This window comes from Micromonospora sp. CNZ297 (assembly GCF_007827625.1).
The window spans coordinates 1-112,131 of the sequence record NZ_VISU01000022.1 but is presented as its reverse complement, the minus strand read 5'-3'; the positions used below and the strand labels follow the sequence as shown (position 1 = coordinate 112,131).

Annotated in this window: 112 protein-coding genes and 2 pseudogenes (1 of these 114 only partly in view); 56 read left to right on the top strand and 58 right to left on the bottom strand. The window is 73.3% G+C overall.

The window, feature by feature from the left end; all coding sequences use genetic code 11:
* Positions 1-475 carry the start of an expansin EXLX1 family cellulose-binding protein gene (locus FB454_RS28730; RefSeq protein WP_013284385.1) on the bottom strand. It extends 497 nt beyond the left edge of the window, so the window shows 475 of its 972 coding nt (coding positions 1-475); it begins with the start codon at positions 473-475; the stop codon falls past the left edge of the window.
* A gap of 54 nt (positions 476-529) precedes the next feature.
* Positions 530-829: a hypothetical protein gene (locus FB454_RS28725; RefSeq protein WP_013474253.1), complete on the bottom strand. Its 300-nt coding sequence runs from the start codon at positions 827-829 to the stop codon at positions 530-532.
* Positions 830-994: 165 nt separating this feature from the next.
* Between FB454_RS28725 and FB454_RS28720 the strand changes: the two genes are divergently transcribed.
* Together FB454_RS28720 and FB454_RS28715 are read left to right on the top strand one after the other, a co-directional pair.
* Positions 995-2,062, top strand: coding sequence for an LCP family protein (locus FB454_RS28720; protein WP_013284383.1), 1,068 nt, complete (start codon positions 995-997; stop codon positions 2,060-2,062).
* A gap of 109 nt (positions 2,063-2,171) precedes the next feature.
* On the top strand, positions 2,172-3,626 hold the full coding sequence (locus FB454_RS28715; RefSeq protein ID WP_036310515.1) for a sugar transferase: 1,455 nt from the start codon (positions 2,172-2,174) through the stop codon (positions 3,624-3,626).
* Here the strand turns inward: FB454_RS28715 and rfbD are convergent.
* Both rfbD and rfbB read right to left on the bottom strand, forming a co-directional pair.
* Entirely contained in the window at positions 3,623-4,489 is an 867-nt protein-coding gene (rfbD, locus tag FB454_RS28710; RefSeq protein WP_145755030.1) for a dTDP-4-dehydrorhamnose reductase, read from the bottom strand. The genes FB454_RS28715 and rfbD overlap by 4 nt on opposite strands.
* Positions 4,486-5,487: a dTDP-glucose 4,6-dehydratase gene (gene rfbB / locus FB454_RS28705; RefSeq protein WP_145755031.1), complete on the bottom strand. Its 1,002-nt coding sequence runs from the start codon at positions 5,485-5,487 to the stop codon at positions 4,486-4,488. Before rfbB ends, rfbD begins: the two co-directional genes overlap by 4 nt.
* A gap of 86 nt (positions 5,488-5,573) precedes the next feature.
* On the opposite strand from rfbB, the gene rfbA reads away from it, so the two are divergent.
* Together rfbA and rfbC are read left to right on the top strand one after the other, a co-directional pair.
* Positions 5,574-6,461: a glucose-1-phosphate thymidylyltransferase RfbA gene (gene rfbA / locus FB454_RS28700; RefSeq protein WP_145823856.1), complete on the top strand. Its 888-nt coding sequence runs from the start codon at positions 5,574-5,576 to the stop codon at positions 6,459-6,461.
* Positions 6,458-7,066, top strand: coding sequence for a dTDP-4-dehydrorhamnose 3,5-epimerase (gene rfbC, locus FB454_RS28695; protein WP_030270250.1), 609 nt, complete (start codon positions 6,458-6,460; stop codon positions 7,064-7,066). Before rfbA ends, rfbC begins: the two co-directional genes overlap by 4 nt.
* On the opposite strand, the gene FB454_RS28690 is transcribed toward rfbC, so the two are convergent.
* Positions 7,012-7,749 (bottom strand): YveK family protein, encoded by a 738-nt coding sequence (locus FB454_RS28690; protein ID WP_145755032.1) that lies wholly within the window; start codon positions 7,747-7,749, stop codon positions 7,012-7,014. The two genes, rfbC and FB454_RS28690, sit on opposite strands and share 55 nt — an antisense overlap.
* A 134-nt stretch (positions 7,750-7,883) precedes the next feature.
* Here FB454_RS28690 and FB454_RS28685 point away from each other — a divergent pair, with 134 nt between their 5' ends.
* The 7 genes from FB454_RS28685 to FB454_RS28655 are packed head-to-tail and all read left to right on the top strand — an operon-like array spanning position 7,884 to position 15,875.
* Positions 7,884-9,119 (top strand): hypothetical protein, encoded by a 1,236-nt coding sequence (locus tag FB454_RS28685; protein WP_145755033.1) that lies wholly within the window; start codon positions 7,884-7,886, stop codon positions 9,117-9,119.
* A gap of 20 nt (positions 9,120-9,139) precedes the next feature.
* Positions 9,140-9,973: a glycosyltransferase gene (locus tag FB454_RS28680; protein ID WP_486481572.1), complete on the top strand. Its 834-nt coding sequence runs from the start codon at positions 9,140-9,142 to the stop codon at positions 9,971-9,973.
* The gene (locus FB454_RS28675; RefSeq protein WP_145823855.1) at positions 9,970-11,064 is read left to right on the top strand and encodes a glycosyltransferase family 4 protein; all 1,095 of its coding nucleotides are present in this window, start codon (positions 9,970-9,972) and stop codon (positions 11,062-11,064) included. The genes FB454_RS28680 and FB454_RS28675 overlap by 4 nt, the downstream gene beginning before the upstream one ends.
* The gene (locus FB454_RS28670) at positions 11,051-12,382 is read left to right on the top strand and encodes a hypothetical protein (protein WP_145823854.1); all 1,332 of its coding nucleotides are present in this window, start codon (positions 11,051-11,053) and stop codon (positions 12,380-12,382) included. Before FB454_RS28675 ends, FB454_RS28670 begins: the two co-directional genes overlap by 14 nt.
* Positions 12,379-13,296: a glycosyltransferase gene (locus FB454_RS28665; RefSeq protein ID WP_145755037.1), complete on the top strand. Its 918-nt coding sequence runs from the start codon at positions 12,379-12,381 to the stop codon at positions 13,294-13,296. Before FB454_RS28670 ends, FB454_RS28665 begins: the two co-directional genes overlap by 4 nt.
* Positions 13,296-14,135: a glycosyltransferase gene (locus FB454_RS28660; protein WP_145755038.1), complete on the top strand. Its 840-nt coding sequence runs from the start codon at positions 13,296-13,298 to the stop codon at positions 14,133-14,135. The genes FB454_RS28665 and FB454_RS28660 overlap by 1 nt, the downstream gene beginning before the upstream one ends.
* Positions 14,136-14,189: 54 nt before the next feature.
* Positions 14,190-15,875 carry a glycosyltransferase family 39 protein gene (locus tag FB454_RS28655; RefSeq protein ID WP_486481569.1) on the top strand — a complete coding sequence of 562 codons (1,686 nt, stop codon included), beginning with the start codon at positions 14,190-14,192 and terminating at the stop codon, positions 15,873-15,875.
* 15 nt (positions 15,876-15,890) lie between these two features.
* Here FB454_RS28655 and FB454_RS28650 read toward each other — a convergent pair whose 3' ends face one another.
* Positions 15,891-17,093, bottom strand: a complete 1,203-nt coding sequence (locus FB454_RS28650) for a hypothetical protein (RefSeq protein WP_013284369.1) — start codon at positions 17,091-17,093, stop codon at positions 15,891-15,893.
* Between the two features lie 114 nt (positions 17,094-17,207).
* On the opposite strand from FB454_RS28650, the gene FB454_RS28645 reads away from it, so the two are divergent.
* From FB454_RS28645 to hutH, 6 genes are read left to right on the top strand one after another with little or no spacing between them, the layout of a single operon-like run.
* Complete coding sequence (locus tag FB454_RS28645; protein ID WP_145823853.1) at positions 17,208-18,053, top strand: MurR/RpiR family transcriptional regulator; 846 nt, start codon at positions 17,208-17,210, stop codon at positions 18,051-18,053.
* Positions 18,054-18,065: 12 nt separating this feature from the next.
* Positions 18,066-19,715 (top strand): urocanate hydratase, encoded by a 1,650-nt coding sequence (gene hutU, locus FB454_RS28640; RefSeq protein ID WP_145823852.1) that lies wholly within the window; start codon positions 18,066-18,068, stop codon positions 19,713-19,715.
* An 11-nt stretch (positions 19,716-19,726) separates the two neighbouring features.
* Positions 19,727-20,947: an allantoate amidohydrolase gene (locus FB454_RS28635; protein WP_145823851.1), complete on the top strand. Its 1,221-nt coding sequence runs from the start codon at positions 19,727-19,729 to the stop codon at positions 20,945-20,947.
* Positions 20,944-22,308: a formimidoylglutamate deiminase gene (locus FB454_RS28630; RefSeq protein ID WP_186461670.1), complete on the top strand. Its 1,365-nt coding sequence runs from the start codon at positions 20,944-20,946 to the stop codon at positions 22,306-22,308. The genes FB454_RS28635 and FB454_RS28630 overlap by 4 nt, the downstream gene beginning before the upstream one ends.
* A complete protein-coding gene (hutI, locus tag FB454_RS28625) occupies positions 22,305-23,474 on the top strand; it encodes an imidazolonepropionase (RefSeq protein ID WP_013284364.1) in 1,170 nt (389 codons plus the stop codon). Before FB454_RS28630 ends, hutI begins: the two co-directional genes overlap by 4 nt.
* Positions 23,471-25,009 (top strand): histidine ammonia-lyase, encoded by a 1,539-nt coding sequence (gene hutH / locus FB454_RS28620; protein ID WP_071096540.1) that lies wholly within the window; start codon positions 23,471-23,473, stop codon positions 25,007-25,009. The genes hutI and hutH overlap by 4 nt, the downstream gene beginning before the upstream one ends.
* A gap of 65 nt (positions 25,010-25,074) precedes the next feature.
* On the opposite strand, the gene rdgB is transcribed toward hutH, so the two are convergent.
* The 9 genes from rdgB to FB454_RS28575 form a co-directional block, all read right to left on the bottom strand.
* The gene (gene rdgB / locus FB454_RS28615) at positions 25,075-25,692 is read right to left on the bottom strand and encodes an RdgB/HAM1 family non-canonical purine NTP pyrophosphatase (protein WP_013284362.1); all 618 of its coding nucleotides are present in this window, start codon (positions 25,690-25,692) and stop codon (positions 25,075-25,077) included.
* Positions 25,689-26,417, bottom strand: coding sequence for a ribonuclease PH (gene rph / locus FB454_RS28610; RefSeq protein WP_013284361.1), 729 nt, complete (start codon positions 26,415-26,417; stop codon positions 25,689-25,691). Before rph ends, rdgB begins: the two co-directional genes overlap by 4 nt.
* A gap of 73 nt (positions 26,418-26,490) precedes the next feature.
* Positions 26,491-27,237: an MBL fold metallo-hydrolase gene (locus FB454_RS28605; protein ID WP_013284360.1), complete on the bottom strand. Its 747-nt coding sequence runs from the start codon at positions 27,235-27,237 to the stop codon at positions 26,491-26,493.
* A gap of 225 nt (positions 27,238-27,462) precedes the next feature.
* On the bottom strand, positions 27,463-28,428 hold the full coding sequence (locus FB454_RS28600; protein ID WP_013284359.1) for a PLP-dependent cysteine synthase family protein: 966 nt from the start codon (positions 28,426-28,428) through the stop codon (positions 27,463-27,465).
* Between the two features lie 10 nt (positions 28,429-28,438).
* The gene (locus FB454_RS28595) at positions 28,439-28,777 is read right to left on the bottom strand and encodes a MoaD family protein (RefSeq protein WP_013284358.1); all 339 of its coding nucleotides are present in this window, start codon (positions 28,775-28,777) and stop codon (positions 28,439-28,441) included.
* Positions 28,778-28,844: 67 nt separating this feature from the next.
* Positions 28,845-29,333: a M67 family metallopeptidase gene (locus FB454_RS28590; protein ID WP_030270277.1), complete on the bottom strand. Its 489-nt coding sequence runs from the start codon at positions 29,331-29,333 to the stop codon at positions 28,845-28,847.
* 55 nt (positions 29,334-29,388) lie between these two features.
* Positions 29,389-29,892, bottom strand: coding sequence for a DUF2017 domain-containing protein (locus FB454_RS28585; RefSeq protein ID WP_013284356.1), 504 nt, complete (start codon positions 29,890-29,892; stop codon positions 29,389-29,391).
* Positions 29,889-30,179 (bottom strand): ATP-dependent Clp protease adapter ClpS, encoded by a 291-nt coding sequence (clpS, locus tag FB454_RS28580; protein ID WP_018786685.1) that lies wholly within the window; start codon positions 30,177-30,179, stop codon positions 29,889-29,891. Before clpS ends, FB454_RS28585 begins: the two co-directional genes overlap by 4 nt.
* A gap of 115 nt (positions 30,180-30,294) precedes the next feature.
* Complete coding sequence (locus FB454_RS28575) at positions 30,295-31,806, bottom strand: P-loop NTPase family protein (RefSeq protein ID WP_327652846.1); 1,512 nt, start codon at positions 31,804-31,806, stop codon at positions 30,295-30,297.
* Between the two features lie 223 nt (positions 31,807-32,029).
* Between FB454_RS28575 and FB454_RS28570 the strand changes: the two genes are divergently transcribed.
* From FB454_RS28570 to FB454_RS28555, 4 genes are read left to right on the top strand one after another with little or no spacing between them, the layout of a single operon-like run.
* On the top strand, positions 32,030-34,702 hold the full coding sequence (locus FB454_RS28570) for a LuxR C-terminal-related transcriptional regulator (RefSeq protein ID WP_091329863.1): 2,673 nt from the start codon (positions 32,030-32,032) through the stop codon (positions 34,700-34,702).
* A 16-nt stretch (positions 34,703-34,718) separates the two neighbouring features.
* Positions 34,719-36,005, top strand: a complete 1,287-nt coding sequence (locus FB454_RS28565) for a nicotinate phosphoribosyltransferase (RefSeq protein WP_145823849.1) — start codon at positions 34,719-34,721, stop codon at positions 36,003-36,005.
* A gap of 15 nt (positions 36,006-36,020) precedes the next feature.
* Positions 36,021-36,602, top strand: coding sequence for an isochorismatase family protein (locus FB454_RS28560; protein ID WP_013284351.1), 582 nt, complete (start codon positions 36,021-36,023; stop codon positions 36,600-36,602).
* Positions 36,603-36,641: 39 nt separating this feature from the next.
* Entirely contained in the window at positions 36,642-37,883 is a 1,242-nt protein-coding gene (locus FB454_RS28555) for an MFS transporter (protein ID WP_145823848.1), read from the top strand.
* 308 nt (positions 37,884-38,191) lie between these two features.
* Here FB454_RS28555 and ctaD read toward each other — a convergent pair whose 3' ends face one another.
* The gene (gene ctaD, locus FB454_RS28550) at positions 38,192-39,949 is read right to left on the bottom strand and encodes an aa3-type cytochrome oxidase subunit I (RefSeq protein ID WP_013284349.1); all 1,758 of its coding nucleotides are present in this window, start codon (positions 39,947-39,949) and stop codon (positions 38,192-38,194) included.
* A gap of 127 nt (positions 39,950-40,076) precedes the next feature.
* Positions 40,077-41,183, bottom strand: a complete 1,107-nt coding sequence (locus FB454_RS28545) for an FAD-dependent monooxygenase (RefSeq protein ID WP_030272913.1) — start codon at positions 41,181-41,183, stop codon at positions 40,077-40,079.
* Between the two features lie 329 nt (positions 41,184-41,512).
* On the opposite strand from FB454_RS28545, the gene FB454_RS28540 reads away from it, so the two are divergent.
* Positions 41,513-42,661, top strand: coding sequence for a glycoside hydrolase family 12 protein (locus tag FB454_RS28540; protein ID WP_013284347.1), 1,149 nt, complete (start codon positions 41,513-41,515; stop codon positions 42,659-42,661).
* Positions 42,662-42,722: 61 nt separating this feature from the next.
* Here FB454_RS28540 and FB454_RS28535 read toward each other — a convergent pair whose 3' ends face one another.
* Positions 42,723-43,505, bottom strand: coding sequence for an aldo/keto reductase (locus tag FB454_RS28535; RefSeq protein ID WP_013284346.1), 783 nt, complete (start codon positions 43,503-43,505; stop codon positions 42,723-42,725).
* A gap of 78 nt (positions 43,506-43,583) precedes the next feature.
* On the opposite strand from FB454_RS28535, the pseudogene FB454_RS28530 reads away from it, so the two are divergent.
* The 10 genes and pseudogenes from FB454_RS28530 to FB454_RS35065 form a co-directional block, all read left to right on the top strand.
* Positions 43,584-43,844, top strand: a pseudogene (locus FB454_RS28530) (DNA polymerase ligase N-terminal domain-containing protein); the annotation flags it as partial.
* Positions 43,845-43,863: 19 nt separating this feature from the next.
* On the top strand, positions 43,864-45,300 hold the full coding sequence (locus FB454_RS28525) for a recombinase family protein (RefSeq protein WP_145823847.1): 1,437 nt from the start codon (positions 43,864-43,866) through the stop codon (positions 45,298-45,300).
* A gap of 74 nt (positions 45,301-45,374) precedes the next feature.
* Positions 45,375-45,626, top strand: a complete 252-nt coding sequence (locus tag FB454_RS28520; protein ID WP_145823846.1) for a hypothetical protein — start codon at positions 45,375-45,377, stop codon at positions 45,624-45,626.
* Complete coding sequence (locus tag FB454_RS28515; protein WP_145823845.1) at positions 45,623-45,859, top strand: hypothetical protein; 237 nt, start codon at positions 45,623-45,625, stop codon at positions 45,857-45,859. Before FB454_RS28520 ends, FB454_RS28515 begins: the two co-directional genes overlap by 4 nt.
* Complete coding sequence (locus FB454_RS28510) at positions 45,856-47,919, top strand: hypothetical protein (RefSeq protein ID WP_145823844.1); 2,064 nt, start codon at positions 45,856-45,858, stop codon at positions 47,917-47,919. Before FB454_RS28515 ends, FB454_RS28510 begins: the two co-directional genes overlap by 4 nt.
* A 193-nt stretch (positions 47,920-48,112) precedes the next feature.
* Positions 48,113-48,346, top strand: a complete 234-nt coding sequence (locus FB454_RS28505) for a hypothetical protein (protein ID WP_145823843.1) — start codon at positions 48,113-48,115, stop codon at positions 48,344-48,346.
* The gene (locus tag FB454_RS28500) at positions 48,343-48,609 is read left to right on the top strand and encodes a WhiB family transcriptional regulator (RefSeq protein ID WP_145823842.1); all 267 of its coding nucleotides are present in this window, start codon (positions 48,343-48,345) and stop codon (positions 48,607-48,609) included. The genes FB454_RS28505 and FB454_RS28500 overlap by 4 nt, the downstream gene beginning before the upstream one ends.
* 13 nt (positions 48,610-48,622) lie before the next feature.
* Positions 48,623-48,856, top strand: coding sequence for a hypothetical protein (locus FB454_RS28495; protein WP_145823841.1), 234 nt, complete (start codon positions 48,623-48,625; stop codon positions 48,854-48,856).
* Positions 48,853-49,119, top strand: a complete 267-nt coding sequence (locus FB454_RS28490) for a hypothetical protein (protein ID WP_145823840.1) — start codon at positions 48,853-48,855, stop codon at positions 49,117-49,119. The genes FB454_RS28495 and FB454_RS28490 overlap by 4 nt, the downstream gene beginning before the upstream one ends.
* A gap of 333 nt (positions 49,120-49,452) precedes the next feature.
* The gene (locus tag FB454_RS35065; RefSeq protein ID WP_186461669.1) at positions 49,453-50,616 is read left to right on the top strand and encodes a phage major capsid protein; all 1,164 of its coding nucleotides are present in this window, start codon (positions 49,453-49,455) and stop codon (positions 50,614-50,616) included.
* Positions 50,617-51,034: 418 nt separating this feature from the next.
* Here FB454_RS35065 and FB454_RS28480 read toward each other — a convergent pair whose 3' ends face one another.
* The 5 genes from FB454_RS28480 to FB454_RS28460 all read right to left on the bottom strand — a co-directional run bounded on the left by FB454_RS28480 (position 51,035) and on the right by FB454_RS28460 (position 53,411).
* Entirely contained in the window at positions 51,035-51,904 is an 870-nt protein-coding gene (locus FB454_RS28480; RefSeq protein WP_486485474.1) for a DUF2637 domain-containing protein, read from the bottom strand.
* Entirely contained in the window at positions 51,874-52,281 is a 408-nt protein-coding gene (locus tag FB454_RS28475) for a hypothetical protein (RefSeq protein ID WP_145823838.1), read from the bottom strand. Before FB454_RS28475 ends, FB454_RS28480 begins: the two co-directional genes overlap by 31 nt.
* 41 nt (positions 52,282-52,322) lie before the next feature.
* Complete coding sequence (locus FB454_RS28470) at positions 52,323-52,631, bottom strand: hypothetical protein (RefSeq protein ID WP_145823837.1); 309 nt, start codon at positions 52,629-52,631, stop codon at positions 52,323-52,325.
* Positions 52,628-53,149 carry a hypothetical protein gene (locus tag FB454_RS28465; protein WP_145823836.1) on the bottom strand — a complete coding sequence of 174 codons (522 nt, stop codon included), beginning with the start codon at positions 53,147-53,149 and terminating at the stop codon, positions 52,628-52,630. The genes FB454_RS28470 and FB454_RS28465 overlap by 4 nt, the downstream gene beginning before the upstream one ends.
* A gap of 73 nt (positions 53,150-53,222) precedes the next feature.
* Positions 53,223-53,411, bottom strand: coding sequence for a hypothetical protein (locus FB454_RS28460; protein ID WP_145823835.1), 189 nt, complete (start codon positions 53,409-53,411; stop codon positions 53,223-53,225).
* A gap of 53 nt (positions 53,412-53,464) precedes the next feature.
* Here FB454_RS28460 and FB454_RS28455 point away from each other — a divergent pair.
* Both FB454_RS28455 and FB454_RS28450 read left to right on the top strand, forming a co-directional pair.
* Positions 53,465-54,256: pseudogene (locus FB454_RS28455) on the top strand (DNA polymerase ligase N-terminal domain-containing protein); the annotation flags it as partial.
* Between the two features lie 8 nt (positions 54,257-54,264).
* The gene (locus tag FB454_RS28450; protein ID WP_071096546.1) at positions 54,265-55,446 is read left to right on the top strand and encodes a threonine synthase; all 1,182 of its coding nucleotides are present in this window, start codon (positions 54,265-54,267) and stop codon (positions 55,444-55,446) included.
* A gap of 48 nt (positions 55,447-55,494) precedes the next feature.
* On the opposite strand, the gene FB454_RS28445 is transcribed toward FB454_RS28450, so the two are convergent.
* On the bottom strand, positions 55,495-55,887 hold the full coding sequence (locus FB454_RS28445) for a cupin domain-containing protein (protein ID WP_013284343.1): 393 nt from the start codon (positions 55,885-55,887) through the stop codon (positions 55,495-55,497).
* Positions 55,888-56,136: 249 nt separating this feature from the next.
* A complete protein-coding gene (locus FB454_RS28440) occupies positions 56,137-56,490 on the bottom strand; it encodes a hypothetical protein (RefSeq protein WP_240322291.1) in 354 nt (117 codons plus the stop codon).
* Positions 56,491-56,818: 328 nt separating this feature from the next.
* Here FB454_RS28440 and FB454_RS28435 point away from each other — a divergent pair, with 328 nt between their 5' ends.
* Complete coding sequence (locus FB454_RS28435) at positions 56,819-57,835, top strand: beta family protein (RefSeq protein ID WP_186461668.1); 1,017 nt, start codon at positions 56,819-56,821, stop codon at positions 57,833-57,835.
* A gap of 2 nt (positions 57,836-57,837) precedes the next feature.
* Here FB454_RS28435 and FB454_RS28430 read toward each other — a convergent pair whose 3' ends face one another.
* On the bottom strand, positions 57,838-58,119 hold the full coding sequence (locus FB454_RS28430; RefSeq protein WP_013284340.1) for an iron-sulfur cluster biosynthesis family protein: 282 nt from the start codon (positions 58,117-58,119) through the stop codon (positions 57,838-57,840).
* Between the two features lie 316 nt (positions 58,120-58,435).
* Here FB454_RS28430 and dacB point away from each other — a divergent pair, with 316 nt between their 5' ends.
* The gene (dacB, locus tag FB454_RS28425) at positions 58,436-60,019 is read left to right on the top strand and encodes a D-alanyl-D-alanine carboxypeptidase/D-alanyl-D-alanine endopeptidase (RefSeq protein WP_145755045.1); all 1,584 of its coding nucleotides are present in this window, start codon (positions 58,436-58,438) and stop codon (positions 60,017-60,019) included.
* A gap of 22 nt (positions 60,020-60,041) precedes the next feature.
* Here dacB and FB454_RS28420 read toward each other — a convergent pair whose 3' ends face one another.
* The 5 genes from FB454_RS28420 to FB454_RS28400 all read right to left on the bottom strand — a co-directional run bounded on the left by FB454_RS28420 (position 60,042) and on the right by FB454_RS28400 (position 64,471).
* Positions 60,042-60,353, bottom strand: coding sequence for a hypothetical protein (locus tag FB454_RS28420; protein WP_013284338.1), 312 nt, complete (start codon positions 60,351-60,353; stop codon positions 60,042-60,044).
* An 87-nt stretch (positions 60,354-60,440) separates the two neighbouring features.
* Positions 60,441-61,346: a hypothetical protein gene (locus tag FB454_RS28415; RefSeq protein ID WP_377627413.1), complete on the bottom strand. Its 906-nt coding sequence runs from the start codon at positions 61,344-61,346 to the stop codon at positions 60,441-60,443.
* Positions 61,347-61,471: 125 nt separating this feature from the next.
* A complete protein-coding gene (locus tag FB454_RS28410; protein ID WP_486481571.1) occupies positions 61,472-62,620 on the bottom strand; it encodes a hypothetical protein in 1,149 nt (382 codons plus the stop codon).
* A 750-nt stretch (positions 62,621-63,370) separates the two neighbouring features.
* Positions 63,371-63,823, bottom strand: a complete 453-nt coding sequence (locus tag FB454_RS28405) for a pyridoxamine 5'-phosphate oxidase family protein (protein WP_013284335.1) — start codon at positions 63,821-63,823, stop codon at positions 63,371-63,373.
* A 54-nt stretch (positions 63,824-63,877) separates the two neighbouring features.
* Positions 63,878-64,471: a pentapeptide repeat-containing protein gene (locus tag FB454_RS28400; RefSeq protein ID WP_013284334.1), complete on the bottom strand. Its 594-nt coding sequence runs from the start codon at positions 64,469-64,471 to the stop codon at positions 63,878-63,880.
* Between the two features lie 56 nt (positions 64,472-64,527).
* Here FB454_RS28400 and FB454_RS28395 point away from each other — a divergent pair, with 56 nt between their 5' ends.
* Both FB454_RS28395 and FB454_RS28390 read left to right on the top strand, forming a co-directional pair.
* A complete protein-coding gene (locus FB454_RS28395) occupies positions 64,528-65,760 on the top strand; it encodes a serine hydrolase domain-containing protein (RefSeq protein WP_145755047.1) in 1,233 nt (410 codons plus the stop codon).
* Between the two features lie 54 nt (positions 65,761-65,814).
* Positions 65,815-66,456 (top strand): NAD(P)-dependent oxidoreductase, encoded by a 642-nt coding sequence (locus FB454_RS28390; protein ID WP_013284332.1) that lies wholly within the window; start codon positions 65,815-65,817, stop codon positions 66,454-66,456.
* Between the two features lie 31 nt (positions 66,457-66,487).
* Here the strand turns inward: FB454_RS28390 and FB454_RS28385 are convergent, their stop codons facing one another.
* Positions 66,488-66,952, bottom strand: a complete 465-nt coding sequence (locus FB454_RS28385) for a PPOX class F420-dependent oxidoreductase (protein ID WP_013284331.1) — start codon at positions 66,950-66,952, stop codon at positions 66,488-66,490.
* A gap of 32 nt (positions 66,953-66,984) precedes the next feature.
* Positions 66,985-67,626, bottom strand: coding sequence for a DUF6642 family protein (locus tag FB454_RS28380; protein WP_013474202.1), 642 nt, complete (start codon positions 67,624-67,626; stop codon positions 66,985-66,987).
* Between the two features lie 257 nt (positions 67,627-67,883).
* On the opposite strand from FB454_RS28380, the gene FB454_RS28375 reads away from it, so the two are divergent.
* Positions 67,884-68,663 carry a D-Ala-D-Ala carboxypeptidase family metallohydrolase gene (locus FB454_RS28375; protein WP_013284329.1) on the top strand — a complete coding sequence of 260 codons (780 nt, stop codon included), beginning with the start codon at positions 67,884-67,886 and terminating at the stop codon, positions 68,661-68,663.
* Between the two features lie 240 nt (positions 68,664-68,903).
* Here the strand turns inward: FB454_RS28375 and FB454_RS28370 are convergent, their stop codons facing one another.
* The 4 genes from FB454_RS28370 to FB454_RS28355 all read right to left on the bottom strand — a co-directional run bounded on the left by FB454_RS28370 (position 68,904) and on the right by FB454_RS28355 (position 72,763).
* The gene (locus tag FB454_RS28370) at positions 68,904-69,422 is read right to left on the bottom strand and encodes a hypothetical protein (RefSeq protein WP_145823834.1); all 519 of its coding nucleotides are present in this window, start codon (positions 69,420-69,422) and stop codon (positions 68,904-68,906) included.
* Positions 69,423-69,509: 87 nt separating this feature from the next.
* Entirely contained in the window at positions 69,510-70,829 is a 1,320-nt protein-coding gene (locus FB454_RS28365; protein WP_486485473.1) for an ATP-binding protein, read from the bottom strand.
* A gap of 30 nt (positions 70,830-70,859) precedes the next feature.
* The gene (locus FB454_RS28360; protein WP_486485475.1) at positions 70,860-71,552 is read right to left on the bottom strand and encodes a response regulator; all 693 of its coding nucleotides are present in this window, start codon (positions 71,550-71,552) and stop codon (positions 70,860-70,862) included.
* Positions 71,528-72,763: a sensor histidine kinase gene (locus FB454_RS28355; RefSeq protein WP_013284325.1), complete on the bottom strand. Its 1,236-nt coding sequence runs from the start codon at positions 72,761-72,763 to the stop codon at positions 71,528-71,530. Before FB454_RS28355 ends, FB454_RS28360 begins: the two co-directional genes overlap by 25 nt.
* A 132-nt stretch (positions 72,764-72,895) precedes the next feature.
* On the opposite strand from FB454_RS28355, the gene FB454_RS28350 reads away from it, so the two are divergent.
* From FB454_RS28350 to FB454_RS28320, 7 genes are all read left to right on the top strand, one after another.
* Positions 72,896-73,795: an ABC transporter ATP-binding protein gene (locus FB454_RS28350; RefSeq protein WP_030272934.1), complete on the top strand. Its 900-nt coding sequence runs from the start codon at positions 72,896-72,898 to the stop codon at positions 73,793-73,795.
* Positions 73,792-74,577 carry a hypothetical protein gene (locus tag FB454_RS28345; RefSeq protein ID WP_013284323.1) on the top strand — a complete coding sequence of 262 codons (786 nt, stop codon included), beginning with the start codon at positions 73,792-73,794 and terminating at the stop codon, positions 74,575-74,577. The genes FB454_RS28350 and FB454_RS28345 overlap by 4 nt, the downstream gene beginning before the upstream one ends.
* A 2-nt stretch (positions 74,578-74,579) precedes the next feature.
* A complete protein-coding gene (locus tag FB454_RS28340) occupies positions 74,580-75,284 on the top strand; it encodes a YqeB family protein (RefSeq protein WP_145823832.1) in 705 nt (234 codons plus the stop codon).
* A gap of 116 nt (positions 75,285-75,400) precedes the next feature.
* Positions 75,401-76,822 carry an amino acid permease gene (locus FB454_RS28335; RefSeq protein WP_145823831.1) on the top strand — a complete coding sequence of 474 codons (1,422 nt, stop codon included), beginning with the start codon at positions 75,401-75,403 and terminating at the stop codon, positions 76,820-76,822.
* 124 nt (positions 76,823-76,946) lie between these two features.
* Entirely contained in the window at positions 76,947-77,768 is an 822-nt protein-coding gene (locus FB454_RS28330; protein WP_486485472.1) for a CDP-alcohol phosphatidyltransferase family protein, read from the top strand.
* Positions 77,765-79,621 carry an alkaline phosphatase family protein gene (locus FB454_RS28325; RefSeq protein WP_145823829.1) on the top strand — a complete coding sequence of 619 codons (1,857 nt, stop codon included), beginning with the start codon at positions 77,765-77,767 and terminating at the stop codon, positions 79,619-79,621. Before FB454_RS28330 ends, FB454_RS28325 begins: the two co-directional genes overlap by 4 nt.
* A 13-nt stretch (positions 79,622-79,634) precedes the next feature.
* The gene (locus FB454_RS28320) at positions 79,635-80,390 is read left to right on the top strand and encodes an FkbM family methyltransferase (RefSeq protein WP_071098874.1); all 756 of its coding nucleotides are present in this window, start codon (positions 79,635-79,637) and stop codon (positions 80,388-80,390) included.
* Between the two features lie 9 nt (positions 80,391-80,399).
* On the opposite strand, the gene FB454_RS28315 is transcribed toward FB454_RS28320, so the two are convergent.
* Both FB454_RS28315 and FB454_RS28310 read right to left on the bottom strand, forming a co-directional pair.
* Positions 80,400-81,401, bottom strand: coding sequence for an MBL fold metallo-hydrolase (locus FB454_RS28315; protein WP_071096563.1), 1,002 nt, complete (start codon positions 81,399-81,401; stop codon positions 80,400-80,402).
* Positions 81,402-81,540: 139 nt separating this feature from the next.
* Positions 81,541-82,422, bottom strand: coding sequence for a serine hydrolase (locus tag FB454_RS28310; protein ID WP_030272950.1), 882 nt, complete (start codon positions 82,420-82,422; stop codon positions 81,541-81,543).
* 38 nt (positions 82,423-82,460) lie between these two features.
* Between FB454_RS28310 and FB454_RS28305 the strand changes: the two genes are divergently transcribed.
* The 4 genes from FB454_RS28305 to FB454_RS28290 all read left to right on the top strand — a co-directional run bounded on the left by FB454_RS28305 (position 82,461) and on the right by FB454_RS28290 (position 86,717).
* The gene (locus FB454_RS28305) at positions 82,461-83,438 is read left to right on the top strand and encodes a LysR substrate-binding domain-containing protein (protein WP_145823828.1); all 978 of its coding nucleotides are present in this window, start codon (positions 82,461-82,463) and stop codon (positions 83,436-83,438) included.
* A gap of 40 nt (positions 83,439-83,478) precedes the next feature.
* A complete protein-coding gene (locus tag FB454_RS28300) occupies positions 83,479-84,654 on the top strand; it encodes an endonuclease (protein WP_145823827.1) in 1,176 nt (391 codons plus the stop codon).
* Positions 84,655-84,771: 117 nt separating this feature from the next.
* Entirely contained in the window at positions 84,772-85,626 is an 855-nt protein-coding gene (locus tag FB454_RS28295) for an aldo/keto reductase (RefSeq protein ID WP_030272954.1), read from the top strand.
* Between the two features lie 107 nt (positions 85,627-85,733).
* Positions 85,734-86,717: an aldo/keto reductase gene (locus FB454_RS28290; protein ID WP_145823826.1), complete on the top strand. Its 984-nt coding sequence runs from the start codon at positions 85,734-85,736 to the stop codon at positions 86,715-86,717.
* Between the two features lie 45 nt (positions 86,718-86,762).
* Here the strand turns inward: FB454_RS28290 and FB454_RS28285 are convergent, their stop codons facing one another.
* From FB454_RS28285 to FB454_RS28275, 3 genes are read right to left on the bottom strand one after another with little or no spacing between them, the layout of a single operon-like run.
* Complete coding sequence (locus FB454_RS28285) at positions 86,763-88,310, bottom strand: collagen binding domain-containing protein (RefSeq protein WP_145823825.1); 1,548 nt, start codon at positions 88,308-88,310, stop codon at positions 86,763-86,765.
* 16 nt (positions 88,311-88,326) lie between these two features.
* Entirely contained in the window at positions 88,327-89,706 is a 1,380-nt protein-coding gene (tnpB, locus tag FB454_RS28280) for an IS607 family element RNA-guided endonuclease TnpB (protein WP_145755054.1), read from the bottom strand.
* Complete coding sequence (locus FB454_RS28275) at positions 89,703-90,284, bottom strand: IS607 family transposase (protein ID WP_047893371.1); 582 nt, start codon at positions 90,282-90,284, stop codon at positions 89,703-89,705. Before FB454_RS28275 ends, tnpB begins: the two co-directional genes overlap by 4 nt.
* Positions 90,285-90,690: 406 nt before the next feature.
* Here FB454_RS28275 and FB454_RS28270 point away from each other — a divergent pair, with 406 nt between their 5' ends.
* Both FB454_RS28270 and FB454_RS28265 read left to right on the top strand, forming a co-directional pair.
* The gene (locus FB454_RS28270; protein ID WP_013284309.1) at positions 90,691-91,704 is read left to right on the top strand and encodes a daunorubicin resistance protein DrrA family ABC transporter ATP-binding protein; all 1,014 of its coding nucleotides are present in this window, start codon (positions 90,691-90,693) and stop codon (positions 91,702-91,704) included.
* A complete protein-coding gene (locus tag FB454_RS28265; RefSeq protein WP_013284308.1) occupies positions 91,701-92,555 on the top strand; it encodes an ABC transporter permease in 855 nt (284 codons plus the stop codon). The genes FB454_RS28270 and FB454_RS28265 overlap by 4 nt, the downstream gene beginning before the upstream one ends.
* 45 nt (positions 92,556-92,600) lie before the next feature.
* Here the strand turns inward: FB454_RS28265 and FB454_RS28260 are convergent, their stop codons facing one another.
* From FB454_RS28260 to FB454_RS28240, 5 genes are all read right to left on the bottom strand, one after another.
* Entirely contained in the window at positions 92,601-95,966 is a 3,366-nt protein-coding gene (locus tag FB454_RS28260; protein ID WP_145823824.1) for an AAA family ATPase, read from the bottom strand.
* 44 nt (positions 95,967-96,010) lie between these two features.
* A complete protein-coding gene (locus FB454_RS28255; protein ID WP_013284306.1) occupies positions 96,011-96,418 on the bottom strand; it encodes a hypothetical protein in 408 nt (135 codons plus the stop codon).
* Complete coding sequence (locus FB454_RS28250) at positions 96,415-96,675, bottom strand: class I SAM-dependent methyltransferase (protein WP_013284305.1); 261 nt, start codon at positions 96,673-96,675, stop codon at positions 96,415-96,417. Before FB454_RS28250 ends, FB454_RS28255 begins: the two co-directional genes overlap by 4 nt.
* Positions 96,676-96,688: 13 nt before the next feature.
* On the bottom strand, positions 96,689-97,402 hold the full coding sequence (locus FB454_RS28245; protein WP_145823823.1) for a hypothetical protein: 714 nt from the start codon (positions 97,400-97,402) through the stop codon (positions 96,689-96,691).
* Positions 97,403-97,554: 152 nt separating this feature from the next.
* Complete coding sequence (locus FB454_RS28240) at positions 97,555-97,944, bottom strand: globin family protein (RefSeq protein ID WP_278090348.1); 390 nt, start codon at positions 97,942-97,944, stop codon at positions 97,555-97,557.
* A 116-nt stretch (positions 97,945-98,060) separates the two neighbouring features.
* Here FB454_RS28240 and FB454_RS28235 point away from each other — a divergent pair, with 116 nt between their 5' ends.
* Complete coding sequence (locus tag FB454_RS28235) at positions 98,061-98,627, top strand: snapalysin family zinc-dependent metalloprotease (RefSeq protein ID WP_013284302.1); 567 nt, start codon at positions 98,061-98,063, stop codon at positions 98,625-98,627.
* A gap of 27 nt (positions 98,628-98,654) precedes the next feature.
* Here FB454_RS28235 and FB454_RS28230 read toward each other — a convergent pair whose 3' ends face one another.
* From FB454_RS28230 to FB454_RS28210, 5 genes are read right to left on the bottom strand one after another with little or no spacing between them, the layout of a single operon-like run.
* Positions 98,655-99,635 carry a hypothetical protein gene (locus tag FB454_RS28230; protein WP_145823822.1) on the bottom strand — a complete coding sequence of 327 codons (981 nt, stop codon included), beginning with the start codon at positions 99,633-99,635 and terminating at the stop codon, positions 98,655-98,657.
* Positions 99,632-100,981: a hypothetical protein gene (locus tag FB454_RS28225; RefSeq protein ID WP_030272970.1), complete on the bottom strand. Its 1,350-nt coding sequence runs from the start codon at positions 100,979-100,981 to the stop codon at positions 99,632-99,634. The genes FB454_RS28230 and FB454_RS28225 overlap by 4 nt, the downstream gene beginning before the upstream one ends.
* Positions 100,978-101,283 carry a DUF6403 family protein gene (locus FB454_RS28220; RefSeq protein ID WP_030272971.1) on the bottom strand — a complete coding sequence of 102 codons (306 nt, stop codon included), beginning with the start codon at positions 101,281-101,283 and terminating at the stop codon, positions 100,978-100,980. Before FB454_RS28220 ends, FB454_RS28225 begins: the two co-directional genes overlap by 4 nt.
* A gap of 50 nt (positions 101,284-101,333) precedes the next feature.
* A complete protein-coding gene (locus tag FB454_RS28215) occupies positions 101,334-103,715 on the bottom strand; it encodes a pentapeptide repeat-containing protein (RefSeq protein ID WP_030272973.1) in 2,382 nt (793 codons plus the stop codon).
* Positions 103,712-105,304 (bottom strand): nuclease-related domain-containing DEAD/DEAH box helicase, encoded by a 1,593-nt coding sequence (locus FB454_RS28210; RefSeq protein WP_013474179.1) that lies wholly within the window; start codon positions 105,302-105,304, stop codon positions 103,712-103,714. Before FB454_RS28210 ends, FB454_RS28215 begins: the two co-directional genes overlap by 4 nt.
* Before the next feature lie 226 nt (positions 105,305-105,530).
* Here FB454_RS28210 and FB454_RS28205 point away from each other — a divergent pair, with 226 nt between their 5' ends.
* A complete protein-coding gene (locus FB454_RS28205; RefSeq protein ID WP_013284296.1) occupies positions 105,531-106,988 on the top strand; it encodes an NYN domain-containing protein in 1,458 nt (485 codons plus the stop codon).
* 8 nt (positions 106,989-106,996) lie between these two features.
* Positions 106,997-107,734, top strand: coding sequence for a hypothetical protein (locus tag FB454_RS28200; protein WP_013284295.1), 738 nt, complete (start codon positions 106,997-106,999; stop codon positions 107,732-107,734).
* Here FB454_RS28200 and FB454_RS28195 read toward each other — a convergent pair.
* From FB454_RS28195 to FB454_RS28170, 6 genes are all read right to left on the bottom strand, one after another.
* Positions 107,719-107,976 (bottom strand): hypothetical protein, encoded by a 258-nt coding sequence (locus FB454_RS28195; protein WP_013284294.1) that lies wholly within the window; start codon positions 107,974-107,976, stop codon positions 107,719-107,721. The genes FB454_RS28200 and FB454_RS28195 overlap by 16 nt on opposite strands.
* Before the next feature lie 213 nt (positions 107,977-108,189).
* Positions 108,190-109,506 (bottom strand): AAA family ATPase, encoded by a 1,317-nt coding sequence (locus tag FB454_RS28190; protein WP_047891238.1) that lies wholly within the window; start codon positions 109,504-109,506, stop codon positions 108,190-108,192.
* Between the two features lie 129 nt (positions 109,507-109,635).
* Positions 109,636-110,463 carry an SAM-dependent methyltransferase gene (locus FB454_RS28185; protein ID WP_013284291.1) on the bottom strand — a complete coding sequence of 276 codons (828 nt, stop codon included), beginning with the start codon at positions 110,461-110,463 and terminating at the stop codon, positions 109,636-109,638.
* A gap of 140 nt (positions 110,464-110,603) precedes the next feature.
* Positions 110,604-110,858: a hypothetical protein gene (locus tag FB454_RS28180; RefSeq protein WP_030272979.1), complete on the bottom strand. Its 255-nt coding sequence runs from the start codon at positions 110,856-110,858 to the stop codon at positions 110,604-110,606.
* Entirely contained in the window at positions 110,851-111,093 is a 243-nt protein-coding gene (locus FB454_RS28175) for a DivIVA domain-containing protein (RefSeq protein ID WP_013284289.1), read from the bottom strand. The genes FB454_RS28180 and FB454_RS28175 overlap by 8 nt, the downstream gene beginning before the upstream one ends.
* On the bottom strand, positions 111,090-111,320 hold the full coding sequence (locus tag FB454_RS28170; RefSeq protein ID WP_030272981.1) for a hypothetical protein: 231 nt from the start codon (positions 111,318-111,320) through the stop codon (positions 111,090-111,092). The genes FB454_RS28175 and FB454_RS28170 overlap by 4 nt, the downstream gene beginning before the upstream one ends.
* A gap of 243 nt (positions 111,321-111,563) precedes the next feature.
* On the opposite strand from FB454_RS28170, the gene FB454_RS28160 reads away from it, so the two are divergent.
* Positions 111,564-112,131: helix-turn-helix domain-containing protein (locus FB454_RS28160; protein ID WP_486485471.1), on the top strand; the 568-nt coding region annotated here is incomplete at its 3' end.

The following is a 112,131-nucleotide window of genomic DNA, read 5'->3' as shown; positions in this document are numbered from 1 at the left end:
TCACCACCCCCTGTACCGGGTCGGCGATCCGGGCGAACGCCTCGGCGGAGAGGTCGAGGTGACCGGGCGCGCACTCCGGGCACTGGTCCATCACCAGCACCCGGACGGTGCCGCGTGGGCCGGTGACGTCGAGGAAGCCGCCGCAGGAGGCGCCGGAGGCGTACTCGCTCGGGCCGAGCGCGACGTACATCCGGTCGGCGGGCGCAGCGGGCCGGGAGCAGTTGCCGCCGGCGCCCTCGGAGTCGTAGAAGGTGGCCTTGCCGCTGTGCGTCGCGCCGCCGACGGGCGGTGCGGCGCAGGCGGGGGCGGCGCCTCCGCGTACCGCGAGGGTCACCGCGACCGCGGCGGCGACTGTGACCAGACCGGCGGCGGCCAGGCGGCGACGGCGCGTGGCGGCGCGGCGACGACCGTCCGGGGCGGCGGGTCCGGGCGGGTCGCCGGCTGTCGGCGGGTGGGGTGCGGTGCCGTCGGTCACGCCGGTCGATGCTGCCGGACCGGCGTGCCGCCGGACAAGCGAACTAAGCGAAAGCTAAACCGGGCGCAGTGTACGGGCGGTGGAGACGACACCGGCCAGCCCGCCGGCGAGGTCGGGGTCCTGCCGCAGCGAGTCCTCCAGACGGACCCGCCAGACGCCGGTCTCGACCGGCAGCCGGGCGTCGCCGGCCCAGCGGACCCGGTCACGGGTCTCGTCCAGGGCCACCGCCGCCGCGGGGCCCATCAGGGCGCCGAGTTCGCCGCGCAGCCAGCCGAACAGGTGCTCGTCGTGGATCGCCCCGCCGATGACCCGGGCGGCGTCCCACGCCACCCGCGGTTGGTGGATAACCTGCATCTCGACTCCTCGGTCGATGTGGCATTCCTCACCATCATCGATCCGGCGGCCACCCGGCGGCAAGGCCCGGAACCGGCCACCTCGCCGCGGCGGTCCCGCGCCGCCGGGGCGTCACCGTCCGGGCGCGGGTCCACACGGTACGACGTGACTCAGTAGCATCGCGGCATGTCAGATCGCCACCAGCTCACCGATTCCGACCCGCGCGCGCAGGGCTCCGATGTGGAGCCGGGCGGGCCCGCGGAGGAGGAGCGGCCCCGGCGCCGCCGGGGCCGGCGGATCGCCCTGATCGTGCTGCTGGTGGTGGTGCTGCTGAGCGGCGGCACCGCCCTGGCCGGCGGCCTCTACTACCGCTCGGTCGACAAGTCGATCGAGCGGGTCGACGCCTTCGAGGGCGTGCCGGAGGAGTCGCGCCCGCAGGTCGAGGCCAAGGGCGCCATGAACATCATGATCCTGGGCAGTGACTCCCGCGACCCGGAGAGCACCGGCGGCTCGCGCAGCGACACGATCATCCTGGCCCACCTGCCGAAGGACCGGTCGAGCGCCCAGCTCATCTCGATCCCCCGCGACACCTGGACGGCCGTCCCGAAGTCGAAGGAGGGCCGCGGCGGTCGCGACGCGAAGATCAATGCCGCGTACGCCTGGGGCGGTGTGCCGCTGATGGTGCAGACGGTGGAGAAGTTCAGCGGCGTACGGGTGGACAACGTGGCGATGGTCGACTTCGCCGGCTTCAAGGAGATCATCGACGCGCTCGGCGGTGTCGAGATCGACGTGGAGAAGGGCTTCACCACGAAGTACTCGCTGATCGGCACGCGGACCTTCGAGAAGGGCCGGCAGACGATGGACGGGGCCGCCGCGCTGGACTACGCGCGGGAGCGGCACGCCTTCCCGGACGGCGACTTCGCGCGGATCCGGCACCAGCAGCAGGTGATCAAGGCGATTCTGGACAAGGCCGCCTCGGGCGGTGTGATGACCAACCCGGCCAAGCTCAACTCGTTCGTCCGTGCCACGTCCGACTCGGTTGCCGTCGACAAGTCACTGTCGCTGGTGGATCTGGCGATGGAGATGCGGGGCCTGCGCGGCGGCAACCTGACGTTCTTCACCTGCCCGGTCAAGGGCACCGGCCGGGTCGGCAGCGAGAGCGTCGTGTTCCCCGATCCGGCGCGCTCGAAGACGCTGTTCGACGCGGTGCGCCGCGACTCGGTCCCCGAGATCCTCGCCATCAGCGGAAAGTAGGACGTCGATCTGCCATGCCGGTGCTGGCGGCGGGGCGGGGTCGCTCGTATCCTGCGATCGCCGTCGGTCTCTGTATCCGGGCCGGCGGCGTCACGGGGGAGGATCGACCATGCCACGCCTGCCGGCGTTCGAGCATCCGTCTGCGCCGCCGTCCGGTGTGGCCATGAACAGGCCGATGGACAGCGGCATGGACACGACCACGGTGCTGCCGTACGCGGGGTCGCGGGCATCGACGCGTACCCGATGGTTGCGGGCCTGGATGGTGACCGCGCCCATCGACGTCGCGGCGCTGCTCACGCCGCTGCTGCTGACCCAGAACTACTGGCGTGGCACGTTGTTCAACGCCGCGCTCACCGTGGGCCTGTTCGCCGCGGGCGGGCTCTACCGGCCGCGCCGGCACATCAGCATCCTGGACGAACTGCCGAGCCTCGGCGGCCGGTTGCTGGCCTCCGGCGCGGTGGGGGCGATCATCGCAGCGCTGCGGCACGACTCGGTGCCGTACGTCAGCGGGTTCATGCGCGGCGTCGCGCTCTCCGCCGGCCTGGTGATCGTCGGGCGGGCGCTGAACAGCCGGCTCATCCTGCTGGCCCGCAAGCGCCGGTGGGTGGAGCACAACGCCATAGTCATCGGCGGCGGGCCGATCGGCGGCGAGCTGGCCCGGCTGCTGCGGCGCTACCCGCAGTACGGGCTGCGGTTCGTCGGCGCTGTCGACGCCCCGTCGCGGCCGCGGATCGGCGCGTTGCCGCTCATCGGCACGATCGACGACCTGGAGAAGCTCGCCGAGATGCTGGAGTGCGAGGTCCTGGTCATCGCGGACCCGGACTGCTCCGAGGCCGACCTGATGGAGTCGCTGCTGCGTCCGGCCAGTTCGCGCTGTGACCTGTGGGCGGTGCCGCGCCTGTGGGGGTCGCGGTCGCAGGGCGGCTACCCGGACCACATCGGCGCCATCCCGATCGTCAAGATCGGCGACACCACGCTCACCGGTCCCCGGTGGCGACTCAAGCGCGCCTCCGACGTGGTGTTCGCGGTGACCGCCCTGCTGGTGCTGAGCCCGCTGCTGCTGCTCTGCGTCGTCGCCACGTTCCTCGACGGCGGCCGGGGCGTGTTCTTCCGTCAGGAGCGCATCGGCCGGTACGGCAAGCCGTTCCACGTGATCAAGTTCCGGTCGATGCGCCCGGCCGACGAGCTCGAGTCGCAGACCACCTGGTCGATCGCGCACGACGAGCGGGTCGGCCCGATCGGGCGGTTCATGCGGCGGACCTCGCTGGACGAGCTGCCGCAGCTGTGGAACATCCTGCGCGGCGAGATGAGCGTGGTGGGGCCCCGGCCGGAGCGGCCGTACTTCGTGGAGAAGTTCTCCATGGAATACCCGAGGTACGCGATGCGGCACCGCGTACCGGTCGGACTCACCGGGCTCGCTCAGGTCAGCGGGCTGCGCGGGGACACGCCGATCTCGGACCGGGCGCGGTTCGACAACTACTACGTCGAGAACTGGTCGCTCTGGCTCGACATCAAGATCGTGCTGCGTACCGTCACCGAGGTCTTCCGGGGCGGCGGCCGCTAGCCGCGGTCGCCGGTCAGCGCCTGCGCCAGGTCCGCCCGCCAGTGGCCCGGCGGCGGCAGCTTCGCCGCCGCCCAGCGGCCGTGCGCCAGCACGCCGTACCGGGGGCGCGGCGCCGGGCGCGGGAAGCGGTCGCTCGTCGTCGGCCGGACCCGGTCCGGGTCGAGACCGCGCAGGGCGAAGACGGCGCGGGCCAGGCCGTACCAGGTGGTCTCGCCGGCGGCGGTGCCGTGGTACGTCCCGGGTGCCGCGTCGCCGGCGAGCGCCGCGTCGGCGAGCGCCACGAGACGCTCCGCGAACCGGTACGACCAGGTGGGCTGGCCGCGCTGGTCGTCCACCACGTCGAGCCGGTCGCGTTCGGCTGCCAGCCGCAGCATGGTGGTGACGAAGTTGTGCCCGTGGGTGGCGTAGAGCCAGGCGGTACGCACCACGTACCCGGTCTCCGGCAGCAGCCGGGCCACCGCCCGCTCCCCGGCGAGCTTGCTGCGCCCGTACGCGTTCACCGGGCCGGTCGGGGCGTCCTCCGGGTACGGCTCGGTGGCGTCGCCTGCGAACACGTAGTCGGTGGAGACGTGCACGAGGCGCGCGCCGGACCCGGCACAGGCGTGGGCCAGCGCGGCGACCGCGTCGCCGTTCACGGCTGTGGCGTCCCGCTCGCGGGTCTCGGCTCCGTCCACGTCGGTCCACGCGGCGGCGTTGAGCACCACGTCGTGGCCGCCCACCGCGTCCCGGACCGCGTGCGCGTCGGTGACGTCGAGGTCGGCGCGGCCGGCGGCGGTGACGGACAGGTCCGGCCGGGTCCGCAGCACGGCGAGCAGGTCCCGCCCGAGCATCCCGCCCGCGCCGGTGACCAGGATCCGGGTCATTCGGGGCCGGCCGTCTTCAACGGCTCCCACCAGGCCCGGTTGTCCCGGTACCAGCGGACCGTCTCGGCCAGGCCCCGGTCGAGGTCGATGCTCGGGGCGTACCCCAGCTCGCTACTGATCTTGCCGATGTCCAGCGAGTAGCGGCGGTCGTGGCCCTTGCGGTCGGTGACCGGCACGACCCGGTCCCAGCCCGCGCCGCACGCCGCCAGGAGCCGCTCGGTGAGCTGCCGGTTGGTCAGCTCGGTGCCGCCGCCGATGTGGTAGACCTCGCCGGCCCGACCCTTCTCCTGCACCATCGCCACGCCCCGGCAGTGGTCGTGCACGTGCAGCCAGTCCCGGACGTTGCCGCCGTCGCCGTAGAGCGGCACTGTGCCGCCGTCGAGCAGGTTGGTTACGAACAGCGGGACGACCTTCTCCGGGAACTGGTACGGCCCGTAGTTGTTGGAGCAGCGGGTCACCACGACGTCCAGGCCGTGGGTGCGGTGGTAGGACAGCGCCAGCAGGTCAGACCCGGCCTTCGACGCCGAGTACGGCGAGTTCGGCGCCAGCGGCCAGTCCTCCGTCCACGAGCCGGAGTCGATCGAGCCGTACACCTCGTCGGTCGAGACGTGCACGAACCGGCTGATGCCGTGCCGCAGCGCGGCGTCCAGCAGCGTCTGGGTGCCGAGCACGTTCGTGGTGACGAACGGTGCCGCGCCGGTGATCGAACGGTCCACGTGCGACTCGGCGGCGAAGTGGACGACCACGTCGTGGCCCGGCACCACCTCGTCGACCAGCGCCGGATCGCAGATGTCGCCGCGGACGAAGCGCAGCCGGGGGTCGTCGCGTACCGGTGCCAGGTTCGCCAGGTTGCCGGAGTAGGTGAGCTTGTCCAGCACGGTCAGCGCGGCCGGGTCCTCGACCGGCACCCCGGACGCGTCGCCGCCGGGCACGCCCAGCAGCATCCGCACGTACTCCGACCCGATGAAGCCGGCGCCGCCGGTGACGAGGATCCTCACGGATGGTGGAGTCTACGCCGTACCGGCAGCCCGGGCGGGACGTCGACGGGCCACGGGGGCGGCGGCGCCGCGGGTAGTCTCCGCGGGTGCGCGGAATCCTTCTCGCCGGTGGCACCGGATCCCGGCTCTGGCCGATGACCCGGGCCGTCTCGAAGCAACTGATGCCGGTGTTCGACAAGCCGATGGTCTACTACCCGCTCTCCACTCTGGTGATGGCCGGGGTGCGGGAAATCCTGGTGGTGACCACACCGGAGGACCGCACCCAGTTCGAGCGGCTGCTCGGCGACGGCAGCCAGTGGGGCCTGCGCCTGACGTACGCCGAGCAGCCCCGCCCGGAGGGCATCGCGCAGGCGTTCCTGCTCGGCGCCGACTTCGTCGGCGACGAGGCGGTGGCGCTGATCCTCGGCGACAACATCTTCCACGGTGTCGGGCTCGGACGGCAGCTCGCGCAGCACGGCGAACCGGCCGGTGGGCGGGTCTTCGCGTACCCGGTCGCGAACCCGCAGGACTACGGCGTGGTCGAGTTCGACGACGCCGGCCGGGTGCTGTCGATCGAGGAGAAGCCGGCCCGTCCCCGGTCCCGGTACGCGGTGCCGGGCCTCTACTTCTACGACAACCGGGTGGTCGACATCGCCCGCAAGCTGACGCCGAGCGTCCGGGGCGAGCTGGAGATCACCGCGATCAACGAGACGTACCGGGCGTGGGGCGAACTGACGGTGACGGTCCTCGACCGGGGCACCGCCTGGCTGGACACCGGCACGTTCACGTCGATGATGCAGGCCGCCGAGTTCGTCCGGGTGATCGAGGAGCGCCAGGGCATGAAGATCGGCTGTGTCGAGGAGGTCGCCTGGCGGTCCGGGCTGATCGACGACGAGCGGCTGCGGATGCTGGCCCATCCGCTGACGCGCAGCGGTTACGGTGAATACCTGCTGGGCCTGCTGGCCGAGCGGTCCGGTTCGGGGAGCGCGTCGTGAAGATCCGTCCGCTGAGCATCGAGGGCGCCTGGGAGGTGACCCCGCGCCGGCACGGCGACGCGCGGGGCCTGTTCCTGGAGTGGTACCGCTTCGACCGGCTCGCCGAGGCGGTCGGCCGTCCGCTGCGGCTGGCGCAGGCCAACCTGTCCGTCTCGGCGCGGGGCGTGGTGCGCGGCATCCACTTCGCCGACGTACCGCCCGGCCAGGCCAAGTACGTCACCTGCGTACGCGGGGCGGTGCTGGACGTGGTGGTGGACGTGCGGGCCGGCTCGCCGACGTACGGCCGGTGGGAGGCGGTACGCCTCGACGACACCGACCGGCGGGCCGTCTACCTGGCCGAAGGGCTGGGGCACGGGTTCTGCGCGCTCACCGACGACGCGACGCTCAGCTACCTCTGCTCCGCCACGTACAACCCGGCGGCCGAGCACACGGTACACCCGCTGGATCCGGACCTCGGGATCGACTGGCCGGCGGCGATGCCGCTGCTGTCCGAGCGGGATGCGGCAGCGCCACGCCTGGCCGAGGCGCGCGCCGCGGGTCTGCTGCCCGGCTACGACGCCTGCCGCTCCTTCACCGAAGCGTCGGCGACCCGGCCGTCGGTCTGACCCGGCACCCCGGCCGCACGGCGCACCGTCGTCGCCCAGAGCGCCCGCACGTCCGCGCTCACCGGAGTGCCGGCCCGGCGGTAGCCGAGCACCAACGCGATGCCGACCCCGAGCGCCAGGCCGCCGAGCGCACCGCCGAGGGCGTACCACTGCCACCGCACCGGCTCGGAACGCGGCGGCGGCGCGGCGGCCCGGACCACTGCGACGTGGGCCTTGAGGCCGAGCCCGGCGGGCGGCAGGTCGCGCTCGGCGATCCGTTGCAGTTCGGCGGCGAGCGCCGCGGCGATCGCCGCGGCGGTGCCGGCGGACCGGTCGGTGACCGCCACGTCGATCGCCAGGGAGTCGACGGTGGACGAGGCGACGACGCGGCCGGCCAGGTCGTCGGTGGTGTACGGCAGTCCGAGCGAGTCGATCACCGGGCGGGTCAGCCGGGGCGTGTTCATCATGGTGGCGTACGTCTTGACCCGCCGCTGCATCAGCCGGCCCGCCTCGTCGGCAGGCGGGCGGGGCTGCGGGGCGGCCGACTTCTCGGCGGCGAACGTGACGACCATCTGGGTCTCGGCCCGGTAGACCGGCGGTCGCCGTTCGGCGAGGACCCCGGTGAGCGCGCCGCACAGCAGCGTCAGCGCCAGCACGATCGGCCACCGCCTGCCGATCGTGTCGCGGAAGTGGGCGAGGTCCACGACGCGTCACCCTACCGGCGGCGGGAGGCCGCGGGCGTACCCGCCCGCCGGGTCCATTGCGCAGCGGCGCTCATGTCGGGTAGAACAGGCCCGCACACATCCGCGCATCTTGGGGGAAGACGAGTGGATTCCGCGTGGCCGGCTCGCGGCCGGTGCCGGCGCCTGGGCGCCGGGTGTTAGGCCGGGTCCGGCGGATCGTCTCCCCCGAGCGTCTCTATCTGGTCGCCCTGGGCCTGACCGGGCTCGCCGCGCTGGTGTCGGTGACGCTGCCGGCCGCCGAACGCGGTGAACTCGCGGCGAACATGGTGAGCGCCACCGTGGGCGCCGCGCTCGGCGGCCTGTCCGTGGACACGTTCCTGCTGTCCCGTCCGGCCGGCTGGATCATGTCGCGCGGTCGCCTGTGGATCGCCGGCATCCTCACCGTCTCACTCGGCCTCACCGCGCTGGCAGCGGCGCTGCTGACCACGCTCGCCGGGCTGGGCAGCCACCCGGTGGGCATCGGCGCGGGCTGCGCGCTCACCGTGTTCAACACGGCGGCCTCGCTCGGCCTGCGCCTCAAGCGGTTCTGGTTCGTCTACACCATGCGGGCGCTCGGCGGCGCGGTGCTGGTCGCCGGGTACGGGCTGCTCTGGCTGGGCCACCGGCTGGACGGTGGCCTGTGGAGTGTGCTGTGGCTGGGCGTCCAGGTCGCCACCGCCACCGTGCTCGGGGTCGCGGTGCTGGGCTGGGCGCGGCGGTTCGGGCCGGTGCCGGCGGCGACGGCGGGGCGCACGGAGTACCGCGCCGACCTGCTCGCCGTGGGCCGGCTGCACGTCGGGGTGTGCGCGCAGATGCTGACGTACCGGCTGAGCCAGGTCCTGGTGGCCCGCTTCGCCGGCGCGGGCGCGCTCGGCGTGTTCGCGCTGGCGGTGGCGGCGCTGGAGTTCGCGCAGTCCGGCGCGGTCGTACGGGCGCAGCGGATCCTGGCCGAGCGTGACCCGGACGCGATCGGCGACCACGGCCGCGAGGTCGTGAAGTCGGCGCTGCCGATCGCCGCGCTCGCCGTGATCGGCCTGGCGGTGCTCGGCGTGCTGGCGCCCGACTACCGCGACGCCTGGCTCTTCGGGCTGCTCCTGCTGCCCGGGACGCTGGCGTTGTCGGCCGGCAAGACGTGGAGCGCGGCGCTGCTCAAGCGCGCGGGCGAGCAGGCCACCACCGCCGTGGCCCTCGTCACCATGTCGGTGTCGGTGGTGCTGTACGTTCTGCTCATCCCGTGGGCCGGCGCGCTCGGCGCCGCGGTCGCGTCGTCGGTCGCCTACGGCGTCTACGCGTTGCGCACCCGGCAGCGACTCCAGCGGTCCACGCACCTCCTCGTCAATCGGATGGCCTAGCGGTGGACGTCTCAATCGTCGTGTTGACCTGGGAAGACTTCGAGCGCACCGACGGCTGCGTCCGCTCGCTGCCAGACGGTGTGGAAGCCGTCGTGGTGGACAACGGCAGCGCCGCCGAGATCAGCGACCGGCTGCGGGCCATGTGCGCCGAGACCGGCGCCCGGTACGTGCGCTCGGAGACGAACCTCGGCTACGCCAAGGGCATGAACCTCGGTGTCCGGCACAGCACCCGGTCCCGGGTGGTGCTGTCCAACAACGACATCCTGGTGCGGCCGGGCGCGATCGAGCGGCTGGTGGCCGAGCTGGACGACCCGGCGGTCGGCGCGGCGTTCCCGAAGGTGCTCGACGCGACCGGCCGGGACCAGACCGCCGCCGGCCGGTTCCTGACCGTGGGCACCGGACTCGCGCACGCCACCGGGCTCAGCCTGGTGTTCCCGAGGCTGCGGATCGTGGCCCCGCCGGAGCGCGGTGACTGGCTCTCCGGGCCGTTCGTGGCGATCCGGCGGGAGACGCTGGACCGGATCGGCGGGGTGGACGAGTCGTCGTTCTTCTACTCGGAGGACCTGCGGCTGTGCTGGGCGGTGCGCCGGCTGGGACTGCGCCTGGCGTACCTGCCGGACGCGGTGGTCACGCACGAGGACGACGCGAGCGCGAAGCGCCGGTGGGCGGCCGAGGAGATCTCCCGCCGGCAGACCCGGGAGTTCATCCGGGCCAGCCGTGAGCTGGCCGGGTGGCGGGGCACCGTGGCCTGCTCCGCGTACACGCTGGGGGTGCTCGCCCGGGCGGCGGTGGGCGGCGGGGCGGCGCGGCGGGCGATCGCCCGCGGCGCCCTGGAAGGCATGGGCGTCCGATGAGGGTGCTGTTCGTCTGCACCACCGGCGGGTCGGGGCGGCGGCAGCTCGGCGGCGCCGAGCGCTTCCTGATCGAGATGTTGCCGGCGCTCGCGGCCCGCGACGTCGACGTGGTCGCCGCCACGCCCGACGACGAGGTCGCGGCGGCGTTGCGGGAGGCGGGTGTGCCGTGGCGTCCGCTGGGCGCGGCCAAGCGGGTGGACCTCGGGTACGCGCGCGGCATCCGCGCCCTCGTCGAGGAGCTGCGACCGGACGTGGTGAGCGCGCACCTGCTCTCCGCCGCGATGCACGCCCGCGCCGGGCTGGGCGTGCGGGGCCGCCGCACGCCGCTCGTGGTGACGCTGCACAACAGCCTCTGGCAGTACCGCGACACGGCGGAGACGCTGCGCGCCAAGGCCGCGGTGCAGGCCAACATCAGCACCGACCTGATGTTCCGGCGGTTGCGGCCGCACGCGACGGTCGCGGTCTCCGGCTTCGAGGCTGACGAGCTCCGGGTAGGCGGGCGGATCCGCGACGTGCGGGTGATCCCGAACCCGCTGCCCGCCATCTGGCCGCAGGTGACCGACACCGGCGGCCTCGCGCCGGACGGCCCGGTGCGGGTCGGCTTCCTCGGCCGCCTGGAACGGGAGAAGGGCGCCGACCTGCTGGCGGACGTCGCCGCGGCGCTGCCGGACGTGGAGTTCCTGGTCGCCGGCGCGGGCACCGTCGAGGTCGAGGAGCGGCCGAACCTGCACCTGGTCGGCCGCGTCGACGCCGCGCCGTTCCTGCAACGGCTGCACTGCCTGCTGGTGCCGTCCCGGGTGGAGGCGTTCGGGCGCAGCGCCCTGGAGGCGATGTCGCTCGGCGTGCCGGTGGTGCACTCCGGCGCGGGCGGGCTGACCGAGGTGACAGCCGCCGGTGACGGTGTGCTCGCGTACCGGGCGGACCTGACGCCGCAGGCGCTGGCCGCCGCCGTGCGGACGGCCACCGACCCGGCCGCGTGGGACGAGCGGCGGCGCGAGCTGGCCCGGCGGTACGCGGACCGGCACTCGTTCGACGGATGCGTGGACGACTGGCACGACCTGTACCGGACGGTCGCCCGTGCCACCCGCTGAGCGACGCCTCTGGTCGGTCGGGATCCCGTTCGCGCTGGGCGCGGCCCTGCTGCTGGCCACGCTCGACGCCGGGCTCGCCGTCGCGCTCGCGCTGGCGGTCGGCACGCTGCTCGCCGCGCGCCTGCGGATGTGGGCGCTCGCCGCCTGCGCCGCCGTCTGGACCGCCGCACTGCTGGCCGTACGGGTGTTACCAGGCCCGTACGACTCCTGGGCCGGTCGCGGGGTGCTGCCGGTGCTCGCCGGGTACGTGACGGTCTTCCTGCTGGCCTGGGGGGTGGGCCGGCGGCTGATCGACAGGCGGGACGACGGCGAGCGGTCCCGTCCGGCGCTGTCCTGGCCGTCCGAGCGGCGCCTGCTGACGTACCTGTCCGTGCTGCTCGGCGTCGCTGTGGTGACCGCGGCGATCCGGTTCCGGGGCACGGTGCCGCCGCTGCTGGCCGACAACCCGGACGCCGCCCGGCAGGTGCTGCGCGAGCAGTCGAACCTGGTCATCGGGCTGCTGTCCGAGGCGTGGACGCTCGGCATGGCGGTGTCGCTGCTGCGCGCGTTGTCCGCGCGCGGCCGGGCGCTGCCGGTCTACTACGCGCTGACGGCTGTCTTCACCGTCGGGGCGGCGCTCGGCGCGAGCAAGAACTCGGTGCTGGTGGGCATCGCGCCCGCGCTGATCGCGGCGCTGTCGGTACGGCGTACCCGGGGGCGGGCCGCGTCGTTCCTGGCCGCGCGTACGCCGGTGGTGCTGCTGATCGGCGCGGTGGCGCTCGGCGCGGCGGTGTTCCTCGGCGGGCAGCGCACCATGGCCGGCACCGGCGCGTTCGAGACCGAGTTCCGGGCCCGCTACGGCAGCAACGCGCTGACCAGCAGCGCCGGGTCGCTGGACCTGTCGCTGAGTTCGTCCACCGAGACGTTCGGGCGGGTCTGGTCGCAGCGGGAGCACCTCAAACCCCGGTACGGCACGTACTCGCTGACGTTCCTCGGCTCCCGCGTCGAGCCGATCGTCGGCAAGGCGGACCTGTACGGGCTGACGTCCCAGCTCAGCCAGCCGTACCTGATGAACACGGCCACGTTCGTGGCCATCCCGCTGCTCGACTACGGCCCGCTGGGCGCGGTGTTCTTCCTGGCCGCGCTGGGGCTGGCGGTGGGCGCGACCGAACGGTGGTTCGAGTTCTCCCGCGCGCCGGCCGGGCAGCTGGCGCGGGCGTTCGTCGTCTACTTCGCGCTGTTCGGCGTCTACGAGCTGTATCCGCTGATCTATCCGACCTGGCTGAGCCTGGTGCCCGGCCTCTGGGTGCTGCACCGGCTGGGCAGGAGCACGGCATGACGTTCGACGGGCTCACAGTGGTCACCGTCCTCTACCGGTCCGCCGGCATGCTCGCCGAGACGTTGCCGACCTGGGTCCGCAGCGCCGGTGACCTGCCGGTCCGGTTCGTCTTCGCGGACAACTGGCCCTCCGACGGGTGCGCCGAGGTGATCGCCGGGCACCTGCCGGCCGACCGGTACGCGTACCTGCCCGACTCCACCAACCCGGGTTTCGCGGCCGGCTGCAACCGGGGTGCGGCGACGGTCACCACGAGCCACCTGCTCCTGCTGAACCCGGACGTGTGGCTGCCCGACGACGCGCTGGCCCGGATCTGCGCCGCCGTCGCCGCCGACCCGGACGCCCCGCTCGCTGTCGGCCTCGCCATGCACGGCGGCGAGTACGTGGGCATCGACCTGAACCCGGTGTCGCTGTTCATCGACAGGCGGTCCGCCGCCGGCCGTGCCCCGCTCGGCCCGTCCGGCGGCGCGGCGGTCTTCCCGGCCGCGCTGTACCGGCGCTTCGGCGGCTTCGACGAGCACCTGTTCGCCTGGGGTGAGGACGCCGACCTGGCGTTCCGGCTCTACGCCTCCGGGCTGCGCACGCGCGGGCTGGACGTGGTGCTGCCGCACGCGGGCGGCCACAGCGTGGACGGCGACGACCGGTTGCAGGGGTTCCGGGCGTTCCTGCTGGCCCGCAACCGGCTGCTGGTCGCGTCCCGCACGTTCACCTGGCCGCTGCTGCTCGTGGCGGTGCCGGTGCTGGCGCTCGCACACCTCGCGCTCGCCGCCCGGCGGATCCGGCAGGGCCTGCTGCGCCCGTTCCTGCGCGGCATCGGACGCGGGCTGGCCGAAGGGCCGGCGGCCCGCCGCCGCTGGTCCGGGCCACGGTTCGGGTTCGCGTCCCTGCTCGGCTACCTGACCGCTCGGAGGGCGTGATGACGGCACAGCCGTGGACAGTGGTGACTGTCAGCTATCACTCGGCGGACACGCTGCGCCGCTGCTGGCACGGTCCGAAGCCGTACGAGTGGCTGGTGGTCGACAACGCCTCGGCCGACGACTCGGCGGCGGTCGCCGAGGAGCTGGGCGCGCGGGTGATCCGGCTGCCGGAGAACGTCGGTTTCTCCCGCGCCAACAACGTCGCGTTGCGCGAGGCGACCGGCCGGTACGTGCTGTTCGCCAACCCGGACCTGGAGGTGCGCCCGGACGACCTGGACGTGCTGGCCCGGCACCTGGACACGCACGGCGGACTGGTCGCGCCGCAACTGCTCGGCACCGACGGCACACCGCAGGCCAACGGGCGCGGCTTCCCGTACGCGACGGCGAAACTCGGCAACCGGAAGGTGTGGCCGCTGTCCCGGCTGCACGCCGCGTACCGGCTGGTGGCCGCGCCCGGCGAGACGCGCCACGTGGCCTGGGTGATGGGCGCGGCGGTGGCCGGCCGGACCGCCGACGTCACCGAGCTGGGCGGATGGAACGAGCGATTCTTCCTCTACTACGAGGATCACGAGCTGGGGCTGCGCGCCTGGCGTAACGGGATGCCGGTGGCGGTGCTCGGTGACGTGCGGTGGACCCACCACTGGGCGCGCGCGACCAACTCGGTGCGCTGGTCCCGGGCGCACACGCTGGAGCTGCGCAGCGCCCGGACGTTCTTCGGCATGTTCCCGGAGTTCCTGGTCGGCCTGCCGCGACCGGCACGCCGGCACCGCCGGGCCGCCGGGCTGGTCGGCACGGCGGTCTCCGCCACTCCGTCCACGCCGGACCGCGCCGGCCAGTGATCGAAGCCGGTCGCGGGGCCGCTGACGTGAATGACGCTTTGATACCGTCTCGCCGTGTCCGTGACACGCCCGGCCTTCTCCCCCTCGATGGCGCCCGCGTCGGCGACGCCGGTGCCGTCGCGGCCGGGCACGCCGGTGGCGCTCGTCGCGCTCGCGTGGGACCGGCTGAGCCGGTCCCCGTACTGGTCCGTCGCGGGCCTGCTCGTCGCGCTGGGCGCCGTGCTGCGGATCCGGCAGTGGGCGTACGCGCGCAGCTTCTGGAGCGACGAGCTGTACGTGGCGCACAACATCCGGGAGCGCGGCTACCTGGACCTGTTGCAGCCGCTGGCGTTCAGCCAGTCGGCGCCGCCCGGCTGGCTGTGGCTGGAACGGTTCGCGTTCGAGCAGTTCGGCGACGGTGAGCGGGCACTGCGGCTGGTGCCGCTGCTGTTCGGGCTGGCGCTGCTGCCGCTCGTGGCGTGGCTCGGCCGGGCACTCCTGCCGCCGCTCGCCGCGCTGGCGGCGCTGCTGCTGGTCGCCGTCGCGCCGTTCCTCATCGGCTACTCCAACGAGCTGAAGCAGTACAGCGCCGAGGCGTTCGGCGTCACGCTCGTGGTCGGGCTGGCGTTGCTGCTCGTCCGGACCGGCCCGACCTGGGCCGGGTCGGCGGTGTTCTGGTCGGCCGCGGCGGTCATGGCGTTCGTCAGCACCCTGTCCATTCCGGTCACCGGCGCGCTCAGCGTGCTGCTGGGCGGGTATGCGCTGTCCCGCCCGGATCGGCAGTGGGCGAGCAGGTGGCGTGAACTGGGCCGGTTCCTCGCCCCGGCGCCGGCCTGGGGCGTGGTCGCGCTCGTGGTCTACGTGCTGTTCCTGGCGCCGGGACTCGCCGATCCGCAGCTCGCCGCGTACTGGCGGGCGAAGTCGATCTATCCGGCGCACTCGCTCACCGACCTGGCCGCCACAGTGGAATGGCTCGCGGCGACGTACCGGAGTCTCGCCACAGTGCCGTTCGTGGCCTGGTCGGCGTGGGTCGTCGTACCGCTGCTGGTGCTGGGCACGGCCGCCGGGCTGCGCCGGCTCTCCACTGTGGCGGTGCTGGTCCTGCTCACGCCCCTGACGGCCGGGCTGGCCGGCGCGGCCGTGTCGGTCTACCCGTTCAACGGCCGGCTGGCGCTCTACGCGGTGCCGGCCTGCCTGCTGCTCGCCGCGCTCGCCGTCGCACCGCCACCGATGCGGGCCGGCCTGCCCGCCCGGATCAGATGGCTGGTCGGGGTGGTGCTCCTGCTCGCGCTCGCCGTTCCGCAGCTGGCCACCGCAGTGGTGGCGACTGTGCATCCGGCGCGGGCCTTCGCCCAGGGCGGCGGCGCGAACGCTGTCGACTACCGGGGCGCGCTGGGCTACCTGGACGACAAACGCCGCCCGGGTGACCTGGTGCTGGCCACCACGGTCTCGTGGAACGCCCAGGCGTGGTACGGCCCGGCGGCGGACGCCTATGTGGTCGCGGCCGGCCCCGGCGGGTGCCCGGGGCGGACCGTGTCGGCGTTGCTGCCCGGACGATCCCGGGTCTGGCTGTTCCAGGCCACCGACTGGGCCGACGGGGCGAACCGGGACGTCATCGTCCGGCTCGGCGGCAGCGGCGTGGCGGTCACCGAGCGGCAGTTCAGCGGGGCGCGCGTGGTCCGCTTCGACCTGGCCGCGGGCGTCACCAAGGGCAGCGACGTCTGCCTGGTGCCGCCGCCGAACGGCGCCCGCGTCCGCTAGCGGGCGCGCGGCGTCCTAGCTGTGCCGCTGCCAGAGGTCGCGCAGGGCGTCCCAGTTGCCGCCGAGCCCGGCGCCGCACGGCGTCTCCATGTAGATCGCGCTCGTGTTGTCGTCGCGGCCCCACCAGATGCCGCAGACCGGGCGGCCGTCCTGGCCGTTGCCGGCGTACTCGACGTAGCTGCCCTGCGCCCCGCTGACGCCGCCGGTGGCCGGTCCGGCCTCCCGCATGCCCGGCGCGAGCGCTCGGCCGATGATGCCCATCTGCTGGCGGAAGGCGCGCGCCGCCTCCTTCTTCTCGGCCGACTCGTACTCGGCGAAGTGCACCGACACGCCCAGGTAGCGGCAGAAGACGTGCTGCTTCTCGCCCGCGGCGAGCCCGGGGCCGCTCTTCTCGGTGTTGATCGCGCAACCGCCCACCCCGTCGAGCCACGGCTCGGCGATCGGCATGAGCGTGGCGTCGAACTTCGCCTTGTTCAGCGACTGCTGGGTGGCCTCGTAGAGCGCCGGGGAGGCGCTGGCCGCCGGAGTGGACGGTTCGCCACCGTCGGCGAGCGACCGTCCGGCGAGCAGACCGGCGCCGCCGGCCAGCACCGCCGCCATGACCAGACCTCCGATCCACAGGCCGGTACGGCTCTTGGGCGGGCGGGCGACCGGTGCGATCCGGGGACCGCCGGTCGGCACGAGCGGATCCGGGGCGGTGGCCTGGGCCGGGATCGCCGGCACCGGCATGCCCGGCGACACCGGCATGCCGGGCGACACCGGCGCGCCGGACGAGACGGGCGCGCCGGAGACCGGCTGCTGCGGCGTCATCGCCCACGGCTGCGGGCTCCACGGCAACTGCGGCGGGGACGAGACCTGCTGCGGCGGCGCGGACACCGGCGGGGGCGGCGGGAGGATCTCGGCGGTGGCGGTGCGCTGGTAGTCCATGCCCAGGCTGCGGAACAGCCGCTCGGCCGCGCCGTCCTCTTCGGACGGGTACGCCACCCAGGGCTGGCCGGCGGCGAAGTCGGAGTTGACGTACCGGTGGCCGCCGGGCGTCTGGGCCAGCACGTTCGCCGCGTTGGTGAACGCCTCGCGCCAGCGCTGGTCACCGGCTGCGGCGCCGTCCAGAACCGCCACGGTCAGCGCGCGGTCCTGCCCGTCGAGCGCGGCCCAGGCCCTGCCGACCTGGCACTCGCCCAGCACCTCGGTGAACCTGTACGGACCTTCCGGCTGCATGCCCCACTCCTCTGCTCACCCGCCGTGCGGATAGTACAGAGAGCACGCCCGTCGGATCTCCCTGCGGTCGGGCCACGCTTGCGCTCTGAAAGTTTTCATGCATAGAGTCAGCCCGTGAATGAAAGCGGTGCGGCCTCCCCTGACCGCCTGCTCGACCTCTTCCACGGCGTACGGCTCACCCCGACCCAGCGCCGCATCGCCCACTGCCTGGTGCGGCACGCGGGCGCGGCGGCGTACCTGTCCGCCGCCGAGGTGGCCGAGCTGGCAGGCGTCAGCCAGCCGTCGGTGACCCGGTTCGCCATGGCGCTCGGGCACGACGGCTACCCCGCGCTGCGCCGCCGCCTGCGGGAACTCACTGTCACCGGGTCGGCCGAACCGGCCGCCGGCAACGCCCTGCAACGGGCGGTGCACGCCGAGCGGGACAATCTCGACCGGCTCGCCGCTCAGCTCGCCGACGCCGGCCGGGTCGCCGAGGTGGGGAAGCTGCTCGCGGCCAGCCGTCCACTGCCGGTGCTCGGGCTGCGAGCCGCCGCGCCGCTCGCCGCGTACTTCGCGTACTTCGCCGCCAAGGTGCACCCGGACGTGCGGGTGCTCGACGACGGCGGCAGCATGCTGGTCGACCGCCTGGACCAGGCGGTCGCGGCCGGCGCGACGGCGATGCTGGCGTTCGTGCTGCCCCGCTACCCCCGCGAGACCCTGGACGCGCTGCGCGAGGCCCGGGACGCCGGGCTGACGGTCGTGGCGATCACCGACTCGCCGGTGAGCCCGGCCACCGAGCACGCCGAGGTGGTGCTGCCCGCCGCCGTCGGCGCCGACCTGGTCTTCGATCTGCACACCGCACCGATGACGCTGGCCATGGTGGTGCTCCAGGCGATCTGCGACGCCGCACCGGCCGAGACCCAGAACCGGCTCGAGGCGTTCGAGTCGTCCGCCGCCCGCCGCCAGTTGTTCCTCGGCTGAGAGGAGTACGAGATGCACCAGCCCGTCCGCGCCGCCCGCGGCACCGCACGCACCGCGAAGGGGTGGCCCCAGGAGGCCGCCCTGCGGATGCTGATGAACAATCTCGACCCCGAGGTGGCCGAGCGCCCCGAGGACCTGGTGGTCTACGGGGGCACCGGCAAGGCGGCCCGGGACTGGCCGTCGTACCACGCGCTGGTGCGGACGCTGACCGAGCTGCGCGACGACGAGACGATGCTCGTGCAGTCCGGCCGCCCGGTCGGGGTGATGCGCACCCACGAGTGGGCGCCGCGCGTGCTGCTGGCCAACTCCAACCTGGTCGGCGACTGGGCCACCTGGCCGGAGTTCCGCCGCCTGGAGTCGCTGGGCCTGACCATGTACGGGCAGATGACGGCCGGTTCCTGGATCTACATCGGCACCCAGGGCATCCTCCAGGGCACGTACGAGACGTTCGCCGCTGTCGCCGAGAAGCGGTTCGGCGGCACGCTCGCCGGCACGCTGACGCTCACCGCCGGATGCGGCGGCATGGGCGGCGCGCAGCCGCTCGCGGTCACCATGAACGGCGGTGCCTGCCTGATCGTGGACGTCGACCGGTCCCGGCTGGAGCGGCGGGCGCACGACCGCTACCTCGACGAGATCGCCGACTCGCTTGACGACGCGGTCGAGCGGGCGCTCGCCGCGAAGCGGGACCGGCGGGCCCTGAGCGTCGGTGTGGTCGGCAACGCCGCCACCGTCTTCCCCGAGCTGCTGCGCCGGGGCGTCGCCATCGACATCGTGACCGACCAGACCAGCGCGCACGACCCGCTGTCGTACCTGCCGGAGGGCGTGGACCTCGGCGACGCGCGGGACTACGCGGCGGCCGAGCCGGCCGAGTTCACCGACCGGGCGCGGGCGTCGATGGCGAAGCACGTGGAGGCGATGGTCGGCTTCCTCGACGCGGGCGCCGAGGTCTTCGACTACGGCAACTCGATCCGGGGCGAGGCCGAGCTCGGCGGATACGAGCGGGCGTTCGACTTCCCCGGGTTCGTGCCCGCATACATCCGGCCGCTGTTCTGCGAGGGCAAGGGCCCGTTCCGCTGGGCCGCGCTCTCCGGCGACCCGAAGGACATCGCCGCCACCGACCGGGCCATCCTCGACCTGTTCCCGGAGAACGAGTCCCTCGCCCGGTGGATCCGGATGGCCGGCGAGCGGGTCGCGTTCCAGGGCCTGCCGGCGCGGATCTGCTGGCTCGGCTACGGCGAACGTGACCGCGCCGGGGTGCGGTTCAACGAGATGGTGGCCTCCGGCGAGCTGAGCGCGCCGGTGGTGATCGGCCGGGACCACCTCGACTGCGGCAGCGTGGCCAGCCCCTACCGGGAGACCGAGGCGATGGCCGACGGCTCCGACGCGATCGCCGACTGGCCGCTGCTGAACGCGCTCGTCAACACCGCCAGCGGCGCGTCCTGGGTGTCCATCCACCACGGCGGCGGCGTCGGTATCGGCCGGTCCATCCACGCCGGGCAGGTCTGCGTGGCCGACGGCAGCGCCCTGGCCGGGCAGAAGATCGAGCGGGTGCTCACCAACGACCCGGCGATGGGCGTGATCCGGCACGTCGACGCCGGCTACGACGACGCCCGCGAGGTCGCCGGGCGCACCGGCGTCCGCGTCCCGATGGCCGAAGCGTAAGGAAGGGCCCCTTGTTAACGCATTCTGCATTGAAAGGGCCCCTTCCTAACCGGTTCCGGGAGCTGTGGGACGAGATCGCCCCGGTCGGGCGGGACGCCGGCAGCGGCGGCTACCTGCGCTACGCGCTCACCGACCCGGAGCGCACGCTGCGCGCCTGGTTCCGGGAGCAGGCCGACCGGCGGGGCATGCCGGTGTCCGAGGACGGCAACGGCAACCTGTTCGCCTGGTGGGGCGACCCGGCGGCCGGCGAGGCGGTGCTCACCGGCAGCCACTTCGACTCGGTGCCGCACGGCGGCGCGTACGACGGTCCGCTCGGCATCGTCAGCGCGTTCCTCGCCGTGGACGAGCTACGGGCCGCGGGCGTCACCCCGGACCGGCCGGTGGTGGTGGCCGCGTTCGTGGAGGAGGAGGGCGCGCGGTTCGGCGTACCCTGCCTGGGGTCTCGGCTGCTCACCGGCGAGATCGACGTCGACCGCGCGGCCGGGCTGCGCGACCAGGCCGGGACGACCTTCGCCGAGGCGCTGGGCGAGCGGCCGGCGGGCGCCGACCGGGCGCTGCTCGGCCGCTTCGCGGCCTTCGTGGAGCTGCACGTCGAGCAGGGCCGCGCGCTGGTCGACCTGGACGCGCCGGTCGCGGTGGCCTCCGCGATCTGGCCGCACGGCCGGTGGCGGTTCGACTTCACCGGCGAGGGCAACCACGCGGGTACGACACGGATGGCCGACCGCCGCGACCCGATGCTCACCTACGCGTTCACAGTGCTGGCGGCGAACAAGGAGGCCCGGCTGCGCGACGCGCACGCCACGGTCGGCCGGGTGTCGGTCGAGCCGAACGCCACGAACGCGATCCCGTCCCGGGTCACCGGCTGGCTGGACGCGCGGGCGGCCGAGGCGGAGACGCTGTACGGTCTGGTCGAGGCGGTACGCACCAAGGCCGCCGACCGGGCCGGCCGCGACGGGACCGCGCTGACCTGCACGCAGGAGTCGGCGACCCCGCTCGTCGCGTTCGACCGCGGGCTGGCCGACCGGCTGGCCGCGCTGCTCGGCGCGCCGGTGCTGCCCACCGGCGCCGGGCACGACGCGGGCGTGCTGGCGGCGCACCTGCCCACCGCGATGCTGTTCGTGCGCAACCCGACCGGGGTGTCGCACTCCCCCGCCGAGGCGGCCACCGACGCCGACTGCGCCGCCGGGGTGGCCGCCCTGGCTCGGGTGCTGGAGGAGCTGGCATGCCGCTGACCCGCTGGCTGGCCGAGTACGCCTGGCTGCCCGATCGCGCCGAGCCCACCCGGGACGTGCTGATCGAGGCGACCGACGGGCGGCTCACCGCGGTCACCCCGCTGACCGTGAAAGGTCCGCCGACCGCCGGGGTCGAGGTGCTCGGCGACGCGGTCCGGCTGCCCGGCCTGACGGTGCCCGGCCTGGCAAACGCTCACTCGCACGCGTTCCACCGGGCGCTGCGCGGGCGCACCCACGACGGGCGCGGCGACTTCTGGTCCTGGCGCAGCCTGATGTACGCCGTCGCGATCCGGCTCGACCCCGATTCCTACCTGGCGCTGGCCCGCGCCGTGTACGCGGAGATGGCGCTGGCCGGGATCACCTGCGTGGGCGAGTTCCACTACCTGCACCACGGTCCCGGCGGCACCCCGTACGACGACCCGAATGCCATGTCCGCCGCGCTCGTGGAGGCCGCCGCGCACGCCGGGATCCGGCTCACGCTGCTGGACACCGCGTACCTGGCCGGGGGCGTGGACGGTGCGCCGCTGGCCGGGCCGCAGCGCCGGTTCGGCGACGGCGACGCGCTGCGCTGGGCGGAGCGGGTGGACGCGTTCCGCCCGTCCGACGACCACGTCCGGCTCGGCGCGGCCATCCACTCGGTGCGCGCGGTCCCGGCCGGGCAGCTCGCCACGGTGGCCGGCTGGGCCGACCGCAACGGACTGCCGCTGCATGTGCACCTGTCCGAGCAGCCGGCCGAGAACGACGCCTGCCGGGCCGTGCACGGGTGCACCCCGACGCGCCTGCTGGCCGACCACGGCGTGCTCGGCCCGCACACCACAGCCGTGCACGCCACCCACCCGACCGCCGCCGACGTGGCGCTGCTCGGCGACAGCCGTACCCGGGTCTGCGTCTGCCCCACCACCGAACGCGACCTGGCCGACGGGGTCGGCCCGGTACGCCGGATGGCCGACGCGGGCAGCCCGCTGAGCCTGGGCAGCGACAGTCACGCCGTGGTGGACCTGTTCGAGGAGGCCCGCGCGCTGGAGATGGACGAGCGACTGCGTACCCGCAGGCGGGGGCACTTCACGCCGGCCGAGCTGCTCACCGCCGCCACCGTCGGCGGGCACGCCGCGCTGGGCTGGGGCGACGCCGGCCGGCTCGCCGTCGGGCAGCGGGCCGACCTGGTCACGGTACGGCTCGACAGCGCCCGCACCGCCGGGGTGCCGCCGGTCGGCGCGTTCTTCGCCGCCACCGCCGCGGACGTGACGAGCGTCGTGGTGGACGGCCGGCCCGTGGTGGACGGCGGCCGGCACCTCACCGTCGACGTACCCACCGAACTGCGGGACGCGATCGCGGCGGTGACCGCGAAGGAGGACTCGTGACGCGCGGCAGCCTGCTCGTCGACCACATCGGCGAGCTGGTCACCAACGACGGCCGCGACGGCGACCCGCTCGGCATCCGCCGCGACGCCGCGCTGCTCATCTCCGACGGCGAGGTGGCCTGGACCGGTCCGGCCCGGCACGCGCCGGCCGCCGACCGGCGGATCGACGCCGGTGGCGCGGCGGTGCTGCCCGGCTTCGTGGACAGCCACGCCCACCTGGTCTTCGCCGGGGACCGGGCCGCCGAGTTCGCCGCCCGGATGGCAGGCGAGCCCTACACCGGCGGCGGCATCAGGACCACAGTCGGCGCCACCCGCGCGGCCTCCGACGACGCGCTGCGTGCCACTGTGGGCCGGCTGCGCGCGGAGATGCTGCGGCAGGGCACCACCACCGTCGAGATCAAGAGCGGGTACGGCCTGAACGTCGCCGACGAGGCCCGCTCACTGCGGATCGCCGCCGAGTTCACCGGCGACACCACGTTCCTCGGCGCGCACGTGGTCCCGGCCGAGTACGCCGACCGCCCGGACGACTACGTGGGCCTGGTGTGCGGGCCGATGCTCGCCGCCGCCGCGCCGTACGCCCGCTGGATCGACGTGTTCTGCGAGCGGGGCGCGTTCGACGCCGACCACGCCCGCGCGATCCTCGCCTGCGGGCAGGCCGCCGGTCTGGGCGTACGGCTGCACGCCAACCAGCTCGGTCCCGGGCCGGGCGTCCGGCTCGGCGTGGAGCTGGGCGCGGCCAGCGTCGACCACTGCACCCACCTGACCGACGCCGACATCGACGCGCTGGCCGGCTCGGAGACTGTCGCCACACTGCTGCCCGGCGCCGAGTTCTCCACCCGGTCGCCGTACCCGGACGCCCGGCGGCTGCTCGACGCGGGCGTCACAGTCGCGCTCGCCACCGACTGCAACCCCGGGTCGTCGTACACGTCGTCGATGCCGTTCTGCGTCGCGCTCGCCGTACGCGAGATGCGGATGACCCCGGCGGAGGCGGTGTGGGCCGCGACCGCCGGCGGGGCGGCGGCGCTGCGCCGCACCGACGTGGGGCGGCTGACCCCCGGGGCGCGGGCCGACCTGATCGTCCTCGACGCCCCGTCCCACCTGCACCTGGCCTACCGGCCGGGCGTGCCACTGATCCGCCAGGTCCTGCACAACGGAGTACCGCGATGACCACAGTGACCATCCTGTCCACCGGCGTCACAGCCGCCGACGTGCTCGCGGTGGCCCGCGGCACCGCCAAGGTCGTGCTCGACCCGGCCGCCACCGAGGCGATGGCGACCTCCCGGTCCATCGTGGACCGCATCGAGGCGGCCGGTCGCCCGGTGTACGGCGTCTCCACCGGCTTCGGTGCCCTCGCCAACACGTTCGTCGCCCCGGAGCGCCGGGCCGAGCTTCAGCACGCGCTGATCCGCTCGCACGCCGCCGGGGTGGGCGCGCCGATGCCGCGCGAGGTGGTACGCGCCATGATGCTGCTGCGGGTCCGCTCGCTGGCGCTCGGCCGCTCCGGGGTCCGTCCGCTGGTCGCCGAGGCGCTCGTGGACCTGCTCAACCACGAGGTCACCCCGTGGGTGCCCGAGCACGGCTCGCTCGGCGCGTCCGGCGACCTGGCGCCGCTGGCGCACTGCGCGCTGGTGCTGCTCGGCGAGGGCTGGGTGCTCGGCCCGGCCGGTGACCGCCTCCCGGCCGCCGACGCGCTGCGCCGGGTCGGGCTGAAGCCGGTGTCACTCGCCGCCAAGGAAGGGCTGGCGCTGATCAACGGCACCGACGGCATGCTCGGCATGCTGCTGCTCGCCGTGTCCGACGCCCGGCACCTGTTCGCCATGGCGGACGTGACGGCGGCGCTGGCCATCGAGGCGATGCTCGGCTCGGAGCGGCCGTTCCTGCCCGAGCTGCACGCGATCCGCCCGCATCCCGGTCAGGCCGCGTCGGCGGCGAACATCCACCGGCTGTTGCAGGGCTCGGCGGTGATGGACTCGCACCGCGACGACCTGGCGCACGCGGTGCAGGACGCGTACTCGATGCGCTGCGCCCCGCAGGTCGCCGGCGCGGCCCGGGACACGCTCGACTTCGTCGAGGTGGTGGCCGGCCGGGAGCTGCTGTCGGTGGTGGACAACCCGGTGGTGCTGCCGGACGGGCGGGTCGAGTCGACCGGGAACTTCCACGGCGCGCCGCTCGGCTTCGCCGCCGACTACCTCGCCATCGCCGCCGCCGAGGTGGGCGCCATCGCCGAGCGCCGGGTGGACCGGCTGCTGGACGTCACCCGTTCCCGGGAACTGCCCGCGTTCCTGTCGCCGGACGCCGGGGTGAACTCGGGCCTGATGATCGCCCAGTACACCGCCGCCGGGATCGTGGCGGAGAACCGCCGGCTGGCCGCGCCCGCCTCGGTCGACTCGCTGCCCACCAGTGGCATGCAGGAGGACCACGTCTCGATGGGCTGGGCGGCCACCAAGAAGCTGCGCACCGTGCTGGACAACCTGACCAGCCTGCTCGCGGTGGAGCTGCTGGCGGCCGTACGCGGACTCCAGCTCCGCGCGCCGCTGACGCCGTCACCGGCCGGACGGGCGGCGCTCGACACGCTCGGCCGCACCATCGGCGAGCCGGGACCGGACGTGTTCCTCGCGCCGCTGATGGAGGCCGCGCGCGAGGTGGTACGCGGCCCGGAGCTGCGCGCGGCGATCGAACGGGAGATCGGCCCGCTCGCCTGAGCGGGCCGGTCCGGCGTTCTTCGGGTGCCCGGTCGGCGCTGGGCCGGGTGCCCGGTGGGGGCGGGTCAGGCGGCGGGTGGAAGCACCTTCGCGACCAGCTTGGCCAGTTCCCGCAGCGCCTTGCCACGGTGGCTGACCGCGTCCTTCTCCTCGGGCGTCAGCTCCGCGTTGGTGCGCTCCTGCCCGTCGCCCAGGAAGATCGGGTCGTAGCCGAAGCCGCCGTCGCCGCGCGGCGCGCGCAGCAGCCGGCCGGACTGGCGGCCGTCGACCAGGTGCTCCTTGCCGCCGGGCAGCACCAGCGCGACGGTGCAGACGAACGCGGCGCCCCGGTGCTCGTCCGGCACGTCGGCGACCTGGTCCAGCACGAGCTGGAGGTTGGCCCGGTCGTCGCCGTGCCCCCCGGACCAGCGGGCGCTGAACACACCCGGCATGCCGTTGAGGGCGTCCACCGCCAGCCCGGAGTCGTCGGCGATGGTCGGCAGGCCGGTACGCCGGCAGCCCTCCCGCGCCTTGATCAGCGCGTTCTCGCCGAACGTGAGGCCGGTCTCGGGCAGCTCCGGGTACTCCTCGACGTCGTCGAGGCCGAGCAGGGCGATCCGGTGCGCGCCGAGCGCGCCGTCCAGGATCCGCTGGAGTTCGACCAGCTTCTTCCGGTTCCGGGTGGCGAGCAGGACCTTGTTCATGACGAGAGCGCCTTCCGCTGCGCGTCGGCCAGTTCCAGGCAGCCCGCCACGCCCAGGTCGAGCAGCGCGTCGAGCTGGTCGCGGGCGAAGACGCCCGCCTCACCGGTGCCCTGCACCTCGACGAAGTCGCCGGTGCCGGTGCAGACCACGTTCATGTCGACCTCGGCGGTGACGTCCTCGGCGTAGCAGAGGTCGAGCATCGGCTCGCCGCCGATCACGCCGACGCTCACCGCGGCCACCGAGCGGTGCATCACCTTCTCCACCTTGCCGGCCAGCGCCTTGCGCTCGGCCAGCCAGGTCACCGCGTCGTGCAGCGCGACGTAGGCACCGGTGATCGCGGCGGTACGGGTGCCGCCGTCGGCCTGGAGCACGTCGCAGTCCAGCACGATCGAGTTCTCGCCGAGCGCCTTGAGATCGACGCAGGCGCGCAGGCTGCGGCCGATCAGCCGGGAGATCTCGTGGGTCCGGCCGCCGACCTTGCCGCGGACGCTCTCCCGGTCCGAGCGGGTGTTCGTGGCACGGGGCAGCATCGCGTACTCGGCGGTCACCCAGCCCAGCCCGGAGCCCTTGCGCCAGCGGGGCACGCCTTCGGTGACGCTCGCCGTGCAGAGGACCCGGGTGGCGCCGAACTCGACGAGCACCGAGCCCTCCGGGTGGGTGCTCCAGCCCCGGGTCAGGGTCACCGGTCGGAGTTGGTCGGGTTGCCGCCCGTCAGGTCGCGCCATGCCTGCACCCTATGCGGTGCGGTGATCGCACCGCCCGCGGGTGCCCGCCGACACGACAGGGCCGCCGCCGGGCTCAGACCTCGTAGCAGGCGCCGGGCCGGACCACGTCCAGCGGCCCGGCGTACGCCCCGGCCGCCGCCTCCACCGTCTGCGACTCGCTGCCCCAGGCGGGTACGAGATGGGTGAGCAGGAGCCGTCCCACCCCCGCCTTGGTGGCCGCCTCGCCGGCTTCCCTGCCGGTCAGGTGCAGATCCGGCGGGTTCTCCACGCCGTCCATGTAGCTCGCCTCGCAGAGGAACACGTCGGCGTCCTGGGCCAGGCGCAGCAGCGCCTCGCAGGGCGCCGTGTCGGCGGAGTAGCAGAACACCCGGCCGCCGTGCTCCAGCCGCACCCCGTACGTCTCCACCGGGTGGTTCATCCGGTCGACCGTGACGGTGAACGGGCCGATCGGAAACGTGCCCGGCTGGAGGCCGTAGAACTGGTAGACGTCCTCCACCGAGCCCTCCTCCTGCCCGTACGCGGTGGCCAGCCGGTCGGGCGCGCCGGAGGGGGCGTACATCGGCAGGGGCGGGTACGGGCCGTCCGGAGCGTACCGGCGTACCACCACGTAGGACACGGCGTCGAACATGTGGTCGCAGTGCAGGTGGGTGAGGAGGATGGCGTCCGGGGCGTGCAGCCCGACGTAGCGCTGGAGCGTGGAGAGCGATCCCACGCCGAAGTCGATCAGAAGCCGGAAGCCCTCGGCTTCCATGAGATAGGCCGAACAGGGCGATTCGGGCCCCGGGAAGCTGCCTGCGCAGCCGAGGACGGTCAGTCTCATCCGGTGGCCTCGATCTCACCATGAGTAGTCGATGCGCCGGCGGCGGCTCCGCCGATGATCTCTACCGACGCGCTCGCCACGCTGCGCAGCCTACGCGTCGCCCCGGTCGACCAAGAATCATCTGCCGGAAGTTGTCATCAACGTGACACCCATACACGTCCGCTCCGGACGAGACCGGCGGTCCGGCCGGCGGGCACGCCACCGACCGGACCGGCCATCGGTCCGTCAGGCCCAGAGCTGACCCTCCAGGGCCTCCTCCGCGTCGGCGAGGGTGCCGCCGTACGCGCCGGTCGACAGGTATTTCCAGCCGCCGTCGCAGACCACGAACGCCACGTCCGCGCGGCGGCCGTCGCGGACCGCCTCGTGCGCCACCGCGAGCGCGGCGTGCAGGATGGCCCCGGTGGAGAACCCGGCGAAGATGCCCTCCACCTCGACGAGCTGCCGGGTACGCAGCACCGCGTCCCGGGTGCCCACGGAGAAGCGGCGGGACAGCACCCCGGCGTCGTACAGCTCGGGCACGTAGCCCTCGTCGATGTTGCGCAGACCGTAGACCAGCTCGCCGTAGCGCGGCTCGGCCGCCACGATCTGGATGCCCTCGACCTTCTCCCGCAGGTAGCGCCCGGTGCCCATGAGCGTTCCCGTGGTGCCCAGCCCGGCCACGAAGTGGGTGATGCCCGGCAGATCCTGGAGCAGCTCCGGCCCCGTCGTCTCGTAGTGCGCCCGGGCGTTCGCCTCGTTGCCGTACTGGTAGAGCATCACCCAGTCCGGGTGCTCGGCGGAGATCTGCTTCGCGGTCGCGACCGCCTGGTTCGAGCCGCCGGCGGCCGGCGAGAAGATGATCTCCGCGCCGTACATGCGGAGCAGTTGCACCCGCTCGGTGGAGACGTTCTCCGGCATCACGCAGACCAGCCGGTAGCCGCGCAGCTTCGCCACCATGGCCAGCGAGATGCCGGTGTTGCCGCTCGTCGGCTCCAGGATCGTGTCACCCGGACGCAGCCGGCCGGACTCCTCGGCCGCGCGCACCATGAACAGGGCCGCGCGGTCCTTGATGCTGCCGGTCGGGTTCCGGTCCTCCAGCTTGGCCCAGAGCCGCACCGGCGGCGCCCCGGCCGGGACCGTCGGCGAGAGCCGGGGCAACCCGACCAGCGGGGTGCCGCCGCAGGCGTCGAGCAGGCTGTCGTACCGCGCCATCGCGGACCCCTCAGCGGGCGGCGCGCGTGGAGACCGCGTGCGAGGCGATCGCCGCGGCGGCCGCGAAGCCGAACGCGCCGCCGGCGACGGCCGGCAGGATGGTCACGCTGTCGCCGTCGTTGAGCTTGGCGTCGAGCGCGCCGAGGAAGCGGACGTCCTCGTCGTTGACGTAGACGTTGACGAACCGGTGCAGCACGCCCGCCTCGGTGACCAGGCGGGCCTTCAGGCCGCCGTGCCGGGAGTCCAGGTCGGCGATCAGGTCGGCGAGCGTGTCGCCGCTGCCCTCGACGACCTTCGCGCCGCCGGTGTAGCTGCGCAGGATGGTGGGGATGCGAACCTCGATGGCCATGGTGTCTCGTGCTCCTCGTTCGGGATCGTGCCAGGTGACGGGAAAAGGAAGGTGCCGGCGCTGAAGGTCAGCGGTCGGAACACTCGTAGTCGACCGTCGCCGGGCTCTGCCCGAACATGTAGGACTGGACGGCGTTCGGGTCCACGGCGGCATCCACGATCTCCACCGGTTCCTCGGTGACCACGCCGTCGACGATCCGGAAGGAGCGGATCTCCTCGGTGTCGGGCTCGCGGGTCGAGACGAGCAGGTAGTGCGCGCCCGGCTCGCCGGCGAAGGAGACGTCCGTACGCGACGGGTAGGCCTCCGTCGCGGTGTGCGAGTGGTAGATGACGACCGGTTCCTCGTCGCGGTCGTCCATCTCGCGCCACACCCGCAACTGCTCCATCGAGTCGAACTCGTAGAACGTCATGGAGCGGGCGGCGTTGTCCATCGGGATGTGCCGGGCCGGGGTGTCGCTGCCGACGGGACCGGCGACCACGCCGCACGCCTCGTCCGGGTGGTCCCGACGCGCGTGGGCGACGATCGCGTCGATGATCGACCGGTCGATGCTCAGCACGCCGCCAAGCCTAGCGCCTGGCCGGCCCGGGCGGCGAGGTGGCGACCGTCACCACTCAGTCGATCAGCGCGTTGAGCAGGGACTCCTGGAGATATCCGAGATAGGCGTAGACCGACAGTTGGAACACCCGGGACGAACCCGGGTCCGCGGCCACCGCGTCGTCGAGTTCCTCGCCCAGGTCGGTGCCGTCCTTGATCTCCAGGCGTACGCCCATCGCCAGCCGGGCGTCGTTCAGCGCCCGCAGCCACGCCTCGGCCGCCTCCGCGTCCAGCCGTACCTCGCCACCGGCGTCACCGTCGGGCAGCGCGGCGAGGACGGCGCCCGCCTGGTCGATCTTGCCGGTCTTCAGGTCGCCCTCGGTGTAGCGGCGGAACTCGGCGGTGCCGGCGTCGTCGTCCGGGTAGACGTCGGGGAAGAGCCGCCCGACCACCGGGTCACCGTGGTCGAAGCCGTCGGTCAGCAGGCCGACCACCTCGTTGGCGACCTTGCGCAGCACCCGGACCTCGTCGACCGCGAACGTGGCCACGTAGTGGTCGCCCCGGCGGCGGAACATGCTCATGACCGGTCCACCGTCGCCCAGAGCCCGTACGCGTGCAGTTGCGCCGCGTCGTGCTCCATCCGCTCCCGCGCGCCGCTGGAGACCACGGCCTTGCCCTTGTGGTGCACGTCCAGCATGAGCCGCTCCGCCTTCTCCCGGCTGTACCCGAAGAGCTTCTGGAACACCCAGGTCACATACGTCATCAGGTTGACCGGATCGTCCCAGACGATGGTCACCCATGGCCGGTCGGAGACCGGCACCTCTTCGGTGTCCGGCGTCTCGACCGGCGCAACCTGTGGAGCCGCCATGCCCCCCATCGTGCCACCGGATCCGGGGAACCGATGAACCGGAACGGCGCGCGGGTCGTCGTCACCCGCCCGGGCCGCGTACGCGAGCCCGGGTCGCCGTGTGCCGGCGGCGTGGTCAGGCAAGCAGGATGCCGTGGTCGACCGCATCGGCGAGCACCGCGCCCAGCGAGAGACGGATCACCTCGAAGCGGCGGGACACCTCGCGGGACAGTTCGAGTTCGACCTCGCGCAGCGCGCGCTGGGCCCAGGAACGGGCGGCGTTCGGGTCGTTGTTGCCGGGCGCCCGCCAGTGCTGCCAGCAGCCGCCGTTGAGGGCGACACCGACTGGCGGGAGCACCTCGTCACGCTGCGCGCCGGGCAGCCCGGCCAGCGCGTCCAAGGCGCCCGCACCGGTCAGCCCGGCGACCCCGGCCGTGCTGGTCACCAGGAGCACCCGGTCCAGCTCGGGGCCGTCCGGGTGGTCGGCCAGGCCCCAGCGCACCGCGTGGGTGATCCGCCGGCGTACGCCCTCGGCCAGCGGCGCGCCGAACACCCGGGCGGCGGCCTCGTCGACCAGGCCGCGCACGGCCTCGTCGCACTGGGCGGTGGCGAGCAGCGACAGCGCCTCCAGCTCCCGGTCGAGCATCTGCGGCAGGCCGGCGCAGCCGACCCCGAAGACGATCTCCTGCACCACCCGCAGGTGGATGTTGGCCAGTTCCAGGGCGAGGTGCTGGCGGATCCGGCGGGCGCAGGCGCGGGCCTGGCGGTCGATCCGGTCGGCCAGCTCACCCGGCTCGACACCGGCGAGCACCGGCACCCGGCCGTGCGCGCCGGCCGGCACCGGCGGGCGGGCGCTGCCGCGACGCAGCACCTCGTCGGCCGCCCAGCCGACCAGCGCCCGGCGCAGCTGCGGCAGCTCGGCGCGGCGGGCCGGGAACCACCGGGCCGGGGTGAGCGCCGGCACCGCGGCCAGCAGCGCCGCGCGGTGCGCCTCGATCGAGACCGACACCGGGTCGAGCCGCCGGGTGGGCCCGGTCCGGCCGGGTGCCGCCCGGTCCTGGGCCTGTGCGCCGTCGCCCGGCGTCGCCGGGCCGGTCACGCCGGGCGTGACGGCGAAGAACACCTCGACCGGGGTACGCGCCACCTCGGCGAGCAGGTGCAGCTCGGCCGCGCTGAACGCCTGGTCAGCGGAGATCACGAAGAGCAGCGCGCCGGCCCGGCCGACGGCGTCGCGCAGCACCCGGCCGCCTGCGACGCCGAGCGTGCCGGTATCAGGCGTGTCGACCACCGCGAAGTGCCGCAGCAGCGGATCGGGCAGGCTCAGTTCGACCCGGCGCGGCGGCCGGGCCAGTGCCGGGCCGGCGGCGAGCGGGTCGGCGCCGTAGGCGTGCGGCTGGCGGTAGCCCGGGACGTACGCGGCGCGGGTGGCGGTGGCGGCGTGCTGGACCAGCAGGTTGCTTCCCGGCGGTACGGCGAGCGTCGCGGCCTCGACCCCGAGCAGGCCGGCGATCAGCTCGCGCCGGTTCGCGCCGGCCGGACCGGCGACGACCACCGCCATCGGCTCGTCCGGGCCGGGCGCGGTCACCCCGAGCCGGGTCGGCAGCGGGGCACATCCGGGGGGCTCGGCCTGCCGGCGTGGGTCGGGCACGTCGACCGAAGGGAGCGGACCTGGCGTCATCAGGCGGGCCTCCCGGTCGGGCGACCGGGGTACCGGTCGCGGATTCTCCCTGGTTGCAGGGACTGCCGGAAGAGTACGGGTGTCGGCCATCCGACAACCAACACATCCGGTACTCACGGGTAATGAACAGATTACTCAACTTCACTGCGTGACGGTGCGTACGCGGACGGAACACGGTCGATATGCTGCATCGATGAGTAGGTGGGAGTTCGTCGGCCGTACTGATGAACTCAACCGTCTGTTGTCGGCGGTCGGTGGCCCGGAGGGGCGCGGGTTGCTCTTCAGCGGCGACGCCGGGGTCGGCAAGAGCCGGCTGCTGCGCGAGGGGGTGGCCGCGCTCTCCCCCGAGCGGTACGCGATCTGGTCCATCGCGGCCAGCGCCACCACAGCCGCGTTGCCGTTCGGCGGGCTGGTCCAGGTGCTGCCCGCCTCACAGCCGCAGGGCCTGTCCCCCGCCGGGATCCTGCGCTGGGCCGTGGACGTGCTCCAGGAACAGGCCGCCGGGCGGCCCATCGTGCTCGCCATCGACGACGCGCATCTGCTCGACCCGCCCTCGGCGGCGCTCGTGCACCTGGTCGCCCGCTCGGAGAACGCGTACGTCATCGGGACGCTGCGCAACGGCGAGCAGGTCCCGCTGCCGATCCGCGCACTCTGGACCGACGACCTGGCCGACCTGGTCGAACTGCGCCCGCTGTGCCGCAGCGAGACCACCGGGCTGCTCGCCGCCATCCTGGGCGGCCCGGTCGACGCCGGCTCCTCCGACCGGCTGTTCCAGCTCTCCGCCGGCAACCCGCTGCTGCTGCGGGAGCTGGTGCTGGCCGCCGACGACGAGCTGAACCGCAGGTACGGCATCTGGACCTGGACCGGGCGGCTGGAGCTGGCACCCAGCCTCACCGAACTGATCGACACCCGGATCGGCCAGCTCACCCCCGGCGTCCGGGCGGTCGTCGAACTGGTCGCCTTCGGCGAGCCGCTGGGCCTGCAACTGCTGGAACGCGCGGCCGACCCGGCGGACGTGGAGACGGCCGAGGAACGCGGGCTCATCGCGCTGGTCCACGACGACCGGCGGCTCAACGTCCGCCTGGCGCACCCGCTCTACGGTGAGGTGATGCGCCGGCACTGCCCGGTCAGCCGCACCCGCCGGCTCCAGGCCACCCTCGCCGGACTGCTGGAACAGGTCGGCAAGCGCCGCCGGGAGGACCTGCTGCGCGTCGCGGTGTGGCGACTCGACTCGGGTACGGCGCAGGACGTGGCCCTGCTGCTCGAAGCGGCGGTGCAGGCGTTCGGCCGGTACGACGTGCCGCTGGCCACCCGGCTGGCCCGGGCCGCGCTGGAAGCCGGCGGCGGCACTGACGCGGCGGAGCTGCTCGCCACCATCCTCATGTTCGGCGACCGGCCGGACGAGGCGATCGGCGTGCTCGACCAGGTCGCCGGTGAGATCCACGACGACCGGCGGCGCAGCCGGTGGCTGACCGTCCGGGGCATGGTCAGCTACTGGGGGCTCAACCGTGAGTCCACCGTGGAGGAGATCGCCGCGCGCGGCGAGGAGCTGAGCGACCCCGCCGACCGGGCCCGCGTACGCGCGTTCGAGGCCACCATGCGGCTGCACCGGCTCGACGTCGACGTCGCGGTACGGCTGGCCCAGGAGGTGCTGGACCGGCCCGCCGCCCCGATGGCCGCCCGGGAGCTGGCCCGCTGCACGCTCGCCCACCTCCAGGCGGCGCAGGGGCAATACCAGCTCAGCGCCACAGCGATCGCCCGCGTGCAGGCCGAGGCGGCGTGCTGGCGGGGCGACATGCCCTACCTCCAGCTCGCCATGGAACTGGCCCGGGGCACCCGGCTGACGCTCTCCGGCGACCTGCCCGGCATCGACGCGATCGTCGCCGACGAGTTCGCCGACCTGGCCGGAGCCGGCGACTTCCGGCTCGGCACCGGCTACCTGGCCATCCTCCAGGCGTACGCGGCGCGGCTGCGCGGGCGCGGCGACGAGGCGCTGCGGACCAGCCTGGAGGCGTGCGCGGTGCTCGCCACCAGCCGGGTGTACGCGGGCCTCGCGCACGCCGAGCGCGCCCAGGCCGCCGCGCTGCGCGGGGACGTGACGCACGCGGCCGACGCGATGGCCGAGGCGGACCGGACGCACGCGCCCGGCATGGCCGTGCTCTACCCGTGGCTGGAGCAGGCCCGGGGCGCGGTCCAGGCCGCCACCGGTGACCTGCCGGCGGCCACCAAGCACCTGTGTGCGCTCGCCGACCGGCTGCGCGAGGACGGCCTGGCCGGGCACGAGCTGCTCGTCCTGCTCGACCTGGTCCGGCTGGACCAGGCCGCCGCGCCGGTCGGCCCGACCTGCACCGACGGTGGCCGGCGCACCGTGGCGCAACGCCTGGCCGAACTCTCCGAGCAGGTCGACGGCGTGCTGCCGCCGCTGGTCGCCCGGTTCGGCCGGGCCGCCGTCGACGGCTCACCGGACGCGCTGCTGGCCGTCGCCGACGGCTTCGCCGACCGGGAGCTGATCGTGTACGCGGCCGAGGCGACCGCCCTGGCCCTGCACCGGACGCGACACGTCCGGGCCGGCGCCACCGGGCCGATCCGGGAACGCCTCGCCGACCTGCTGCGCCGCTGCGACGAGATCTCCACCCCGGCGCTGCGGCTGCTGCGCCCGACGCTCAGCGAGCGGGAGTGGGAGATCGCCCGGCTCGCGGCCGACGGCGTGACCAGCCGCGCCATCGCCGAGCGGCTGTTCCTGTCCACCCGCACCGTGGAGAACCACCTCCAGCGCGTCTACAGCAAGCTCGGCGTCGCCGGGCGCGGCGAGTTGCGGGCCGCACTGCGGTCGATGCCGGGGCACGACGGCGCGGACCCGGGCTGAACTCTAGGCTGGGGCGGTGAGCACCCTTCGCCCCGCGCTGCTGACCGACCACTACGAGCTGACCATGGTCAGCGCGGCCCTGCGTGACGGCACGGCCGACCGACGCTGCGTCTTCGAGGTGTTCAGCCGGCGGCTGCCGGCCGGGCGCCGGTACGGCGTGGTCGCCGGGACCGGCCGGCTGATCGAGATGATCCGCGACTTCCGGTTCGACCCGGCGGAGATCGACTTCCTGCGCCGTACCGGCGTGGTGGACGACCGGGCCGCGCAGTGGCTGGCCGACTACCGGTTCACCGGCGACATCGACGGCTACGCCGAGGGCGAGCTGTTCTTCCCCGGCTCTCCGATCCTCACCGTGTCGGGCACGTTCGCCGAGTGCGTGGTGCTGGAGACGCTGGTGCTGTCAGTGCTCAACCACGACTGCGCCATCGCCGCCGCCGCGGCCCGGATGGTCACCGCGGCCCGGGGCCGGGCGCTGATCGAGATGGGCTCCCGGCGGGCGCACGAGGAGGCCGCCGTCGCGGCGGCGCGGGCCGCGTACCTGGCCGGGTTCCGGTTCACCTCCAACCTGGCCGCCGGGCAGCGCTACGGCATCCCCACCGCGGGCACCGCCGCGCACGCCTTCACGCTGCTGCACGACGACGAGCGGGCCGCGTTCGCCTCCCAGGTCGCCACGCTGGGCAAGGACACCACGCTGCTCGTCGACACGTACGACATCGCCCAGGGCATCCGCAACGCGATCGCGGTGGCCGGGCCCGAGCTGCGCGCGGTCCGGATCGACTCCGGCGACCTCGCGGTGATCGCCCAGCAGTCCCGCGAGCTGCTCGACTCGCTCGGTGCCACCGAGACGAAGATCATCGTCTCCGGCGACCTCGACGAGTACGCCATCGCCGCGCTCGCCGCCGAACCGGTGGACATGTACGGTGCCGGCACCGCAGTGGTGACCGGCTCCGGTGCGCCCACCGCCGGCCTGGTCTACAAGCTGGTCGAGGTGCAGGGGCGGCCGGTGGTCAAACGCTCCGAGCACAAGGCCACCATCGGCGGCCGGAAGGTCGCGGTCCGCCGGCACAAGCCGACCGGCACCGCCACCGAGGAGGTCATCGTGCCGCAGGGCGTACCGGACCGGCAGCCCAACGACCGGCTGCTCCAGCACTCGTACGTGGTGTCGGGCGAACCGGAGACCCTGCCCACGCTGGAGGAGTCCCGGGACCACCTGCGCCAGTGCCTGATCTCGATCCCGTGGGAGGGGCTCAAGCTCTCCGCCGGGGATCCCGCCGTACCGGTGACCGTCGTACCCGCGAGCTGAGGAGGAACCCGTCAGATGGCGAACGCCCTGATCATCGTGGACGTGCAGAACGACTTCTGCGAGGGCGGCTCCCTCGCGGTCGGTGGCGGAGCCGGCGTGGCCGCCGGCATCTCCCGGCTGCTGGCCGCCGAGCCGGACCGGTGGGACCACGTGGTCGCGACCAAGGACTACCACGTCGACCCGGGCGCGCACTTCGGCGACCCGCCGGACTACGTCGACTCCTGGCCCCGGCACTGCGTGGTCGGCACCTCCGGTTCCGAGTTCCACCCCGAGCTGGTGACCGACCGGGTGGAGGTGATCTTCCACAAGGGCGAGCACGCGGCCGCGTACTCCGGTTTCGAAGGCCATGCGCCCGACGGCGAGTGCCTGGCCGACTGGCTGCGCCGCCACGACGTGGACCGGGTCGACGTGGTCGGCATCGCCACCGACCACTGCGTGCGCGCGACCGCCCTGGACGCCGCCCGGGAGGGCTTCCGGACCACTGTGCTGCTGGACCTGACCGCCGCTGTCGCGCCGGACACGCTCGACGTGGCGCTGCGGGCGCTCGACGGCGCCGGGGTGACAATGGTGGGCGAGCCTGTGATCACTGCCGCTTGACCGGGTAATCGCTTGCGGGTGTCGTACCCCGGCCCCAGGATGGCGCCGGAGGTACGGACCGTCGTGAACCTGAAGCCTTACCGGGAGGCGCTCGCCCTACCCGGTCTCCGATCGTTGCTGCTGGTGTCGGTGCTGGCCCGTGTGCCGCTGACCGCCACCGGGGTGACGCTCACCTTCTACGTGGTGCTCGACCTGGGCCGCGGCTACGGCGCCGCCGGCCTGGTCGGTGCCGCGTCGACGGTCGGCGCGGCGCTCGGCGCCCCGCTGCTCGGGCGGCTCATCGACCGCCGAGGGCTCCGCCCGGTGCTGGTGCTCACCACCGTCGCCGAGGCGCTGTTCTGGTCCGCCGCGCCCACGCTGCCGTACCCGGTGCTCCTACCGGCCGCGTTCTTCGCCGGGCTGCTCGCACTGCCGATCTTCTCGATGGTCCGCCAGTCGATCGCCGCGCTCGTGCCGGTGGAGAAGCGCCGCCCCGCGTACGCGCTGGACTCGATGGCCGTGGAGTTGTCGTTCATGGTCGGCCCGGCACTCGCCGTGGCACTGGCCACCGCCGTCACGCCGCGCCTGACGCTCTGGGCGGTCGGCGCCGGGATCGTCGCCTCCGGCATCTGCTTCTGGCTGCTCGACCCGCCGATCCGGGCCGCCGACGAGCCGGCCGGGCCCCCGCGCCCGGTGCACCGCCGCGAGTGGCTCACCCCGCGCCTGCTCGCCGTCCTGGCGGTCAGCCTCGCCGCCACGCTGGTGCTCGGCGGCACCGACGTCGCGGTGGTAGCCGTGCTCCGGTCCGGTGGCGAGGTCGGCTGGACCGGCGCCGTGCTGGCCGCCTGGGCGGTCGCCTCGCTGGCAGGTGGCTTCGCCTACGGCGCGGTACGCCGCTCGTTCTCCCCGCTGGCGCTGATGGCCGCGCTGAGCCTCACCACCATCCCGGTCGGGCTGGGCGGGTCGCACTGGTGGCTGCTCTGCCTGGCGCCGATCCCGGCCGGTGCGCTCTGCGCCCCCACCATCGCGTCCACCTCCGACGCGGTCAGCCGGCTGGCCCCGCCCTCCGTCCGAGGGCTGGCCATGGGCCTGCACGGCTCCGCCGTGACGGTCGGCATCGCGCTCGGCGCGCCGCTGGCCGGCGCGGTGATCGACGCCTCCGCGCCCGCGTGGGGCTTCGTGGTCACCGGTGCGATCGGCGCGCTGGTGGCGCTGGCGGTGCTCCCGATCGAGCTGCGCCACCGCCGCACCCAACTCCCCACCCCGCCCGTGGACCCCGACCTGGCCCTCGCCTCCCGCTGACCCCCGCCCGGCGTGATCAAGGAGTCCGTGTCTCCCCGAGGCGGGGCCGAAGCCCGTACGGGAAGTGGCTGCATCCACGCACCCCGGACACCCCCACTCCCCCGAACCGGTGCCGCGACCCCGCCCTCACCTCGGCGATCATGAGGTTGGCGGCGACAAATCGGGCACGAATTGCCGCCAACTTCATGATCAACGGGGACAGGCGGGAGGGGCAGGAGGGCGGGGACGGGGCGGGGACAGGGCGGGAGGGGAAAAGGGCGGGCGCCGCACCCCCTGAGGAGTGCGGCGCCCGGCCTTGAACTACTGCGTCAGCGCTGGTCGAGGTTGCCTGCGGTATCCTCCTGGTAGCTGGCGCCACCGTTGACCTCGCTGGTCAGCGGCTTCGCGCCACCCTCGGGCGGACCGGCCAGGCTCTGCCCGGCGGCCAGCTCGGGGAACTTCGCGTCGAACGCCGGCCGCTCGGAGCGGATGCGCGGCATCCGGTCGAAGTTGCGCAGCGGCGGCGGAGAGCTGGTGGCCCACTCGAGCGAGTTGCCGTGGCCCCACGGGTCGTCGACCTCGACGACCGGGCCGGTCTTGTACGACTTCCAGCAGTTCCAGATGAACGGCAGCGTCGAGATACCGGTGATGAACGCGCCGATCGTGGAGATCGTGTTCAGCGTGGTGAAGCCGTCGGCGGCCTGGTAGTCGGCGTACCGGCGCGGCATGCCCTCGTTGCCCAGCCAGTGCTGCACCAGGAACGTGGTGTGGAAGCCGATCATGGTCAGCCAGAAGTGAATCTTGCCGAGCCGCTCGTCGAGCATCCGGCCGAACATCTTCGGGAACCAGAAGTAGATGCCGGCGAACACCGCGAACACGATGGTGCCGAAGAGCACGTAGTGGAAGTGCGCCACCACGAAGTACGAGTCGTGCAGGTGGAAGTCGAGCGGCGGGCTGGCCAGCAGCACACCGGTGAGACCACCGAAGAGGAACGTCACCAGGAAGCCGATCGAGAACAGCATCGGCGTCTCGAAGGTGATCTGGCCCCGCCACATGGTGCCGATCCAGTTGAAGAACTTCATACCGGTGGGCACGGCGATCAGGTAGCTCAGGAAGCTGAAGAACGGCAGCAGCACCTGGCCGGTGGCGAACATGTGGTGCGCCCAGACGCTCATCGACAGGGCGGCGATGGCGATGGTGGCGGCCACCAGGCCCTTGTAGCCGAAGATCGGCTTCCGGGAGAACACCGGGATGATCTCGCTGATGATGCCGAAGAACGGCAGCGCGATGATGTACACCTCGGGGTGACCGAAGAACCAGAACAGGTGCTGCCACAGCATCGGCCCGCCGGTCGCCGGGTCGTACACGTGGGCGCCCATCAGGCGGTCCGCGGCGAGCGCGAACAGCGCGGCGGCCAGCAGCGGGAAGACCAGGATCGCCAGCAGGCTGGTGACCAGCATGTTCCAGGTGAAGATCGGCATCCGGAACATGGTCATGCCGGGCGCGCGCAGGGTCAGGATCGTGGTGATCAGGTTGACCGCGCCGAGGATCGTGCCCAGACCGGAGATGGCCAGGCCGACGACCCACATGTTCGCGCCCACGCCCGGGGCGTGGTCGGCGGTGCTCAGCGGCGTGTACGCGGTCCAGCCGAAGTCGGCCGCGCCGCCCGGGGCGATGAAGCCCGCGGTGGCGAGCGTGCCACCGAACAGGTACAGCCAGTAGGCGAAGGCGTTGAGCCGGGGGAACGACACGTCCGGCGCGCCGATCTGCAGCGGCACCACGTAGTTCGCGAAGGCGAACACGATCGGCGTCGCGAAGAACAGCAGCATGATCGTGCCGTGCATCGTGAAGAGCTGGTTGTACTGCTCGGGCGACAGGAACTGCAGGCCCGGTCGCGCGAGTTCGGCGCGCATGATCAGGGCCATCAGGCCACCGATCATGAAGAACACGAACGCGGTGACCATGTACATGATCCCGATCTGCTTCGCGTCCGTGGTGCGCAGCAGCCGCGCGATGGCCGACCCCTTGACCGGCTCCCGGACCGGCCAGGGCCGGGTCACGACCGGCTTGGGTGCGACGGTGGTCACGAGTGGCCTCCGGTTCTGGTTGTCCCGCTCGGCGCGCTGGTCATCGGCGCAGCCGTCATCCGTAAGGAGGATAGTCCCCGGTAGGTGGCCTCGCCGCGTGGGGTGGGCGGCTACGATCTCCCGCCTTTCAGAGCGGGCCGGTCAGGAGCCGGTAGTGCTCCCGGAAGATCCGGCCGCCGCGTCCGCGCAGCAACGGGTCGCGCAGCGCCGGCGGCACGTCGCGGGTGCGGTTGCGGTCCCGGGTCCGGTCCCGCACCCAGCGGGTACGCGGCCGGCGACGACTCTCGTACGCGAGCAGCGCGGCCTCGACGCTGCCGGCGGCCCGCAGCGACTCGGCGAGCACGACGGCGTCCTCCAGCGCCATCGCGGCGCCCTGGGACAGCGTCGGAGCGGTGGCGTGAGCGGCATCACCGACGAGCAGCACCCGGCCGTGGAACCAGCGTCCCAGCTCGACCTCCTCGGTGCGTTCCACTGACACGGTCTCCAGCGCGGCCAGCACCTCGGGCACCGGGCCGCCGTACGAGCCGAACAGCTCGTGCAGGCGGGCGAGCGGGTCGGCGGGCAGTTCGGTGCCGGCCTCGTCGGCGTAGCAGTAGAGCCGTCCGGCGCCGAGCGGCACGACCAGGAACCCGGCCCGCTGGCCGAGCAGGGCGGTCCAGTCCGCGATCCGGGGGCCGCCGCGCACCAGGGCGCGGTAGACCACCTGCCCGGCGGGGCGTGGTGGTCCGCCGAGCGCGGCGAGCGTCCGTACCGCCGAGCGGGGCCCGTCCGCGCCGACGACCAGGTCGTATTCGCCGCTGGTGCCGTCGGTGAAGCCGACGGCGACCCGGCCGGGCAGCAGGTCGACGGTGCTCACCTCGGCGCCGTGGCGCACCGCGCCGCCGGCGCCGGTGAGCAGCACCCGGTGCAGTTCGGCCCGGGGCAGCGCCCGGCACTCCCCCACGCCGGCCCAGAGTGCGTCGAGGTCGACCTCGCACAGCGGCGCTCCGGCGGCGTCCAGGAAGCGCTGCCGGTGGATCACCTGGCCGAGCGGGCGCAGCGGCCCGTCGAGGTCGAGCCGGCGCATCGCCCGGGCGGCGTTGCCGGGCAGGTAGAGGCCGGAGTCGATCGACTCGGTGGGTGGCAGCCGCTCGGTGACGTCGGGCCGGAACCCCGCCAGGCGCAGCGCCCGGGCCACGGCGAGGCCGGCGATGCCCGCGCCGACGACGAGGATGCGCAGGGGGGAACCACCCATCACGGGGTACGCCTCCGGAGGGGGATCGGAACGCGTTGGAGGCAAGACATTACTCGCCGCAACCAGGCGGCGGAAGTGCCCGTGCGCCCTGGCGCGGGCCGCCGGTCGGCGGCACACCCCGTCCCACCGGCAGGAATCCCGCCTCCATCTGGGGGAAGGGGGCGGTCGCGGCTCTCCGCCGTGCCACCGGCCGGACGCGGAGCGTTAACGAGCCCGGCGCAATTGCGCAATGATTTGAGACATGTAAATGTATTCCTTACATCGTGGGAGCGCTCCCGCCCGTATCACCGACCGAACCGGCGCCGTCCCGCGCCGAGCCAAGGAGCATCATGAAGCGTCCACTCAGGGCCCTCGCGGCAGCCGGACTGCTGGCCGCCGGCACCCTCGTCGCCGTCGCGCTCGGCGGCACCGCCTCCGCCGACACCCAGATCTGCGAGCAGTACGGCTCGACCACCATCGGCGGCAAGTACGTGGTGCAGAACAACCGCTGGGGCACCAGTGCCCAGCAGTGCATCAACGTCACCTCGACCGGCTTCTCGATCACCCGCGCGGACGGCTCCGCGCCGACCAACGGGGCACCGGTCGCGTACCCGTCGATCTTCGTGGGCTGCCACTACACCAACTGCTCGCCCGGCACGAACCTGCCGGTGCAGGTGAAGAACATCAGCAGCGCGCCGTCCAGCATCAGCTACAACTACGTCAGCGGCGCGATCTTCAACGCGTCGTACGACATCTGGCTCGACCCGTCGCCCAAGCGCGACGGCGTGAACCAGATGGAGATCATGATCTGGCTCAACCGGCAGGGCTCGATCCAGCCCATCGGCTCGCCGGTCGGCACCGCCAGCATCGCCGGCCGCACCTGGGAGGTATGGCGCGGCAGCAACGGCTCCAACAACGTCATCTCGTACCTGTCGCCGTCGGCCATCCCCAGCTTCAGCTTCGACGCGATGGCGTTCATCAACGACACCCGTAACCGGGGTGCGATCACCAACGACTGGTACCTGACCAGCATCCAGGCCGGCTTCGAGCCGTGGCAGGGCGGCGTCGGGCTGGCGGTGAACTCGTTCTCGCAGAGCGTCAACACCGGCTCGAACCCGCCGCCCACGTCGGCTCCGCCGACCACGTCGGCGCCGACCACGCCCCCGCCGTCGGGCGGCGCGTCGTGCACCGTCACCTACAAGGCGGCGAACGTGTGGAACAACGGCTTCACCGCCGACGTGACGGTCAAGAACACCGGCTCCGGCACGATCAACGGCTGGACGCTGAACTACAACCTGCCCTCCGGGCAGACAGTCACCAACGCGTGGAACGCCACCGTGAGCCAGAGCGGCTCCGCGGTGACCGCCCGCAACGCCGGCTACAACGGCACGCTGGCACCCGGCGCGTCCACCAGCTTCGGCTACCAGGCGACGCTGAACGGCAGCTACTCCGCGCCGAGCAGCTTCACGCTCAACGGCTCCACCTGCGCCCGCGGCTGACCACCGCACGCGGAGAGGGGCGCGGTCCGCTGCGGACCGCGCCCCTTTCCGCGGGTACGTCTCAGCCGGCGAGCGCGTCGATGTCGCGCATCTCCTCGGCGGTGAGCGAGAACCCGAACACGTCGACGTTGGCACGGATGCGCTCCGGCGTGACCGACTTCGGGATGACCACGATCTCGTGGTCGATGTGCCAGCGCAGCACCACCTGGGCCGGTGACACGTCGTGCGCCTGGGCGATACGGACCAGCACCGGGTCGGACAGGTCGCTGGCCTTGAACGGGCTGTACCCCTCCAGCGCCACGCCCCGGTCCCGGTGGGCGGCGTGCGTGTGCCTGTCGTACAGCGACGGGCTCCAGCGGATCTGGTTGACCGCCGGCGTCTCCTCGGTGGCCTGGATCAGCTCGTCGATCTGGCCGATCGAGTAGTTGCTCACCCCGACCGTGCGCGCCATGTTCTCGTCCCGCGCGGCGAGCATCTCCCGCCACACCGGGATGCTGTCGCCGGGCGCGGACGGCGGCCAGTGCACCAGCCACAGGTCGACGTAGTCGGTGTCCAGGGCGGCCAGGCTGGCCTCGATGGTCTCCCGCTCCCGGCCCACCCGGTCCGGCGGCAGCTTGGTGGTGATGAAGACGTCCTCCCGGCGCAGCCCGCTCTCCTTGACCGCCCGCCCGACCTCCTTCTCGTTGCCGTACATCGTGGCCGTGTCGATGTGGCGGTAGCCGGCGTCGAGCGCGGCGAGCACCGCCTGGCACCCGGCCTCGCCGGTGGCCTGCCACGTGCCGAAGCCGAGCAGCGGGATCCGGACGTCGCCGGCGAGCGGAAGGGTGGGCTGGTCGCTGTCCATGTCCCCCGTTCTACCCCGGTTCGCCGCACACACACCGGCATCCCGGCGCGCGCGGCGCGTCTGGGGGAGGATGCGGGGATGGCGGACCGGCTGGAGGAGTACCGGCGGAAACGGGACGCCGCGCGTACCCCGGAACCGGTGCCCGAGCGGGATTCCGGGCGGAAGCGGTCCGCGCGGCGCGCACCCCGCTTCGTCATCCAGCAGCACCACGCCCGGAGCCTGCACTGGGACCTGCGGCTGGAGCACGACGGCGTGCTGGCCTCCTGGGCCGTGCCGCGCGGCCTGCCCCGCGACCCGGGCCGCAACCATTTGGCCGTGCACACCGAGGACCACCCGATGGTGATTACGCTACCCCCTTATGAGGCTCGCTGCAATCTACGAACGCATCAGTGACGACCGGGAAGGCCGAGAGCTGGGCGTCGACCGGCAGGGCAAGGACTGCCAGGCGCTGGCCCGGCGGGAGGGCCTGACCGTCGTCGACGTCTACCGCGACAACGACATCTCGGCCAGCACCAAGTCCCGCAAGCCCCGCCCGGAGTACGACCGGCTGATCGCCGACGCGAAGGCCGGGAAGTTCTCCGTGATCGTGGCCTACACCAGCGGCCGGCTCACCCGCCGACCCCGGGAGCACGAAGACCTGATCGACCTCGCCACCGGCCACGGCATCACCTACCGGTACGTGCGGTCGCCGAGCTTCGACCTGAACACTGCGCAGGGCCGGGAGATCGCCCGCACCATGGCCGCCCGGGACGCGGGCGAGGCCGAGGAGATCGCCGAGCGGGTTGCCGCGGAAGTGCTCGACCGTGCCGAGCGGGGCGAATACCACGGCGGGCCGCGCAGCTACGGCCTCGCCGCGAACGGCCAGGACCTGATCGAGGCCGAGGCCGAGGAGATCCGCCGCTGGTACGCGCACGTGCTCGCCGGCGGCTCCCTCGCCGGTCTGCAAGCCGACCTCAACCGCCGCGGCGTGCCGACCGCCACCGGGCGCGGCAAGTGGCGCGCCCCGGTGATCCGGAAGATCCTGCTCAAGCCCCGCAACGCCGGGCTGCGGATCCTCAACGGCATCGAGTACGCGGCGCCGAACCCGCCGATCGTCCCCGAGGCGACGTGGCGGGCCGCGAGGCAGCTCCTGGAGGACCCGGGCCGTCGGATCCACCACAGCGGCCCGGCCCGGCGGCACGTCGGCACCGGCCTGTTCCTGTGCGACCGCTGCGACGTCACCGTGAACGTCACCTACGGCCCGACCGGCGACCTGAAGTACCGGTGCATGACCTGCTTCCGTCAGTGGCGCGCCGACCCCCTGCACCGCTGGCTCGACGACACCGTTGAGGCGCTGCTGGCCAAGGAGGACGCCCGGCAGCGGCTGCTGCCCCAACCGGCGGAAGGCGTTGATCTGCAAGGGCTGTGGGCCGAGGCGGCGGCCATCCAGGGCAACCTGACCGAGCTGGCCGCGGAGTTCGCGTTGTCGCGGGGCGGCGCGGTGAAGGCGGCGCTGAAGGCCGGCATGGACCGGGGACAAGAGCGCCTCGACGAGATCCAGGCCGAGATTACTGCCGCCGGTCGTGTGGATGCCACGTCGGCGCTGCTGGCCGCGGCTGACCCGGTGGCGGCGTACCGGGCGATCACGGACGTGAGCCTGAAGCAGTCGGTGTGGCGCTCGATCATGGTCGTGCGGCTGGGTGAGCCGATCCGGGGCCGTGCGGCGTGGGATGCCACGAAGTTCCTGGGCGCGTCGCGGTGGCGGAACGACGACCGGACGTGGGCGGACATCTGGGCTGCAGACGACCAGAGTTGAGGTTGCCCAACTGGCACCTAATCGATCTTCCTTGCTAAGCTGCGTAGGACGTCGACGATGGAGCTCTGGTCCCAATGACCCGAGGCCGTCTTAACGACGCCTTCCTTTCAAAGCGTGCCACCTACGCCGCGCAGAAGCGCCACCACGGCACGGACCACCCCGCCACGCAAGCCGCATCCCGTGAACTCCGGGAAGCTACGCTTGCCCGGCACATCACCCGTCTGGTCGATCAGGCCCCGCCGTTGACCGACGAGCAGCGCGCCCGGCTGGCCGGTCTCCTGATGCCGGCCGCCGGCCAGGCCGAGCGGGCGGACGCGGCGGCATGAGGCACGAGGAAGGCCGCCCCACCGGGAACGGGGCGGCCCTCACGACGGCCGGCGAAGCAGTCACGACGATCGTACCGGCGGCCACCGACCAGCGTGGCTGCCGACGGTACGGCGGGTGCCGGCCCGGCCAGCGGTGCACCGAGCACCACGCCGACGTCGACCCGCCGCGCGTCGGGCAGCTGCTCGCCCACGCCCTGGACGCCGTCGGCGCCGGGAAGCGGGCAGCCCGGTGACCGAGACCGCCTACGAACGGATCACGGCGGCGCTGCGCGGCCACGGCTGCAAGGTCGTCGAGCGCAGCGGCCAGCAAGCCAGCGCCACGTGCCCCGCCCATGAGGACCGCAACCCGTCCCTGTCCGTCACCGGCGGCCCGGATCGGGTGCTGGTGAAGTGCCAGGCGGGCTGCGACACCGACGCCGTGCTGTCGGCCCTGGACATGTCCGCCGCGGACCTGTTCGACACCCCGAAGACCAGCAGCGGGCGGGACGACTGGACGCCGTGCGGGCATGGCATCGCCGCCGAGTACCGGTACGTCGACGAGCACGGCGAGCTGCTTTTCGCGGTGGTGCGCTGCCCGCGCAAGGACTTCGTGCAGTGGCGGCCGGACCCGACGGCGAAGAGCGGCCGCCGCTGGAAGCTCGGCGACACCCGGCGGGTGCTCTACCGGCTGCCCCGGGTGCTCGAGGCAGCCGCCGCCGGCGCGACCGTCTACGTGGTGGAGGGCGAGAAAGACGTTCACGCCATCGAGGCCGCCGGGGGGATCGCCACCACCGCCCCGATGGGCGCGAAGAAGTGGCGGCCGGAGTACGCCGACACGCTGAAGGGCGCCGCGGTGGTGGTCGTCGCTGACCGGGACGAGTCGGGTCGGGTGCACGCCGCGCAGGTGGCCGCCAGCCTGGCCGGGGTGGCCGCGTCGGTGACGGTGGTGGAGGCCGCTACGGGGAAGGACGCCGCCGACCACCTGGCCGCCGGGCACGGCCTGACCGACTTCAAGTCGCACGAGCCGCCCGCGAGCGAGCCGGCGGCCGTGCCCGCGCCAGCCGGACAGCGGCAGGACCTGGCGGCAGACGGCGGCTTCTGGTCGGCGCGGGCCAGCCTCGCCCGCATCCACCAGTACGCCCGCGCACGCCGCGCCGCTCCGTGGGCAACCCTCGGCGTCGTCCTGGCCCGCGTCGTCGCCGCGACACCGCCGTTCGTGGTGCTGCCCGCGCTGGTTGGCGGTCACGGGTCGCTGAACCTGTACGTCGCGATCATCGGCCCGTCCGGGGCGGGGAAGGGCGCCGCCGAGCGGACCGCCGCTGACGCCGTGACGGTCGGCGGGATCACCACGGCCAGCGTCGGCTCAGGGGAGGGCATCGCCCACCTGTACGCCCGCCGCACTCGGCAGGGCATCGAGCGGCACACAGACGCGGTGCTGCTGTCCGTGCCGGAGATCGACACGCTCAGCGCGCTCGGCAGCCGGCAGGGCTCCACCTTGCTGCCCGAACTGCGCCGCGCCTGGTCCGGTGAGGCGCTTGGCTTCTCGTACGCCGACCCGGACAAGCGGCTGCCCATCGGCGGGCACTCCTACCGGCTGACGCTGGTCGTCGGTGTGCAGCCAGCGCGGGCCGGCGGGCTGCTCGACGACGCGGATGGCGGCACCCCGCAGCGGATGCTGTGGCTGCCGGCCACCGACCCCGCCGCGCCCGACGTCGCCCCGGACGAGCCGGCCGGGCTGCTCTGGGAGCGCCCACCATGGCCACACGCCGAGTTCGGGACCAGCCGCGTCGTGCTGTCCGTGTGCCAGATGGCGCGAGCAGCGGTCGACGCCGCCCGGCTCGCCCGGCTACGCGGCCAGCCTGGCGACCTGGACGGCCACGCGCTGCTCGCCCAACTGAAGACGGCCGCCGCGCTGGCGCTGCTCGACGGGCGCCCGGAGGTGACCGAAGAGGACTGGCAGCTTGCCGGGATCGTCGCGGTCGTGTCGCAGCGCACCCGGGACCAGGTGACGGCGACGCTTCAGCACACCGAGCGGGAGCGCAACCGCCGCCGCGGTGAGGCCGAGGGCGACCGAGCGGTGATCGCGGCCGAGCGGATCGCAGAGGCCGACGTCAAGCGGTGCTGCGCGAACATCCTGCGGAAGCTCGACGACGGCGAGTGGTGGCCCGGGTCGAAGCTGCGCCGCGCCATCGCCGCGCGCATCCGGCCGCACGTCGATGAGGCCGTCCAGCTGCTGCTCGACACCGGCCAGGTTGAGGCGGAATCCATCGACGGCGGTGGGGTGCGTTACCGCCGGACCGGGACCGGCCGGTGAACGCCGGCCAGGGGTGTACGGGGTGTACGTGTACACCCCACCCCCCGGAAAACAGTGCACGACCGATGTCTATATCCGCAGGTAAACAACAAACGGTTCATCCGCGCGTTAGGCCCGGCCGTCGCCGGGGGGTGTACGCGTACACCCCGTACACCCCTCCGGCACGTCACCACCGATCAGACAGGCAGACCCGATGAGCAACCGCAAGAGGCTCCGCCCCACCAAGCCCCGCCGCGCCACCACTGCCGGCAACCTCATCCGCTCCCTCAACGGCGCCCGCATCCCCGGCGGCTGCCACACCTGCGACGCCTACCAGGTCATCCACGCCGACGCCTTCGGCCCGGACCTGCACCGCGTCGCCGTCCATCACGACGACTGGTGCCCCACCTACGGCCACATCATCGACACCCGCCGAGCGGGCGCATGACCCGACAGCGCGCCTTGTGGGCGGCCCGGCCCGCGTTCGTCGACCACGACGACCGGCCGCCCGCCTGCGCCAGCCACGACCCCGAGAAGTGGTTCCCGACCAGAGAGGCCGGCCCCACCACCCGCGAAGCGATCGCCATCTGCGGCACCTGCCCCCACGAGCGGGCCTGCCGGGACTGGGCCTACGCCCAACCCATCAGCACGCTGTACGGGATCTGGGGCGGCACCACCCACGCCGACCGAAAACACGACCGCAAGCAATGAGGGAACCTCAGTAATGATCGACCAGGCCGCACACCGCAGCTACCTCGCCCTGCTCCTGGCCGTCCTCGACGGCCAATGCGACCAGCGCGCCCACGACCTGCTCTGCACCACCGACCCGCACCACGCCGCCGACGTCGCCCACCACGCAGCCCACCGCCTGGTCGACAGCATGGACCAGGCCGACCACCCCGAGATGCGCGCCGACATCGCCGCAGAGCTACTCCACCTCGCCGGCGACCCCCCATGAGCAGAGCAGGCACCACCGCCAACGGCTACGGCTGGCAGCACCAGAAACTCCGCGCACGCTGGAAACCCATCGTCGCCACCGGCACCGTGCCCTGCGCACGCTGCGGACAGCTCATCCCCCCGGGCGAGCCGTGGGACCTCGGGCACGACGACCACGACCGACGCCGCTACTCCGGCCCCGAACACCGACGCTGCAACCGAGCCACCGCCGGACGCAGCAAACAACCGACCGACCCGAAGAACGTCCCGATCACCAAGTGGTGAGGGCTACCGTCAGTGCCCTGACCTGCATATATAGATGGCCGTTTATTCCTGAGTTGATCATGCTCCTCAGCCCGCAATCTTGGTTTTTTGTGTCCCCGATCCGCGCTCTTCACCCCTCGACGGCTCTCGCCCGGGCTCGGTTCGGCTGATGGCGTCTCGCATCGCCTCGAACGGGTGCAACTCGGACTTCGGGGAGAGGGACGCGCTTGATTGCGGGCTGAGGCGCACAGGGTGCGGCCGGAAGAAACGAAGGTTTCGACCCCCTTGAACCTTCGATTCGTAGGCGCACCGGGTAGGCTGTCCGACAGTTGTCCGACGTGGGCGGGAGTGGTGATGTCGGGGTCAGGTTCGGAGCGGGTGTCGGTGCGGCTGGACGAGCGCCAGGCGGCGGCGCTGCGCACGTACGCGGAGCAGCAGGGGACGACGCTGTCCGATCTGCTGCGTGATGGGGCGCGGCAGATGGTCGACCCGACCCGGACGGTGGCGGCGAGCGTGGACGAGGAGCTGCCGTACCGGTTCGACCGCGGCGGGAACCTGACGGCGGGTGCGCGGTACGACTTCTCCACCGACCTGATCGCCGGGTCGAAGGGCGACGGGGAGGCTTTGCGGCGGGCAACGGAGTTCATGCGGGCGGCGTTCGACACGGACCGGGCCGACGTGGCCGCGCTGAACCCCGCCCGGCACAGGCCGGACATGTACGTGGACCGGCTGCCGTTCCAGTCGCTGATCTGGAACACGATCCGCGAGGGCACGCTGGAGGACGCAACCCCGTTCGTGATCCCCAAGTTCAACAGCTCGTCCGGCCTGGTCGCCGATCACACGGAAGGCGTCGAGCCAGACCCGGGCGGGTACACGGCGACGGCGCAGACGGTCACGCCGACGCCTGTGTCCGGGCGGGTGGAGATCACCCGTGAGGCGTGGGACCAGGGCGGTAGTCCGGGCTTGTCGGGGCTGATCTGGCGGCAGATGGTCCAGGCGTGGTTTGAGGGTCTGGAGGCGGAGGCGGTGTCGCTGCTGGACGGCCTCAGCCCGGCGCAGATCACCCTGCCGGTGGCGGCGCAGGACGACACGCTGGTGGACGCCCTGGTCGACGCGCTGGTGCCGCTGTTGTTCGTGCGGGGCGGGTTCTCGATGAGAATGATGGTCACGCAGATCGACCTGTATCGGGCGCTGGTGACCGCGGCCGATTCGACGGGCCGGCGTCTGCTGCCGGTGGTGGGTGCGACGAACGCGGTCGGTCAGGCGCAGCCGCTGTATACGTCGCTGGACCTCAACGGTGTGACGGTGGCGCCGTCGTGGGCGTTGGCCGGGTCGGGGTCGGTGCCGGCGTCGTCGTACCTGTTCAACCCGGAGAACGTGCATGGGTGGGCGACGAACCCGCAGCGGCTTCAGTTCGAGTATCGGGTCGCGTACGTCGACCTGGCGATCTGGGGCTACAAGGCGGTGGCGTGCACGGACCTGGCCGGGGTGCGTGAGGTCGTGTACGACCCGGCGTAAGGGCTTTATGGCGGCGTCAACGTCACCCGGCGTGGCTGCCCCGAGACATCGGGGGTGCAACCCAGCCATGGCCGGGATCGAAGGCGGACCCAGCCTCCACTTTGCGGTCAGCGCCTGTTGCCCGGCCTCGTGTCGGGCGGTGGGGGTTGGCTGAGGCCATTGGGTGGTCCGCCTGCGCCGAGCGTGCGGGCGGCCGGGGTGCGAACCCCGGCCGCCCGCGCTGCGTGTGGTGACGAGGAAGTGGGGCGGCAACGTGGTTGGTGTACGGCGTACGCCGGTTCTCTGCCCGAGCTGGCCGCGGTGAGCGGTCAGCCGAAGCCGTCACCGGCGCCGCGGCCGCCGGCCCGGCCGGTCCGACCCGGTGGCCCGCCGCGCCCGTACGGCCCGGCCGGGCCGCGACCGAAGTAGACGCCCGGCCCTACGTTCGGCCGTCGCGTACGGCGGCGATGCGGCCGCCGAGCTCCACCAGGCAGATCGACGCCACCACTACCAGCCCATCCACCGACAGCGGCAGCAGGTACTGCGCGCCGCCCGTCTCCCCGTACCTCGACGCGACCGCGGCCATGTGGAAGTACGACACCCACGCGGCGATCCCGGCGATCAGGGCGGTAGCCGCCCACCTGACGGCGGCCAGGAGCCGGCGGTGCACGGGCACCCGGGAGATCAGTTCGACGGTGAGCAGCAGCGCCAGCGGCGACCACGCCGAGATCACCTGCGACACCAAATCGTCGCGGGCGTGCAGCACGTTCCCGGCGATCGACGCGGCCACGCCGAGCACGAGGACCAGGCGGACGGCCCACCGGACCCGAAGCAGGTGCGGCCGGTCTGCTGGCGTGCCCGGGTGTCCGGTGCTGCTGGCCTGCGGCGGCGCGTCCGGTGCGGGCGGGGTCGGGCTCACCGGGCCTGCTGGGTCCGGCACCGGGTGCGGGGTGGGTGCGACGAACACCGGCCGCAGGTCCGGGCGGGCCGGTGCGGCATGCCCGGGTACGGGCGGCGTCGGTTCGTCGACGGCCGGCAGGGTCGGCGGCACGTCGGCGGCCGGGAGCGTGGTGGACGCCAGTACTGCGGCGGCGTCCCGGTCGGCGGTGGCGCGCAGCAGCGCCAGCAGTTCCCCGGCCTTCGGTGCGCCGATCCGGAACCGGCGCATCAGCTCGTTGCGCGACGGCAGCACGCCGCGCTCGTCGGCGAGCCGGCGCGCGGCGGGCAGCAGCTCGTCGACGGGCTGCGGGTAGCGGGTGCCGTTGACGGCCGGCGCGGTCACCGGTCGCCCGCCCGGCCGCGTAGCCACGCCTCGATCTCGGCGGCCAGGTCGCCGCCGTCGACGTCCGGCGTGGTGACCCCAGCGGCATCGGCCACGTCCAGGAGATCGTCACCGGCCGCCGGGGCGTCGCCGAGGAACGCGTCCAGCATGGACATGTCGCCCTGCTCGGCGGCGTCGGCCGCGTCGACCAGCTGGCGCAGCTGCTCCTCCCGCTCCCGGTGCTCGCGCGCCTCATCAGCGCGGCCAGCCTCGTATCCCAGCTCGTACCCGCTGGTGCGCTCGATCAGCGTCCGCGCGTCCTGTTGCGCCTGATCCCAGCCGCGCAGGTACTCGCCGGCCAGGTCGTCGCCGGTGAACCGTTCACGCCGGGGCCGCGACGACAGGGACCGCCCCGCCGGCCGCACGTTCCGGTATCCCGGCCGCCACCACCGTGGCGTCCGGCGGCTCACCGGGCCACCCGCTGAGGTCGCCGCCGCGCCCCGCCGAGGGCGACCGGTCCAGCGTCCGGCGCCGCCGTGTCCCGGGCGACCCGGTGCGGGCGCTGCGGGCCGGCCGCGAACTCCACCGCCGGCAGATGCGACCCGGTACCGGCCACGATCACGTCGGCGCGCCCGTCAGCGACCATCGCCAGCGCGGTGCCCGCGTCGGCGATCGCCGCCAGCTCGTAGCCCTGCTCGCTGACGTGGGTGGCGCACTCGCCGAGCCAGCGGGCACGGTCGGCGTCGACCATCACCACCACCGCCCGCCGGGTCACCGCCGGCCGCCCTTCGCCCGCTCGGCGAGGGTGCGGATCCGGTACGTCAACGCGACGGCCTGGTTCAGGGCGACCAGCTGCACCGCGGTGTCCGCCGGGTCGACCCCGACGAACGTCAACGCCACCAGCACCGTCGGGGAGTCGACCAGCTGGACCAGGTGCACGGTGAGGCCGGAGACGTCGTCCGGGCCGGGCCTGACGCCCATCGGTACGGACCGGTGCTCCCCGCGGTCGGCACACGCCTTGCGGTCGCACCAGGCCGGGTGGTCTGCCAGGTTGCCGGTCGGGTAGACGTACACCGTCCCGCAGGTGCGGGTGATGTCGGGGGCGAGCGGCACCCGCCGGGCGATCAGGTCGGCCGTCCAGATGGACGTGACGGCCTCGATGCCGTGCCGGTCGCAGGCGTAGACGTTCGCGTCGAGCGAGCCGGGCAGGACGCCGTTGGCGGGGCTGTACACCTCGAGACGGACGGTCGCGGGTTGGCCGCAGGTGGGCAGGGTGAACGGTAGGGTGCTCATGGGTCGGGGCTCCATCCCGATCAAGGGGCCGGAGCACAGGTGTTGGCGCACCTGCCGGCCCCGCCTTGTTTGGTCAGCGTCGGCGGTGTCGATGCGCTGTGATGAGTGCTTGCGGGATCCACACGGCGGCCAGGGCGAGGATGACAGCGCCGCGGGGATCCCACCGGACGTCGAGGGCGGCGGACAGGCCGAGCACGACCGCCGAGCCGGAGACGACGGCCAGGGTCAGGGCCAGGAACAACCACGCCCACGCTCGGGACATGTCCACCACCTCTTCGTCCGGATCGTGGTGGCAACTAAGTCAGTAGACCGACTACCGAGGACCACCCGATGGAGTACCTGACGTTCCACGGGGAGATCCCCGCCGGGGAGTACGGCGGCGGGCGGATGATCGTGCACGACACCGGCACCTACCGCGCGGAGAAGTGGCGCGACGACGAGGTGATCGTGGTGCTGGACGGCGAGCGCACGAAGGGCCGGTACGTGCTGTTCGCCACCGGCGGCCGGGGCCGGGACTGGATGATCAGGCGTACCGACCCGGCGCCGGAGGGCTGGACGCCGATGCCCGAGCTGGTCCGCCCGATGCTGCCCGCCGAGGGCGGGCGGCTGCCGCGCGACGCCGCCGCCTGGGGGTACGAGCTGCGCTGGGCGGGCGTGCGCGCGATGGCGTACGTCTCGGGCGGCCGGCTGCGGCTGCTCGACGGCGACGACACGGAGGTCACCGGGGAGTACCCGTGGACGCGGGCGATGGCCGAGGCGCTGGCCCCGGCCGAGGCGGTGATCGACGGCGTGCTGGTAAGGATCGACCCGGCCGGCCGGGTCCGTCCGCCGACCCGGCGCGACGGGCAGTTCCTCGCCGTCGACCTGCTCTGGCTGGAGGGCGTGTCCAGCCTCGACGTGCCGTACGCGCAACGCCGTGACCTGCTCGACGGTCTGGCGCTCACCGGTCCGCACTGGCAGACTCCGCCGTGGTTCCCGGGAGTCGGCGCGGACGCCCTACGGGCCGCCCGTGAGCAGGGGCTCCCGGGAGTGGTGGCGAAACGCCTCGACTCCCCGTACGAGCCGGGCCGGCGCAGCCGGCACTGGCTGAGCATCGACGCGAGCTGAGGACCACCGTGCACCTGACGCACCTGGAGTGCCCGCGCTGCGGCAGTGAACACCCGGCCGACGTGTTGCAGAACCTGTGCGGCTGCGGCTCGCCGCTGCTGGCCCGCTACGACCTCGCCGCGGTGGCCGCCACGGTCGCCCCGGAGCAGTTCGGGCTGCGCCCGGCCGACCTGTGGCGCTACCGGGAGCTGCTGCCGGTCGCCGATCCCCGCTTCGTCACCACGCTGGGTGAGGGCTGGACGCCGATGTGGCGCGCGCCGGCGTACGGCCACGAGATCGGCATCGCGGACCTGATCGTCAAGGACGAGGGGCTGACCCCGACCGGGTCGTTCAAGGCGCGCGGCGCGTCGGTGGGCGTGAGCCGGGCCCGGGAGCTGGGCGTGCAGCGGATCGCCATGCCCACGAACGGCAACGCCGGCGCGGCCTGGGCCACCTACGCGGCGCGGGCCGGGATGGGCGCGACGATCGCCATGCCGCTGGCCGCGCCGACGATCTGCCGCGAGGAGTGCCTCGCCGCCGGCGCCGACCTGCGGCTGATCGACGGCCTGATCAACGACGCGGGCCGGGACATCGCCGAGCTGATCGCCGGGTCGGACGGGGGGATCTTCGACGCCGGCACGCTGCGCGAGCCGTACCGCCTCGAAGGCAAGAAGACAATGGGGTACGAGATCGTCGAGCAGCTCGGCTGGCAGGTGCCTGACGTGATCGTCTATCCGACCGGCGGTGGCGTCGGGCTGATCGGCATCCACAAGGCGCTGCACGAGCTGCGCGAACTGGGCTGGGTGGAGGACCGGCTGCCCCGGCTGGTCGCGGTGCAGTCCACCGGGTGCGCGCCGATCGTGCGGGCGTTCGCGGCCGGGGAGGAGCGCGTCACCCCGTGGGAGGACGCGCACACCGTCGCGTTCGGCATCACCGTGCCCGCGCCGCTCGGCGACGAGCTGATCCTGTCCGCGCTGCGGGACAGCGCCGGCACCGCGATCGCGGTGGACGACGCGGAGATCCTCACCGACCTGCGTGACTTCGCCGCCCGGGAAGGGCTGCTGCTCTGCCCGGAGGGCGCGGCCTGCCTGACCGCCGCCCGGCACCTGCGCGCGGGCGGGTGGATCCGGCCCGGGGAGCGCGTGGTGGTGCTGAACACCGGCGCGGGCCTGAAATACCCCGGCCTGGTGCAAGGAGGGGCCCCTTCTTAACGTCTCCGGTAGAGCAGGGGCCCCCGCTTAACACGTGCGCACCGGGCGTCAGGACGTCGGCGGCTCGTCCTCGCCCGCCTCCTCGGCGGCGTCCGCCTCCTCCTTCGTCTTGTGCACCGCGCCGTCGGCGTGCTCCGGCGGACCGTAGACGGTGTAGAGGACCAGCGGGTTCGGCCCGGTGTTGACGAAGTTGTGCTTCGTGCCGGCCGGCACGACCACCAGGTCGCCGGAGACGACCTCCTTCTTCTCCCCGGCCACCCGCGCCTCGCCGGTGCCGCTGACGAACGTGAGGATCTGGTCGATGCCCTCGTGGACCTCCTCGCCGATCTCGCCGCCCGGCGGAATGGTCATGATGACCAGCTGGGTGTGCTCCCCGGTCCAGAGCACGCGGCGGAAGTCGGGACTCTTCTCGGCGACTGTCGCGATCGTGAAATGCTCCATGGTCCGCTCATACCCCGATCCCGCGCCCGCCACGCCGGGAGTCGCAGATGGTGGAATTCCCCACGCCGATCCGGTTTGGATCCCCTGAGAGGGGGCATGTGCTGCCGACAAGACCGGTGCGGGCTGGGCCGGTCGAGCCAGGTCCCCGCCGGCGTACCGCCGTACGGCTGCGGTGGTGGGAGACGGCCGGAGCGCGGCGACGTTACGACCGGAGGTCGTGCGGCGCCGTGCGCTCGTCTGTGCGTCCGGTCAGGCCAGCACGGCCAGGTGGAACGGGCGGTCCGCGTGCCCGCTCGTGCCGTGCGTCTCGACGAACACCGCGTTGGCGATGCCCGAGCGCGGCGCCACGGTGATGACACCCTGCGGGACCAGCCCGTTGGCGGTCGCGGGGCCGACCGTCCCGACGTACGCCGCTCCGGCCACGTCCTGGTCGAACGAGACCTGGTACATCCCGGCGGCGAGCCGGGTGGCCGAGGTGGCGCCGAGGCCGCGGACGAGCCTTCCGTTGGCGTCGACCACGGCGAACAGCATGCGTGCGGTGGCCGGCAACCCGACCGGCGAACACGAGTTGATCTCGGTGTCGGCGCGCGCGGCCTCCCGCATGCTCGGGATCGGCTGGCCGGTGGTTTCCCTCCTAGCTCTACGGCTGGGCATGGTGATCCTCTCTCCCGCCGGTACGCCGGCAGGAGGCGTTCGTACGCGTCCGGGCGATCGTCGGCGGTCCCCCTCGGTGATTCCGACGCTATGTCGGCGAACCGCCCGGCAACCAGCCGGAGGACTGTCCGATCACTGACAGTGGACAGCTCTGAGCTGCGGAAACGTCGGCCTTGCGGTCGATTCGCGACCGGCTCCGCCCCCCTGCGACGCCCGCTCCGGCACCGGAGCCGATCGGAAACCATGACGCAGCGCAATCGTCTGGCTACATTGAAGTATGGTGCCGCCGCTCCGAGGTCGATCTCCGGTCTACCGCCCGGTGCTGGCCGCACGGCGCGGGGAACTGGAGGCGCTGGCCCGGCTCGACGACGCCTCCGCCGCGCTCCTCGCACCGATCCTCGACGTCCCGGCGGACGCGACGTCCATCGTGGACTCCCTGACCCGGCTGCCCGCCGGGCTGCTGCCCGCCGTCGACGTGTCGGCGCTGCCGGACGCCACGGAACACGACCCGGTCCGCTGGGGCGTACCGCTGGTGCCGGTCATCGGTCTCGCGGACAGTGACCGGCGGCTGGCCGCGCACGGCGCGGCGGCCCGGGTCTGGGCACACCACGCGGTCGTCCGGTTGCGCGTCGGTCCGGACCGGGCCGGGCCGGACGCCGCAACCGCGGCCGCGGAACGGGTGTGGCGGGTGACCGGCCTGCTGCCCGAGCAGTGCGACCTGCTGCTCGACGCCGGGGACGTGTGCTGCCAGGCCGACGTCCGGCTGGCCGAGCCGAGGGTCCGGCGGGCGGCGCAGTGGGCCCGGCGGCACGCCTGGCGCTCGGTGACGGCGGCAGCCGGCGGGATGCCGCCGGCCCTGTCCCGGCTGCCGATGGACGAACCGGTCCGCCTGGAACGGTACGACTGGTCGCTCTGGCGGCGTCTGGCCGATCTGCGCCTCGGGTACGGCGACTACGGCGTCGGCTGCGCGGTACGCGACGCGGACGAGCCGGGCGACCGGACACCGACGCTGCGCTGGGCAGCCGACGACGCGTGGTGGGTCTACCGCTGGTCGCGGCGGGGTGGGCGGGGCGACGAGCGCTTCGCCGACCTGTGCCGCACGCTCACTGCCGCGCCGCACTGGTCCTCGGCCGGGGCCGGCTTCTCGTGGGGCGACCACGAGATCGTCCGGCGGGCCCGGCGGGGCGCCGGCGCGGGCTCACCCGCCAACTGGATCGCGTGGAGCACCTCGCACCACCTGGCGCACGTGCTGGCCGCGCTGGTCCGGCCGGAACCGGACCAGCGCGCCGGCTGAGTTCACTCCTTCTCGGTGAACCCGAACTGGACCACGCCCTCCTCGTCGACCATCGCGTCCACCGACGTGTCGTTGAGCAGCTCGGCCGCGTCCGAGTCGAGGAAGATGCGCGCACCCTCGGTGTCCACCACCTGGTCGCCCTGCACCGGCTGCGGCACCAGCTCGATCGAGAGCGAACCGGCGTCGGTGTCGGCGGCGATGCGCAGCCCGCCGGCGTCGGCGACGTCCTGCTGGGCGGCGAGGTCACGGATCACCAGGACGGCGTTGTCGGTCATGGTCAGCATGGCTGAACTCCTCATGGCTGGATGTCGGGTTTCGCGGGCGACACGGCCCACGCGGTCGGCTCGCGACCCGGAAGCGGGCGAGACACGATCTCGCCGCGCTGGAAGCAGGGCGGTTCCACCGCCCTCACCCCCACCGTGCCCGCTGCCAGGTCATCCGTCAAACGGAACCCGGCGATCGGCCGCTCCCCGGTGAACAGGGGTTTTCCCCGAGCCGTACCGGGAACACCGGGGGTTTGCGGTGACCGCATCGGCGGCCGCAAATAACCTTTCGCGCCGAAGCCTTTCCCGCAGGAAATCTCCGTGGCAGCATCTTCCCATGCATCGTCGCCTATTCCCCCGGGCGCTCGCGGTGCTGGCGCTGGTCGCCACCGCGGCTGCCGCCGGCACCACCACCGCCACCGCCGAAGCGCCCACCCCCGCGCAGACCCGGCTGAACGCCACCATCGACGCCGTCCTCGCCGACAGCCGGCTCAACGGGGCACAGGCGGGCGTGGTCGTCGTGGACACCGCCACCGGCCGCACGCTCTACGACCGCAACGGCACCCGGCGGCTCATCCCCGCCTCCAACACGAAGCTGCTCACCTCGGCGGCGGCGATGGAACTCCTCGGTCCGGGCCACCGCTTCACCACCGAGGTGAGCGCCGACGGGCCGCGGCGCGCCGGGATGCTCTCCGGCGACCTCTACCTGCGTGGCGGCGGCGACCCCACCATCCTCGCCGCCGACTACGACCGGCTCGCCGAGCAGGTCGCCGCGGCCGGCGTACGCGTGGTGGCGGGCGATCTGATCGCCGACGACACCCGGTACGACAAGGGCCGCCTCGGTCCGGACTGGACCTGGGACGACGAGCCCTACTACTACGCCGCCCAGGTGTCGGCGCTGACAGTGGCCCCGGACACCGACTACGACGCCGGCACCGTGATCGTCCACGCCGCCCCGGGCACCCGGGCCGGCGCCCTGCCGAAGATCACCATGACGCCTGACAACGGCTGGCTGCGGATCGACAACCGGGCCGAGACGGTCGCCGACGGCGAGACCACCATCTCCTTCGAGCGCGAGCACGGCGGCAACACGGTGGTGGTGACCGGCCAGATCGCCGTCGGCCAGGCCGCCGAGAGCGACTGGGTCACCGTGTGGGAACCGACCGGGTACGCCGCCGACGTGTTCCGCTCCGCGCTGCGGCGGCACGGCGTACGGGTGCTCGGCCGGACCGTGCTCGGCACCGCCACCCCCGACACCGCCAAGCCGCTCGCCCGGCACGACTCGATGCCGCTGGCCGACCTGATGGTGCCGTTCCTCAAGCTCTCCAACAACGGTCACGCCGAGGTGCTGACCAAGGAACTGGGCCGGCAACTCTCCGGATCCGGCACCTGGGCCGCCGGGCTGTCAGCGATCAGCGGGTACGTGGGCGACGCCGGAGTGGACACCGGCACGCTGCGCCAACGCGACGGTTCCGGGCTGTCCCGGCGCAACCTCGTCCCGCCGGCCCAGTTCGTCACGCTGCTCTCGGCGGTCCGCGCCGAACCGTGGTTCGACACCTGGTACGCCGCGCTGCCGGTGGCCGGCAACCCGGACCGGTTCGTGGGCGGAACGCTGCGCAGCCGGATGGGCGGCACGGCAGCAGCGAACAACGTGCACGCCAAGACCGGCAGCCTGACCGGCGCGTCAGCGCTCTCCGGCTACGTCACCGACGCCGACGGGCGGCTGCTCGCCTTCTCGATCGTGCTGAACAACTACCTCACCTCGTCGGTGAAGGGGCTGGAGGACCAGATCGCCATCGCGCTGGCCTCGTACACCGAGAAGGAGACGGCGACCGCCCGGCGGACGGTGCCGGCCGCGCCCGAGTCGCCGCGCGTGCCGGAGGGCCGGGAGTGCTCCTGGGTGAAGCCCGCGCTCTGCTGACCGGCCCGTGCCGCCCCGGTGCTCAGGCGCCGGGGCGGTACGGACGCGGGTCGGCCGCGGGATCGCCGCGCTCGACCAGCGCGTCGATCTCGGCCGACGGCAGCCCGCGCAGCGTGAGCACCCGGCGGCCCCACACGTGCAGGCGGCACGGGTGCGGGCTGGCGTCGTTGCGGCAGATGGTCCCGCCCGACCAGGCCCGCGGCGCGTGCACCACCACCGCCCGCACCGCGAACTGGACGTCCTCGACCGTCACGTACGGCGGCATCGGGATCTCGCGCAGCACGTCACAGTCGGTGCGCGGGCGGGCGGGGGCGACGGGGGCAGGGCCGGTCATCGGTCGGGCCTCCACAGAGGATGGTCGGACGGGACAACCGAAACGTACGACGCCCGGCCCGGTACGCGACGGACAAACTGTCCCCGCTCAGCGCAGCGCCACCGCCTGGAGACTGACGTTGCCGCAGTCGCCCAGCGACTCCTCCACCGTCCAGTTCATCAGCAGCTTCGCGCCGCGCGGGGCGCGGAACCTGATCGTGAACTCGGCGGTGAGCGCGGTGTGCGGATCCTCCATCCGCAGCGTGGTCACCGGGCCGCCGCTGGAGACGCGCACGTCGAGGCGGCCGCGGGCCATCCAGAGCCCGGCGTACAGACGCACCGTGCGCTGCTGCCCGTCGGCCGCAACCGCGAGGTTGAACCCGCTGCCCCGGTTGCAGGTGTAGACGCCGGACATGGTGCCACTCGCCGACGCGACCGGGTTGCCGTCACGCCAGGCGTACGCCTCGGGGTTGTTGCTGAAGCTCTCCCGCCGCCCCCGGCCGCCCTCGTCGCGGATCTCGCCGGAGCCGCCCCGCTTGCGGACCGTCCGGTCGGCACCGGTGAGCCCCCAGTGGACCCAGTCGGTGGGGCCGGCGGCGGTGAGGTCGACAGTGGCGGGCACCTCGGCGCGGGTGACGGTGACGGTCGGCGGCAACGCCGGCGTCGGTGACGGGGACGGCGTGGACGGCGACGGGCTCGGCGACGGCGGCCGCTGCCGGGGACGCAGCCCCGGGTTGACCACCGAGTCGCCGGCCTCGTTCGGCAGCCCGACCCGGCCGGGCGGCGCCACCGGCACCCCGGCGTGCTCCTCGCGTGGCGTGTCGTGCCGTTCGACGCCGAGGTAGACGGCCAGCGCCGCCAGGCAGAGGACCGCAGCCAGCCCTTCCAGCATCAGCCGCCGCCGGCGGCGCAGCCGGCGCAGCGCGGACCGGGTACGCGGAAGGCCGTGCCGGTGCGAGCCGGGGCCGGTACGCGGACGGTCCTCCTGGCCCACCACACCCTCCACTTCGGTCACGACACCGCCGGAAACGACAGGTGCGCGACGGGCTTCACGGTGTCACCGCACGGCTCTTTGCGCCATATGTCGAGTGACGGGCGTTTCCAGTTCGTTACCTGACGACCGCCCGCCGGACCGGCCGCTCAGCTTACCGTGATCGCCTGCAACGCCACCCCGTCGTTCTGCCCCCCGGTCACGGTCAGGGCGTGCCACCTGATCAGCAACCGCTCCCCGGGGGCCGCCCGGAAGCGGATGACGTACTGGTAGAAGCGGTCGCCCGCGGCGAGGGCGACCTCGCGGACGGCGGGATCGCCACCGCTGGACAGCGACAGGTCGAGCCGCGCACCGGCCGAGAACGTGCCGACGAACAACCGGACCGTACGCACATCCCCGCTCCCGGCCACGCCGAGCGTGAAGCTCTTCCCGGCGCCGCGCTGGAAGACACCCGCCCGGGTGCCCTCCTGACGCGCCGTCGGCGTGCCGTCGGTCCACTGGAGATCACAAGCGCCCGCGTTGTGCTCCAGCCGCTCGCCACCCGGATCCTGGATCTCGCCCGTACCGCCCACCTTGCGATGGAAGCTGTCCGCGCCGGTCCCGCCCCAGTGCCGCCAGTCCCGCGTACCGAGGTCGGTGAGCGACAACGACCCCGGCAGCGGCGCCAGGTCCACGTCGAGCAGCGGCCCGCCGGGTGCGACCGGGTCGCCGGTGGCCGGCGCCTGGTCGCTGGGCGCTTGTCGGCTCGGCGCCTGGCCGCTGGGTGCTTGGCCGCTTGGTGCTTGGTCGTTCGGTGCCTGGTTGCCGGGTGCCGCCACGGGCGCGGTCTCCCGGGCCAGCGGGGGTGGCGTGGACGACCGGGCCGCGTACGCCAGCGCCGCCACCAGGCCGGTCACGGCCACGGCCGCCAGTACGGCGCGCCGGCGTCGACGCCGCGCCCGGGCCGCGGCGACGCGGGTGGCCGGGGCGTCGGGCGGGGGGCGCATCGGACCGGCGATCGGGGCGAGGGTCCGGCTCAGCCGGGTCCTCGCCGCTCGGGCGGCGGCGCGCAGCCGGGCGCCCATCCCGCCGGTCACGTCGGACAGGCCGCCGGTCAGGCCGGCGAGGCGCGCCGGGATGCTCTCCCGGGCGGAGTGCCGGCCGGGTCTCGCCTCCGCCTCCTGAGGCAGACCGGAGCCGGCCGGCTCGTCGGCGGCGCCCGGCCGGACCGGTGACGGGCCGGACAGGTGCAACCCGATCGGGGCCGGCCCGACCAGCGGAACCCGGCCGCCGGGCGGACTCGGACGCGGCTCGGGCACCGACGCCGACGTCCCGGAGACGAGCGGGCCTGGCCCGAGCGTCCGGGAGGCTGGCGGGCCGGAGCTGGGCGGAGTCGACGTAGGAGGGCCGGGCGCGGGAGGGCCTGCGGGGAGCGTGCCGGGCACGGGCATGTCGGCTGGAAGCGGGCCTACGGCGGGAAGATCGGGAGTCGGCGGGCCGCCGGTACGCGGAGGCGGCCAGACAGCGGTACCCGGCGGTTCCAGGTCCCCCACGGAGACCCGATCGTCCGCGTCGGCCGCTGGGTGCTCGCCGTCCGGCGGGTTCACCGTCCGGGGCGTGGCGGGATCCGTGTCCCCAGGGAGGCGGCGTGGACCGGCGGGGCGCTCCGGCGCGTCGACCCCGTCGTCCGGTGTGGGCAGCCAGCCCCCGACCCGGATACCGGTACGCGCGATGTCGTCCTCAGCCACCGACCCTCCCTCGGCCACCGGCGGCGAGCGGCCCGGCCCCGTGGCTCGCCGTAGGGAGGATGACACAGAACGCGATCTTGCAGAAGGCATCAGCCCTCGCAATTCCCACGCCTGCCCGGCGCCGGCCATCCCAGCAGGACAGATCTTGGAGGATTTCCGCCCCCGCAGGGGCCATTCCGTACCAAGATCTCCCGTACCCAGCCACGGCGGACCTCGCCCACCCGAGACCGTCGGGTCGATCATGAAGTTGGCGGCGGCAAAACGGGCATCTAAGGCCGCTAACTTCATGATCGACGCGTGTCAGCGGGTGGGGGCGGCGGGTCAGTGGCGGGTGCGGCGTTCGAGGCCTCGGGTGGGGTGCCAGCTCTCGATCACGAGGTGGTCGGGTGGGTCGCCCACCCGGGTGAGCACCACCTCGGTCAGCTCGATCCGGAAACTGTGCGAGCCGTCCTCGGCGGGCGGCTCCTCGTGCGCCCGGCCGGCGATCTTCGCGTCTCCGTCCCAGGTGGACGGGTCGTCCGGCGGGGCGTCCTCGGTCGGGCTGTGCAGCGCCACCCGGGGATCGCGTCGCAGGTCGAGCGCCTTGACCGCGCCGGCCATGCTGCCCAGCCGCAACTGCCCGTCGTCACCGAAGTCGAACTCGGTGCCGCTGATCCGCGGCGAGCCGTCCCGCCGCAGTGTCGCCATCGTGCCGTGCTTGCGGACCGCGAAGCGGGCGCGTACCCGCGCCGCGAACTCGGGCTCGGCCGCCACCAGGTCGGACCACCATGTCATGCGCCCGAGTGTGTCCGGAAAACCTGACAACCCGCGGCACATTTCCCAGCGGACTCAGCCCACCTGGAAACCGAGCGCCTGGGCCAGCATCACCGCCTGCTCGGCGTCGATCCGCGCGCCGGAACGCTGCACCGCCGTCGGGTCGAGCGCGGACAGGTCGCTGCCGCGCAGGTCGGCCCGGATCAGCTTGGCGGCGTGCAACTGGGCGCCGGAGAGGTCCACGCCGGTCAGCGTCGCGCCGGTCAGGTCGGCGCCGGTCAGGTCGACCTCCCGCATCCGTACGTCGGTGATCCGCGCCCCGCGCAGGTCGGCGCCGGCGAGCGTGACGAAGGACCAGTCGCCCCGGTCGACCCGCAGCGGGCGCAGATCGCAGCGGTCGAACGTGCTGCCGACCAGCTTGCAGCCGGTGAACTCGGCCTCGAAGAGGTTGCACTTGCTGAACGAGCACCTGGTGAACGCCGAGTCGGTGTGCCGGGAGGCGTTGAACGCCACGTTGCCGAACACGCAGTCGGTGAAGACCGCGCCCCGGCTGACCGCCTCGGTCAGGTCGACGTGGAAGAACTCGCATCGCACGAAGTGCCGGTCGGCCAGCTCCTCGGCGTACCAGTCCTGCTGGCGGTAGGTGACGTCCTCGACCGGCTCGGGCATGCCACCGACCCTAATGACACTTCCGGGGCCGAGGTACCTGCGGGTAGGTTCGCGTCGTGAGTGTCACGGTGAGCACCGATCCCGGCCACGTCGGCTTCGATTCCGCCCGGCTGGGGCGGATCGACGAGCACTTCGCCCGGTACGTCGACGACGGCCGGCTCGCCGGCTGGCAGATCGTCGTCAGCCGCCGGGGCGAGGTCGCCCACTCCTCGACGTACGGGCTGCGGGACCGGGAGGCCGGTACGCCGGTCGAGGCGGACACGCTGTGGCGCATCTACTCGATGACCAAGCCGATCACCTCGGTCGCGGCGATGATGCTCTGGGAGGAGGGCCGGTTCGAGCTGAACGACCCGGTCAGCCGCTGGCTGCCGGAGTTCGCCGACGTACGCGTCTACGACCGGGGTTCGGTGCTCAAGCCGTACACCGTGCCGGCGGTCGAGCCGATCCGGATCTGGCACCTGCTCACCCACACCGCCGGCCTGACGTACGGCTTCGCCCAGGTCTCGGTGGTCGACGGCCTGTACCGGGCGGCCGGCTTCGACCTGGGCGTGCCGGCGGGCGCGGACCTGGCGGCGGCCTCGGCCGGGCTGGCCCGGCTGCCGCTGCTGTTCCAGCCGGGCACGAGCTGGAACTACGGCGTCTCCACCGACGTGCTGGGCCGCCTGGTCGAGGTGATCTCCGGGCAGTCGCTGGACGCGTTCTTCGCCGAGCGCATCCTGGGCCCGCTGGGCATGACGGACACCCGCTGGTGGGTGGACGCGGCGGACTCCAAGCGCCTGGCCGCCCTCTACGCCCCGCACCCGGCCACCGGCCAGGCCGTACGCGCCGACGGGGTGGGCCGGGCCGCGCTGGCGGAGCCGACCTGGCACTCCGGCGGCGGCGGGCTGGTCTCCACGGCGGCCGACTACCACCGGTTCACCCAGTTCCTGCTGCGCGGCGGCGAGCTGGACGGGGTCCGCCTGCTCGGCCCGCGCACGGTGCGCTTCATGACCCGCAACCATCTGCCGGGCAACCGGGACCTGGCCTCGTTCTCGCCGGAGGGCTTCGCCGAGACGATCCTCGACGGGATCGGCTTCGGGCTGGGCTTCGCGGTGGTGCTGGACCCGGTGCCGTCGCGGGTGCCGAGCAGCGTCGGCGAGTTCTACTGGGGCGGCCTGGCCAGCACCGCGTTCTGGGTGGACCCGGTGGAGGAGGTCACCGCGCTGCTGTTCACCCAGCTGATGCCGTCGAGCACGTACCCGCTGCGCAGCCAGTTGCGCCAGCTCGTCTACTCGGCGATCGTCGACTGAGCCGGTTCGGCGGAACTCCCGCCGCCCGCCGGTGGGCTGCCTAGCCTGTGAGGCATGAGCGACATCGTCGTGTTCGGCGCCGGCGGGACGGCGGGCTCGCGGATCGCGGCCGAGGCGGTCGAGCGGGGGCATCGGGTGACAGCGGCGGTGCGGCGTCCGGAGGCGGTCGGCTACCTACCCCCCGGCGTACGCACGGTGACCGGCGACGCCACCTCGGCGCGGAGCGTACGCGAATTGGCCGAGGATGCGGACGTGCTGGTGGTGGCCATCGGCGGCGGCGAGCGCGAGTTGTGGCGCGACGCCGCGCGGACGCTGGTCGACACGCTGCGTGAGTTGCCCGACCCACCTCGGGTGATCCACGTCGGCGGCGGCTCGACGCTGCTCACGCCGAAGGGCACCCGTTACCTGGACGAGCCGGACTTCCCGGAGGAGTACCGGGACTCGGCGCACGGCCAGGCCGACGCGCTGGAGTTCTACCGCACCAGCGCGGACGGGGTGACCTGGACGTACGTCTCGCCGCCGCCGCTGGAGTTCCACCCGGGTGAGCGGACCGGGCACTACCGCACCGGCACCGACCAGCCGGTGACCGACGCGCAGGGCCGGTCGGTGCTCACCTACGAGGACCTGGCGGTGGCGATCGTCGACGAGATCGAGAATCCCCGGTTCGGCAACGCCCGCTTCACCGTCGCGTACTGATCCGGCGCGTACTGATCCGGCGCGTACTGCTTCAGTCGGCCAGCCGGGCGGGGAAGCCGCCGGTGGCGATCGGACCCCAGGACTCGATCGTGACGCGGATCAGCGACTTGCCCTGGGCGACCATCGCCGACCGGTACTCGTCCCAGTCCGGGTGCTCGCCGGAGATGCTGCGGAAGTAGTCGACGAGCGGCTCCAGCGCCTCGGGCAGGTCGAGCACCTCGGCCACGCCGTCGACCTGCACCCACGGGCCGTTCCAGTCGTCCGAGAGCACGCACGCGGAGACGCGCGGGTCGCGGCGGATGTTGGCGACCTTGGCGCGTTCGGGATAGGTGGAGATGACCAGGCGGCCCTCGGCGTCCACGCCGCACGCCACCGGGGAGGACTGCGGGCGCCCGTCGGAGCGGGTGGTCATGAGCACGACGTGGTGGCGGGGGCGGAGGAACTCGATCAGGGCGTCCCGGTCGACCCGGGTGTTCTTCGCGATGCTGCGTGCCATGCCCTCGGTTCTACCAGGCCGGCCGGTCGATCTCAGCGCGGACGCCCGGCGGCCCGCTGCGCCGGGACCTGCTCCGGCACCCGCGGGCGGGCCGAGGGCCGCCAGGCACGGCCGTTGGCGTAGATCACCCGGAAACCGAGGTACGCGGCGAGCGGCGCCCAGTGTGCCGAGCGCATCCGCACCTCGGCGGCGTTGTGGCGCTGACCGTTGGCGAGCACGTCGAGCAGCACCGTCTCGAAGGCGGCCGACTCGACCCAGTCGACCTCGCGGGTGAAGCCGCAGATCAGCGCCGCGCCGGTGACGTCGAGGAACCCGCGCAGCGTGGCGTCGGAGGCGCGCAGCACCGAGCAGCTGCCGAAGTAGAGGCGGCGGCCCTCGCAGCGGCCGGCCATCCGCTCGGCCACGTCCGACAGCTCGACCGAGTCCCAGTCGGTGAGGCAGAGCCGGCTCGGCTCGCCGTGCATGGCGAAGAAGCCCACCCGGTGATCCGCGTACTGCTTGAGCAGCCACCTGTCGACGAAGTAGAACAGCTCGTCGCGGGTGGCCGCGTCCTTGTGGATGTAGCGGATGCGGCCGAGCCGTTCGAGCAGGTCGAGCGTGGGCAGGACGGATCCTCGTTCGTTGAGGTCGCGGTGCCACTGCCCCTCGACGCAGAACACGCCGCCACGCGCCAACGCCCACCTCCCCGCCCGTCGAGGTCGCCGCCCGGGTCCGGGAGCAGACGTTACCGCCCACCTCCGACGGGCGACACCCGGCGGCGCGTTCGCAAACAGGCACTATTCACAGCCGATATCCAGCAACCGCCCGATGTGAGAACAATTTCGGCTAATCACCACGAAGAATCCTCTCACCTGTCACGGTGAGAGAGACGGGACGTACCGGTCGATGTGCCCGTCCAACCCCAGTTCCGCTCTGACATCGGGAGGACTCTGTGCGCGTCAACACCCTGAAGCGGGCGGCGGTCGCGTTCGCGCTGGCCCTGCCCGGGGCCGCCGTGGCGACCGTCGTGGCCGCGCCACCGGCCCACGCCGACGGCTGCTACACCTGGAACCGCATGCTGTCCCAGGGACAGTCCGGCTCCGACGTACGGCAGCTCCAGATCCGGGTGGCCGGCTGGGCCGCGTACGGCGGCATCGTCCGGGTCGACGGCGTGTACGGCCCGGAGACAGCCGCCGCTGTCAAGCGCTTCCAGGCCGCGTACGGGCTGCGGGCCGACGGCGTGGCCGGACCGAAGACGTTCGCCAAGATCTACGACCTGCAGAAGGACAGCGACTGCACGCCGAAGCACTTCAGCTACGCCGAGCTGGACAACGGCTGCGGCAAGGGCGGGTGGGCCGGTGGCCCGCTCTCGTCGTCGGCCACCCGGGAGAACGCGCTGCGCACCATGTGGAAGCTGGAGGCGTTGCGGCGCAGCCTCGGCGACAAGCCGCTCTACGTGACCAGCGGGTTCCGCAGCATCGCCTGCAACCGGCAGGTCGGCGGCGCCGCGGACAGCCAGCACCTCTACGGCAACGCGGCCGACCTGATCGCCAAGCACCGCAGCCTCTGCGACATCGCCCGTTCCGCCCGCGACCAGGGCTTCAGCGGCATCTACGGCCCCGGCTACCCGGACCACGACGACCACACGCACGTGGACTCGCGGCGGGAGAACAACCGGGACAAGGTGGCGAACACCAGGGACTGGTCCGCCCCGGACTGCGGGGTCGAGTAACGCGGTGACGGCGGCCCGGCACGGGGGTGGGGGCTCCCCGGCCGGGCCGCCGTCGGCATGCTCCGGCACGACCGACGCCGCTCCGCGACGGGGCGTGGACGCGACCGGAACCGGGCGCCGGGCGTCGGCTCACCCCGGGCCGGAGGGGCCGGGTGAGCGGGCCCGGGGATCGGGCGAGGCGTGGCGTCACCTCACCCGGACCGGGCGACGGGTCGGATCGCCCGGGGCCTGGCGACGGAGTCAGCTCGCCCGGGGCCAGCGGGGCCGGGCGGCGGGAGCCGGCCGTCCGGCGACGGGCCGCAGACCGGGCCGGACCGGCGGCGCGGCGACCCGCGGGACCGGACCGCGCGCCGCCTGAGCTGCGGCGGCCGGGCGAACGGCCTGACCCGGCACCGCCCGCGCCGGCTGTCCCGGCACCGGACGTCCGGCCTGCCCGGCGGCCGGACGGGCGCCGGACGGGCCGGTCAGCACGAACGGGAAGGGCACGTGCACGAACGGGTTGCCGTGCCGGATCAGCGCGTCGATCTGGCGGTCGTTGAGACCGTGTGTCTCCAACACGCGCCGGCCCCAGCGATGCAACCGGCAGGGGAACGACGAGCCGTCGTTGCGGCACTTCGGCCCCGCGGGCCACTCCTCGGCGGCGTGCACCACCACCGCCCGGACCGCGAGGCGGACGTCCTCGGGGGTCAACGGTGCCGGTACCGGCACCTCGCCCAGGATCTGGTCGATGGGATCCGTCGACTGCTCACCAACTCGCACGGCAGGCCTCCCGCAGCTCGGCAGCGGTGCGGCGGAACGGCCGCACCACATCCTCGACCACTGGTACGGCCGGGAAACGGCAGCAGTTCAATCCCGCCACGCGGCGAGCAGTTCGGCCGGCCCGATCGCCGTGACACCGTCAACCGCGCGGCCACTGCGCACCACCGCGACGACCGGCGTCTGGTCGTCGGCGCCCGGTAGCTGGGCGCGGTGGTGAAGCAGCCGGGCCAGGTCGTGACCGTCGAACGCGCCGTTCTCCAGCCACTTGACCGAGCCCACGAACGTGATCCGCTTGGCCACCGGGCTACGGTCACCGCCGACCACGTCGATCTCGGGATCGTTGATACGCGTCCAGTACCCGCCCACCACCGCCGTCTCGAACGGCAGGTGCCCCGGCGGCAGCCGGCGCAGCGACTCCCGGATCACCGGCTCGACCGCACGTCCCCGCCATGAGGTCCAGGACGAGTGGATGCGGGCGAGGGTCAGATCCCCTCTGCCGCGCTCGATCTCGGCGAGGTAGGGATCGAGGAAGGCGAGCCAGAAGCGGAGATACGGATCGGCGACCACGTACCGGGTCTCGCGCGAAGGACGGGTGGACAGCGGGAGGGTGGCCTCCACGATCCGTTTGTCAGCCAGCAGTCGGAGCGCGCGGTGTAGCGAAGCCTGCGGGATTCCACCGGCGGCCCGCGCGATGGAGGAGGCGGTGCGCTCCCCGGAGCCGATGGCGCGCAGCACCACGCCCGGCTGGGACTGCGGCGGAAACTCGGCGGCGAGGGCCCGTTCCCCGCTGACGATCAGTGCGGACGTGGGATCCGGGACAGCCTTGGCGAGGTAGTCGCGCACGGTCTCGCCGGGGGCCCAGTCGTCGAGGACGAGCGGCAGGCCGCCGGTGACGAGGTACGCATCGACGGCATCCGCCGACGGCAGCTGGAGCATCTCGCCCACGTCGCCGGGGCTCAGCGGCGGCACGACCATTTCGGTCGCGCGTTGGTGGAACGGCCGACCGTGGTCGTTGAGCGCCTCCATCATCGCCAGGTCCGAGCCGACGCAGATCAGCAGGACCGGCCTACGGGACAACTCCCGGTCGAAGACCTTCTGGAGGGTGCCCTCGAAACCTGGATCGGTGGCGATGAGGTAGGGCATCTCGTCGAGCACGACGACGCTGGTCTGGTCCGCGGGCAGCGCGGCGGCGAGGAGGGTGAGTGCCGCGTCCCAGGTGGCCGGTGCCTGCCCGGCGAACAGACCCGCTCCGGGAAGTGTCGAGCCGGCCGCCGCCGCAACGAAGAGCCGCAGGTCGGCGGCGGGTGTGGGTTGCGCCGAGGCGGTGAAGAAGAGGTGAGGTACGCCCGTACGCTCGACGAACTCCTCCACGAGGCGGGACTTGCCCACCCGGCGACGTCCTCGCATGAGCACTGCTCGTCCGGGCCGTCCTGCGCGTCAGACCAGGCCGGCGTCCTGGACCAGCAGGGCCACCTGCACGCGGTTGTTCAGGTCGAGCTTCGTCAGCAGGCGCGACACGTACGCCTTCACGGTCGCCACGCTCATGAACAACTCGGCGGAGATCTCCGCGTTGGTCCGGCCCCGGCCGAGCAGCACCGCGACCTCCCGCTCCCGCTCGGAGAGGCCGTCGAGCAGCCGTACCGCCCGCTCCCGCTTCGGGTCCGGGCTCGCCACCGGCGCGGTGCCGGTGACGTGCGCGATGAGCTTGCGGGTCACCGCCGGGGACAGCGTCGCCTCCCCCGCCGCGACCCGGCGTACCGCCGCCACGATCTCGGCCGGCGGGGTGTCCTTGAGCAGGAAGCCGCTCGCCCCGGCGCGCAGCGCCCGCAGCACCTGCTCGTCGGCGTCGAACGTGGTGAGCACCAGCACCTCGGGCGGTTCCGGGGTGGCCCGCAGCGCCTCGATGGCGGCCAGCCCGTCGACCCGGGGCATGCGGATGTCCATCAGCACCACGTCCGGGGCGTACGCGGCGACCGCCGCCGGCACCTCGGCGCCGTCGGTGGCCTCGCCGACCACCGCCAGGTCGGGTACGCCGCCGAGGATCATCGACAGCGCGCCGCGGACCAGCGGGTCGTCGTCGACGATCAGCACCCGCACCGGCGCGCTCACCGGGCCGCCCAGGGCAGCCAGGCGGTCAGCCGGAAACCGCCGTCGGCGTCCCGCCCGTGTTCGAGGCGGCCACCGGCGAGCGTGACCCGTTCCGCGATCCCGACCAGCCCGGTGCCGGCGCCGGGAATGGCGGTGGGCGACGCGCCGACCGGCCACGGGTTGTGGATCTCCACCGCCAGCCCGTCCCCCGGGCCGCCCGCCAGCCGGACCGTGACCACCGCGCCGGGCGCGTGCTTGCGGGCGTTGGTCAGCCCTTCCTGCACGATCCGGTACGCGCTGCGCCCGATCGCCGCGGGCACCGCCTCCGGCTCGATCACCTCGTCGACCACGGTGACCCGTACCCCGGCGTCGCGGCTCTCGGCGACCAGCGCGGGCACGTCGGCCAGCGTGGGCTGCGGCCGTTCCGGCGTGGCCTCGGAGCCGACCTCGGCCCGCAGCACGCCGATCACCTCGCGCAGGTCCTGGAGCGCGGCGTGCGCGCTGGCCCGGATCACCCCGGCCGCCCGCGCCACCTCCTCCGGCGGCGCGTCCGGCCGGAACTCCAGCGCGCCCGCGTGCAGGCTGAGCAGGGAGATCCGGTGGGCGAGCACGTCGTGCATCTCCCGGGCGATCCGGCCGCGTTCGAGCTGCCGGGCCTGGTCGAGCCGGAGCTGCTGCTCGGCCTCGGCCCGCTCGGCCCGGTCACGCAGGGACAGCACGAGCTGGCGGCGGGCGCGGACGAACAACGCCCACGCCACCACCACGCAGATGAACAGCCCGGTCCACACGGCGGAGGCCCAGACCGGCAGCGTCGGGTCGGGCCGGACCGCGAGGTAGACCGGCAGGCTCAACAGTTGCCAGGCCACCAGCGCCAAGCCCACCGGCAGCGGCCGGTGGACCAGCACGGTGAACACGATGACCAGCAGCGCGACACCGCCGGTGACCGAGAAGAGCGCCAGCGGCGCGGTCGCCACCGCGAGCCCGACCGGCCAGCGCCGGCGCAGCCAGAGCGCGCCGCTGACGAGCAGGCCGACGAGCAGGTCGACCTCCTCCAGCCAGGCCGGACCGGCGTTGAGGCCGAACTCCGGGGTGGCGCTGGTCACGTCGCCGTGCGCGATCAGCACCCAGAGCAGCGAGGCCACGAACAGCACGCCGTCCACGAACCAGTCCCGCGGGGTCCGCCGGGCGGCTCGGGCGGGCACCAGGGAGCCCGGCAGGAGCCAGGGATGATCGGGTACGGCGGCACTGGTCACCCGTCCATGCTAGGAAGCCCTCCGGACCGGCTACCAGCTACCAAAGTCGACGCCTGCGGTGAACCGAGGTCGACGGCGGCGCAGACCGCCGGCCGCAGCGCGTGACCGGTTGGCCCCGGCAGGCTCGACGGCATGATCGAAGTCGACCAGCTCACCAAGCGGTACGGTCCGCACACCGCCGTCGAGGACGTCACGTTCCGGTGCGAACCGGGTTCCGTGACCGGTTTCCTCGGGCCGAACGGCGCCGGGAAGTCCACCACGATGCGGATGATCTGTGGGATGACGCCGCCCACCTCGGGCGGCGCCACAGTCGGCGGACGCCCGTACCGGCACCTGCCCAACCCGGGACGGGAGATCGGCGTGCTGCTCGACGCCTCGGCGCAGCACGCCGGGCGCACCGGGCGGGAGACGCTCACGCTCGCCGCCCGCACCATGGGCGTGGACCGTGGGCGGGTGGCGGCGGTACTCGACCAGGTCGGGCTGAACGACACCGCGGCCCGGCGCCGCGTCGGCGCGTACTCCCTGGGCATGCGGCAGCGGCTCGGCCTGGCTCTGGCGCTGCTGGGCGACCCCCGGGTCCTGATCCTGGACGAGCCGGCCAACGGCCTCGACCCGGAGGGGATCTTCTGGATGCGCGGCCTGCTGCGCGACTTCGCCGACCGGGGCGGCACGGTGCTGCTCTCCTCGCACCTGCTGCGCGAGGTGGAGGCGGTGGCCGACCGGCTGGTGGTGATCGGCGGCGGCCGGGTGGTCGCCCAGGGCGGCAAGGACGAGCTGCTCGCCGGCGCCGGCACGCTCGTGCGCGCCCGCGACGCGCACGCCCTGCGCCTGACGCTGGACCGGGCCGCGCTGCCCGCCACCGCCGGCACCGACGGCGGCTTCGTGGTCCGGGCCGAGCCGGGCCAGGTCGGTCAGGCCGCGGCGGACGCCGGACTGGTCCTCACCGAACTGCGCCCGGCCGGCAGCGGTGGCCTGGAGCAGCTCTTCCTCACCCTCACCGCCGGCGCGTCGACCAAGGAGGCCGTCCGATGACCACCACTGCCGTTCCGACCGCCCCGCCGCGGCACGAGCCGGCCGTCGCCGGTCCTTCGCTGGCCCGGCTGACCGCCGTGGAGCTGCGCAAGCTCGCCGACACCCGGGCCGGACGCTGGCTGCTGATCACGATCGGGCTGATCGCCGCCGCGATCGTGGTGGTGCAGCTGTTCGTCGTCGACGCGCCGGACCAGACGTTCACCGCCTTCTTCACGCCGTCGCTGCTGCCGGTCGGGCTGCTGCTGCCGGTGCTCGGCATCCTCTCCATCACCGGCGAGTGGTCGCAGCGCAGCGCGCTCACCACGTTCGCGCTGGTGCCCCGCCGCGAGCGGGTGATCGTCGCCAAACTCGCAGCGGTGGTGCTCGCCGCGCTCGCCTCGGTGCTCGTCAGCCTGGCCGTCGCCGCCGCCGGCACGCTCGCCGCCCGCGCCAGCGGCGGGGCGGGCGCCTGGACGTTCGACTGGCAACTGCTGCCGCACGCGGCCGTGTTCCAGGTGGCGAGCGTGCTGATGGGCGCCGCCTTCGGCCTGCTGCTGCTGAACACGCCGCTGGCGATCGTCACCTACCTGCTGCTGCCCACGGTGTGGAGCCTGCTCGCCGCGATGATCTCCGCGCTGCGTGAGCCGGCCCGCTGGCTGGACACGTCGTACACGATGGAGCCGCTGCTCGGCGCCGAGATGAACGGCGGGCAGTGGGGCCGGCTCGGCGTCTCGCTCGCCGTCTGGGTGCTCCTGCCGCTGGTCGCCGGTCTGGTGCGCACCATGCGCCGGGAGGTGTCCTGACAGTGACCGCATGGCAACCCGGCGAGGACGTCGTGGTCGACGGCGGACGCGGCGAGCTGGTGCTGATGTGGGCGGGGTTCCCGCTGCTCGGGGCGGGGCTGGGCGCCGGGCTGACCGCGGTGTCCGGCTGGATCGCCGGGCTGGCCTGGTTCCCGTTCCAGGGCCTGTTCGAGTTGCTCGACCGGTGGCCGGACGATCGGGCGTACCCGATCGGGGCCGGGGTGGGCCTGCTCGGCGGCCTGTTCCTGGCGGTGGTGGCGGTCCGCGAGCGGCTGACCGTCACGGTCGGGCACCGGACGGTGCGGCTGCACCGCGACGGGCACGGGCAGGATCTGGCGCGCGCCGCCGTTGCGGGGGTGTTCGTCGACGGCAAGGCGCTGGTGCTGCTGGACACCGCCGGTGGCGAGCTGGCCCGGGAGAAGTCCGACCTGGACGCCGAGCGGCTGCAGGAGGCGTTCACCCGGCAGGGCTGGCCGTGGACCGGGCAGGACCCGCACCGGGACGCGTACCGGCGGTGGGTGGAAGGACTGCCCGGCCTGCCGTCCGGCGCGGACGCCCTGCTGCGCGCCCGGCAGCGGGCGCTCGACGGCGGCCACGACGCCGAGACCCGGGAGTTGCACGGGGAGCTGGCCCGGCTCGGCGTGGTGGTCCGCGACGAGGGCAAGCGGCAGTACTGGCGGCTGGTCGCCGGCCCGCCGCCGGGGTGACCGCCGCCGCCGGGCTGCGATCTTCGCGCCGAGGATTTACGTTCGTCCATGCGGGTGCGGCTCGCCGGACGGCGGCGGCCCGGCCGGAGTACGTCGGTGCGACGGGAGGGACCGGCATGGCGGTGGGACAGGGCATCTTCCGGCGCAAGCCGGTCGAGCAGATCGCCGACGAGACCGACGCGGGCCTCTCCCGCGAACTGGGGTTGTGGCAGCTCACCGCGATCGGGGTCGGCGGCATCATCGGCGCAGGCATCTTCGCGCTGGCCGGGGCGGTGGCGAACGAGACCGCCGGCCCGGCCGTGCTGGTGTCGTTCCTGATCGCCGGTCTGGCCAGCGCCGCCGCCGCGCTGTCGTACGCGGAGTTCGCCGGCATGATCCCCAAGGCCGGCTCGGCGTACACCTACGGGTACGTGGTGCTGGGCGAGGCGGTCGGCTGGTTCATCGGCTGGGACCTGCTGCTGGAGTACACGGCGATCGTCGCCGTGGTGGCCATCGGCATCTCCGGCTACTTCGGCTTCCTCGTCAACGAGCTGGGCGCGGACCTGCCGGCATGGATGCTCGGCGCGCCCGGCACCGGCGACGGGCACCGGGTCGACCTGTTCGCTGTGGTGCTCTGCCTGCTCATCGCGTTCCTGCTGACCAGGGGCATCAGGGCCGCCGCCCGGTTCGAGACGTTCGTGGTGGGCCTCAAGGTCGCGGTCGTGCTGCTGGTGATCGTGGTCGGCTTCTTCCACGTGAAGACCTCCAACTACTCGCCGTTCTTCCCGTTCGGCGTCGGCGGCGCGATCACCGGCGCGGCCACCGTCTTCTTCGCGGTCTTCGGGTACGACGCGATGAGCACCGCCGCGGAGGAGTCGCGGGACGCCCGCCGGCACATGCCGAAGGCGATCATCTGGTCGCTGGTCGTCTCGATGGTGCTGTACGTGCTGGCCACGCTGGTGCTCACCGGCATGCAGAACTACCGGGACATCGACCCGGAGAGCGGCTTCTCCTCGGCGTTCGCGTCGGTCGGGCTCTCCGGGCTCGCAAGTGTGATCGCGGTCGGGGCGATCATCGGCATCCTCACCGTGATGTTCACGTTCATGCTCGGCGTGACCCGGGTGTGGTTCTCGATGAGCCGGGACGGGCTGCTGCCGGGCTGGTTCGCCAAGGTGCACCCGGTACGCCGGGTGCCGACCCGGGTCACCTGGATCGTCGGCGTCGGCTCGGCGCTGATCGCCGGCTTCCTGCCGATCCGGCAGGCCGCCGAGCTGACCAACATCGGCATCCTGCTGGCGTTCGTGGTGGTGTGCGTGGCGGTGATCGTGCTGCGCTACCGCCGTCCGGACGCACCGCGGACGTTCCGGCTGCCCGGCATGCCCGTGGTGCCGGCGCTCGGCGCGTTGTTCTCGATCTGGCTGATCACGTTCCTCGACCCGGTGACGTGGCTGCGGTTCGGCGCCTGGTTCCTGCTCGGCGCGCTCGTCTACGCGCTGTACGGCTACCGCCGTTCGGCGCTGGCCCGGCGCGACGAGGACACCGCCGACCGGGCGCGCTGACCGCGCGCCGCCCCGCCGGCCGACGTGACATGCCACATCCGCTGGCGCGTTTCCGGCATCAGAACGAACTGTTCGGGCATGTTCTCCGTACACACGTGTGGTTCGTGACGTCTACCTCGGAGGCATGGTGTCCGCACTTCGAACTGATCCATTCGCGGGGGCGATTCTCCAGGTCGGCGTACTCGCGGCCCTGGCCGGCACGGTCGGCCTGAGCGCGTACGGCTGGCTTGCCGGTCTGCTCTTCGGGGTGGTGACGGTCGCGGCGCTCGGATACGGGCTGCGCCGCTCGGGCGCGGACCGGCTCGGCCCGGCCGACTGGGTGACGCTCACCCGGGCGACGCTCACCGGCGGGGTTGCCGCGCTGACAGTCGACTCGTTCCGCGAGCCGATCGTGGTGCCGGTGCTCGTCGTCCTGAGCGCGGTGGCGCTGTCGCTGGACTGGGTCGACGGGCAGGTGGCCCGGCGTACCGGCACGGTGAGCGCGCTGGGCGCACGGTTCGACATGGAGGTCGACTCCTTCCTGGTCCTGGTCCTCTGCGGGTACGTCGCCGACCAGGTCGGTGCCTGGGTGCTGGTGATCGGCGCGATGCGGTACGTCTTCGTCGCCGCCGGCTGGGTGCTGCCGTGGATGCGCGGCTCGCTGCCTCTGCGCTACTGGCGCAAGGTGGTCGCCGCCACGCAGGGCATCGCGCTGGCGGTGGTGGCGGCAGGCGTCCTGCCCCGGCTGCTCGCGGTCGCGGTGCTTCTCGGCGCGCTCGCGATGCTCGTCGAGTCGTTCGGACGGGACGTCGCCTGGTTGTGGCGGCACCGCGTACCGTCGCGGCGGCGCCCGGTGGCGCTCCCGGCCGCGCCGGTGTCCCCCGCGCCCGCCGGTCACCGCTCCGAGTGGGCGCCGGGCGCGCGGATCGCGCGCGAGCCCGCCGAGGTCGGCGGGCGGCGCCCGTGACCGACCTGTCCCGCCGGGCGGACGGCGACGACGCCCCGAACGGCACCACGACCGACGGCACCGCGAACAACGGCACCACGACCGACGGCACCGCGACCGACGGCATCACGACCGACGGCACGACGGCCGAGAGCGAGCGCGCCACGAGTGAGCCGGGCGACAGTGCCACGTCCGACGCCGGCCCGGTCGACCGCACCCCCGGCCACACAGGGGCCGGGGACGACGGCGTCGCGACGCCCGGCCGACCGCGCGCCCGGCGGCTGCTCGCCGCGACGGTCACCGCGCTGGCCGCCGCACTCGTGCTGGTGGCGCTCGTCGCCCCGAGCGACGTCAACGAGTTCAGCCCTGGCGCGTTCCTGCGCATCCCGGTGGAAGGGCTGGTCGCCGTCGCCCTGCTGCTGGTCCTGCCGGCACGTCCGCGCCGGGTGGTGGCCACGATCCTCGGCGCGCTGCTCGGCCTGGTCCTCGTCCTCAAGGTCGCCGACCTCGGGTTCTCGCTGGTCCTGGACCGCCCCTTCGACCTGATCGCCGACTGGACGTTCCTCGGCGCGGGCGCGGAGTTCCTGTCCGAGTCGTACGGCCCGGCCGCCGAGGTGGGTGCGGTGGCGCTGGCAGTGGTCGCCGTTCTCGCCGTACCGCTGCTGGTGACGCTGTCGGCGCGGCGGCTGGCCCGGGTCGTGGCCGGCAACCGGGTGGTCTCCGCGCGCGCGACCACCGCGCTCGCCGCCGCCTGGGTGGTCTGCGCCGTGCTCGGCGCGCAGATCGTGCCGGGCGTCCCGGTCGCCGCAGACACGGTGGCGGCCGGTCTCTACGACCGTGCCCGGCAGGTACGGGCGGGCCTCAACGACCAGGAGACGTTGAACACGCAGCTCGCCGGCGACCCGTTCCAGAACGTGCCGGGCGACGAGCTGCTGACCGCGCTGCGCGGCAAGGACGTGCTGTTCACGTTCGTGGAGAGCTACGGCCGGGTCGCGCTGGAGGACCCGGACCTCGCACCGGAGGTGGACGCCGTCCTGGACGAGGGAACCCGCCAGTTGCGCGCGGCCGGATACGGCAGCCGCAGCGCGTTCCTCACCTCGTCCACCACCGGCGGCGGGAGCTGGCTCGCGCACGCCACGCTGATGAGCGGCATCCGGGCGGACAACCAGTTGCGCTACACCAACCTGGTGCGCAGCGACCACCTGACCCTCAACGGCGCGTTCAAGCGTGCCGGCTGGCGGACCACACTGGTCATGCCGGCGCTCACCCGGGCCTGGCCGGAGGCCGACTTCTTCTCCCCAGACCAGGTGTACGGCGTGAAGGAACTCGGCTACCGGGGGCCGCTGTTCAGCTTCTCCTCACCGCCGGACCAGTACACGCTGTCGACGTTCCAGCGCCGCGAGCGCGGACCCGGGCACGCACCCGTGATGGCCGAGATCCCGTTGCTGTCCAGCCACATCCCGTGGACGCCGGTGCCGCCGCTGGTGGACTGGGACGACGTCGGCGACGGCTCGGTCTACAAGGGGACCGCGCGCGCCGACCGCGCCAAGGAGGGCACCCGGGAGGCGTACCGGCAGTCGGTGGTCTACACGCTGCGCACGCTCATCTCCTACGTGCAGCGTTACGGTGACGAGAACCTGGTGCTCGTGTTCCTCGGCGACCACCAACCGGCCCGGGCGGTCACCGGCGAGGGCGCCGGCAAGGACGTGCCGATCACAGTCGTCGCCAAGGACCCGGCAGTGCTCGACCGCATCGCCGGGTGGGGCTGGCAGGACGGCCTCAACCCCGACCCGCAGGCCCCGGTCTGGCCGATGGAGTCGTTCCGTGACCGGTTCCTGCACGCGTTCGGACCGAAGTCCACCACTCACAGTTAGGGATGTCGTGACGATGCTCGCGCGGGCCTGGGGGATCACCCGTTCCCTGGCCGTCTACCACGGTCAGCCGGCCAAGCACCGGCGTGCCCGGCAGCTCTACGGGCAGTTCCTCTCCCCCGGCGACCTCGGCTTCGACATCGGCGCCCACGTCGGCGGCCGGGTGCGTACCTGGCGGCGGCTGGGCGCGCGGGTGGTCGCCGTGGAGCCGCAGCCGGACTGCCTGCGGGTGCTGCGCCTGGGCTTCGGGCGGGACGCCGACGTGACGATCGAGCCGACGGCGGTCGGTGCGCGGTCCGGCAGCGCGCGGCTGGAGCTGTCCAGCGCGACGCCGACGGTGTCCACCATGTCGTCGTCGTGGATCGAGTCGGTCACAGCCGATCCGAGCTTCGCCGGGGTCCGCTGGGACCGGTCGGTCGAGGTGCCTGTGGTGACGCTGGACGACCTGATCGCGCGGCACGGCGTACCGGCGTTCTGCAAGGTCGACGTCGAGGGCTTCGAGGTCGACGTGCTGGCCGGGCTCAGTCGTCCGGTGCGCGGGCTGTCGTTCGAGTACCTGCCGCCCGCGCACGACGCCGCGCTGGCCGCGCTGGAGCTGGTGGAGCGGCTGGGCGCGACGGCGGGCGGCTACCGCTACAACTACTCGCCGGTGGAGACCATGCGGTTCGCCGGCGACCGGTGGCTGGACGCGGCCGGGCTGGTACGCCTGCTGGAGACGTACCGCCCGTCCGGTCGCTCCGGCGACGTCTACGCCCGGCTGGCGGCCTCCTGAGCGGCGCCGTCAGAATCGGTACGCGGTGTGGTACTCCGGCACCAGCACGCGGCTGCGCGGCGAGACCCGGCGCACCTCGGCGACGAGGGCGTCGAGGCGTTCCCGGTCGCTGTCGGCGACAGTCGGCGGGTTGGTGAGCGGCGTCTCGAAGTTGTCCCAGTGCACCGGAACCACGACCTTCGGACGGTCCAGCGCGGCCATCAGCCGGGGCACGTAGTCGGCGGTCGCCGTGGTGGCGGCGGAGGCGACCATCGCGACGTCCGGGGCGAGCCCGCTGAGCTTGCGCTCGTCGAAGTCGCTGGCACCCATGAAGAACACGGCCGGGCCGCCGTCGATCCGGATCTGGTACGCCAGCGTGTCGCCCTCGGGCAGGTCGGCGATCGTCTCCGGACGGGGCGGCCGGCTGATCCGTACCCCGGGGAAGGCCATCGACCAGGTGGGGTTCCGGCTGTGCAGCGAGCCGATCACCTCCACCGTGTACCCGTCGAAGTCGAGCACCTCCCCGCCCTTGACCGGGGCCAGTTGCCCGGTCGGCAGCCCGTACGCCAGGCCGAGGTGATACGCGGTGAGCGTGCCGAAGACCCGGGCACCGGTCCGGGCGGCGATGTGCGGCACGTCGTTGAAGTGGTCCCAGTGGGTGTGGGTGACGAAGATGTTCTCCGCCCGGTCGGCGAGCCGGTCGACCACGTCGGCGGCCACTGTCAGCCGGGTGTCGGGGTTGAACGGCTTCCGGAACAGCCCGGTGTCGTACCGGCTCAGGTACGGGTCGACGAGCACCGTCCGGTCCCCGATGTCGATCCGCCAGCCGGAGGTCCCCCACCAGCGGAAGCTCACCGCGCCGCCGCGTCGCGTACCGCCGGCGGCGCGGCTCGGCGCGGCGACGGGGCTCGGCCCGGCGGCGCGGGCCGGGGCGCCGGCGACGAGTCCGGCGGTGGTGACGGCGGCGGCGCCGACCGCTGTGTCGCGTAGCAGTCGACGGCGGGCGTAGCCGGACGGCCGGTTCTCGGGCATGTGTCGTCCTCCCGTTCGGGATCGGTGATCGGTAGGCCCAGACCACCACCCCGCCGGCGTCGATGTCCAAGATCGACGAGCGCAACGACCGATATCCGGACCGATATCACCGCAGGCCAGGCCGGTGGCCCGGCCTGGATCAACGCAATGAATCGACGGCGGTCCGGGCCGCCTCCCCCATCGCCAGGTCCACGTCGATCCGGCGGGCGGCCAGCCGTTCGGTGCGTACCGCCACCGCGATCGCGTACCTGCGGCCGTCGGGGTACTCCGCGACGCCGGCTTCGAGGTGCAGTCCCGGCAGGGTGCCGGTCTTCCCGGCGACCCGGACCCCGGGTGGGAAACCGGCGGCCAGCCGGGTCCAGAAGAGCTGCCGTGCCATCAGCTCCCGGACCATGGCGCACGCGGGCGCCGGGCCGGCCTCGTCCCGCCACACCAGACGCAGCAGCCGGGTCAGCTCCCGGGCGGTGCTGGAGCTGGTGTGCTCGGGGTCGAAGACCCGCATCGCGCGGACCCGTTCGGGCGACAGGGTGGGGAAGATCCGCGCGAAGTCCGCCTCGGTGCGTGCGCCCACGTCGGAGAGCATCGTCTCGACGAGTTGCCGGGGGCCGCCGACGATCCGGGTACGCGGCAGGTCCAGCTCCGCGGCCAGCATCGGCAGCACGTCCGCCCCGATCCGGCGCAGGAGCAGGTCGGCCGCCGTGTTGTCACTCACCGACATGGCCAGGTACGCGAGGTCGCGCAGGGAGACCTCCACGTCGTCGGCGCAGCCGGCCACGCCCCAGCCGCCGAGCCGGTCGGCGGCACCGACGAGCACCCGTTCGGTCGGGTCGAGCTGGCCGGCGGCCGCCTGCCGGGCGAACTCCAGCACCACCATGATCTTGAAGACGGAGGCGATGACGATCTGCTCGTCGGCGCGCAGCGCCACCTCACCGCCGGCCGGGTCGTCCACGTCCACGACGTGCAGGCAACCCCGCACCCCGGCCCGCCCGAAGATCTCCCCGATCCGTTCCGCCACATCCACGCCGACACGGTAACCAGCGGCGACGCTAGGGTGCCCGGATGGACCTGCTGCGGCACCTGCGGCATTTCGTGGTGGTCGCCCGGGAACTGCACTTCGGCCGGGCCGCCGAGACGCTGGGCATGGCACAGCCGCCGCTGAGCCAGTCGATCCAGCGGTTGGAGCGGGAGCTGGGCGTCACCCTGTTCGACAGGTCACAGCGCCAGGTCGGCCTCACCACCGCCGGCCAGTTGCTGCTCGGCGAGGCCGACGAGCTGCTGGCCGGTGAACGCCGGCTGCGTCACCTCGCCGAGCGGGTCCGCCGGGGCGCGCTCGGGGTGCTGCGCGCCGGCGTACCCCCGGAGACCCCGGCCGTGACGTTGCGCGCGCTGCTCGACGCGCTCGCGGCCCGCGCGCCCGGGCTCGCCCTCGACCTGCACGAACTGACGAGCGCCGAGCAGCACCGGATGCTCGCGGACGGGCGGCTGGACGTCGGCCTGCTGCACCATCCGGTCGACGAGGCCGGGCTGCGCTTCGGCGAGCCGGTGGACGTACCGGTGGGTGTGCTGCTGCCCCGGGCCTCGCCGCTGGCCCGGCCGCGGGAGATCGCGCTCGCCGATCTGGCCGGCATGGACCTGGTCACCGCGCCACCGGCCACCGCGCCCGGCTGGCACGAGCATCTGCTGACCGTGTGCCGGCAGCACGGTTTCGCCCCGGCCCGGGTCCGCCCCGCGCGCAACCCGGAGTTCCTGTTCGGTCTGCTCCTGGCCGGCGGCGCGGTCGCCGTCGAGCCCGCCGCACTGGCCCGCCGGGAACCACGTGTCGCGTGGCGACCGATCACCGGTACGCCGCTGGTCCGGCGGATCTCCGCGGCCTGGCCGATCCGGGCGGCGCACCCGGCCGCGCCGATGTTCGGCCACCTCGCCACCGAGACGCTCGCCGCGCCCGACGAACCGGGCGGGCCGGCGCTCCTCGCCCCGGCGGCCCGGCCGTGGCCGGTGCTGTTCGAGGCCGGCCGGGACGAAAAGTTGGCCCGCTGACCTCCCGCAGTTCACCTCGATCCGACTAACATCGCTGATCATGAATATGAAGCGTGTCACCCGCTCGCGACCCGGGCGGTTGATCGCGGCGGTCGTGCTCGCCGTCGCGGTCGGTATCCCGCTCGGCGTGACCGGCGCCGCGTCGGCCGCGACACCCCTGACCGTGGCTCAGGCGCTCGCCGCCCAGGACGGCCGGACGGCCACCGTCACCGGCTACGTCATCGGCCAGCCCACCGCCACCAACACGGTGCTCACGTCCGGCTTCACCGCCGACACCGCGATCGCCCTCGCCGACCAGGCCGGCGAGACCGGCACCGGCCGGATGCTGTACGTGCAGGTGACGGCCGCCTGGCGGAGCACCTTCGGGCTGCTCACCAACCCGTCGCTGCGAGGGCGGCAGGTGACCGCGACCGGCGCGCTCACCGCGTACTTCAGCCACGGCGGGCTGAAGAACCCGACCGCGATGAGCCTCGGCGGCGGCGCCACGCCGAGTCCCACGCCGACCCCGAGCCCGACCGGCACCGCCGTGCCGGACACGTACTACGCGGCCGCGGCCGGCAAGACCGGGCCGGCGCTGCGCACCGCGCTGCACGGCATCATCAAGGTGCAGACGAAGCTCAGCTACGACCAGGTGTGGGACGCGCTCAAGGACACCGACCAGGATCCGGCCAACCCGGCGAACGTGGTCCTGCTCTACAGCGGACGGTCGCAGAGCAAGACGAGCAACGGCGGCGGCGCGAACGACTGGAACCGGGAGCACGTCTGGGCCAAGTCGCACGGCGACTTCGGCACCGCCACCGGGCCCGGCACCGACGTGCACCACCTGCGCCCGGAGGACGTGTCGGTCAACTCGTCGCGCGGCAACAAGGACTTCGACTCGGGCGGCGGCACGGTGGCCGAGGCGCCCGGCTGCTACACCGACGCCGACTCGTTCGAGCCGCGCGACGCGGTCAAGGGCGACGTGGCCCGCATGATCCTCTACATGGCGATCCGGTACGAGGGTGGCGACGGCTGGCCGGACCTGGAACCGAACGACTCGGTCTCCAACGGCTCCGCGCCCCGGCTCGGGCGGCTGTCGAAGCTGCTGGCCTGGAACGACCAGGATCCGCCGGACGCCTTCGAGAAGCGCCGCAACCAGCGCATCTACGAGCGCTGGCAGGGCAACCGCAACCCGTTCGTCGACCACCCCGAGTGGGCGCGGTCGATCTGGGGTTGACGCTCGTCCCCGATGTGAGGAAGCGTCGCGAGCGGGTAGAGACATCCGGTTGGCACGGCCGGGGGCGGTCGGCACGGACGCGCCCCCGGGCACCGCACGATCGGAGATGAGGCTCTCATGGCCCAGAACGACATTCCGGACATCGCGCTCAACGACGGCAACACCATCCCGCAGCTCGGCTTCGGCGTCTTCCAGATCGAGCCGAAGGACACCGTCCGGGCCGTCGGCACCGCGCTGGAGGTCGGCTATCGGCACATCGACACCGCCCAGATGTACGGCAACGAGGCCGAGGTGGGTCAGGCGCTGCGTGCCTCCGGGCTGGACCGCGGCGAGGTCTTCGTCACCAGCAAGCTGAACAACGGCTTCCACCGCCCGGACGACGCCCGCAAGGCGTTCGAGCAGTCGCTGCGGGAGCTGAAGTTCGACTACCTCGACCTGTTCCTGATCCACTGGCCGCTGCCCACCCGCTACGACGGCGACTTCGTCTCCACCTGGAAGGTGCTGGAGGAGCTGCGTGACGCGGGCACGGTCCGGTCGATCGGCGTGTCCAACTTCCAGGTCGCCCACCTGGAGCGGCTGGCCGCCGAGGCGGACGTGGTGCCGGCGGTCAACCAGATCGAGGCGCACCCCTACCTCGGCAACGAGGAGGTGCGGGCGTACGACAAGGCGCACGGCATCCTCACCGAGGCGTGGTCGCCGATCGCGCAGGGCAAGGTGCTCGACGACCCGACAGTCGTCGACGTGGCCGAGCAGGTCGGCCGGACCCCGGCCCAGGTGGTGCTGCGCTGGCACGTGCAGCGCGGCGACATCGTCTTTCCGAAGTCGACCACGCCGAAGCGGATCGAGGAGAACTTCGCGATCTTCGACTTCACGCTCGACGACACCGCGATGGAGCGGCTCACCTCGCTGGACCGGGGCGAGGCCGGCCGGACGGGCCCGAACCCGGACGAGTTCGACTACATCCCGAGCTGAGCGTCACGCGTCGGAGGGGCCCCGGAATCCCGGGGCCCCTCCGTTGTTGACTTCGCGCGCACTCGAAGGGGCAGGGTGGCCGGCAGAGCTCCGACGGGGAGGAAGACATGCGCTACCGCACCATCGGCACGGACCCGGCCACGCGTCGCGAGGTCAGTGTGCTGAGCCTCGGCGCGATGCTGTTCGGCACCGCCACCGACGAGGCCACCTCGTTCGCCGTCCTCGACCGGTACGTCGAGGCGGGCGGCACCTTCATCGACACCTCGGACAACTACGCCTTCTGGCACAACGGGGGCCAGGGTGGCGAGAGCGAGGAGCTGCTCGGCCGCTGGCGGCGCAGCCGCGGAATCGGCGGCGAGGTGGTCATCGCCACGAAGCTCGGCGCCCGTCCGCTCGCGCCCGGCACCAGCTATGTGGACAACCCGGAAGGGCTGTCGGCCAAGGTGATCCGCGAGTCCGCCGAGCGCAGCCGGGAGCGCCTCGGCGTCGAGCGGATCGACCTGCTCTACGCCCACATCGAGGACCGGACGATCCCGATGCGGGAGACCGTGGAGGGCTTCGCCGAGCTGGTCGCCGAGGGCACGGTGGGGCTGCTGGGCGCCAGCAACCACCGCGCCTGGCGGGTCGAGCGGGCCCGTGCGCTCGCCGCCGCGGCCGGCCTGCCCGGGTACGAGGTGCTCCAGTACCACCGCAGCTACCTGCCCCGGCGGCTGGACGTGCCGAGCGAGCTGGACCCGGACGGCGACGTCGGCTGGGTCGGCCCCGACCTGCTCAGCTACCTGCGCACGGAGCCGCAGCTCACGCTGGTCGCGTACTCGCCGCTGCTGAAGGGCGCGTACGTCCGGCCGGAGCGGCTCGGCGAGGAGTACGTGGTGCCCGCCACCCCCGCCCGGCTGGCGGCGCTGCGGGCGGTGGCCGCCGAGACCGGTGCCACAGTCAACCAGGTGGTGCTGGCCTGGCTGACGGGCGGGGACATCCCGTCGATCCCGCTCGTCGGTTTCTCCTCGGTGGCGCAGCTGGAGGAGAGCCTTGCCGCCGTCGACCTGGAGCTGACCGCCGAGCAGCGGACCCGGCTGGACTCGGTGCGCTGACCGGCGCCGGGCCGGGTGGCTCGCACGCCACCCGGCCCGTGCCGCTCAACCGGCGGGGAACCGGTCGACAGCGACGTCGAGCCGCAGGGTGCCGGTGCCCGGCAGGGTCACCTCGGTGGCGTCGGCCGGGCGGGCCGCGCCGTCGTACCAGCCGGCGTACAGGACGTAGGGCGGCGTCCACAGCCACGCCACGGTGACCGGCTGGGGGCCGAGCACGCGCAGCGCGTACTCGCCGTCGCGATCCAGATCCAACGTATAGCCGATGACCTCACGGGTACGCGCGTTGCGCACCGTCAGCTCGGCGACCACCGGGCGGCCCTCCGGGTCGACGAGCCGGCCGGTGACCAGGACGCCACGCCGCACGGCGAGGTTGTAGACGGTGGTGGCGCCGGCCCGGACCGTGACCGGCACGGCCTTGCCGCGCAGGGCGAACCCGCCGGACCACTGGGCGGCGTTGTCGGCAGTGGTGAACAGCAGCGGCCAGGCGTACGGGCCGAGCCAGTCGATCCGGTAGCGGCCCTGCGCGTCCAGCTTCACACCCCAATCCAGGAAGAAGCCCGACTCGGGCGCGAGCGTCACGGCGCCGGAGGTCGCCGGCCTGCCGGTGGCCGCGCTGGTCACGGTGCCGGTGACGACACCGGCGCGGTCGAGCCGGATCGGGGGCACGGTGACCGTCTGCCCGGCCCGGAGGGTGACCACCCGGGCCTGCTTCGCGTCGCCGGTGCCGCCGGTCGCGCCGACCCACTGCGCGCCGTACGCCGATCCGCCGGCGGGACGGGCGAACAGGTTCCAGGAGCCGGCCGCGACCAGGCCGACGCGGACGTTCCCGGAGGCGTCGGAGCAGTACCGTCCCGGGTTGTCGGGAAGCTCGCCGGTACCGGCGGGCACCGGCGTCACACAGGCCCCGGCGACGGGCGCGCCGGTCGCCGCGTCGACCACCCGGGAGACCACGTTCGCGGCCGGGGTCAGGACGACCACGGCGGTGCCGCTGCCGTCGGCCAGGACGTTCACCGTGGCGTAGCGGGGCAGGTGGGTGTCGTCGCGGGTGTAGACCCACACCTCCTGCGGGCCGGGGATCAGCGGCGGGACGGTCACCCGGGTGTCGCCGCACGGATTGCGCCGGGGGTCGAGGAACACGCACAGCCCGTCGACCGCGGCGCCGGTGACCGCGTCGCGCGCCCGCAGGGTCGACCCGCTGGGCGCGAGCAGGCGCTCGGAGACCTCCGTCGTGTCCCCCGCGGACACCCGGACCGTTCCGGCCTGCGCCCAGCTGGTCCGGCCCGGCACCCACTGCCTCAGCACCTCGTCGTCCTGGCCGTCGCTGTACACCGGGGTGACAGCGATCTTGTAGTCGCCGGCCGGCACCTCCACGCTGAGCTGCCCGGACTCGTCCAGCGGCAGGAGGTCCTTGTCGTAGCTGCTGTCGGCGGCCGTCACGGCGACGTTACCGGCGGCCGGGCTGCCGTCGAGCCTGCTGACGGTCAGGTGGAGCACGCCTGCCGGATCCGCCGCCGCACCGGCGGCGGTGGGTGCGGCGGTGACGGCCAGGGCCGCCACGGCGAGTGCGCCGAGCACTCTTCGGACGATGGACACGGTGGACCGTTACCTTTCAGTGCGCTCTAGCGAACGCGCGGATGGTAGTCCTGCCTTGTGGTAGGACGGTCCCGGTCTGACCCGCGGATGCGGTGCCGGGTTGACGTTTCACGGACACCTGCCCGCGTATGCGGGTCTTCCGGTCGTCTCCACGTCCTGCCACCGGGCCACTCCCGGCGGTGTCGAACTCAGCCGCCAGCGCGGCCAGGTTACGGGCGGCGTTGCGGTCACGGTCGATGACCAGACCGCACGCCTCGCATTCGTACTCGCGCTCGTGCAGGGCGAGTTTGGTTTTCACCGCGCCGCAGCCCGAGCAGGTCTTCGAGGACGGATACCAGCGGTCGGCCAGCAGCAGCCGACCACCGTTCCATTCGGTCTTGTACGTCAGTTGGCGGCGAATCTCCGCGAACCCGGCGTCAGCGATGTGCCGGGCCAGCCTGCGGTTGGCGAGCATCCCGGTCACGTTGAGGTCTTCGACCACCACCGTGCCGTGCTCGCGGGCGAGGCGGGTGGTGAGCTTGTGCAGCCCGTCGCGGCGCAGGTTCGCCACCCGGGCGTGCGCACGGCCGAGCCGAGTCGCAGCCTGTTCCCACCGCTTAGACGCCCGTCTGCCGGTGCGTCGGTCCGGGCCGGTCTTACGCGACAGCGCACGGCCGAGCACGCGCATCCGCTGCTGCGCGGCCAGGAGGTGACGTGGGTTATCGACCATCTCGCCGGTAGACAGGACCGCGAGGTGCTTGATGCCGACATCCACGCCGACGACCGAGGAGGGGTGCGCCGGTTGGCGCTCGGTGCGCTCGACCTCCACGGTGAAGGAGACGTGCCACCGGCCGCCGTCGCGGCGCACGGTTGCGGACATGATCCGGGCGGTGCCGTTGTCCAGGCGGCGGGCGAGTTTGCGGGCGGACTCGTGCAACTTCAGGCGGCCCAGCCGGGGCAGCACCACATGCTTTCGGTCGGGTTCGACCCGGATCGCCCCGGTGGTGAACCGCACGCTCGGTGTGGCGCGGCGGCGGGACTTGAACCGGGGGAAGCCGACCGGTTTCCCGGCTCGTTTGCCGTTACGGGAGTCGGCCCAGTTCTTCAACCCGCGAGCGAGCGCGTCGAGGCCGGTGTTGAACGCCTCCTTCGACACCTCGCCCCACCACGGCGCGACGTCGCCCTTCGCGTGGTTCCATGCCTTACGCAGCCCGGCCAGGGACCAGGACAGCGACGGCGTCAACAGGTCGTCCTGAACGCCGTACGAGCGTTCGGCGGCCCGCTGGTCCATGACGGCCTTGACCTTCGCGAGCGCCCAGTTGTGAGCGACGCGGGCCGCCCCCGCGTGGGCAAGAACATTGCGTTCCTGGCCGGAGGTGAGGTCGAGGGCGAACCGGTACGCCTGGATCGTTCTCACGCCGGACTTTCCTCGGTGGCAGCCTCGACCGCGCGGCGAGCGCGGTTAGCGGCGGCGCGGCGGCCGTAGAGACGGGCGCATAGTGAGGTCAGGATCTCGGTGACGTCGCGGACCAGGTCGTCGTCGACCTCCGCCGGGTCCACGACGAGCAACCGGCGGCCCTGCGCTGAGAGAGCAGCCTCAACGTATTCGGCGCCGAAGCGGGCGAACCGATCACGGTGTTCGACCACGATCGTTGATACAGCCGGGTCGCGCAGCAGGGCGAGGAACTTCTTGCGGTGCCCGTTGAGTGCGGAGCCGACCTCGGTCACCACCCGGTCCACACCGAGTTTCTGGCCGGTGGCCCAGACGGTCACCCGAGCGACCTGTCGATCCAGGTCGGGCTTTTGATCGGCGGACGACACGCGGGCGTACACGACCGTCTGCCCGGTTCCGGCCGGCGTGCCGGTGACCGGCTCTCCGACCATGATCAGGCGGCCGATCCGGTATGTGGGAACGGGCAGCGTCCCGGCTGCGTACTGCCGCCGAGCGGTGATGTACGCGATGCCGGTCGACGCCGCCCATTCCTTCAGGTTCACCCGATCACTATAGCTTCCCCAAGAGCGCCAAAGATGCACGAAACAGCAACAGTTTGTTACCCCTCTCGGTTTCAATGCGCAGAGAGGCGCCCGCGTAACCACAACCGGGACGCGCCCCCGTGCGTCGGATGCCGGCGCAGCATATGGCAGGCGATCGATCAAGCACTGTCCACGATCGGTCATCCGGCGGGCTGCTGCGGGAACGGTCATAACCCCGCCTTCCTCCCGTACCGGCCGTCGTCGGCCGGGAATCGCCACCGCCAGATCGGATCTGGCGGGCCGTCTGGCGCCTTCGGGGCGAGGCCGGCACAACACCACAGCTTCCCGGCCTCGTTGAAACAGGCGATCGGTCGGGCGGCACACCCGTACGGCTGTCGAGAACACCGACGAGGAGAGGTAGCGATTCATGAGCAACCGGAACACCGGCCTGGCCGTCGAGGCCGAGGGCCTGGTCCGGTCCTTCGGTTCGACCCGGGCACTCGACGGGCTGGACCTGCGGGTTCCCGCCGGCACCGTCTACGGAGTGCTGGGCCCGAACGGCGCCGGGAAGACCACCGCCGTACGGGTGCTGGCAACGCTGTTGCGCCCGGACGGCGGCACGGCCCGGGTCTTCGGACACGACGTGGTGCGTGACGCCGACGCGGTGCGCTCCCGGGTGAGCCTGACCGGCCAGTACGCCTCGCTGGACGAGGACCTGACCGGGGCGGAGAACCTGGTCCTGCTGGGCCGGCTGCTCGGGCTGGGCCGGTCCGGCGCCCGGGACCGGGCCGAGCAGCTGCTCGCCGCGTTCGGGCTGACCGAGGCGGCGGGGCGGCAGGTGAAGAAGTACTCCGGCGGGATGCGGCGGCGCATCGACATCGCCGCGAGCATCCTCAACACCCCGGACCTGCTGTTCCTCGACGAGCCGACCACCGGGCTGGACCCGCGCAGCCGCAACCAGGTGTGGGCGATCGTGCGGGCTGTGGTGGCGTACGGCACGACGGTGCTGCTGACCACGCAGTACCTGGACGAGGCGGACCAGCTCGCCGGCCGGATCGCTGTGGTCGACCACGGCCGGGTGATCGCGGAGGGCACCCCGGGCGAGTTGAAGGCGTCGATCGGCGCGGGCAGCGTCCACATCCGGCTGCGCGATCCGGGGCAGCGGCCGCAGGCCGAGCAGGTGCTGCGGGCGTCGCTCGGCGTACCGGTGCAGCTCGCCGCGGACCCGGCGGCGCTGACCGCCCGCGTCGGCGAGCACGGCACCGACCTGGAGGCGGGTACGCAGGCGGCGCGGGCGCTCGGCGAGCTGGCCGCCGCCGGCATCGTGGTGGACGACTTCTCCCTCGGCCAGCCCAGCCTGGACGAGGTCTTCCTGGCCCTGACCGACCACCCGGCCGTCCCGGCGGACGAGCGGGACGACGAACTGGAGACGGCGCGATGAGCGACACCGCGATCACCACCGGGCGGGCGCCGTCCGTCTACATGCCGTCCGCCGAGGCGCTGGCCACTGTGCTCGCCCCGGCCGAGCGGCCGGCCCGGCCCGGCGCGCTGTCGGCGTCGCTGACGTTCGGCTGGCGCGCGCTGCTGAAGATCAAGCACGTGCCCGAGCAGCTGTTCGACGTGACCGCGTTCCCGATCATCATGGTGCTGATGTTCACGTACCTGTTCGGTGGCGCGCTCGCCGACAGCCCGCGTGCGTACCTCCAGTTCTTCCTGCCCGGCATCATGGTCACGAGCGTCGTGATGATCACCATGTACACCGGGGTCGGGCTCAACAGCGACATCGAGAAGGGCGTCTTCGACCGGATCCGTACGCTGCCGGTCTGGCGGCCGTCGGCGCTCGTCGGGATGATCTTCGGCGACGTGCTGCGCTACGTCCTGGCCGCCGTGGTCATCCTCACCGTGGGCGTGGTGCTCGGCTTCCGTCCCGACGGCGGGCTGCTCGGGGTGCTGGCCGGAATCGGGCTGCTGGTGGTCTTCTCGTTCGCGTTCTCCTGGGTGTGGACGTTCTTCGGCCTGGTGCTGCGCAGCGAGAAGTCGGTGATGGGGACCAGCATGATGGTGCTGTTCCCGCTGACGTTCCTGAGCAACGTGTTCGTCGACCCGTCCACCATGCCCGGTTGGCTGCAGGCGTTCGTCAAGGTCAACCCGATCACCCAGCTCGTCACCTCGGTCCGAGCGGCGATGGCCGGCTCGATGGACGGCCCGAGCACCATGTGGATGCTGCTCTGGAGCGCCCTCTTCGTGGTCGTGTTCGGCACGCTGACGATGTACCGCTACAACCGTCGCTGACGTGACACCGGTGGCGGGGTCCACACGGCCCCGCCACCTCGCCGGTCAGAGCCGCCAGGGCACCGGCTCGGCCGGCTGGTACCGGCAGGCGCCGCCGGTGGTGACCGACTCGCGCAGGTGGGCGGCGAGCGCCGGATGCCGCTCGCCGATGCGGCGCAGGGTGTCCCGGATCCGCCCGGTCACCGCCTTGCGCGCCCGTTCCGCCTGGTCACCGAGACGCCGGCTGCGCCCGGCCAGCCCGGCGGCGGCACGCAACTGGTCGAGCAGCGCCGCGCGCTCGGCGTCCAGCTCGGCCAGCCGCCGCCCGTCGTCGCGCGTCGCAGCCCGGTCGATCTCGTCGTCGAGCCGCCGCAGGTGCCGTCGGTAGCGGGCCTTCGCCTCGTCGTCGAGCACCGGATCGGCGCCGAGGCGGCGCGCGGCGGCGAGTTCCGGGCCGGCCGCCGGGTCGAGCAGTTCGACGGCGGGCACGTCCGTGCCGGGCCGGCTCAGCAGCAGCCGCAGGTCGTGCAGCCCTTTGGCGTCGGGCAGGTGCACCACGACGCCGTCGTACGCGAGGCGCCACACCGGCCCGTCCGGCCGGAACTCGGGCCGGATCACGTCCGCGCCGCCCGCGCCGGGGTCGGGCGGCCGTGCGTTGCCGTGGACGGCACCCGCCCGGGACAGACCCGACGCGGCGCGGCGGCCGGGCGACGACGACGACGCGACCAGAGCCGGGGCGCCCGCGCCGAGCCGGACCGCCACCGGCGCGACCACGGCGGAGGCCACCGCCGGGGCGGGAGCCGTCGCGCCCAGCCGGTCCACCACCTGGACCATGCCCAGCGTCCGCGCCTCGGCCACCGTCTCGGCCCGCAGCCGCCACGCCTCGGCCGCGTCGCCCGGCCCGTCGCGCCCGGCGAACGCGCCCACCAGCCCGGCCCGGGCCAGCACCGACCAGGGCCGGGCGCCCAGCCGGTCCGCGGCGTCCCGGGCCGCCCGGTAACAGTCGATCGCGTCGTCCCACCGGCCCTCGGCCGCGTCCGCCATGGCCAGCCACAGGTCGACCGGGCCACCGATGTCGCACCCGAACAGCGCCGCCGTCCACTGCCCGCGGTGCGGGGCCAGGGCGGCCCGTACCTCCGCGCACCGGGCCGGGTCGCCGTCCACGGCCGCCGCCTGCGCCCGCAGGCGCAGCCACAGCGGCGACACCGACCGGGGGTACGCGGTGCCCGCGGCCTCGATCGCGGCGGTGAGCCGAAGCACGGTGGCCGCGTCGCCGCGCTCGGCGGCGGTGATCGCCCGGAGCAGCTCGGCCTGCGGGTGCGCGGCGCCCACCCGGTCGAGCACCGCCTCGGCCTCGGTGAGGCGGCCGTACAGCAGCAGCACCGACCAGCGCATGTGGTGCGTCATGAACGCGTGGTCGGAGTGCGCCGACTCGCGGTAGCTCTCCGCCTCGGCGAAGCACGCCTCGGCGGTAGCGAGGTCACCCCGGAACGCGGCGATGATCGCGCTGTCCGCGGTCGCCGCCACCCGCTGCCGGGCCACGTCGCCGCGTCGCGCGCCGGTCACGAACGCGGTCAGCTCGTGCCGGTAGCCCGGATCGCCCAGCTCCAGCAACGCGACCCAGCGCAGCGCCGTGGCCCACAGCTCGGTCTCCCGGTCGCCGCTACGACGGGCCACCTCGCGGATCTCAGCGGTCACCACGGCTCGTTCGTGCGCGGTGCCGAGCCCCCAGGTGGTGTCGTGGCGGGCCCACAGGCTGAAGGTGAGCGCCTCGTCGTCGCGGCCGTGCCGGGCGAGCGTCTCGGTGGCCGTGATCAGGTCGGTGACCAGCGCGCGTACCGGCCGCTCCGGCTCCGGTTCCGCGATCAACCGCCGGTACGCCTCCCGGACCAGCTCGGCGGCGTCGAGCCTGCGGCGGGTGGCGGAGTGCTGCCGGTGCGCGATGAGCGCCACCCGGGTCAGCACGCCGGGATCGGGCAGTTCCCGGGCCAGCGCGGCGGCCTCGGCCAGCAGCCGCTCGACCTCGGCCGGTGGGCCGGCGTGGTGCAACAGCCCGGCCAGTTCCAGCAGCACCCGGACCCGCCGGCCGGGCTCGCCGGTCAGTTCCAGCGCGCGCCGGTAGTGCCGTACCGACTCGTCCACAGCGATCCGGCCCCCGGCGTCGCGGGCGGCGGCCAGCAGCAGGTCACCGGCGCGTTCCGGCTCCAACTCGGCGCCGGCCAGCCAGGCGTGCCGGGCCAGGTGGGCCGGGCTGAGCGCGCCGGCGAGCGCGTCCGACCGGTCGACGGCCCGGACCACAGCCGCGTGCCGGGCCCGCCGATCGTCGTCGGCCAGTCCGTCGTAGAGCGTCTCGCGGACCAGGTCGTGCACGAAGACGAAGCGTCCGTCGCTCCGGGGCAGCACCAGCCGGGCCGCGGCGGCGCGGCCGAGCAACCGGTCGACCTGCGCGACCGGGGCGGGTACGCAGGCGGCGAGCGTCAGCCTGTCGAACTCGCGGCCGAGCACCGCGGCCACCGTGAGCGCCTCGACAACCGGGGCGGGCAGCTGGTCGAGCCGGCGGCGCACCACCTCCCGTACGCCGGGGGCGACGGTGTCGGTGAGGCCGTGGGTGTGCCAGAGCCGGGCGGTCTGCTCCACGAAGAACGGGTTCCCGCCGGTGCGCCGGTGCACCTCGGCGACCAGGCTCGCGTCGGGCTCCCGGCCGGCGGTGCGGGCCATCAGCGCGGCCACCTCGGCGCGATCGAGCCCGGCGAGCGTGACTGTGGTCGCCTTGGCGGTGAGCGGCAGCAGCCACGGCCGCAGCGGGTGCTCGACGGATTCGACTTCGGCGTCCCGGTAGGTGCCGATCAGCAGCAACCGCTCGAACCAGGCGTGCTGGGTGACGAACTGGAGCAGCCGCAGCGACGCCGGGTCGGCCCAGTGCAGGTCGTCGAAGACCACGGCGACCGGGCGGTGCTGGGCGACGGCGACCAGGGCGGCGGTCACCGCGTCGTGCCTGTCGAACTCGTCCCGGCCCGCGTCGCCCGGCTCGGCCACGTGCGTGTCGCCGGGCTCGGTCGGGTCGCCCGGCTCGGTTGCCTCCGCGGTGTCACCCGCCGCGCGCTCGCCGAGCAGTGCCGCCAGGCCCGCGTCGGCCGCCTCCCGCACCCCGCGCCGGTCGTCGGCGGACCGGGCCAGCCGCCGCAGGACCTGCACCCATGGCCAGTAGTCGGGTGCGGTGTCGGAGTCCCAGCAGGCGGCGCCGAGCACCAGCGCCCCGCTGCGACGGGCCTCGTCTGCGGCGGCCGAGACCAGTGTGGTCTTGCCGATGCCCGGCTCGCCGGTGACCAGGACGAGACCGCCATGGCTGTCGACCAGCCGGGCCACCTCGGCGCGCAGCAGCGCAGCGGGATGCTCCCGCCCGATGATGTGTTGGCCGAACCTCGGCTCCATGACCTCACGACGCTAGTCGAAGGGTCCGACAAACCGGGGAGCGTTCAGATCCGCGCGTCGGTGACGACGTGCGCGCACGCCGGACAGGCGGCCGGTCCCTGTTCGGCGAACCACCGGCAGGTACGCCGGATCGCGCACTTCGGCAGCGTCTCCTCCGCGGGCGGGGCGGTCTCGGCGTACGAGGCGGCCATCCGGGCGCCCAGCCCGCAGTGCGAGCCGGTCCAGAAGCCGCAGGACGAGGTGACGCACGGGCCGGCGAGCCGGGCCCGCGACTCGATCGGCTCGTCGGAGTCACCGAGCCCGGCGAGCGCCACCTCGGCCGGTACGGCCGGGGTCACGTAGGCCACCCGGCCCGCCGGAGTGATCATGCCGAGGAACACGGTGGCGTTCGACGCCGGGGTGCTCGGGCACATCCGCTCCGGCGTGCCGGCCGGCCGGGCGGCGTCGGTCACCGCTGGATCCAGAACCCGATGTCGTTGATCTTCTGCCCGAGGTCCTGGGCGAACGGGCCGTCGATGACCCAGAGGCCGTACCACTCGGGACGCAGCTTGATGTTGCCGTGACCGACGGTCAGCGGGTTGGTCAGCTTGGCGTCGGCGGTACGCAGGGCGGCCAGGCCGGCCTTCTGGATCTCCGCGGCGATCAGGGTCTGCTGCTCGGGGCTCAGGTCGACGCCGTCGACCACGAAGCGGAACTCGTTGCGGGCCATGTGCTACCTCCGGTCACTCGTACGATTCGGTGCCCAGCCCGCGACGCAGGCTGGTGCGGGTGAAGGCCGCCCAGCCGGCGTGCGAGGCGGCGTCGGTGCGGTGCCCGGCGCGGGCGAGCACCCGGGCGGCGTGCTCCGCCCAGCGGTGGACGGTCGCCGCCGCGTCGCCCCACAGTTCGCGGCAGGCCGCGACCGCGAAGGCGGCCTGTTCCGGCGCGCCGGTGAACCCGGCGGGTCCGTCGGCGACCCGGATCGTGCCGTCCGGGCGGACCCGCACGCTCGGGAAGTGGTGGTGCAGGCTGGCCAGCGTGGCCAGGTGGGTGGCGTCCCGCCGGCCGGCGGCGAAGCCGGCGCGCAGCTCGTCGTCGCGGCGGTGCCGGATCCCGTGCAGCACCAGCGCGTCGCCGGCCGCCTCGATCCGGGCGACCACCTGCACCGGCACGCTCCAGGCCGACGGCGAGTTCGCCGACCAGAACGCCAGCCAGGCGGCGAGCCGGGCGTGGAAGTCGGCCTGGACGGCGACCGCGAGCGCGGACCCGTCGGGCGCGCGCAGCGCGGCGGTGGCGATGCGATCCCTGGTGATGAGCGGCGTCGCGGGGCGGCTCGGAGCGGCCGCCGCGGCGCCGGTGGTGGAGGCGACGGCCAGGCCGGTCACTGTGACCGCCGAGGCCGCCGCCGCGCCGGCGAGCAGTCGCCGACGGTCGAATGGGTGTCCGTTGTCGTTCATCGTCGGCCCTTCGTCGACGGCAGTGGCCCGACGCTATCGACCGGAAGCGATCAGGAAAACACCCTGTGTGACGGGAGGTCGACAGGAAAGCCGGGGATACCCGGCGGCGTGAACGACTGTTCCTGTGCCGCATTCACGCGACCCGCCGTCGCTCAGGCCCGGAGCAACCCGGCGACGGCCCGCTGCGCGTCGACGACCGTCGCCGCCGGCAGATCGAGCGCCCAGAGCGCGGCGGCCAGGTAGTCCAGGACGCGCCAGCGCTGCTCCCCGGTCAGCGGCGGGCGCCGCGATCCACCGAGGGCCGGTCCGCCGGCGTCCGCGGGGTCGCCGTCCGAACCCCGCCGCACCCCGCCGAGCGCCGCGCCCAGCCGGGCGGTGAACAGCGCGGCGAGCCGCTGGCGGTCCACCCCGATCAGGTACGGCGCCAACTCCGCGTCGGCCGCGATCAGCCGCAGCCAGCGGTGCACCGCCGCGCGCACGGCGACCGGGCCGAGCCGGTCGCAGGGCTCGCGGGAACAGGTCGCCACCTCCGTGGTCCGCACGACCAGGGGTACGGATGATCGAGTCCGGTCAGTTCATCGCAACCCTTGATATCGATGAATACCTATCTATAGGCTGGCGGCGTTCCGCTCACCCCCCATCCCAAGGAGTGTGAACCATGCGTAAGCCCAAGCTGTCCCGGATCCTCGCCACCCTCGCGGCCGCGACGCTGGCAGCGCTCGGCGCGGTAGCCGTCAACCCGGCTCCGGCCTCCGCCGCCGTCCGCAACGTCTGCTACAACATCAGCCAGGCCGGCCCGTTCGCCAACACGGCGGTGCAGGCGGCGGCGATCTGGAACAACTACACGAACAACATCAACATGGCCCAGTGCGGGTCCAACCTGCGGATCACCTACACCTACGGCGGCGGCTCGTACGCCCAGCGCACCAGCCTCGGCAACGGCCGCGTGGTGATCGACTACTACCAGGCCCAGCAGTACTCGCCGCTGCGCATCATGACGCACGAGATCGGCCACATCCTCGGCCTGCCGGACAACTACAACGGCAACTGCGCCATCCTGATGTCCGGTGGCAGCGCCGGCACGAGCTGCACCAACCCGTACCCCAGCTCCACCGAGGCCGCCCGGGTCGACTCGCTGTTCGGCTTCGCCGCCCGCAGCGCGACGCCCGCCCAGGTCTTCACCGGCAGCTGGCCGGCCGCCTCGACGGTGGGCGCCCAGCGCTGACGACGCAGTGACGACGGGGTCGGCGGGTCACCGCCGGCCCCGTCCGCGCGTCCCGCGCCGACCCGACGCGGCGTCGTCGGCGAGATCCGCCGCGCGGCGGCTCAGCCCTTCGACCCGCTCCCGGAGCCGGCGCAGCGCCTCGGCGTTCCCGTCCACGTCGGACACCTCGTCGAGCAGGCCGACGTAGTCGGCGGCCAGCCGCCGGTGCGCCGGGGCGACCGGCCCGACGTACCGGTCCAGGTCGATGATCTGCTGGGCGAGAACCGCGGTGGCGGCACCGAGCGCGGCCCGCTCGTCGGCGCGTGCGTCCCGCCCGGCCCGGCGCGCGTCGGCCAGGCGTCCGGCCCGCCGGCCGCCCAGCCAGAGCACCGCCGCACCGGCCACGACCCCGGCCACCGCGCCGCCGGCCAGCAGATACCGGGGCAGCGACGGGCTGATGGTACGGGCGCCGTCAGGCACCAGACCGGCCCGGACCAGCCGGTCGTAGTTGAGCACGATCACCTTCAGCGCCTCGACCGGCCGGTCCACGAACGCGTCGGCGCCCCGGCTGATCGTGGTCTCGGCGACCATGGCCCGCCCGAGGTCACGCGGGCCGTCGCCGCCGAGGCGGGAGCAGCCGTACGTGTCCCAGTCCTCGCCGTCGCGGCTCATCGCCAGCACCAGCGTGCCCCGGGTGGCGCGTTCGGTGTCGTCGCACGCCTGCCGCAGGTCAGCGCCCGGCTCCATGATCAGCACCACCAGCCGCCGGTTGCCGATGACCCGTTCGGCGGCGGTCCGGTCCAGGTCCACTCCGGGCGCCGCGTAGACCGAGGAGCCGCGTACCTGCCGGGCGGCCGGACCGTCCAGGATGCCTCCGGTCCACAGCGCCCAGCCGGCCAGCGCCAGGCAGGCGAGCACCGCCCGGCCGAACGCGGTGCCGACCAGGCGGCCGAGCAGCCGGCGCGGGCCGGTCGCCGCCACGCCACGACGGGTCGCCGTCCGCTCGGGACGGGTCGCGACGCGGCTCACGACAGCCTTGCCCGCAGGTAGACGTCCGGCCGGTAGCCGGGCATCCGCACGTCCCGGGCCACGTCGTCCAGCTCGGCCGCCGCGTCGGCGAGCAGTTCGCGTACGTGCCGGTCGGGCAACCCCTCGTCGAACGCGTCCCGGGCCGCCCGCAACCGGCCGACCCCCCGGACCAGCGCCGGGTCGCTGCGCGCGTCGGTGAGCAGCGACAACTCCACAGCCAGCGCGGAGAGCCCGGCCAGCCGGGCCGGCGTGCCACCGGGACCGACGTCGGCCGGACGGCGGCCGGACCCCCGCACGGTACGGATCGACAGCACTACGAAACCCGCCACGCACCCGGCGAAGATCCAGGGCAGCGCCGGCAACGCCACCCGCAGCGGGTCGAACGGCCGGTACGGCAGCGGGCGGTCGAACAGCCCCGCGTACCGCACGTCGGTGACCTGCGCCAGATACGCGCCGAGCACGTTCTGCTGGGGATAGGCGTAACGGCCGAGCCGTCCGCCGAACTGGGCGTAGAAGCTCGCGCCGGCCACCTCGGCGAACGACGCCGCACCCGGACCGTGGTACTCGATCCAGTCGCCGTACATCACCACCAGCGGCTGGTCCGGGGCGAGCCGGTGCAGCGCCGGCCCGTACGCGGGCAACGGCTCGCCGTACGGCTGGGCGGGCAGCACCACGAACCAGGCGCCGTCCGGGAACGCGGCGCTCGCCGCCTTCTCCGGCAGCTCGGGCAGCGTGGCGCCGGTGCCCACGTACCGGCCGGTGGCGCGCAGCGCGGCGACCACCGGGGCCAGTTCCGGGCCGGTCGGCTCCCGCCAGCGCAGGTCGTCGCCGTCCTGCGGGGTCGGCTGGTCGTGCAGCGCGGCCAGCAGCGCGAGCACCGAGCCGGTCACGTCGCCGGTGGCGAACCGGGCCCGCCAGCCCGGCAGGTCGTCCGGCGAGGCCACGTAGAGCCCGCCGCTGACCTCGGTGCCGACGATCCGGATCTCGGCGTTCTCCACGTCCTTCACCCGCCGGCGTTCGGCCTCGTCCAGACCGGGCGGGGCGACCAGGATGCGGGTGCCCCGGTCACCGACGGCGGCCCGGACCCGCTGCTCGTCCCAGCGCGCGACAGCGCCCGGCAGCCGGACCACCGGATCGGCGGCCACGAGCGCCGTCATCTCCTCGACCGAGGGCACGCTCGCGTCGCTCAACTCCCCGGCCGAGCCCTCGGGCAGCGCGGCCGTCGACGGGGAACGCCCGTAGCTGACCTCCACGCTCTGCCGCTGCGCCACCAGGAACACCACGAGCACCGCCGCCGCGGCGGCCAGCAGCGACCAGCGCAGCAGCTCCCGGCGTACCCTCGTCACCGCCCGGCCCGCCACAGCTCGTCGGCGCGGCGGGCGTGCTCGGCCGCCGCGCGGGCCGCGTCGGCGCCGCCGCGGGCGGCGGCGAGCATCTCGGCGTGGGCCAGCAGCCGCTCGGCCTCCGGCACCGTCGTCGAAGACGCGTCCCGGCTGACTGTGGCGTCGTGGATCGCCGCCCGCGCCGACGACCAGGCGACCCGCCGGCCCTCGGCCCGGACGCGGCGCCGGGGCAGCGACACGGCGAGGAAACCGGCGGCCACCGCCACCACTCCCCCGCCCAGCCAGGGCAGCACGCTCGCGGTCATGATCCCTGTCTAACGCACCGCCGCCAGCGCCGCGCGCCGAGGGCGGCGGCTCAGCCGGCGCCCGCGTTCTCGTGGACCACGTGCGGGCACCCCTCCACCCGGCAGGTGTCCTCCAGCAACGCGCGGATGGCCGGCGTCACCCGCAGGTTCTGCGCAAAGCCCACCATGTCCGCGTAGAGCTGGTTGTGGGTGCGCTCGTAGCGGCGACGCTTCGGGATGGCGGTGAGGAAGCCGGCCCGCACCGCGCCGCTGAGCACCGAGGCCGGGTCGACGATGCGACGGCCCGACAGCAGGCCCTTCTCGTCGAGCGAATCGCGCCGGTAGTGCCCGTCCGGCCGGACGAACTTCAGGAACAGGAACCGCAGTTGCAGCGCGGTGGGGCAGGGACCGACGAAGTGGCGCTCCCGGCGGCCGTCACCGCCGAGCAGGCGGACGAAGTCGTTGACGTCCTCGATCGCCGGACGGCTGTCGATCTCGACCGAGACGAAGCCGGTGAGCTGCCCGAAGTCGGCCTCGGCCAGACTCGGCAGGCAGGCGTCGAAGCGAGTGCCGTGCAGCGTCGCGTCGGACAGGTCACAACCGGCCATCTCGCAGTTCTGGAAGCGGGTCGACTCCAGGTTCGCGCCGCGGAAGCTGACCTCGGCCAGCGACAGGTTCGCGAAGGTCAGCCCGGACAGGTTCTGCCGTTCCAGCGGAGCGTGCGGCAGCAGCCGGTCGCAGTCGGGAAGCCCGAGCAGCACCTGGAGCATGTTGCGGAACGCGGTCGGCGCCGTGGTCGCGCTCGCCAGCCGGGTGAGCAGTTCCTCGCCGGCGGCGAGTTCCCTGATCCGCGCGCACAACACGCGGATGGCGAAGGAGTCCGGCGGGAAGGGCCGGCAGTCCAGCAGTTGCGCGAATCGCACCGGGTTCACCGCGAAGTACCGGGCGGCCCGGTCGCCGATCTGATGCTCGAAGATGACGTCCTGGGCGAAGCGCACCCGCTGCCGCTCCGACGCGGCACGGAAGACCGGCAGGCGGCAGATGGCGTCGGTGCAGCGTTCCCGCTCCACGTCGGAGAGGTCGGCCGGGAGCACGAAGGCGGCGAGTTCGCCGATCTCGTGGACCGGCACACCCCGGTTGTCGTTCTCCAGCTCGGCGACCGCGACGTCGCTGATGATGTCGAGGAGATCCGCCCGGTTGACGACGTTCTCCTGCAACTGCTCCTTCTTGTACTCCCGGTCCATGATCGCGTCCACCGCGTCATGGACCAGGTCCATCTCCGAGTAGTCGTCCGGAATGCCGTCGGTCTGGCCGAGCGCGACCCGCTCGGCCAGCAGTTCGGCGTAGTACGGGGTACCGCAGAGCCGCATCAGCTGCGGCTTCGCGTCGACGATGTCGAGCAGGCGTTGGTCGTCGTCCTGAAGGCGGATCCGCGCGAACGTGCGGATCGACTCGGGTCGCCAGGGCAGCAGGCGGAACTCCTCGACGTACTCGTGCGCCACCGCGAGGAAGTCACGCAGTGCCTGGTTGGAGCTGAGCAGCGAGTCCCGGACGCAGAGCAGGATGCGCGGCGTGGTCGGGTTGTCCGGCCGGGCCACGATCTCACGGATGTACTCGAAGAAGTCGGGGTCCTGGGCGATGACCTCGTCCAGCCCGTCCAGCAGCCAGCTCGCGAAGCCCCGGGTGAGCATCCACTGGAAGGTGGGCTGCTTGACCGGGCGGGCGACCTCGGTCTGCAACAGGGCGTCGACCATCGGGCCCAACGCCGGCGCGCTCGCCAGCGCGGCGTAGTCGGGCAGCAGCGGCAACGGCCGGTAGGCACGGCGGAGCTGCTTCTTCGCCTTCTGGAAGTTGGTGTAGAGCGTCGCGAACAGCGACTGGAACAGCACGCTCTTGCCGAAACCGGCGGGCGCGGTCACCAGGACGATCGGGCGGTCCCATCCGCTCTGGCTGTCGAACCGGCGGGCCAGCTCGGTCAGCAGGTCGTCGCCGACCGCGCCGGTACCCACCGCCCGGAAGGGCTGCGGTGTCCGCCGGCGAGCCGCCGACTCCCCGTCCCGGGACAGTTGCTGCGCGGCGGTGCCGGCCATCGCCGACGTCGGTGAGTCGTCCCACTTGAACCGGGCGTCGAAGAACTGGATCGGCACCCGGATGTCCACGTTGAACTCGTGCTTGGCAAGCCTGCGGAACTCCGTCGACAGGCCCTGGGTGGACTCCACGAGCAGGAACTTCGCCCCCGGCGTACGGGCCTCCTCGGCGAAGCGTTGCAGAAGGCTCGCCTCACGCCGGTGCAGGTCGTCGGCGTCCGGGACCGCGGGGCACCAGACGGTCATGTGCTCGCTGTTGTCCGCGTACGCCGCACGGCGGGCCCGGACCACCTCGGCCCGCGTCTGCACGGGAACCGACCACCCCTCCGACTCGAGGAACGTCACCGCCTCGTCGTAGAGCGTCATCGATCATCCTCCATCAGGAATCGGAAGGGTTCCCATCTGTCGTGACCACCGACGACGTGCAGGAACGCGCAGGCCCGGCTGACCGCGATGTAGCTGGTCGTCCAGTCCTCGTCCCCGTCGTCGGCGTAGACCACGGCCGGTGCCTCGCACCCGTGGAACTGACGCACCGTGCACACCGCCAGGCCGTCACCGCGCAGTCCGGGGCTGACCCGCACGCCCTGGCCGGCCAGTGCCCGGCGGATCGCGGCATGGCTGCCCTGCGTCGCGGTCACCAGGACCGCCTGGCTGGTCGCCAGGTCCTTCACGATCTCCACGACCGCGTCCACGCAGGCCCCGACGAGATCCGCCGTGCCGTCGGTGAACCGGGGCCGCCGGCCGTCCGGGCCGGTGAACGGCGTGTGCGCCCCGGAGACGCGTGCCACCAACTTGGCGATGGGCAGCGTGTTGCGGCAGTTCTCGGTCAGCCAGAACTCGTTGAACGCCCCGTCCGGACGCCACGTGCCGGACCGGTCCCGCTGGTACGGGTCGGCGAACAGCACGACCGAGCCGTCCGGCCGGACGAGTTCGCGCAACGCCACCAGCAGGTCCTCGTCGTGGCTCTGCGCCTCGTCCACGATGAGGCAGTCCAGCGGTCGCCCATACGCCTCGACCAGGCTCAGCACGGTGGCCCACAACGGCTCGCCCTCGTACCCGCCGATCCGGTCGGCCCCGAACAGGTCGCACAGCACGTCCTGCGGATCGCCGGAGCTCACCCCCGGTACCCGCAACTGGCGGCGGATCTCCAGGCGCAGGTCACGCTGCTGCCCGATCACCGCCACGCGCAGCCCGCGGGCCGCCAGCTCCCGCGCCCGTTCCTGGGCCAGCAGGGTCTTGCCGGTGCCCGCCGCGCCGAGTACGAGCGACGCCGGGCGGCGGGACGTGCCCGCCAGCACCTCCAACTGCCGCCCGGTGAGCTGGATCTGGCGCCGGGTCAGGCGGTCCAGGTCGTCAGCGGCCAGGTCGACGTCGTAGCGCAGGGTGCGCGCGACCACCGCGCTCGGCGCCAGCGCCGCCAACGCCTGCTCGAAGTCCGACCGGCTGGTCCATCCGCGCTGGTCCCAGTGGGCCATGACGCGTTCCACCAGGACCGGCGCATGCTCCAGCGAGGCTGCGGTCAGCACGATCGTGTCCGGGGCGTGCGGACCGAGGTTGCCCGACGGCCGCCCGTCGGTGAACACGACGCAGTGCCCGGCCGGCACCTGCCGGATACCCGTGCTGCGGCGCAGCCAGTTGGCCAGCGCGTACCTGTTGCGCACCGCCTGGTCGAACGGATCGCCGAGCGGCACGTCGGCGCCGCGCCGGGAGGCGAACCACTGCCGGTCGGTGACCCGGTAGCCGCCGTCCTTGACCTCCATGATCAGCAGCCCGTGCCGGGGATGGAGCAGGACGAAGTCGGTCTCACCGATCCGGAGCCGGGCCTGGCCTGAGTCGACGTACGCCAGGTTGTGCAGCACGCACCACGAGTCGTTCAGGGAGCGGAGACGCTCGAAGACGACCCGCTCGCCGCGCGTGGCGTTCGTTCGCTGATGCCGCGGGAAGAAGCGCGCCAAGACCGCCTCCGGGCGGAAGACGAACAGGAAACCTCATTGTCGGTGGGCGGCAGCCAGGCATTCCACCACCTGAATTACCGTCTTCTGTAGACGATCGGTCACCTGGGGGTCACGCACCGCACACCGAACTGACAGGCATCGTGCCCGAACGGATGAAGCGGCAACGGCAGGACGGGGGGCCAGAATTCGGATACAAGCACCTCGATCAGCTCGGGGAGGAATGCGCATGCCGGTCGGGAACACGGGCGTCCTGCTCGTCGACTGGGACAACCTGGCCGGCGCCGTCATCGGTCGTGGCCACCTGGTCGAGCGGGGCATCGTCGACGCGCTCTGGAGCGACGCGACCACCAGGTGCGGTGGCCACCTCCAGTACAAGCACATGGCGGCGGTGCGGTTCGACGGCAGCATCACCACCGCCATGACGGAGCACCTCATCGACGCCGAGGTGGTGGTCAGCCTCAAGGAACAGGCCGACATCCACCTCACCGTGCTCGCCATGGACTACCTCCACCAGGGCTGCGGTCAGTTCGTGCTGGTCACCGGTGACCAGGACTTCATCCCGTTGATCCGCCGCCTGCTGCGGGACGGCTGCCGGGTGACGGTCGTCTACGGCGATCCGGACCGGCTCTCCCCGCAGTTCCGGAGCATCCTCACGCTGCCGGGGCTCGACTCGATCTGCATCGACGACATCTACTCGCTCCGGCAGCCGCCCGCCGCCGACTGCAAGGCCCTGCTCGGCCTGGTCGAACTGCAACGACGCGGTGTCATCCTCGGCGGACGGGAACAGGCCGAGCGCACCGCGACGCTGGCGCAGTGGGGCGTCCTGCCCGACGAGGACGAACTGCGGTACTGGGCGCTCATCGAGTCCATCGGGCAGAAGGTCACCCGCACCGACGCGGCGGTACGCGCCAAGGACGGTTTCCTGCCCCGCCCGATGACCCGCGTCTACGTCGACCTGAACGCCGGCCGGTTCACCGATCTCGTCGCCGTCGACTACGCCGTGCGGCGCCTGGCGGCCCGGCCGAAAGGGCTGACCGCCACCCAGCTCCGCAGCGGGCCGTTCCAGTCCGACGACGGATCGCGGCTGCTGCGCGTGCTCGACGCGCTCACCGCCGTGCGGCTGGTGCGCAGGGGCGCCGACGACACGTACTCGGTGACCACCGACGATCTCGCACTGGGCTATCTGGAGCCGCTGTGGCGGGTGCACGCGGCCCTGACCATGGAGTCCTTCCGGCAGCAGCGGCGTTCCATCCCGTACCGGAAGCTGTCCGGGCTGATCGGCGCCGGCGGTGTCGGACAGGGGCCGAACCGACGCGCCGCCGGCGCGGTCAGCCAGGCCATCCGGTACGCCGCCACGGCCGGCGTGATCGACGCGGTCGCGGTCGACGGCGACCGTCACGCGATCGCCACCGACTCGGCGTTCGTCCGGCCGATCGAGAACGCCTACCACGAGCTGTACCGCGCGTTCGCCGATCGCGGCCCGAGCCCGGTGCCGGAGAACGAGATCCTGGAGTTCATGACGGTGCGGGACCGGACCCGGGCGGAGCCGGTGTTCGGCTACGACTCCCGCGACCGGCACCGGATCCTGCGGGTTCTCGCCCAGTCCCGGGCGCTCACCTGGCGGGACGAGAAGGTCACCGTTCCGCGTACCCGATGGGGCGACGCCGGATCGTCGTTCGCCTAGGGGCCGTCGTGCTCCGCCGGGTCCGGGCCCGCCTCAACGCCGTCGGACGCCACGGGCTGGTGTTCGCCGGGGCGGTGGCGACCTGCGCCGCAGTGGCCGCCGTGGTGGTGGCGGTCGCCGGCCCCGGTCAGCGGGCCGCCCCGATCGTCGGCTCCTTCGCCGTCATCGCCTCCACGGTCGGCGCGCTCGCGGCGATCCACCTCTCCCGGCAGGCGCTGGCCCGCACCGACCGGCAGCTGGAGGAGACCCGCCGCTCACTGGTGCTGAGCCGGTACCCGCTGCTGCTCCCGGTACACCAGGCGGTGGCCTTTCCGGACTCCGGCGGCATGGTGACGCACCACCCGCCCGCCGAGGACCGGTTCGCGCTCGCCTCGGCGCCGGAGCCGGCGTACGCATTCCTCGCGATCACGAAGAACCGCCTGGTCGTCCCGGTGGAGAACGTCGGCGAGGGGCCGGCGCTGCGGGTCAGCGGGACGCTGTGGTGCTCGGACGGCCGCAGCGGCCCGGTCACCGGGGTGTCCGCGCTCGGCGCGGGCCGGAGCGGCGTGCTGGCGGCCGTGCTGAGCCACGACGGGCGACCGACACCGGAGCGGTTGCGGGCGATGGTGGCGCGGGACACCGGGCCGGCCATCGCCTACCAGCTCGACCTGCACTACGTCGACGTCTTCGCCAACGCCCGCCGGACGACCGCATTGTTCGACCCGCGGGGACGCGGCGCGTGGCAGCACTCCTACGACGACGAATAGCCCTCGTTGAAGCCCTCCACGAACCCGCCCGCGAACCCGGAGAGGACACATCCGGCACAACACAGGATCACCAGCAGCGCCGGCACCGCGACCCAGAGGACTATCGCCCACCTGCCGTTCTCCTGGGCCGGCGGCGGCTGCACGAACGCCTGCGGCGGGTACTGCGGCGGCGGGTAGTGCGCCTGCTGCTGGTACGGATCCGGCTGGTACGGATCCTGGTAGTACGGGTCGTGAGGGTGCATCCGGCCATCGTGCCCACCGACCGCAATCGCCGGAACACCCGAACGGCCGGAAAGGGGAAAGCCCCAGCACGAGGCTGGGGCCGGGTATTGAGACGGCTCGGACAACGACTACATGTCAGCTCATCGTCGCCAGCCACCATCTCCCCTATGAGCAAGGTTAGGGTCACCCTCCGCAAGCGTCAACTCGGTCACCCGTACGAGTTGGGACGCCGATCATGCCATCCGAACAACCCCTCGTCCGGCCCGGTGGGCATCGAGGTGGGTCAGCACCGTCTGGTTGGCCTCCCAGCCGTCCGGGAACTTCACCGGCACGTCCAGGTGCACCCGCTCGGTCGACGGATACGCGTCGAGCAGCTCACCGATCCCGGCCCGCGCCACCACCACGCACGCGTGCCGGTGCCGTGACGCCAGCACGCACAGCCGCCCCGACTCCAGGTGGAACGCGGTGGCGTCGCGCCGGCCGGAGAGCGGGTGCAGCACGATCGTCACGTCGTACTCCCGGCCCTGGAGCCGGTTGGCGGTGTCGACTGTGATGCCCGCCCCGGCCGCGCCCAGCCGGGACCGGATGGCCGCGACCTGGTCGCGGTGCGCGGCCCCGACGGCGATCCGGTCCGCGGTGACCGGCGCGCCGCCCGGCGCGGCCTCGCTCACCGCGACCGCGCCGCGCCGCAGCACCCGCAACGCCAGCTCCGCGCAGGCCGCGGCAGCCTCCCCGTCGGTACGCACGGTGTGCCGGGCGGGCAGCTCGTGCAACGCCCAGCCGGTGGCGGCGGCCACCTCGACCGAGGCGTCGTAGGCGTCACCCGCACCCGCCTCGGTGAACGTCAGCGCCCGGTCGGACGGCCCGGTCCCGGCGCGGAACCCGGTGAACGGGTAGAACGCGGCGGACACCACCGGGGCGGCCGAGTCGGGCAGCCGCCACGACACCGGCAGCCGGTGCACCGGCAGCTCCGGGTTGTGCCGCAGCAGCGTGGCCACCGCCGACTGCATCGGATCCCAGGTCAGGCCGGTCCAGCGGAACGTCTCCACGGTGCTGAACGGATCGAGCTGACCGGGGTCGCCGACGAACAGCGCCCGCTCGAACCGCCCCGCCACGCGCAGCAGCGCGTCCGCGCGCATCTGGTACGCCTCGTCCACGATCGCCCACGGCCAGCTCCCCTCGGTGACAGTGGCCCACTTGGCCGCCGTACCGATGGTGACCGCCGGGCCGCCCAGGTCGGCGACCTTCGCCGCGACCCGGACCGCCGGATGGGCGGTGACCCGCTCGGTGGGCCGGTAGTCGGTGGCGGAGAGCCGCCCGACGCGCAGCTCCGGCGCCCTGCGGCCGAGCCGGTCGATGAGGTCGTCCACCTGCTCGTTGGTCTGCGCCACGATCATCAGCGGATCGCCGGTGGCGGCGGTCTCGACGGCGGCGCGGACGACGAGGGTGGACTTCCCGGCGCCGGGTGGCGAGTCCACGACGACGCCGCGGTGCGTGCCGTCGCGCAGATCCCGCAGCACACGCTGGATCACCTGCTCGGCTTCGTGCAAGGAAGGGCCCCCTTTTAACGTCTCCGGTAGAGGCGGGGCCCCTTCTTAACACGTGCCACCTGGGCGCGGCTCCGGCACCTGCGCTTCGGGTCGTACCGTCGAGGGCTCGCAGCGTCCGCGAGCGGACGCCTACGGCTTGCGGGCGAGCAGCCCGACGAAGGTGTGGTAGGTGTCGGTTTGCTGCGGGGCCGGCGCGTCCGGGTCCGGACGCCACTCGGCCAGCGGCACCAGGCCCGGCTCCAGCGGCGTCAGCCCGTCGGCGAAGGCGAGGATCTCCTCGTCGGTACGCCAACGACCGGTGCCGAGCGACTCGTTGAACACCCGCTCGACCTCGCGGGCCTTGCGGGAACCCTCCGGATCCCGCTCACCCGGGTCACGGAAGTGCGAGATCGCGACGTAACTGCCGGACGGCAGCGCGTCGATCAACGCCGCTGCGACCGATCGCGGGTCCTCGTCGTCGCCGATGTGGTGCAGGATCGCGAAGAGCAGCAGCCCGATCGGGCGGTCGAAGTCGAGGAACCGGCGGACGTCCGGGTCGTTGAGGATCTCCTCCGGCTCGCGGATGTCGGCCTGGATCACCGTCGCGGTGCCCTCCGCGGCGAGCAGCGCCCGCCCGTGCGCCAGGACGATCGGGTCGTTGTCCACGTACACGACACGGGCAGCCGGGTTGTGCTCGACGGCGACCTCGTGCACGTTGCCCTGGGTGGGCAGCCCCGACCCGATGTCGAGGAACTGGTCGATGCCCGCCTCGGTCACGAGGTGGCGGATCACCCGGCGCAGGAACGCCCGGTTCGCCTGACCGGCGGCCGGCCCGTCCGGCGTGATCCGCAGGGCGTGCTCGGCGACCTTCCGGTCGACCTCGAAGTTGTCCTTGCCGCCCAGGAAGTAGTCGTAGACCCGGGCCACGCTGGGAACGGTGACGTCGATTCCGGGCGGTGCGGCCTTGTCGCGGGTCACAGGCGTCTCCAGGCTCCGTGGGCGGTTCCGGGCGTTTTCGGGGAGTGTAGCGACCGTACAGGGTGGATGGTCGCCCCAGATGGGATCGCTCCCACCGGTCCGGCCCGTCACCAGGGCGTTCATCGATCGACACGCCGAGGTCATCGCAGCTCCGCCGCCCCGCACCACCCGTCGTGACCATCCCGGTGTCCGCAGCGCCCGCCGCCGGGCAGCCGCACGTCACACCAGACCCGGTACCGCAGGTGCTGGGCGTCCTCCTCGCTGAGCGTCGTCTCGCCGAAGTCGACGGCAGGCAGGTGCCCGAGAGACCGCGCGAGCGCGGCTGCCAGCTCGACGGCGGCGTCCCGGCACGTCAGCGTGGTCGGCAGGTGGATTATCCAGCGCGGCTCAGTCATCGTGGCCGCGCCGCCGGCAGCCGTTGTGCCGGGACTGCCACTGCCGCAGCGCCTGGCGAATCCGCTCCGACTCGGTGCGCGCCGTGGTGAGCTCCCGGTGCAGGCGGTCCATCTCGTCGGCGACCCGGCACAGGTAGTCGTGCACCTGCGCCGGGTCCAGCCCACGCCAGCGGGTGTCGAAGAATGCGCTGCGCACCTGGTACGCCTGCACCCGCTCCCCGGTCACGTAGATCACGACGCCACCGTCCCGTCCGCCACGGCCTCGTCGGGCAGCCCGGCCGCGGCGAGCGTCGCCCTCCCCCACCGGGCCAGCCGGCAGGGGTACGGGACGCGCTCGCTGCGGCACAGCGGTCCCTGCGGCCAGTGCTCGGGCACGTGTACGCGCACGGCCAGCGCGGCGACGAGTAGTTCCTCGTCGGTGACAGGGGTGAGGACGGGGAAGTCGGCGAGTACGGCGGACATCGGCGGGCGCCTCCGGGTCGGGGTCTCGTGGAGTGGCGCCGGGGCGGGCGGGGACGGCGGGAGCCGCGATCGGGGGACGCGGTGCCACCGGAGCCCGGCACCCGCCCCGGGCCATGCGTCAAGCCTTGTCAGTCCCGCCTCTGCACAACATGACTACGCACTGCACCGTGGCGGTAACTGCACCGCACCAATGCGGGCTACGCTGCCTCAGGTCTGAACTACGCGTGATCGAGGACGGCGCGAATGACGACCGTGCAGAAGTGGACGGGCCGGGAAACGCGGGCCTTGCGACAGGCCCTGCGGATGAGCATTCGCGACTTCTCCGCGCACCTCGGCGTCGCCGAACGAACCGTCTCGAAGTGGGAGGCCGCGATGGAAGCGGCTTGTCCCCGGCCGGAGATGCAGGCCGCCCTCGACACCGCACTCGGATCGGCAGCGGAGGATGCTCGCAGCCGCTTCGCCTCGACCCAACGGAACGACGCGGGACTCGCGGTCACGGCAGAAGTCGCCTCCGACCTCGCGGCTGCGGCACGGCGACGCCTGGCCGACGTTCGGAGCGCCGTCGGACTGTCGCCGGAAGCCTTCGCTCGCCTGCTCGGCACCATTCTCGGGTGGAGTCCAACAGCTCAGCGCGTCATTGACTGGGAGACGACGGAAACACCCCCCGGAGACATCCTCCTGGCCCTTGACGTGTTACGCGGTCCGGCGGCCGACAACCTAGTACTCCAGCCGGGGATGTTGACCTTGGCTGAGCTGGGGCTTGGTGTGGTGTGTGAACGGGTGCAGCCACCGTCGATCATGGGCGGTTGTG

What these genes read in the sequence shown, in the direction of transcription:
- FB454_RS28725 (WP_013474253.1), bottom strand. Translation starts at nt 829, where the DNA reads ATGCAGGTTATCCACCAACCGCGGGTGGCGTGGGACGCCGCCCGGGTC.
- FB454_RS28720 (WP_013284383.1), top strand. Translation starts at nt 995, where the DNA reads ATGTCAGATCGCCACCAGCTCACCGATTCCGACCCGCGCGCGCAGGGC.
- FB454_RS28715 (WP_036310515.1), top strand. Translation starts at nt 2,172, where the DNA reads ATGCCACGCCTGCCGGCGTTCGAGCATCCGTCTGCGCCGCCGTCCGGT.
- rfbD (WP_145755030.1), bottom strand. Translation starts at nt 4,489, where the DNA reads ATGACCCGGATCCTGGTCACCGGCGCGGGCGGGATGCTCGGGCGGGAC.
- FB454_RS28675 (WP_145823855.1), top strand. Translation starts at nt 9,970, where the DNA reads ATGAGGGTGCTGTTCGTCTGCACCACCGGCGGGTCGGGGCGGCGGCAG.
- FB454_RS28665 (WP_145755037.1), top strand. Translation starts at nt 12,379, where the DNA reads ATGACGTTCGACGGGCTCACAGTGGTCACCGTCCTCTACCGGTCCGCC.
- FB454_RS28660 (WP_145755038.1), top strand. Translation starts at nt 13,296, where the DNA reads ATGACGGCACAGCCGTGGACAGTGGTGACTGTCAGCTATCACTCGGCG.
- FB454_RS28650 (WP_013284369.1), bottom strand. Translation starts at nt 17,093, where the DNA reads ATGCAGCCGGAAGGTCCGTACAGGTTCACCGAGGTGCTGGGCGAGTGC.
- hutU (WP_145823852.1), top strand. Translation starts at nt 18,066, where the DNA reads ATGCACCAGCCCGTCCGCGCCGCCCGCGGCACCGCACGCACCGCGAAG.
- hutH (WP_071096540.1), top strand. Translation starts at nt 23,471, where the DNA reads ATGACCACAGTGACCATCCTGTCCACCGGCGTCACAGCCGCCGACGTG.
- rdgB (WP_013284362.1), bottom strand. Translation starts at nt 25,692, where the DNA reads ATGAACAAGGTCCTGCTCGCCACCCGGAACCGGAAGAAGCTGGTCGAA.
- rph (WP_013284361.1), bottom strand. Translation starts at nt 26,417, where the DNA reads ATGGCGCGACCTGACGGGCGGCAACCCGACCAACTCCGACCGGTGACC.
- FB454_RS28605 (WP_013284360.1), bottom strand. Translation starts at nt 27,237, where the DNA reads ATGAGACTGACCGTCCTCGGCTGCGCAGGCAGCTTCCCGGGGCCCGAA.
- FB454_RS28600 (WP_013284359.1), bottom strand. Translation starts at nt 28,428, where the DNA reads ATGGCGCGGTACGACAGCCTGCTCGACGCCTGCGGCGGCACCCCGCTG.
- FB454_RS28595 (WP_013284358.1), bottom strand. Translation starts at nt 28,777, where the DNA reads ATGGCCATCGAGGTTCGCATCCCCACCATCCTGCGCAGCTACACCGGC.
- FB454_RS28585 (WP_013284356.1), bottom strand. Translation starts at nt 29,892, where the DNA reads ATGAGCATGTTCCGCCGCCGGGGCGACCACTACGTGGCCACGTTCGCG.
- clpS (WP_018786685.1), bottom strand. Translation starts at nt 30,179, where the DNA reads ATGGCGGCTCCACAGGTTGCGCCGGTCGAGACGCCGGACACCGAAGAG.
- FB454_RS28570 (WP_091329863.1), top strand. Translation starts at nt 32,030, where the DNA reads ATGAGTAGGTGGGAGTTCGTCGGCCGTACTGATGAACTCAACCGTCTG.
- FB454_RS28560 (WP_013284351.1), top strand. Translation starts at nt 36,021, where the DNA reads ATGGCGAACGCCCTGATCATCGTGGACGTGCAGAACGACTTCTGCGAG.
- FB454_RS28555 (WP_145823848.1), top strand. Translation starts at nt 36,642, where the DNA reads ATGGCGCCGGAGGTACGGACCGTCGTGAACCTGAAGCCTTACCGGGAG.
- FB454_RS28545 (WP_030272913.1), bottom strand. Translation starts at nt 41,183, where the DNA reads ATGGGTGGTTCCCCCCTGCGCATCCTCGTCGTCGGCGCGGGCATCGCC.
- FB454_RS28540 (WP_013284347.1), top strand. Translation starts at nt 41,513, where the DNA reads ATGAAGCGTCCACTCAGGGCCCTCGCGGCAGCCGGACTGCTGGCCGCC.
- FB454_RS28535 (WP_013284346.1), bottom strand. Translation starts at nt 43,505, where the DNA reads ATGGACAGCGACCAGCCCACCCTTCCGCTCGCCGGCGACGTCCGGATC.
- FB454_RS28525 (WP_145823847.1), top strand. Translation starts at nt 43,864, where the DNA reads ATGAGGCTCGCTGCAATCTACGAACGCATCAGTGACGACCGGGAAGGC.
- FB454_RS28520 (WP_145823846.1), top strand. Translation starts at nt 45,375, where the DNA reads ATGACCCGAGGCCGTCTTAACGACGCCTTCCTTTCAAAGCGTGCCACC.
- FB454_RS28515 (WP_145823845.1), top strand. Translation starts at nt 45,623, where the DNA reads ATGAGGCACGAGGAAGGCCGCCCCACCGGGAACGGGGCGGCCCTCACG.
- FB454_RS28505 (WP_145823843.1), top strand. Translation starts at nt 48,113, where the DNA reads ATGAGCAACCGCAAGAGGCTCCGCCCCACCAAGCCCCGCCGCGCCACC.
- FB454_RS28500 (WP_145823842.1), top strand. Translation starts at nt 48,343, where the DNA reads ATGACCCGACAGCGCGCCTTGTGGGCGGCCCGGCCCGCGTTCGTCGAC.
- FB454_RS28495 (WP_145823841.1), top strand. Translation starts at nt 48,623, where the DNA reads ATGATCGACCAGGCCGCACACCGCAGCTACCTCGCCCTGCTCCTGGCC.
- FB454_RS28490 (WP_145823840.1), top strand. Translation starts at nt 48,853, where the DNA reads ATGAGCAGAGCAGGCACCACCGCCAACGGCTACGGCTGGCAGCACCAG.
- FB454_RS35065 (WP_186461669.1), top strand. Translation starts at nt 49,453, where the DNA reads ATGTCGGGGTCAGGTTCGGAGCGGGTGTCGGTGCGGCTGGACGAGCGC.
- FB454_RS28465 (WP_145823836.1), bottom strand. Translation starts at nt 53,149, where the DNA reads ATGAGCACCCTACCGTTCACCCTGCCCACCTGCGGCCAACCCGCGACC.
- FB454_RS28460 (WP_145823835.1), bottom strand. Translation starts at nt 53,411, where the DNA reads ATGTCCCGAGCGTGGGCGTGGTTGTTCCTGGCCCTGACCCTGGCCGTC.
- FB454_RS28445 (WP_013284343.1), bottom strand. Translation starts at nt 55,887, where the DNA reads ATGGAGCATTTCACGATCGCGACAGTCGCCGAGAAGAGTCCCGACTTC.
- FB454_RS28440 (WP_240322291.1), bottom strand. Translation starts at nt 56,490, where the DNA reads ATGCGGGAGGCCGCGCGCGCCGACACCGAGATCAACTCGTGTTCGCCG.
- FB454_RS28435 (WP_186461668.1), top strand. Translation starts at nt 56,819, where the DNA reads ATGGTGCCGCCGCTCCGAGGTCGATCTCCGGTCTACCGCCCGGTGCTG.
- FB454_RS28430 (WP_013284340.1), bottom strand. Translation starts at nt 58,119, where the DNA reads ATGCTGACCATGACCGACAACGCCGTCCTGGTGATCCGTGACCTCGCC.
- dacB (WP_145755045.1), top strand. Translation starts at nt 58,436, where the DNA reads ATGCATCGTCGCCTATTCCCCCGGGCGCTCGCGGTGCTGGCGCTGGTC.
- FB454_RS28420 (WP_013284338.1), bottom strand. Translation starts at nt 60,353, where the DNA reads ATGACCGGCCCTGCCCCCGTCGCCCCCGCCCGCCCGCGCACCGACTGT.
- FB454_RS28405 (WP_013284335.1), bottom strand. Translation starts at nt 63,823, where the DNA reads ATGACATGGTGGTCCGACCTGGTGGCGGCCGAGCCCGAGTTCGCGGCG.
- FB454_RS28400 (WP_013284334.1), bottom strand. Translation starts at nt 64,471, where the DNA reads ATGCCCGAGCCGGTCGAGGACGTCACCTACCGCCAGCAGGACTGGTAC.
- FB454_RS28390 (WP_013284332.1), top strand. Translation starts at nt 65,815, where the DNA reads ATGAGCGACATCGTCGTGTTCGGCGCCGGCGGGACGGCGGGCTCGCGG.
- FB454_RS28385 (WP_013284331.1), bottom strand. Translation starts at nt 66,952, where the DNA reads ATGGCACGCAGCATCGCGAAGAACACCCGGGTCGACCGGGACGCCCTG.
- FB454_RS28365 (WP_486485473.1), bottom strand. Translation starts at nt 70,829, where the DNA reads ATGCGAGGACGTCGCCGGGTGGGCAAGTCCCGCCTCGTGGAGGAGTTC.
- FB454_RS28350 (WP_030272934.1), top strand. Translation starts at nt 72,896, where the DNA reads ATGATCGAAGTCGACCAGCTCACCAAGCGGTACGGTCCGCACACCGCC.
- FB454_RS28345 (WP_013284323.1), top strand. Translation starts at nt 73,792, where the DNA reads ATGACCACCACTGCCGTTCCGACCGCCCCGCCGCGGCACGAGCCGGCC.
- FB454_RS28335 (WP_145823831.1), top strand. Translation starts at nt 75,401, where the DNA reads ATGGCGGTGGGACAGGGCATCTTCCGGCGCAAGCCGGTCGAGCAGATC.
- FB454_RS28330 (WP_486485472.1), top strand. Translation starts at nt 76,947, where the DNA reads ATGGTGTCCGCACTTCGAACTGATCCATTCGCGGGGGCGATTCTCCAG.
- FB454_RS28320 (WP_071098874.1), top strand. Translation starts at nt 79,635, where the DNA reads ATGCTCGCGCGGGCCTGGGGGATCACCCGTTCCCTGGCCGTCTACCAC.
- FB454_RS28315 (WP_071096563.1), bottom strand. Translation starts at nt 81,401, where the DNA reads ATGCCCGAGAACCGGCCGTCCGGCTACGCCCGCCGTCGACTGCTACGC.
- FB454_RS28305 (WP_145823828.1), top strand. Translation starts at nt 82,461, where the DNA reads ATGGACCTGCTGCGGCACCTGCGGCATTTCGTGGTGGTCGCCCGGGAA.
- FB454_RS28300 (WP_145823827.1), top strand. Translation starts at nt 83,479, where the DNA reads ATGAATATGAAGCGTGTCACCCGCTCGCGACCCGGGCGGTTGATCGCG.
- FB454_RS28295 (WP_030272954.1), top strand. Translation starts at nt 84,772, where the DNA reads ATGGCCCAGAACGACATTCCGGACATCGCGCTCAACGACGGCAACACC.
- FB454_RS28290 (WP_145823826.1), top strand. Translation starts at nt 85,734, where the DNA reads ATGCGCTACCGCACCATCGGCACGGACCCGGCCACGCGTCGCGAGGTC.
- FB454_RS28270 (WP_013284309.1), top strand. Translation starts at nt 90,691, where the DNA reads ATGAGCAACCGGAACACCGGCCTGGCCGTCGAGGCCGAGGGCCTGGTC.
- FB454_RS28265 (WP_013284308.1), top strand. Translation starts at nt 91,701, where the DNA reads ATGAGCGACACCGCGATCACCACCGGGCGGGCGCCGTCCGTCTACATG.
- FB454_RS28260 (WP_145823824.1), bottom strand. Translation starts at nt 95,966, where the DNA reads ATGGAGCCGAGGTTCGGCCAACACATCATCGGGCGGGAGCATCCCGCT.
- FB454_RS28250 (WP_013284305.1), bottom strand. Translation starts at nt 96,675, where the DNA reads ATGGCCCGCAACGAGTTCCGCTTCGTGGTCGACGGCGTCGACCTGAGC.
- FB454_RS28245 (WP_145823823.1), bottom strand. Translation starts at nt 97,402, where the DNA reads ATGAACGACAACGGACACCCATTCGACCGTCGGCGACTGCTCGCCGGC.
- FB454_RS28235 (WP_013284302.1), top strand. Translation starts at nt 98,061, where the DNA reads ATGCGTAAGCCCAAGCTGTCCCGGATCCTCGCCACCCTCGCGGCCGCG.
- FB454_RS28220 (WP_030272971.1), bottom strand. Translation starts at nt 101,283, where the DNA reads ATGACCGCGAGCGTGCTGCCCTGGCTGGGCGGGGGAGTGGTGGCGGTG.
- FB454_RS28215 (WP_030272973.1), bottom strand. Translation starts at nt 103,715, where the DNA reads ATGACGCTCTACGACGAGGCGGTGACGTTCCTCGAGTCGGAGGGGTGG.
- FB454_RS28205 (WP_013284296.1), top strand. Translation starts at nt 105,531, where the DNA reads ATGCCGGTCGGGAACACGGGCGTCCTGCTCGTCGACTGGGACAACCTG.
- FB454_RS28195 (WP_013284294.1), bottom strand. Translation starts at nt 107,976, where the DNA reads ATGCACCCTCACGACCCGTACTACCAGGATCCGTACCAGCCGGATCCG.
- FB454_RS28180 (WP_030272979.1), bottom strand. Translation starts at nt 110,858, where the DNA reads ATGACTGAGCCGCGCTGGATAATCCACCTGCCGACCACGCTGACGTGC.
- FB454_RS28170 (WP_030272981.1), bottom strand. Translation starts at nt 111,320, where the DNA reads ATGTCCGCCGTACTCGCCGACTTCCCCGTCCTCACCCCTGTCACCGAC.